We start from the raw sequence: 113,494 nt of genomic DNA on the forward strand, positions 1-113,494 counted from the left end.
CCGGTCCAGCTGGCGGCGGAGGATCTGCCGCGGGGAGGCGACGACGGGGGTGCCGTCGTGCCAGGCGAGGTCGGCGGTGAGCAGCGCGGTACCGGGGCTCCAGGGCGTGCGGCGCAGCGTGGCGGTGTCACCGTGCATGCAGAAGTCGCCGTAGCCGCGCTCCCAGGAGGACATGGCGTAACCGTCGACGGTGTTGAGGTCGACGTCCACGGCGAGCAGGTAGTTGCAGCCCTCCGAGCCGTGCGCCAGCACATCATCGAGGAAGAAACGGGCCGCGAACCGCTTCCCCTGGAGCCTGCCTTGCATATCGGTGAAGGCGAGGACGACAGTGTCGATCTCCCCGGTGTCGACGAGCCTTCTCAGCTCCTCGACCGAGAGCGGGGGCGTGCGGTCTGCCACGGTGGTGCCTCCTGTCGCTGCGTCCGGAGGTCATAAGGTAGGCACACGAACCATTGGTTGGGAAGGGGTAGCGGTGGACGGAGCGGCGGACCGGCTGGCGCCGGTGCTGCGCCCGGTGCGGGCGGGCAACGGGTTCGAGGAGGCGCTGGAGCAGATACTCCAGATCGTGCGGCTGGGGCTGGTGCCCCGGGGCGAGCGACTGCCGGCCGAACGCGAACTGGCCGAGCGGCTGCAGATCAGCCGGGTCACCCTGCGCGAGGTGCTGAAGGTGCTGCAGGACGAGGGGCTGGTGGTCAGCAGGCGCGGGCGGTACGGCGGGACATTCGTGCGGGAGCGCGTGGAGACGCCCGGCGAGGACGAGCTGCGCCGCCGCATCGCACAGGTCGACGTCGAGGACACGCTGCGGTTCCGCGAGGTGCTGGAGGTGGGCGCGGCCGGGCTGTGCGCCGGGTACGGGCTGGACGGGGAGCAGGCGGAGCGGCTGCGCGCGGCGCTGGCCGCCACGCACGACGCGCCGCTCTCGGACTACCGGCGGCGGGACACGCTGCTGCATCTGACGCTGGCCGAGCTGTCGGGCTCGGCCACGCTCGCCGCGCAGTACGCGGCCGTCCGGGCGACCGTGAACGACCTGCTGGACTGCATCCCGCTGCTGGTACGGAACCTGGAACACTCCCAGGCGCAGCACACCGCGCTGGTGGAGGCCGTGCTGGAGGGCGACGCGGACGGGGCTCGCGAGGTGATGCGGGAGCACTGCTGCGGCACGGCGGCCCTGCTGCGCGGCTTCCTCACGGGGACGCCGCCGGCGCCGTGACCCCGCACGGGACGGCCCGCGGCGCGGTGGTCCTCACCGGCCCGCCACCCGCCCCGTAACCGTTCCTTTACGGCACGGGTCTTGCGCCGGAGCGGTCCGCGCGACAAAGGTATGGCGCTAAACCTTTACCCGCCCGATGACCCGAGGCAGGAGCGGCTCATGGCCGACAGCACGGAACCGCGCACCGCACCGCCCACTCCCCCGCCACCCGGGGCCGCGCCCGATGACGCCTACCTGGAGAAGCGCTCGCTGCGCCGGGGCAGCGCCGGACCGCTGCTGCTCACGGGCCTGGGCGTCGCGTACGTCGTCTCCGGCGACTTCTCCGGCTGGAACAACGGCCTGGCCCAGGGCGGCTTCGGCGGCCTGGCGCTGGCGGCGCTGCTGATGGGCGTGATGTACACCTGCCTGGTCTTCGCCCTCGCCGAGCTGGCGTCCGTGCTGCCCACGGCGGGCGGCGGCTACGGCTTCGCGCGCCGCGCGCTCGGCACCTGGGGCGGCTTCCTGACCGGTACCGCCATCCTCATCGAGTACGTCCTCGCGCCCGCCGCGATCGCCATCTTCATCGGCGACTACGTCGAGTCCCTCGGCCTCTTCGGACTGACGTCCTCCTGGCCGGTCTACCTGGCCTGCTTCGTCATCTTCATCGGCATCCACCTCTGGGGCGTCGGCGAGGCACTGCGCTTCAGCCTGGTCGTCACCGCGATCGCGGTGGCCGCGCTGGTCGTCTTCGCACTCGCCGCGGTCACCGACTTCCACGTGAGCGCGCTCAACGACATCCCGGCCGACAAGAACGCCTTCGGCGCCTCCTCCTGGCTGCCCTTCGGGATACTCGGCATCTGGGCGGCGTTCCCCTTCGGCATGTGGTTCTTCCTCGGCGTCGAGGGCGTACCGCTGGCCGCCGAGGAGACCAGGGACCCGGCGCGGACGCTGCCCAAGGCCATGGCCGCCGCGATCGGCGTCCTGCTCCTCCTCGCCCTGGTCACCTTCCTCACCGCGACCGGAGCGCGCGGCGCCGCCGCGCTCCAGTCCGTCGGCGACCCGCTGGTCCAGGCGCTGCAGCCGCACGGCGAGCCCACCGTCACCTCCCGCATCGTCAACTACGCGGGCCTGGCCGGCCTGGTCGCCTCCTTCTTCTCCCTGATCTACGCCGGCTCCCGCCAGCTCTTCGCCCTCTCCCGGGCCGGCTACCTGCCCCGCTTCCTCTCCCTCACCAGCCGCCGCAAGGCCCCCTACCTGGGACTTCTCGTCCCCGGCGCGCTGGGCTTCGCGCTGGCGGCCGGCACCGGCGACGGCGCCCGCATGCTGAACGTCGCGGTCTTCGGCGCCACCATCTCCTACGCCCTGATGGCCCTCTCCCACATCGTCCTGCGCCGCCGCGAGCCGGACCTGCCGCGCCCGTACCGCACCCCCGGCGGCGCCGTGACCTCCGCCCTCGCCTTCGTCCTCGCCTGCTCGGCCCTGGTGGCAACGTTCCTCGTCGATGTCACGGCCGCCGTCATCGCCCTGGGCGTGTACGCGGTGGCGCTGGCGTACTTCGCGCTGTACTCGCGCCACCGGCTGGTCGCGGCCGCTCCCGAGGAGGAGTTCGCTGCGCTGGCTGCGGCGGAGGCCGAACTCGACCGCGACTGACCGTCCACCCCTCGTACCGACCGGAGGTTCCCTTGTCCAAGCCGCTCATCGGCATCAGCACGTACCTGGAGGCCGAGGCCCGCTGGGGCGTGTGGACGCTCCCGGCCGCACTTCTGCCGGCCGGCTACCACCGCCTAGTCCAGAACTCCGGCGGCCTCGCCGCCATGCTGCCGCCGCACGAGCCGGACCTCGACCGGGACGAGGCCCGGGAGGCCGCGGCCACCGTCGTCACCCGGCTGGACGGCATCGTGATCGCCGGCGGTCCGGACGTCCGCCCGGACCGCTACGACGCCGAGACCGACCCCCGCACCGGCCCGCCCGCCCTCGCCCGCGACGCCTGGGAGCTCGCCCTCATCGACGCGGCCATCGACTCGGCCACGCCCCTGCTCGGCATCTGCCGCGGCATGCAGCTCCTGAACGTCGCGCTGGGCGGCACGCTCCACCAGCACATCGAGGGCCACGGCGGGCCACCCGGCGTCTTCGATCACCACAAGGTCACCGCCGTGGCGGACAGCCGGCTCGCCGGCATCCTTCCCGAGCCGGTCTCCGTACCGACGTACCACCACCAGTCCGTCGACCGGCTCGGCCGCGGAGTGCTGGCCTCCGCGTACGCCGAGGACGGCACGGTCGAGGCGCTCGAACTGCCGGACGCGCCGGCCTTCACGCTGGGCGTGCAGTGGCACCCCGAGGCAGGCACGGACACCCGCGTCATGGAGGCCCTGGTGGCCGCGGCCACCACCCACTGACGCCGCCAGACGTCGTCACTGACGCAACGCCAGACGCCGTCACTGACGCAACGTCAGAGCCCGATGTCGTCCGCCACCCCCACCAGCAGCACCCGCGTGCCCGCCTCCCGGGCACGCCACCGGTGCGTCACCCCGCCCGTGCAGTAGAGCGTGTCGCCGCGGCCCAGCTCGTACCGCTCCCCCTCGGCCTCCGCCTCCACGGTCCCCTCGACTACGTACAGCAGCTCGTCGTTCGGGTGCCGGAACTCCCGCCCCCACTCATGCGCGCCGGTGAACTCCAGCGCGTGCAGCTGCTGCTGACCGCGGACCAGCGGCCGCACCGTGCCCGCCGCGCCGTCCTCCAGCGCGGCCCCGGTCTCCGCGCGCACCACGTCGACCGCCCGCCGGTCCTCCGCCGCGCCGAGCAGCTGCACCGCCGTCGTGCCCAGCGCGTCGGCGATGCGCTGGAGCGAGCGCATGCTGGGGCGCGCCCGGTCGTTCTCCACCTGGCTCAGGAAGGGCTTGGACAGGTCGGTACGGGCCGCCAGCTCGGCGAGCGTGAGGTCCAGCGCGCGGCGGCGCCGCCGCACCGCCCGCCCGACCTGCGGCGCTTCCTCGTGCGTCACCCGATGCACCTCCTGATCTTCACGCATCCTCCATACCCTCTCCCCTTTATCGCCACGTTCACAGCGTTGCCACATGCAGCCTCTAGCCTCGAACCTGTTTGACGTCATCAAACAAAGTTTGAAGAGGGGTACCGCCATGACCGCTGTCGATCAAAACACACGCCGCCGCCGCGGCACCGGCCTGCTCGCCCTCGACGAGGACGCCGCGTACCCCGGTTACACGCTCTACGCGCCGCTCACCGGCACCGGCGAGGTCTACCTCGTCGACCTGCACGGCGAGGTCGTCCACCAGTGGAACCTCCCCTACCGCCCTGGCCGGCACGCCCGCATCCTGCCCAACGGCAACCTGGCCTACAACGGCGTGCTCCCGGACCAGGAAGCGCTGTTCCCGATGTGGCACAAGTACCGCGGCGGCGTGATGCAGGAGGTCGCCCCCGACGGCACCGTCGTCCGCGAACACATCGACCCGCTCCAGCACCACGACGCGCACCACATAGGTGACGGCCGGATCCTCTACACCGCACTGGAGCCGCTGACCGGCGAGCACGCGGCCGCGGTACGCGGCGGCGTCCCCGGCTCCGAACCGACGACCGCCGACGGCCCGACCGTCTGGGCCGACACCATCAAGGAGGTCGACGCGGACGGTACCGAACTGTGGTCCTGGCGAGTCGCCGACCACCTCGACCGCGACGAATACCCCCTCCACCCCGACTACTCCCGCGAGCACTACCCGCTCATCAACGCCGTCCTCCCGCTCGCCGACGGCAACATCCTGGCAAGCCTCCGCAGCGCCTCAGCAGTCATCATCATCAGCCGCGAGACCGGCGAGATCATCTGGCGCACCGAGCCCGGGATCGTCTCCCAACAGCACAACCCCACCGAACTCCCCAACGGCAACATCCTCATCTTCGACAACGGCGTCTTCCGCCCGCACTGGGACGTCCCCTTCTCCCGCGTCATCGAGGTCGAACGGTCCTCCGGAAAGATCGCCTGGGAGTACCACGACCCCGCCCGCGAAGCCTTCTTCGCCCCCTTCATGGGCAGCGCCCAGCGCCTCCCCAACGGCAACACCCTGATCTGCGACTCCCCCGCCGGCCGGATCTTCGAGGTCACCGCCGACGGGTACCTCTGCTGGGAGTACGTCGTCCCGCACTTCGGCGGCTACCGCGAGCCGGAGGTCGGCCGGATCTTCCCGGCCCAGCACAACGCCCTGTTCCGCGCGTACCGTTACGGCGCCGAGGAACTGCCCTGGCTGCCGGGTCGGGGATGAGCCGTGGCCGCCCCCGCCGGCACCACCCGTACCGGAGGCGACGCCCCTGACGGACCGTCCGGCCCCGACGGCCGGCCGGTCCACCCGGTGGACGAACGCCTCCCGTTGCTCCGGCTCCTTCCCCTGGCCGCGCAGCACGTCCTCGCGATGCTCGCGGCCCCGGTCTCCACCGCGTTCCTGATCGCCACCGGCCTCGGGCTGCCCCCCGACCGCACGGCGGCCCTCCTCAGCGCGACACTCGTCCTGTGCGGGGCGGGGGCGTTGCTGCAGTCCTTCGGGGTCCTGCGGATCGGCGCCCGGCTACCGTTCATGATGCTGCCGGGCGGCGCGGCGGTAGCCATCTTCCTCCAGATCGCCGACCAGCACGGCCCGGCCACGGCATCCGGAGCCGTCCTCATCTCCGCAGCCTTCCTCCTCGCCATCCTCCCCCTCTACCGCCACATCGTCCGCTTCTTCCCACCCGTCGTCCTGGGCACCACCGTCCTCCTCATCGGCGTCAACATGGTCAACGTCACCGCGCCGATGATCGCCCACGACACCTGGCTGGCCCTGGTCACCATCGGCGCCACCGCCCTCTGTTATCTCGTACTGCCCGGCGTATGGCGCCAGATGTCGGTACTGGCAGGCATAGCAACAGGCACCGCAACCGCCCTCCTGACCGGCACCGGAATGAACACCGTCCCCGACGGCGGCCCCTTCCTCGCCCTCCCCCACCCCTTCCCCTACGGCGCCCCCCACTTCGACCTCCTCGCCGCCATCCCCCTCATCGTCTTCACCCTCGCCTCCCTCGCCGAGGCCACCGGGCAGACGGTGCTCAACAGCGAGGCGGTGGGCCGCGAACCGGACCCCGCCCGCGACGTCCCCCGCACGGTCCGCGCCGACGCCCTCACCTCCCTCGCCGCGGGCCTGCTGGGCACCTCCATCATGGTGACCAGCGCGGAGAACATCGGCATCGTCCAACTCACCCGAGTCCGCAGCCGCTTCGTCACCGCCGGCGCCGGCCTGCTCCTCGTCCTGATCGGCCTCCTCGCCCCGGTCTCCCGCCTGCTGGCCACCCTCCCGACCCCGGTCGTCGGCGGCGCGGGCCTGGTCATCTACGCGGTAATCGCCGCCATGGGCATCAGCATGCTCCGCCGCACCGACACCTCCGAGGGCCCCCTCACCACCGTCATAGCCCTCACCCTCCTGGCCGGCCTACTCCCCATCCTCGCCCCGGACCTGTACACCCCCCTCCCCACCTGGGCCCGCACCCTCTTCGGCAGCGGCGTACCAGCGGGGGCAATCACGGCGGTGATACTCACGGCACTCTTCACGAGGCACCGAGAGGGGGCTGCACAGGACCTGCCGTGACTGTCCCGTGGGCCCACCAGCTCTCCTGCCCGCGGGAAACCGCAGGCAGGAGGTTTGGGCGTGCGGACTTGCACTGCCTTCCCCTGGGCGACTGGTATGCCTTTGGCCGGCCCGGCTATTCGGCCGGCGGCTCCTCCGCCACCTCGACGTCGACGTCGGCGTACTGCGCGGACATCTCGGTCCATCGGTAGTCCCAGGTCATGCGACTCCGCACTGTACTTACGCTGCCATCCAGCAACTCCGCCTTGGCAGCTCCCACGGCAGCATTGACGACAGCTTCGTAGGCGCCCTTGATCCGCTGCGAATTGATCCTGCGATCGCTCATCTCGAACTCGAACGTCACCGTCATGGCGTGAAGGGAGCTTGAGGCAAAAGAGCTCACCCCACCCCCCGAGTCAACCCCAGCAACTCCCTCGCCGGCCCCGAAGGTCGTTGCCCCGCTGGCCACACCGCTCGGAGGTCGCGGCCCAGGCGGATTCCCGGTACCGGGACTTCCACCAACCTCCGGGCCGCCAGTTCCTCGCCGACCGCGAGTTCGCTGAGGACCGATGGGCCCGCGCCGCTGACTGCTGCGGCTTTTACCGCGGTGGTGGAGGCCAGTTCGAGGAGTGGGGGTGCTAGGGGGCCGCAGGCGGCCAGGGCTGCGTCGAGGACCTGGCGGGTGCCTGAGCCGTGTTCGCGGAGGATCAGTGGCGTGCTCGCCAGCTCGCGGCCTGTCAATGGGGCGCGGCGGCGGGACCAGGGGTGGGTGGGGGCGGCTACGACCACCAGGCGGTCGTGGGCGATGACCGCGCCGTCCAGGCCGGGCGGTATGTCCAGGCCCTCGACGAAGCCGAGGTCGGCCTCGCCGGAGAGGACGCGTTCCGCGACCACTGCGGAGTTGCCCGCGAAGAGGGATACCGCGGTGTCCGGGCGCTGGGTGCGCAGGGCGATGAGCCAGCCGGGGAGCAAGTACTCGGCGATGGTCATGCTCGCGGTCACGCGGAGGCGGGAGTCGCGGCGGCCCCGGAGCGCCTGCGCGCCCGCGTCGAACGCCTCGGCCGCCTCCACGATGCGCCGGGCCCAGTCCGTGACGAGCGCGCCCGCGTCCGTGAGGCGGGAGCCGCGCGGCGAGCGCTCCACCAGGCCGACGCCCAACTGCCGCTCCATGGAACGGATTCGGCTGCTCGCCGCGGGCTGAGAGATGCCCAGTTCCTTGGCGGCCCGGCCCAGGCTGCCCAGCCGGGCCACGGCGAGCAGCAGCTCCAGTGCGGCCAGGTCCGGTACGCGGTACGCCAGCCGGCCCTCGTGCGCCCCTGCCCCTTCCGCCGCACCGTTCCCCCCGTTACCCGGTCTCCGCTCCACTTCACTCATAAACCCAGCTTATGCCCTCATAGACCTGATGTCCCTGGTGGGAGCGGGCGCATGACGGAACTCTGGAGGCATGGCTACCCTCGCGCAACCTCGCTCCCGCCCGGCGGGCCCCCGGACGGACCCCCATGGCCGCACCCGCGGCTCGGTGCGGCATCTCGGCCCCAACTGGTACGCCGCCGTCATGGGCACGGCGATCATCGCCAACGCCGGCGCCACGCTCCCGGTGCGGTCCGGCCTGCTGCACACCGCGTACGAGGGCGTCTGGGCGCTGTCGGCCGTCATGCTGGTCGCCCTGCTCGGCGCCCGCACCGCGCACTGGATCCGCCACACCGACCAGGCCAGGGCGCATCTGCTCGACCCGATGGTGGCGCCGTTCTACGGCTGTCTGGCGATGGCCCTGCTGGCAGTCGGCGGCGGCACGCTCGCCGTCGGGAAGGATGTGATCGGCACGTCCGCGGCGGTGGCCGTCGACGGTGTGCTGTGGGTCGCGGGGACCGTGGTCGGCCTGGTCGCGGCCGCGGCCATCCCGTACCTGATGGTGACCCGGCACCGGATCGACGCGGGGACGGCCTCCCCCGCCTGGCTGCTGCCGATCGTCGCCCCGATGGTCTCCGCGGCCATCGGCCCCGGTCTGATCCCGCACCTCCCCGCCGGCCAGTGGCGCGATGCGATGCTGCTGAGCTGCTACGGGATGTTCGGCCTGTCGCTGCTGACCGTGCTCGCGATGCTGCCGCTGGTGCTCTCGCGGCTGATCCACCACGGGCCGCTGCCGCTCGCCGCGACCCCCGCGCTGATCCTCGTGCTCGGCCCGCTCGGCCAGTCCACGACCGCGGTGAGCAACCTCGCGAACGCCGCGCCCGCCGCCGGCTCCTCCTACGCCGACGCGATGACCGCCTTCTCCGTGCTGTACGGCGTGCCGGTCATGGGCTTCGCGCTGCTGTGGCTGGGGCTGTCCGCCGCGATGGTGGTCCGTGCCTTCCGCGGCGGGATGCGCTTCTCGATGACCTGGTGGGCCTTCACCTTCCCCATCGGTACCTGCGTCACCGGCGCGGCCGGGCTGGCCGGCCACACCGGGCTGGCACTGTACGACTGGCTCACCGTCGGGCTGTACCTGCTCCTGGTGGCAGGCTGGCTGACCGCCTTCGTGTGCACCGCGCGCGGTCTCTTCCGCGGCACGCTCCTCGCGCCGCCCGCCTCGGCCCCGGCCCCGAAGGCCGTCTGAGAGCCACCGCTCCGAAAGGACCCGGCTCCAGGCCCCGGCCCGACTCCCACCAAGACCCGGCGGTGCACTCCGGTGCACCGCCGTCCCGCTATGCCGCCGCCTCCAGCGCCGCCCGCAGCACACCGGGCGCCTCGGCCAACGACGGCCCGTACCAGGTGAGATGGCGCCCGCTGACCAGCGCGGCGGGCACCCCGGGAAAGGACTCGGGCCCGTCGTCGGCGGCGAAGCGGTACGGCTCGTCGGGGAGCACGACGAGGTCGGCGCCGCGGCGGTTCAGCTCGTCCAGGGGGATCTTCGGGTAACGCTCGGCGTGGTCCGCGTAAAGGTTCCGTACGCCCAGCCGGGCCAGCAGGTCGCCCGCGAAGGTGTCCCGGCCCAGCACCATCCAGGGGCGCCGCCAGATGGGTACGACGGCGGCCGACCGCGGCTCCCCGGCCGGCAGTTCCCGCCACGCCGTCTCCGCCGCGTCCAGCCACTCCGGCCGGGCCAGCCCGCAGCCGCGCACGAGGACGCGGTCCAGTTCGCGGAACGCCTGCGGCAGCTCGCGGACCTCGGTGACCAGCACGTTCAGGCCCGCGGCGCGCAGCGCGGCGAGGTCGGCCGGGCGGTTCTCCTCCTCGTTGGCGATCACGAGGTCGGGGGCGAGGGCGGCGATCCGCGCGGTGTCGGGGTTCTTGGTGCCGCCGATGCGCGGCACGTCCAGGCCGGCCGGGTGGCTGCACCAGTCCGTGACGCCCGCGAGCAGCTCCGGCGCGGTGACGGCGACCGCCTCGGTCAGGGACGGGACGAGCGAGACCACCTTGCGTACGGCAGCGTGAGAGGTCATCGCCCCACGGTATGCCCCGAGAGCCCACACGCGGACGGGCCCCGCCACCGAACCGCGGTGGCGGGGCCCGTTCCGGAAACGGCGACCGGTCAGTACCGGTACGGCGTCACGTGTGTCACTTCACCGGGGCCATCTCATCGACGATGCCCGGGTGCGCGTCGACCCACTTCTTGACGCCTTCCTCCTCATGGCCGGTGCCGGCCTCGTTGATGGCCGCTTCCAGACTGGCCAGCTCATCGGGCTTCATGTGCCAGTTCTTGAGCCAGTTGCTGAACTCCCCGTACTTCTTCGGGAACTTCTTGTTCGCGACCGTCTTGATCTGGTTGTTGGCGCCCCAGGTGCCCTTCGGGTCCTTGAGCTTGGTCAGGGGGTACTTGTCGTACGCCCAGTGCGGCGACCACAGGACGACCGCGATCGGCTCCTTCTTGCCGATCGCCCGCTCCAGCTCGGCGAGCATGGCGCTGGTACCGGCCTCGGTGACCTTCATGTCCTCCAGGCCGTAGGCGGGCAGGACCTTGCTCTTCAGGCGCTTCATCTCACCGGTGCCCGGCTCGATGCCGATGATCTTGCCCTTGAACTTGTCCTTGTGCTCGCGCAGGTCGTCCATGGTCTTCACGCCCTTCACATAGGAAGGCACCGCGATCTCCAGGGACGTCTTGTCGTACCACGCACCGAGGTCGACCAGATCGTTCTTGTACTTGTCCCAGTACTGCTTCTGCGCGACCGGCAGCCAGGCGTCCGTCTCCACGTCGACCTGGCCGGTGGACAGCCCGGTCCACATCGGACCCACGTCGAGGTTGCGCATCTTCGGCTTGTAGCCGCGCTGCTCCAGGACGTACTTCCACAGGAACGAGGTGGCGATGCCCTCGTCCCAGGACGGGTAGCCGATGTTCGGCGCGGCGCCCGCGTCCTTGCCCTTGGCGTACGAGCCCGGCGCGGGGGCCAGCTTGTCGGCCATGCCCGGGTTCTTCTTCAGCCAGGCGCGGACACCGTCCTGCTCGTGCCCCTTGCCGGCGTCCTGGATCGCCGCTTCCAGGCTGGTGAGCTGCTTCTCGTCCAGGTGGAAGTTCTTCATCCAGGAGGCGACCTGCGGCTCGTCCTTGGCGAAGCCCTTGCGGCCCAGCGCGTGGATGCCGTCACCGGAGCCGAAGGAGCCCTTGGGGTCCTTGAGCTTGGTCAGCTTGTGCTTGCTGTAGGCCCAGTGCGGGGACCACAGGGTCACCGCGACCGGCTTCTTGGCCTTGATGGAGCGGTCCAGCTCGGCCAGCATCGAGGAGGTGCTGGACTGCTGGAGCTTGTACTCGCCGTCCAGGCCGTAGTCCTTGAGGACCTTGTCCTTGACGATCTTCATCTCGCCGGCGCCCGGCTCGATGCCGACGATCTTGCCGCCGAACTCCTTGCCCTTGCCCTTGAGGTCGTCGAGCGTCTTCACGCCCTTGACGTAGGACGGTACGGCGATCTCCAGCGAGGTCTTGTCGTACCAGGCGCCGTAGTCCTCGAGCTTGTTCTTGTACTTCTTCCAGTACGACTCGTGCGTCACCGGCAGCCAGGAGTTGGTCTGCACGTCGATGTCGCCCTGGGCCTGGCCCGTGTAGAGCGCGCCGGCCTCCAGGGCCTGCGCCTTGGGCTTGAAGCCGCGCTGCTCCAGCAGCTCCTTCCACAGGTACGTGGTGGCCTTGCCCTCGTCCCAGTTGACGTAGCCGAGGTTGATCTGACGGCCGTCACCGATGCCGGCAGCGGCGTCGCCGCCCTTGCTGCCGAAGGCGTTCATGCCGCCGGCGGCCAGCGCGAGCACGACCACACCGGTCATCGCGAGCGAGGTCGCCGGGCGCCACTGCAGGAACTTCAGGCCGCCGAGCGCGGCCTGCGCCTTGGCCAGCGCGCGCCGGCCGAGCGGCGAGACCCGCTGGTTCAGGGCGCCGGTCATGCGGTCCAGGTACATCGCGAGGATGACCACCGCGAGACCGGCCTCGGTGCCCAGGCCCACGTCGACGGAGCTGATCGCGTCGTAGACGGAGGAGCCCAGACCGCCGCCGCCGACCATGCCGGCGATGACGACCATGGACAGCGCCAGCATGATGACCTGGTTGATACCGGCCATGATCGTGGGCAGCGCGAGCGGGATCTGCACGCGGAAGAGCGTGCGGCGCGGGTGCGTACCGAACGCGTCGGCCGCCTCCACCAGCTCCTCGTCGACCTGCCGGATGCCCAGCTCGGTCATGCGGACGGCGGGCGGCATGGCGAAGACGATGGTCGCCACGATGCCGGGGACCACGCCGAGGCCGAAGAAGAGGATGCCCGGGATGAGGTACACCATCGCCGGCATCGTCTGCATCAGGTCCAGCACCGGGCGCACCGCGCCACTGACCGCGCGGTTGCGGGCGGCCCAGATGCCCAGCGGCACCGAGATGACCACGATGACCAGGCAGGCCACCAGGACCAGGGAGAGACTCTCCATCGTGGTGTCCCACTGCTCGATCGAGTCGATCAGTGCGAAACCGAGGAAGGTCAGTACCGCGGCGAGGAAGCCGCGCAGCCACCAGGCGAGCACCGCGAGGATGCCCGCGAGGAACAGGGGCTCCGGCGCGGCGAGCACCATGTGGAAGAAGCCGTACACGGCGTTGAGCACGTGCGTGATGAAGCCGAAGAGCCAGTCGACGTTCGACTGCAGCCACTTGACGGCCGCGGCGGCCCACGTGCCGATTTCGATCCTAGGCACCGGCGATCACCTTGCTCTCGTCGGCGTCCTTGCCGTCCGTGTCCTCGGCCGCTCCGTCCGCGGACTGCTCGTCCGCGGGCTTCTTGTCCTCGGCGGCGGGCTGCGCCGGTACTCCGGCGACGGCGTCCTGGGCCTGCGGCTCGGGCTCGCCGAGCGCGGCCATCAGCTGCTGCGCCGGTACCGCGCCGACGAGCTCACCGGCCGCGTCGGTCACGGCGACCGGGACCTGGCTGGACGAGCAGGGCGCGAACAGGTCGACGAGCGGGGTGTCCTTGGTGACCGTGGCGGGCGCCGCGGCGCTGAACTGCTCGGCGGTGGATATCTCCGTACCGTCGGCGTCCTTGCCGCCCAGCACCGACGCCACGTCCGTCATGATCGCGCCGGCGGTGAGCACCCGGGTGCGGTCGACGTCCTGGATGAAGGACGCGACGTAGTCGTTGGACGGCCGTACGAGGATGTCCTCGGCGGTGCCGTTCTGGACGATCTCACCGTCGCGCATGACGGCGATCCGGTCGCCGAGCCGCATGGCCTCGTTCAGGTCATGGGTGATGAAGACGATGGTCTTCTTCAGCGTCTTCTGCAGCTCCAGCAGCTGGTCCTGCATGTCACGGCGGATCAGCGGGTCCAGCGCGCTGAAGGACTCGTCCATCAGCAGCAGGTCCGCGTCGGTCGCCAGCGCGCGGGCCAGGCCCACCCGCTGCTGCATGCCGCCGGACAGCTCGTCGGGCCAGGACTTCTCCCAGCCCTTCAGGCCCGCGAGCTCCAGCGCCTCATGGGCGCGCTTCTGGCGCTCGGCCTTCGGTACGCCCTGGACCTCCAGGCCGTACGCGGCGTTCTCCAGAACGCTGCGGTGCGGGAAGAGCGCGAAGTGCTGGAAGACCATGGAGATCTTCTGGGAACGGACCCGGCGCAGCTCTTTCGCGCTGAGCGTGGTCAGGTCCTGGCCGTCGAACCGCACGCTGCCCGCGGTCGGCTCCAGCAGCCCGTTCAGCATGCGCAGCAGCGTGGACTTGCCGGAACCCGACAGACCCATGACGACGAAGATCTGGCCCTCGTCCACGGTGAACGACGCGTCGATCACCGCTGCCGTCGTACCCTCTGCGCGCAGCTCGTCGCGGGTCGCCCCGTTCTCGAGTTTCCGCACGGCGTCGTCGGGTCGTCTGCCGAACACTTTGTACAGGTGCTCGGCTTGCAGCCTGGACACATACACCTCTCAGGTCGAACCAAGGTACGGCCCGTCCCAGCCATGGGTGATCCCCAGGCCGAAAGGCTGGGGAGGGGCCGTGGAGCGGTACGGCTTCGGTCCGTCTGCGCCGGGAAAAGAAAAAGTTGAATTCCTTACCGGTTCCGCTCCGGATGCGCGCCTGCCCCTCTTTATTCACTCCAAACACAACAGTGACTCGCCTCACAAGTGGCACGCGTTTGACGCGGGATCACACGCGACCCGTACACGTCGGCTCGCGACCCATTCGCGACTCACGGCGCGCGGGGGTGCACGTCCGGCCTGGTCAGGGCGCATGTCCAACCCTGCCGGCGGCGCACGTCCGACCGTGCCGGTGGCGCACGTCCGACCGTGCCGGCGGCGGACGTCCGGTCCGTCGTGGCGTCCGTCCGGCGTTGTCAGTGGCGTGCGGCATCATCGGCGTGTGACTCGACGCCTGATGCTCCTCGACACCGCCTCGCTGTACTTCCGCGCGTACTTCGGCGTGCCGGACTCCGTCCGCGCCCCGGACGGCACGCCCGTCAACGCCGTCCGCGGCCTGCTGGACTTCATCGCCCGCCTGCTCCAGGACCATCACCCGGACGACCTCGTGGCCTGCATGGACGCCGACTGGCGCCCCCAGTGGCGGGTCGACCTCATCCCGACGTACAAGGCGCACCGCGTCGCCGAGGAGGCCCCCGAGGGCTCCGCCGCGCCGGACGTCGAGGAGGTCCCGGACACGCTCTCCCCGCAGGTCCCGGTGATCGAGGCGGTACTGGACGCGCTGGGCATCGCGCGTGTGGGCGCGGCGGGATACGAGGCGGACGACATCATCGGCACGCTCGCCACGCGCGCCGCGGGCCCGGTCGACATCGTCACCGGCGACCGCGATCTGTACCAGCTCGTCGACGACCGCCGCGGCGTCCGCGTGCTGTACCCCCTCAAGGGCGTCGGCACCCTCCAGGTCACCGACGAGGCGTGGCTCCGCGAGAAGTACGGCGTGGACGGCGCGGGCTATGCGGACCTGGCACTGCTGCGCGGCGACCCCAGCGACGGCCTGCCCGGCGTGCCGGGCATCGGCGAGAAGACCGCGGCCAAGCTGCTGGCGGCCTTCGGCGATCTGTCCGGGATCATCGCCGCGGTCGACGACCCGGCGGCCAAGCTCACGCCCACGCAGCGCAAGCGGCTGGCCGAGGCCCGCCCGTATCTCGAGGTCGCGCCCACGGTCGTGCGCGTCGCCACGGACGTCGCGCTGCCCTCCTTCGACCCGGCCGTGCCGAAGGAGCCGGCCGATCCCGCGACGCTGGAGGAGCTGGCCGCGCAGTGGGGGCTGGGCGGCTCACTGCAGCGTGTCCTAGGCGTGCTCTCATGATGTGCTGTTAGGTTAGGTCTACCTAACTTATTCTGAGAACGCCCAGGGGGCCCACCGTGGCAGCAGACCGTCCCACCGAACGTCCCGCCCGCAAGAAGGCCGTCACCTACCGCGCCCGCGTGATCCATACCGAGCGCCTCAGCCCGCACATGATGCGGGTCGTGCTGGGCGGCGCGGGCCTGGCGGACTTCCCCGCGGGCGAGTACACCGACCACTACATCAAGCTGCTCTTCCCGGTGCCGGGCGTGACCTACCCGGAGCCGTTCGACATCGCGCAGATCCGTGCCGACTTCCCGCGCGACCAGTGGCCGCGGACCCGGACGTACACGGTGCGCGCCTGGGACCCGCAGTCCCTGGAGCTGACGGTCGACTTCGTGATCCACGGCGACCAGGGGCTGGCCGGGCCGTGGGCGCAGCAGGCCGAGGCGGGCGAGGAGATCCGTTTCCTCGGCCCCGGCGGCGCGTACGCCCCGGAGGCCGCGGCCGACTGGCATCTGCTCGCCGGCGACGAGAGCGCGCTGCCGGCCATCGCGGCCTCGCTCGCCGGAATGCCGGAGGACGCGGTGGTGCGTGCCTTCATCGAGGTGGCGGACGCCCGCGAGGAGCAGAAGCTGCGGGTGCCGGCCGGCGCGGAGATCGTCTGGCTGCACCGCGGTGATGCGCCGGTCGGCGAGCGGCTGGTCGACGCGGTACGGGCGCTGGAGTGGCCCGCCGGCCGGGTGCAGGCGTTCGTGCACGGCGAGGCGGGCTTCGTGAAGGAGCTCCGCCGCCTGCTGCGCGTCGAGCGCGAGATCCCGCGCGCCGACCTCTCGATCTCCGGTTACTGGCGCCGCGGCCACGACGAGGACGGCTGGCAGGCGTCGAAGAAGGAGTGGAACGCGACCGTGGAGGCGGAACAGGAGTCACCGACCGCCTCCTGACCTTGAGGCACCTGACGGGCCAGCCCGAATCAAGCCCGTCCGGCGCTCGAGGACAACCCCAGCCCAATCAAGCCCGTCCGGCGCTTGAGGACGAGCCCGCCCGGCGACCGAGGGCACCCCACAGGGACCCCCACCGGCCGCCGGGCGGCACGACACGCTCAACCAACGGACGAGTACGCCACCACTCCGCGCAGTACCCCGTCCACCGCCTTCCGCGCCGCCTTCGCGACCGTCCCCCCGGGAGGAGCAGCCGCCGCGATCTGTCCCAGTACATCGATCAGCTGCTTGCACCAGCGGACGAAGTCGCCGGCCGGCATCTCCGCCTCGCGGAGCACCGCGTCGAGCCCCACGCCGGACGCCCACTGATGCGCCGCCCACGCGAAGCCGAGGTCCGGCTCGCGCTGGCCGACACCCTCCGCCTGGTTGATCCGGTGGTCCTCCTCCAGGGCGTCCAGCCGCCCCCAGATCCGCACCATCTCGCCCAGCGCGGCCCGCGCCTTCCCCGAGGGCAGCTTCGGCGCGACGGCGTCGTCCGCCTGGCGCGCCTCGTACACCAGCGCCGACGCGCACGCGGCCAGCTCCTGGGGCGACAGCCCCTCCCAGACGCCCTCGCGCAGGCACTCGCTCGCCAGCAGGTCCAGCTCGCCGTACAGCCGCGCCAGCCGCCGGCCCTCGTCCGTGACCGTGTCGCCCTGCAGATAGTCCAGCTCGGTCAGGAGCGAGCAGATCCGGTCGAAGGTACGCGCGATGGTGTTCGTACGGCCCTCGATACGGCGCTCCAGCTGGCGCGTGTCCCGCCGCAGCCGGTGGTACCGCTCCGCCCAGCGCGCGTGGTCCTCGCGCTCGTCGCAGCCATGGCACGGATGCGCCCGGAGCGCGGTCCGCAGCCGCGCGATCTCCCTGTCGTCCGCGGCCGGGGACCGCTGCTTGCGGTGCCGCTCCGGCGGGATGTGCCCGGCCTTCGTCCGCAGCGCGGAGGCCAGGTCGCGGCGCGACTGGGGGCTGCGCGCGTTGAAGGACTTCGGGATGCGCATCCGGTCCAGCGCCTGCACCGGCACCGGGAAGTCGATCGACGCCAGCCGCTTGACCTGCCGCTCCGCGGTGAGCACCAGCGGCCGCGGCCCGTCCTCGGCATGGAACCCACGATGGCCGTTGGTCCGCCCCGACGGCATCCCCGGGTCGAGCACCAGCGCCAGCCCCGCGAACTTCCCCGTCGGCACGTGGATCACATCGCCCGGCTTCAGCTTCTCCAGCGCCGCCGCGGCCGCAGCCCGGCGCTGCGCCGCGCCCTGCTTGGCCAGCTCCGTCTCGCGGTCCTTCAGCTCCCGGCGGAGCCGCGAGTACTCCTCGAAGTCCCCGAGATGGCAGGTCATCGCCTCGCGATAGCCCTCCAGCCCCTCTTCGTTCTTCTGCACCTGCCGCGAGATGCCGACGACCGACTTGTCGGCCTGGAACTGCGCGAAGGACATCTCCAGCAGCTCGCGCGAGCGGTGCCGGCCGAACTGCGAAACGAGGTTGACCGCCATGTTGTACGACGGCTTGAAGGAGGAGCGGAGCGGGTACGTACGCGTGCCCGCGAGGCCCGCGACCGCGGCCGGGTCCATGCCGCGCTGCCACAGCACCACCGCGTGGCCCTCGACGTCGATGCCGCGCCGCCCGGCCCGGCCGGTGAGCTGCGTGTACTCGCCGGGGGTGATGTCCGCGTGCTGCTCGCCGTTCCACTTGACGAGCTTCTCCAGGACGACCGAGCGCGCCGGCATGTTGATGCCGAGAGCCAGGGTCTCGGTCGCGAAGACCGCCTTGACCAGGCCCTTCAGGAAGAGCTCCTCGACCACTTCCTTGAACGTGGGCAGCATGCCGGCGTGGTGCGCCGCGATGCCGCGCTCCAGGCCCTCCAGCCACTCGAAGTAGCCGAGGACGTGCAGGTCCTCGTCGGGGATGCCGGCCGTGCGGGCTTCGACGATCTTGCGGACCTTCTCCCGCGCCGCCTGGTCGTTCAGCCGCAGGCCCGAGTACAGGCACTGCTGGACCGCCGACTCGCAGCCGGCCCGGCTGAAGATGAACGTGATCGCCGGGAGCAGGCCCTCATTGTCCAGCCGGTCGATCACCTCGGCGCGGCTGGGCGTCCAGATCCGGCTGCGCTGGCGCCGCTCGCGCTCGCGATCGGCCTCCCGCAGGTTGTTGCGGCCGCGGCGCTTGTCGCGGCCGAAGGTCGGGCGGCTGTTCTCCATCCGGGCCAGCCGCACCAGGTCGGGGTTGACCTCGCGCCGGCCCTGGCCGGGCTCGGCGCCGTCCCGCTCCTCGAAGAGGTCGTACATCCGGCGGCCCGCCAGCACGTGCTGCCACAGCGGCACGGGGCGGTGCTCGGAGACGATCACCTCGGTGTCGCCGCGCACCGTGTCCAGCCAGTCGCCGAACTCCTCGGCGTTGGACACCGTGGCGGAGAGCGACACCAGGGTCACGGAGTCGGGGAGGTGAATGATCACCTCTTCCCAGACGGCGCCGCGGAAGCGGTCGGAGAGGTAGTGCACCTCGTCCATGACCACATAGCCGAGGCCGTTCAGCGCCTGGGAGCCGGCGTACAGCATGTTGCGCAGCACTTCGGTGGTCATCACGATCACCGGTGCGTCGCCGTTGACGCTGTTGTCGCCGGTCAGCAGGCCGACCTTCTCGGCGCCGTACCTCTTGACCAGGTCCTGGTACTTCTGGTTCGAGAGGGCCTTGATGGGGGTGGTGTAGAAACACTTGCGGCCCTGTCTCAGGGCCAGGTGGACGGCGAACTCGCCGACAATCGTCTTACCGGATCCGGTCGGAGCGGCGACCAGCACACCCTTACCGGCTTCCAGGGCCTCGCACGCCTCGATCTGGAACGCGTCCAGTCCGAAGTCGTACATCTCCTTGAAAGGGAAGAGTGCGGTGGCCTGCTCGGCCGCACGCGATCGCGCGGCGGCATAGCGCTCAGCAGGGGACATGTCCTCGGTCATCGTGTCTACGAGCCTACCGGCCACCTCTGACAGTCACGCGATCTTTAACGACCCGTGCCCCGGTCCATGGCCCCTGCCCCCGCTTCCCGGGAAGCCCCACCCCGCTCCCCGGGGAGGCGGGAGCGGTTACGTGATGTCGTCCATGTCGTCCCGGCGGGACTCCAGGGTGCGGCCGGGGCCGGACTGCTCCGGGAGGGCGCGCGGGGCGTCGACGGACTCGATCGCGCCGATGTCCTCGGGGGTGAGGTCCAGCTCGGAGGCTTCGTCGTCGGCGGGGCCCGCGGCTACGGCACGCGCCCTGCGGCCGTCGTTCACCAGGGAGACCAGCACCGCGGCGAAGTAGAGGACCACGATCGGCGCGGCCAGCGCGATCATCGTCAGCGGGTCGGTGCTCGGCGTGGCGATCGCGGAGAAGACCGTGATGCCCATGATCATGGCGCGCCACCAGCCGAGCATGCGCTTGCCGGAGATCACTCCGCCGAAGTTCAGCAGGACCAGCAGCAGCGGCATCTCGAAGGACAGGCCGAAGACGACGACCATCCTGGTCACCAGGTCGAGCAGCTTGTCCAGCGGGAGGAGGTTGTCGATGCCGATCGGCGTGAAGTCGATGAGGACCTTGGCGGTCGTCGGCAGCACCGCGTACGCGAAGTAACCGCCGATCATGAAGAGCGGGAAGCCGGCGCCCACGAAGCTGAGCGCGTACTTCTTCTCGTTGCGGTGCAGGCCGGGCGCGAGGAACGCCCACAGCTGGTACAGCCAGACCGGCGCGGACAGGATCAGGCCGGCCATCAGGGAGACCTTGAGCGCCAGGGTGAAGGGCCCGAGCAGGTCCATCATCACGATGCGGGCGCAGGTCTCGCCGCCCTGCTTCCGCGCCAGCTCACCGAAGGACAGGTTGCAGCCCACCGACTGAAGCACCGGCTTGGTGATCAGATTGATGATGTCGTTGTAGAAGAACGCCGAGATGACGCTCGCCACCACGATGGCCAGCACGGACTTCGCGAGCCGGTTGCGCAGCTCGCGCAGGTGCTCCGCGAGGGGCATCCGGCCCTCGGGGTCCCTGTCCTTCTTATCCTTCTTCGGGGCAGACTTGAGCAACCCACGTCCTCATCTCGTGCGGCGGGCAGCGGTACCGGGCCGCCGCCCCAGTCGGCCCTGGGTCAGCGCTTGGTGGTGCTGTCGGTCGGCTCGGCGACCGGACGGGAGCTGTTCACATCACCGGGCGACGCCTGGATCGTCTTCGGGGTCTCGGCCTGCGCGTCGTTCGGCGGGTCCGACGGCGCCGACTGGGACTGCGAGCCCTCCGACTTCATCGCCTTGGCCTCGCTCTTCAGGATGCGCGCCGACTTGCCGAGCGAGCGGGCCATCTCGGGGAGCTTCTTGGCACCGAACAGGAGGATGACGACGACGAGGATGAGGATGATCTCGGGAGCGCCGATCTTTCCAGTGAACATAAGTGTTTACCTTCTCACCGAGGCGGCTGGGGTGGGGCTGCCCGACTGGTCGGACAAGCGTCCGTTTCGCCGTGCTGTCAGCGATCGTAACGCGCGGGGGTTAACCGGCGGCAATCCCTCTGCATACTCCCGATTGCGGGCCGTGCCTCGCTCGTCGTCCCGCATCCTGCAGCGTACCGCCCCGGCCCGGCCGATTTCAGACCCTCTCGGCCCCGGGGCCCGCCATCGCTCCGGCGTCCCCGGCCAGCGGCCCGGCGGCCCGCTCCAAGTTCTGTGCGGCGTACTGGATCCGGCGCGAGGTCTCGTCCACCTGACGGGCCAGTCTGCGCACCTCCACGAAGACGCGGACGGCCAGGACACCGAGCACGGCGAGGCCGAGGAAGCCGAGGGCGATGGCGATCATGGGCCAGAGCATGGGGCGAGCCTACCGGCGCTCACGGGACGAGGCGCCCAGGGGGCGGGGCGCCCAAGGGACGGGGCGCCTACGGGGCGAATCGAACGAACCCGTGCCCCCACCGGGGGATTACCCAGCGGAGCCGCGAGAACCGCGCGCGGGCCCGGACCCGGCCCCCGGCCCCTACCCCCGGCCCGCGCCCCTCCCGTACGAAGCCCGCCCCCTCACCCCGTATGCAGCCGCAGCGTCCGTACTCCCCCGCCGGTCAGGAGCTCCACTATGCGTTCGCCGGCCGGCTTGCGGACGGCGGAGCCGCAGTCGGGGCAGGTGAAGGAGTAGAAGGTGGTGCGGCGGCTGCCGCCGATCGCCAGCCGCAGCGCGCCCGCGGCCAGTTCGAAGCGGCCCCGGCAGTCCGGGCAGGCCGCCTTGAAGATCACGGGCGCGGCCGGGGTGGTCACGGTCGTCATCGCACTCACAGCTCCCCTGCGGTTTCCTCGACTGTCCCTGCCTGCTCCGGGCCGCCGCTTCAGCCGCCGTACGCCGCGAGGGCACGCGCCGCCGCGTCCCGCGCGCTGTCCGCCAGCTCCTGCGGTGCGACGATCCGCCCGTCCCGGCCCAGCCGCAGCGCGAGGCGCCGCAGCGAGGCGGGCTCCGGGGTGCGCAGGGTGATGCGCAGGCCCCCCTCGGGCAGCTCCTCGGCGGTGTCGTGCGGGTAGTACTCGGCAACCCAGCGGCCGCCGGGCCCCACCTCGATCACCACCTCCGGGTCCTCGGCGGCCGGCTGCACCAGCCCCTCGGACAGGTCCCGCAGCTCGATCGGCGGCGGGTCGGAGGGCGCGTCCAGCAGCTTGATCTCGGCCACCCGGTCCAGCCGGAAGGTGCGGCGCGCCTCGGAGAGCCGGCACCACGCCTCGACATAGGTGTGGCCGACGGCGAAGAGGCGGATGGGGTCCACCTCGCGCTCGGTCAGCTCGTCGCGGGCGGGCGAGTAGTACTTCAGCCAGAGGCGGCGGCGCTCGGCGATGGCCCGGTCCACGTCGGCGAAGACGCCGCCCTCGGACTCGAAGGTGACGGAGAGGCGGGAGCTGGCACCCGCGGCCTCACCCGCAGCGGCCTCCAGCTTGGCGGTGGCGCGCAGCAGCGCCTGCCGGTCGCCCTCGCGCAGGCCCGGCAGGGTCGACACGGCGCGCGCCGCGACCAGCAGCGCGGTCGCCTCGTCGGCGGCCAGCCGCAGCGGCTCGGCGACGTCGTCGGGGTTGTGCCACCAGATGCGGTCGCCGTCGGTGTCGATGTCCAGCAGGTCGCCGCCGCGGAAGCTCGTACCGCACATGGGCAGCACGTCGAGGTCCGCGATCAGCTCGTCCTCGGTGATGCCGAAGGCCCGGGCCACGTCGCTGACGCGGGCGCCGGGGCGCTCGCGCAGATACGTCACCAGGGACAGCATCCGGCGGGTCTGGTCGATGGCGTTGATCGCCATGGTCTGGTCGCTCCCCCTCAGCCCTTGGCCACGGCACGCAGCCGGTCCACGACGTCCGCCCGCAGCTCGGCCGGTTCCAGTACGACCACGTCCGGGCCCAGTTCCACGAGCCAGGCGTCCAGGCCGTGCCCGTACGGGATCTCCAGCTCGTCCCAGCCCTCGTCCGCCGCGCGCACGGACAGCGCGCGGGCGCGCAGCGGGTAGCCGTGGTCGGCGCGCAGCTTGATGCGGGCGGTGCCGGTGGCGGTCTCGCCGGCCCAGCTCTCCACCGTCTCCCGTACGGTCACGTGGTCGGGCACCTCGGCGGTGAACTTCCCCGCGCGGGAGCGGACCTTGCCGGTGATGCGGGAGAGCCGGAAGACGCGCTCGGCCTGCCGGTCGCGGTCCCAGCCGGCGAGGTACCAGTGGCCGCGCCAGCATTCGAGGATCCAGGGCTCGACCTGGCGCTGCTCGGGCCGGGCGGCGTTGGCCTTGCGGTAGTCGAAGACGACGGGGCGGCGGTCCCGGCAGGCCAGCATCAGCGGTTCGAAGGCCGCCTCGTGGGCGGGGATGCGCGGCTCCAGGGCGCTGTGCGGCTGGGCGGGGTCGTACGGGCCCTCGTCCTCGGCCGCCAGCGGCATCCCGGCCGCGCGCAGCTTCTGGAGCGCGCCGCTGGCCGCGCCCGCGAGCCGGGCCTGCTGCCAGATCTTCGCGGCCAGGCCGAGGGCCGCGGCCTCCTCGGCGTCCAGGGTGATCGGCGGGAGCCGGTTGGAGTCGCGGCGGGCGAGGTATCCGGTGTCCCCCTCCAGGCCCTCGACGGTCTCGATGACCATGCCGAGTTCCCGCAGGTCGTCCTTGTCTCGCTCGAACATGCGGTTGAACGCGTCGTCGCTCGCGCCCGCCGGACCGTCCCCCGGGCCGAACGCCTCGACGTACGCCTCGATGGAACCGCGCAACTCCCGCTTGGTGAGCGGGCGCCGGGTCCCCAGCAGGCACAGCGCCAGGTTCATCAGCCGCTCGGCCTTGGCAATGGCCATCGACGCCCTTCTCTCTGTGGTCTCGACCGATGACCGTACCGCTACCGGGAGCCGCTTCAAAAGCCGAGGGCCCATACCCCCGAGGGGGCATGGGCCCGTAAGGCTCGCGCCACGCGCCGTGCCGGCGCCGCACAAGGACGTAACCGGCGTCCGGACACGGTGGCCGCGTGGGCGAAGCTCAGCGCCGGACCGTTATCCGGTCGCGGACGCTCCGTCTGCGGCCGGTTCTCAGACCGAGACCAGGTCGCAGACGAAGATCAGCGTCTCGTTCGGCGCGATGCGGCCGCCACCGGCGCCGCGCTCGCCGTACGCCAGGTGCGCGGGGATGGTCAGCCGGCGGCGGCCGCCGACCTTCATGCCCTGCACGCCCTGGTCCCAGCCGGCGATGACCTGGCCGGCGCCCAGCTGGAACTGCAGCGGCTTGCCGCGGTTCCAGCTCGCGTCGAACTCCTCGCCGGTGCTGAAGGACACGCCGACGTAGTGGACGGAGACGGTGTCCCCCGCCTTGGCGACCGGCCCGTCACCCTCCCACAGGTCCACGATCTCCAGATCGGCGGGCGCGGGGCCCTCCGGGAAGTCGATCTCGGGCTTGTCGATGCTCACGTATGTGCTCCTACGAACGAATCGTTCTACAACGCGGGACAGTCTCGCAGATGGCCGGGCCGTGATCATCGCGGCGGGCGGCGTACCGCCCCGGCGCCCTCAGAACGTGTCGAGGATGTCCACCGAGAAGACCAACGTGTGGTTGGCCAGCTCGCCGCCCTGCGGGCTCGTACCGTACCCGTCCTTGGGCGGGACGACGATCTCGACACGGTCGCCGACGTTCTTGCCGACCAGCGCCTTGTCCCAGCCCTTGACGACCGCGTTGGTGCCGATCTGGAAGGCGGTCGCGCCGCCGTGCTTCCAGGAGGAGTCGAACATCTTGCCGTCCTCCCACTTCACGCCCGTGTACTGCGCGATCAGCCCCTGGCCGGCCTTCACCTTCGGGCCGTCGCCCTTGATGAGCACCTGGCTCTTGGTCTCCTTGGGGGCCTTCTCGCCCTTGGGGACGGTGATCTCCGCGGGCTTCCCGCTCGGCGCCTTCACCTCCGGCATACCGGCCTCCGGCGCCGCCTGCTCGCCCTTCGCCTCGCCCTTCTTGTCGGCCTTCTTGGCGGCGACCACGTCGACGACCCACACCAGGCCGTCGCTGGGCTTCACGCCCGCCTGCGGGTTCAGCTGGTCACCGATGATCGCCTTGGCGGTGCCCTCGATCTCGAAGCGGGAGCCGACCTTCTTGCCGGTCACCGCCTCCATCACCTTCGTGGGCAGCTGCGGGGTCGCCTGCCCGGCCATGCCGACGGACTGCATGCGCGGCGCCTTGGCGCTCGCGCCCGGCTGCTTGGCCCAGCTGCTGCCCAGCGACTGGCCCTTCGTCATCTGGCCCACGAAGTCCAGCCGGACGAAGTCACCCTTCTTCACGGCCGCGCCCTTGCCCTCGGAGAGGGTCTTCACGACCGGCGTGTCCGACGGCTTGGCCTTCTTGTCGACCTTGATCTTGGGCTGCTCGCCGGCCTTGCCTTCCACCGACGCGACGCTCGCACCGGAGCCCTCGTCGTCGGACCCGCACGCGGCGGTGAACAGCAGTACGGGCACGGCGATCGCCGCGGCCGCGGCACGGCGGGTGTTCTTCGTGAGCTTCATCAGTCCAACTCGGGCTAGAGGGGTGGGTGGGCAATGCCCGCCACTCTACGACCTGACCCCCACCGCAATTCCAGAGACAACACGGCAGTCATCACGGCGGAGACAACACGGCGGTGTGCCCCGGCACAAAGGCCGTTGACACACCGCCGTGTGCGAACGGGTCACATTCCTGCGATGAGCTTCTCCACCCGGTCGTCCACCGACCGGAACGGGTCCTTGCAGAGCACCGTGCGCTGCGCCTGGTCATTGAGCTTGAGATGCACCCAGTCGACCGTGAAGTCCCTGCGCTGTTCCTGAGCCCGGCGGATGAAATCGCCGCGCAGCCTCGCCCGTGTCGTCTGCGGCGGCACGGACTTGCCTTCGAAGATCTTCAGATCGTTGCACACCCGCGCCGCCTGGCCCTTTTTCTCCAGGAGGTAGTACAGCCCCCGGCGGCGGTGGATGTCGTGGTACGCGAGGTCTATCTGCGCGACCCGCGGATGCGACATCGTGATGTTGTTCTTGGCGCGGTAACGGTCGATCAGCTGGTACTTCATCACCCAGTCGATCTCCGTCGCGACCCGGTCCAGGTCCTCCTCCCGGATCGCGTCCAGCGTGCGGCCCCACAGCTCCAGGACCCGCTCGACCGTGCCCGTGCGGATGCCGCGGCGGTCGCAGAAGTCCACCGCCTTCTCGTAGTACTCCTGCTGGACTTCGAGGGCCGACGCCTCCCGGCCGCTCGCCAGCCGCACCTTGCGCTGACCGGTGATGTCGTGGCTGACCTCGCGGATCGCCCGGATCGGGTTCTCCAGGGTCAGGTCCCGCATCACCGTGCCCGCCTCGATCATGCGCAGGACGAGGTCGGTGGCGCCGACCTTCAGCAGCATGGTCGTCTCGGACATGTTGGAGTCACCCACGATGACGTGCAGCCGGCGGTACCGCTCGGCGTCGGCGTGCGGCTCGTCACGGGTGTTGATGATCGGCCGGGAGCGGGTCGTCGCCGAGGAGACCCCTTCCCAGATGTGTTCGGCGCGCTGACTGACGCAGTACACCGCGCCGCGCGGCGTCTGCAGCACCTTTCCTGCGCCGCAGAGCAGCTGACGGGTCACCAGGAACGGAATGAGGATGTCCGCGAGCCTGGAGAACTCCCCGTGCCGCGCCACGAGGTAGTTCTCGTGGCACCCGTAGGAGTTTCCCGCCGAATCGGTGTTGTTCTTGAAGAGATAGACGTCTCCGGCGATTCCCTCCTCGTGCAGGCGGCGTTCGGCGTCGACGAGCAGCCCCTCGAGAATGCGCTCGCCGGCCTTGTCGTGGGTGACCAGCTCGGTCACGTTGTCGCACTCGGGAGTTGCGTATTCCGGGTGCGATCCCACGTCCAAGTACAGGCGGGCACCGTTCCGCAGGAAGACATTGCTGCTGCGGCCCCATGACACGACACGGCGGAAGAGGTACCGCGCCACTTCGTCAGGAGACAGGCGGCGCTGTCCCCTGAACGTACACGTGACGCCGTACTCGTTCTCCAGCCCGAAAATGCGGCGGTCCATGACTGAACATTACGCCTGACGGCCTGCTCTGAAACCGGGTTCGACGGTACCGTTTCGATCATTTTCCGCCTGGACGGCACTCACCGTACGCATCCCGGACGGCAGCAGAAAACGCCGCGCCGCCACCATCACCGCCAGCGCGGCGAGACCACCGCCGCCCGCGACCGCGAAACCCGCCGCCGCGCCGCCCAGCTCCACCGCCGGGCCCACCACTGACGTACCCACGGCGGCCCCCACCCCGAACGTCGTGACCAGCCACGAAAACGCCTCCGTCACCGTCCCGCGCGGCGCGTGCCGGTCCACCACGATGAACGCGCACGCCAGCGCGGGCGCCAGGAACACCCCGGCGAGCCCCGTCAGCGCCGTCATCCCCGCCACCCCCGGGACCAGCGCCAACGGCAGGTACCCGAGCGCCAGCAGCCCGATCAGCACCCGCAGCCGGGGCTCCGGCGCCCCCGGCCACTCCCGCGCCCCGTACACCACACCGCCGATCAGCGCCCCCACGCCCAGCGCCGACAGCAGATAGCTGGAAACCATCTGCCCGCCGTGCGTATCGGCGTACGCCACCGCCGCCACCGCTATCGACCCCAGCGCGAGCCCCACGAAGAAGAACGACCCGATCAGCACGAGCATCCCGCTGGAGCGCAGCGCCCCGAGCCAGTGCGCCTCGCGCGGCGCGCTGCGCCACTGCCGGGACGGCGGCGAGACCACCACCGACAGCGCGCCCAGCACCCCGAGCACGTTGATGACCAGCAGCGCCACCCGCTCGGACCACACCGCGACGCTCAGCGTCACCAGCAGCGGGCCGACCGCGAACATCACTTCCTGCGCCACCGCGTCCAGCGCGTACGCGGCGTGGACCCGCTCCGGGCGCTTCAGCACCCCGGGCCACAGCGCCCGCAGCCCGCCCTCCAGGGGCGGCGTGAAGAACCCGGCGACCACCATGGCCGCGTACGCCGGCCACAGCGGGTCGATGCCGACGGCGGCCAGCAGAACCATGCCCAGCGCCGACAGGACGGCCGAGGGCAGCATGACGCGGGGCTGACCCCACAGGTCCACCGCGCGGCCCAGCAGCGGCTGTCCTACGGCGTTGCAGAGGCCGTACACGGCCGAGAGCGCACCCGCCAGGGCGTAGCTGCCGCCCTCGGCCCGGGTGAAGAGCACCACCGCCAGCGCCGCCGTTGCGTTCGGCAGCCGCCCGACCAGGGTGCCGGTCAGCAGCCGCGCCGCGTGGCGCGTCCTGAGCAGCTCCGCGTATCCCGCGGCCATACCCGCCCCTCTCCGCCGGCCGTCCGGGCCGGGAGCCGTCCAGTGGACGTTTCAGTGTTACGTATAACGTGACCCGTCATACGTACCATGGCCGCTGACCGCGGGTCCACCGCGGCACCGCACTCGCAGCACCGCACCACCACGTCGCACGAAGGGCAGCCCACACCAGTGACCGAGCAGGGGGAGGCGCGCCCGCCCGGCGCGCGAGCGGGAACGGACACCGCGCGCGTCACCAGCAAGGACGTGGCACGCGCCGCCGGAGTCTCGCAGGCGGCCGTCTCGCTCGTACTCGGCGACAAATGGCGCGGCCGCGTCTCCCTGGCCAAGGCCGACGCCGTGCGCGCCGCGGCCCGCGAGCTCGGCTACCGCCCCAACCTCGCGGCGCGCAGCCTCCGCCTCGGGCGCACCCGCACCGCCCTCCTCGTCGTGCCGGCGCTCACCACCGAATTCTTCGCCCGCGTCTACACCGGCGCCGCCCGCGTCGCCGCCGACAGCGGCTTCGGCCTCGTCCTGTACCCCTCCCCCGAAGGCATCGGCCCGGCCCGCGACCCCTTCGACTCGGCGCGCGCCACTCTCGACGGCGTCATCGCCTCCTCCATGGCCACCGACGCGCTCACCGCCCTCTACGGCGAGGGCCTGCCCCTGGTCATGCTCGACAACGACCCCGAGGACACCCCGGCCGCCGCCACCGTCAACCTCGACATCGCCGACGGCGCCCGGCAGACCGCCCGCCACCTGCTCGGCCTCGGCCACCGCCGGCTCACCCACCTCGCCGCCGCCGTCGACTCCTGGACCTTCCACCTGCGCGCGAAGGCCCTCGCCGAAGCCGTACGGGCCGTACCGGACGCGGCGCTGCGCACCGAAACCGCGGCGCTCGACGTGGACGCCGGGCTGCACGCCGCGCACGCGGCCCTGACCGCTCCGGGCCCCCGCCCCACCGCCCTGGTCTGCGACGACGACATCCTCGCCGCCGGCGCCTGCAAGGCCGCCCGCCGGCTCGGCCTGCGCGTCCCCGAGGACGTCTCCGTCACCGGCTTCGACGACCTCGCGCTGGCCACCGCCGTCGAACCGGAGCTGACCACCGTACGGCTGCCGGCCGAGGAGTTCGGCGCGGCCGGCATGCGCGCCCTGATCGACGTCCTGGCCGGCCGGCCGCCCGTCGCGCCCACCACGCTCCCGGTCGAACTGATCACCCGCGGCTCGACGGCCGCCCCGCCGCGCCCCTGACACAGCCCCTGAAACGCCGCGCGCCCCGGTGGGACTGACCCACCGGGGCGGCGCGAGACGTACGGACAGAAGCGGGCACGCTCCCGCGACGGGACCGGCCTACTCCTCCGAGCCCTCCGAGCGCTCGGAGCCGGTGTCCCCGCCGGACGTGCCGGACGTGCCGGCCTCCGGCTCCTCGGCGGAACCGGCCTCGGTGGCCGACGCCGACGAGCCCTCCGACGCGAGCAGCCGGGACAGCTGACTGCTCAGCACCCGCTTGAACTTCCGCTGCTGCGGCCGCTTGCGGTCCAGGACCGCGACCTCCAGCTGCTCCGGGGTCAGCGTGCGCTCCCCGCCGTTGTTGTCCCGCGACAGCGACTCCACGGCGAGCTTCAGCGCCTCGCCCAGCGACATGCCGTCCCGGTGGTGCTGATCGAGGTACGTGCTGATCTGATCGGCATTGCCACCGACCGCGACCGAGCCGTGCTCGTCCACGATCGAACCGTCATGCGGCAGCCGATAGATCTGATCGTCCTCGGCGGTGTTGCCCACCTCGGCGACCAGCAGCTCCACCTCGTACGGCTTCTCGGCCGCGCTGGAGAAGATCGCACCGAGCGTCTGGGCGTAGGTGTTCGCCAGCCCCCGCGCGGTCACGTCCTCACGGTCGTAGGTGTACCCCCGCAGATCGGCGTAGCGCACTCCGCCGATCCGGAGGTTCTCGAACTCGTTGTATTTACCGACCGCCGCGAAGGCGATCCGGTCATAAATCTCACTGACCTTGTGCAGTGCACGGGAAGGATTCTCGGCGACGAAAACGACGCCGTCGGCATACTGCAGAGCGACAACACTGCGTCCGCGCGCGATGCCCTTGCGGGCGTACTCGGCGCGGTCCGCCATGGCCTGCTGGGGTGAGACATAGAACGGCGTCGACACCGGCTATCCGTCCCTTTCTGTCAATGGCTCTCTCACTGGCGAAAGCACCTCCGGATCATCCGTCATCCGCAAGTCCGCTGCCGCCCCGTCAGAGCAGCGCAGCCCGCGGGCCGTCCGGCTGCTCCAGGCGCCGCTCGTGCACCGCACGGGCGATCTCGGAGACCTCGTCGTCGGTGAGCCTCTTGAAGCCCTCGTCGGTGATCACCGTGACGATCGGGTAGATCCGCCGGCCCAGGTCCGGACCGCCGGTCGCCGAATCGTCGTCCGCGGCGTCGTACAGCGCCTGCACGACCGCCGTCGCCGCGTCGTTCTCGGAGAAGTCCTCCCGGAAGAGCTTCTTCAGGGCACTGCGCGCGAAGACCGAGCCGGAGCCCGTCGCGGCGTAATTCTGCTCCTCGGAGCGCCCGCCGGTCACGTCGTACGAGAAGATGCGGCCCTTCTCGCGGTCGATGTCGTACCCCGCGAACAGCGGCACCACGGCCAAGCCCTGCATGGCCATGCCGAGATTGCTGCGGATCATCGTCGAGAGGCGGTTCGCCTTGCCCTCCAGGGACAGCTGCGCGCCCTCGACCTTCTCGAAGTGCTCCAGCTCCAGCTGGAAGAGCTTCACCATTTCCACGGCGAGCCCCGCCGTGCCGGCAATCCCGACCGCGCTGTATTCGTCCGCCGGGAAGACCTTCTCGATGTCCCGCTGCGCGATGACATTGCCCATCGTCGCCCGGCGGTCACCGGCGAGCACGACACCACCCGGGAAGGTGGCCGCCACGATCGTCGTGCCGTGCGGCGCCTCGATCGCCCCCTGCACGGGCGGCAGCGGCCGATTGCCCGGCAGCAGCTCCGGCGAGTGCTCGCTGAGAAAGTCCATGAACGAGGAGGACCCAGGCGTCAGGAAGGCAGCTGGTAGACGCCCGGTGCTTCGAGTATTGGCTTCCACACGTTTCCTTCCAGATATGCGATGTCCCGACGGAGTACGCCGGGACCATCCTTCAACTTGCCGAATGCCGAGTTGCAGTTGAAGCCCGGTACGCCCGGGACTTTACCCGGCTCGTGATCACGATCCACCTGCACGGCCCGGCCACGGGCGCGGGCACCGTGCGGCGAGCGGGGGCCGCCCGCGGCTTGTCTTCGCGACGCCGCGAGCAGCCCTCCGACTCGCACTGCAAACCCGCCCCTTCACCTTCGTTACGAAGGTGAAATCACTCTCCGCCCTTTTGAACGAAGCTTCGCACGAAGTCCTCGGCATTCTCTTCGAGCACGTCGTCGATTTCGTCCAGGACGGAGTCCACGTCGTCCGACAGCTTTTCCTGGCGTTCCTTGAGGTCCTCGGACGCTTCCGCGTCCTGGGTCTGCTCCTCGACCTCTTCGGTGCTGCGCGAAGCCTTCTGCTGCCCGCCGCCGGTGTCCTTGGTCGCCATATCCCTCACCCCGCTCGGTTCGCCCCGCTCGATGTGACTGTCAAGATCAGACCCTACAAGCTGGGTCCGACATCGGCCTTGCACTTTCCCTCAACGTCCGGGACTCACCTCGATGATTCCCGCCGGGCGGACTTTTCACCGCCCGGCGGGCCCCGGATCGGTCACGATCGGACCGCGATCAGGCCATGAGCGGCCCGTACGCGGTTTTACCGCCTCAGCCGCCACTGAGGACCCGCACCAGGTCCTCCGCCGTGCGACAGCGGTCCAGCAGCTCCTTGACGTGATTGCGGGTGCCGCGCAGCGGCTCCAGCGTGGGGACGCGCTGAAGCGAGTCGCGGCCCGGCAGATCGAAGATCACGGAGTCCCAGGACGCCGCGGCGACGTCGTCCGCGTACTGCTCGAGGCAGCGGCCCCGGAAGTAGGCCCGGGTGTCCTCCGGGGGCTTGATCTCCGCCTTCTCGACGTCCCCCTCGTTCAGGAGGCGCTGCATCTTGCCGCGCTCCGCCAGTCGGTTGTAGAGGCCCTTGTCGGGCCGTACGTCGGCGTACTGGAGGTCGACCAGGTGCAGCCGGGCCGCGTCCCAGTCGAGGCTGTCGCGGCGCCGGTAGCCCTCCATGAGCTCCCGCTTGGCGACCCAGTCCAGCGTGCCGGACAGGCTCATCGGGTCGTTCTCCAGCCGGCCCAGCACGTCCTCCCACCGGGTGAGGACGTCCTTGGTCTGCTCGTCGGCGTCGGCCCCGAAGCGCTCCTCGACGTACTTGCGCGCCAGCTCGTAGTACTCCATCTGGAGCTGCACCGCGGTGAGTGTCCGGCCGCTGCGGAGCGTGATCAGATGCTGCAGGGAGGGGTCGTGCGAGACCTGGTGGAGGGTGCGTACGGGCTGGTCGACGGCGAGGTCGACGTTGATGAAGCCGTCCTCGATCATGGAGAGGACCAGCGCCGTCGTGCCCAGCTTGAGGTACGTGGAGATCTCGGAGAGGTTCGCGTCGCCGATGATCACGTGGAGCCGGCGGTACTTCTCGGCGTCCGCGTGCGGCTCGTCGCGGGTGTTGATGATGGGCCGCTTGAGCGTCGTCTCCAGGCCCACCTCCACCTCGAAGTAGTCGGCGCGCTGGCTGAGCTGGAAGCCGTGCTCGTGGCCGTCCTGGCCGATGCCGACGCGTCCGGCGCCGGTGACGACCTGCCGGGAGACGAAGAACGGCGTCAGGTGGCGCACGATGTCCGAGAAGGGGGTCTCCCGCTTCATCAGGTAGTTCTCGTGCGTGCCGTAGGACGCGCCCTTGTTGTCGGTGTTGTTCTTGTACAGGTGGATCGGCTGGGCGCCGGGGACCTGGGCGGCCTTCTCGGCGGCCTCGGCCATGATGCGCTCGCCGGCCTTGTCCCACAGGACGGCGTCGCGCGGATTGGTGACCTCGGGAGCGCTGTACTCGGGGTGCGCGTGGTCGACGTAGAGCCGCGCGCCGTTGGTGAGGATGACGTTGGCCAGACCGATGTCCTCGTCCGTGAGCTGGCTGGCGTCGGCGTTCTCACGTGCGAGGTCGAAGCCGCGGGCGTCCCGCAGCGGGTTCTCCTCCTCGAAGTCCCAGCGGGCGCGGCGCGCCCGGTGCATCGCCGCCGCGTAGGCGTTGACGACTTGGGACGAGGTGAGCATGGCATTGGCGTTCGGGTGGCCGGGGACGGAGATGCCGTACTCCGTCTCGATGCCCATTACTCGCCGTACGGTCATGCGGCCCTCCTTGCCCGGCGGCGCCCCCGGGTGGGGTCGGCGCTCAAGTACCGCTGCGCTTCCGGTCCATATGCGGTCCCCGCTTCCGCACTGTGTGGTGCGGCGGTACCGAAGAGCCTAGAACGCCGATGCGGCGCTGGGGAGATCATTACAGTCATTGCTCCAGTCCGGTTTTCCCTGTTCCGCCGGGGGATCTCCAGGGTGCGTCCCGGCCCCTGGAAAGCGACCGGCTGCGGACGCCCCGCCTGGGACATCCGCAGCCGGTGAGCGGTGTTACAGGTACTGTCCGGTGTTCGCCACCGTGTCGATGGAGCGACCGGTGTCCGCGCCCTGCTTGCCGGTGACGAGGGTGCGGATGTAGACGATCCGCTCGCCCTTCTTGCCGGAGATCCGGGCCCAGTCGTCCGGGTTGGTCGTGTTGGGCAGGTCCTCGTTCTCCTTGAACTCGTCCACGCATGCCTGGAGCAGGTGGGCGACGCGGAGACCCTTCTGGTTCTGTTCGAGGAATGCCTTGATGGCCATCTTCTTGGCGCGTCCGACGATGTTTTCGATCATGGCGCCGGAGTTGAAGTCCTTGAAGTACAGGACTTCCTTGTCACCGTTGGCGTAGGTGACCTCCAGGAAGCGGTTCTCCTCGGACTCCGCGTACATCTGCTCGACGACCGACTGGATCATGCCGCTGACCGCGGCCTTCTTCGAGCCGCCGTGCTCGGCGAGGTCGTCGGCGTGCAGCGGGAGCCGGTCGGTGAGGTACTTCGAGAAGATGTCCTTGGCCGCCTCGGCGTCCGGACGCTCGATCTTGATCTTGACGTCGAGCCGGCCGGGCCGCAGGATCGCCGGGTCGATCATGTCCTCACGGTTCGAGGCACCGATGACGATCACATTTTCGAGGCCCTCCACACCGTCGATCTCGGAGAGCAGCTGCGGAACGATGGTGTTCTCCACGTCCGAGCTGACACCCGAGCCACGGGTGCGGAAGAGGGAGTCCATCTCGTCGAAGAAGACGATGACGGGCGTGCCCTCGCTGGCCTTCTCCCGCGCCCGCTGGAAGACCAGGCGGATGTGCCGCTCGGTCTCGCCGACGTACTTGTTGAGGAGCTCGGGGCCCTTGATGTTGAGGAAGAAGCTCTTCCCCGCGGGCTTGCCGGTCACCTCGGCGACCTTCTTGGCGAGGGAGTTGGCGACCGCCTTGGCGATGAGCGTCTTGCCGCAGCCGGGCGGGCCGTAGAGCAAGACACCCTTCGGCGGGCGCAGTTCGTGCTCCTTGAACAGATCGGGGTAGAGATACGGGAGCTCGACGGCGTCCCGGATCAGCTCGATCTGGCCGCCCAGACCGCCGATCTTGGTGTAGTCGATGTCCGGTACCTCTTCGAGGACCAGCTCTTCGACCTCGCTCTTGGGAATGACTTCATAGACGTAGCCGGAGCGGGGCTCGAGGAGCAGGGCGTCACCGGGGCGGATGGTGATGTCCAGCAGCGGCTCGGCGAGCCTCACCACCCGTTCCTCGTCGGTGTGCCCGATGACCAGGGCGCGCTCGCCGTCCTCCAGGATTTCCTTGAGGGTGACGATGTCCCCGGCGCTCTCGAACTCCATGGCCTCGACCACGTTGAGCGCTTCGTTGAGCATGACCTCCTGGCCACGCCTGAGCTCTTCGAGCTCGACGCTCGGGCTGACATTGACCCGGAGCTTTCGGCCTCCGGTGAAAATGTCGACCGTGCCGTCCTCGTTCGCCTGCAGGAAGACACCGAAGCCGGCCGGCGGCTGAGCGAGCCGGTCGACCTCCTCCTTGAGCGCGACGATCTGGTCGCGTGCCTCACGGAGAGTGTTGGCGAGTCGCTCGTTCTGAGCCGATACGCCGGCCAGGTTGGTCTGCAGCTCGACGATCCGCTCTTCGAGAATCCTCGTGTGACGCGGAGAGTCGGCGAGCTTGCGTCGCAGGACGGCGATCTCCTGCTCGAGATAGGCAACCTGGCCGGCAGGGTCTTCAGACCCCCGCCCCGGCCGGATGCCGCGGTTGATGTCGTCGTCGTGGGCTGCCACGGTCCTCACCTCCTCCAAGGGGAGCTGGACGCTTCCTGACCCTACCTGGGCCGGTGCAGGTTGAAACCCCTAGATCGAAAAGACTGTCGGGGTGTGTCCGATCTTCACCCTTGCGCACGTCCTCACCCTGGGGTGATACCCACCCGACAACATCGGAAAGCGACCGGTTGTATCGTCGACACGGTCAACACCCGTCAGTGCTGGCACTACTTAGACAACATCGGTTAAACGTACGCAGGAACGGCAGGCGAGATGAGCGCCCAGGAAGAAGCCACCGAGCTCGAGGTCTGGATCGACCAGGACCTCTGCACCGGGGACGGCATCTGCGCGCAGTACGCGCCGGAGGTCTTCGAGCTCGACATCGACGGGCTGGCGTACGTGAAGAGCGCCGACGACGAGCTGCTGCAGGACAAGGGCGCCACCACGCCGGTGCCGTTGCCGCTGCTCAACGACGTGCGGGACTCCGCGAAGGAGTGCCCCGGCGACTGTATTCACGTGCGCCGCGTGTCGGACAAGGCCGAGGTGTACGGGCCGGACGCGGAGTAACCGGAAGCCGGGCCACCGGCCGGCCGGACCGGCCGGCGACGGAGAGCAACGGAGCGCGTCCGGCCGGAAACCGACGGCCGGACGCGCCGTGATGTTTGCGTCACACGGCGATGCCGCTGGCGCGCCGTGATGCGGCGATCAGACAGTGATGCCGCGGTTACGCAGCGGCGCGGCCGGATTCCCCGATTCAGGGCCCCCGGTCAGATTCCCCGGGCGGCGGGCGGCCCGTCCGCCCCGTCCTCCGCGACGGGAAGTTCGCTCCGGACGAACTTGCCGTTCCGCCATTGCCACTTGGCGGCCTTGTGGACGTCGGGGCAGCAGCGCGGCACGTCGGTGCTGGAGTATCCCGAGAGCGTGGCGCTCAGCGCGCTGCCGGTCAGCGCGAGGTCCTGCACGCTCAGCTTGTCGGCGGGGTCCACGAGGGTGGCCACGACGCGCGGCGCGGCGCCTTTCACGGAGGGCGCGGCGAGCACGTACACACCGCTGGGCGGGGTGCCCATCTCGGCGTGGCAGCGGACCACGGCGACGGTCTCCGGGGCGCCGTCGCCGTCCAGGTCGCCGGAGAGCTTGTCGGCCACATCGACCTTGTTCGGTCCGCAGTCGAGCGGGTAATGCGCGGCGCCGGCGTCCGGCGCGGTGGCCGCGGGGGCGGGACGGCCGGCGGCCGAGGTCGCGGCGGAGGCGGTGGAGACCGCGGCGCCGGCGGGCTGGACGAAGGAGGCCAGGGCCACGACACCCGCGACGGCGGTCGCGGTGGCGAGCCACTGCATGGGGGTCGTGCTGGTGTGCGGAAGGTCCGGGCCTGCCAAGGACTGCACGCGGAATAACTCCTGGGAAGAGCTGTGGCGGTGGGGGTTGCCCGGCATCGTTCCACACGACACCCCGCCACGGAACCAACAAGTCCGGACCAAGAAGAAAACTTGAGGAACTCGGTCCTTGCCTTGGCAACGCGGGGCTCACGCCGGTGGTTCCCACATCTCCGGAAACACGGCCATACCGGGAAATGCGGCGCCGCCGGGGTTCCCGTGGGGGAACTCACCGGCGGCGCCGTGCGGTTCGGTTCGGTACGGCCGCGCGCGCGTCAGCTCTCGGCGGCGTCCTGGCCCGCCTGCTGCTCGCGTTCCTTCTTCTCGCGCAGCTTCTGGGCCGGGGTCTTGTGCACCGGCTGCTCCTCGGCGGGCGCGGACTGGCCACCGGGGCCGGTGTAGTCCTCGCCGTACGCGCCCTTGGCGGGGCGGCGGCGGCGCAGCGGCGGCTCCACGCCGTCCGCGAGGCGGCGGGCGGTGAGCAGGAAGCCGGTGTGGCCGATCATGCGGTGGTCGGGGCGGACGGCCAGGCCCTCGACGTGCCAGGTGCGGACCATGGTCTCCCAGGCCGACGGCTCGTTGAAGGTGCCGTGGTCGCGGATGGCCTCGACGGTGCGGGCCAGCTGCGTGGTCGTGGCGACGTACGCGCAGAGGATGCCGCCGGGGACGAGCGCCTTGGATACGGCGTCCAGGCACTCCCAGGGGGCGAGCATGTCCAGGATGACGCGGTCGACGTCGGTGTCGGAGAGGTTGTCCTGGAGGTCACCGACGGTGAGCGTCCAGGCGGGGTGCGGGCCCCCGAAGTACCGCTCGACGTTCTGCGTGGCGATCTCGGCGAAGTCGGCGCGCCGCTCGTAGCTGTGCAGCATGCCCTGGTCGCCGATGGCGCGCAGCAGGAAGCTGCTGAGCGACCCGGACCCCACTCCCGCCTCGACGACGCGGGCGCCGGGGAAGATGTCGGCCATCGCCAGGATCTGCCCCGCGTCCTTGGGGTAGACCACGGCGGCACCGCGGGGCATGGACAGGACGTAGTCGGGGAGCAGGGGGCGCAGCGCGAGGTAGGCGACGTTCCCGGTGGTACGGACAACACTGCCCTCGGGAGCGCCGATCAGCTCGTCGTGGGGGAAGGCACCCTTGTGGGTGTGGAAGCTCTTCCCCGCTTCGAGCGTGAACGTGTAGTGGCGACCCTTGGGATCGGTGAGCTGGACCTGGTCCCCGACCTTGAAGGGCCCGCGTCGGCGGGCGGCACCGGTCGGTTCGGACATGTGACCAGCCTACCGGGCGTGAGGAGCGCTCCGTACCAGGGCGGGGCGGGGGACGGGAGCCGTACGGCTCCGGGGGCGTCAGGACGGGCGGGCCATGGCTGCTACGAATGCTTTCTCGACGTCGGCGGTGGAGAGGACGCCGTAGATCTCGCCGGTGTCCTCGACGACGAGGTACTCCGTGGCCGGGGTGGCGCGGAGGTGGTCGAGGAGGTCCTCGCCCGCGAGCTCGGCGGGGACCCGCATGCCCTCCTTGAGGTCCTGGGCGAGGCCGCTGACCGCGACCCAGGGGCGGCGGTGTTCCGGGACGCCGACGATGGCGGCCTCGCGGACGACGGCGGTGGGCGTGCCGTGGCCGTCGACGACGACCAGGGCGCGGGCGCCCGCGTCGTTGGCCCGGCGCAGCGCCTCGGAGAGCGGCGTGTGCGACTCCACGGGGACGGCGCGCCGGGTGAGCGTCCGGGCGCGGAGGTCCGGGAGGTGCTCGCGGAGCCGGGCCATGCGCAGGCTGTTGCCGGCGCCGGTCCAGATGATCGCGGCGAGGATCGCGGCGAGCAGGGCGTCGGTGAGGGAGTCGACGTCGCCGATGTCGGGGCGCTCGTTGCCCAGCGCTCCGGTGTGGGTGAGCAGCGGGAGCCCGATGAGGACGGCGACGGCGAGCGCGCGGCCGACCCAGGCGGCGGCGATCGTGCCGGTCATCGGCTTGCCGCTGATGGCCCAGACGACGGCGCGGAGCATCCGGCCGCCGTCGAGCGGGAGCCCGGGCAGCAGGTTGAAGACCGCGACGATGAGGTTGGAGATCATCAGGCCGGCGATCAGGACGCCGGGGACGGTGCCGGGCTCGACGAGGTACATCGCGCCGTAGAAGACACCGGCGAGCACGAGGGAGAGCAGCGGGCCGACGAAGGCGAGGACGAATTCGCGGCCGGGGGTCTCGGACTCCTTCTCGATCTCCGAGACGCCGCCGAAGAACTGGAGCTGGATACGGCGCACGGGAAGCTTGAAGCGGAGCGCGGCGACGGTGTGCGCCAGCTCGTGCACCAGGACGGAGGCGTAGAAGGCGACGGCGAAGAAGAGGGAGACGAGGTACCGGGCGCCGCCGAGCTCGGGCAGTACGCGCTCCAGCTGGCCGCCGAATACCCAGGTGATGAGGGCGGCGACGAGGAACCAGCTGGGGGCGACGTACACGGGCACGCCGAAGGGCCGGCCCATGAGGATGCCGCCGCCGATGCCGCGGCGTCCGTTGGCGGCGCCGTCGACGGAGCCGGGCGTGGCGCCACGCCGCGGCTTCCCGGACGCGTTCCCGGCAGCGGTCCCGGACGCGGTCTCCGCAGCCGTACCCGTACCGGTATCCGTACCGGGCGTGTCGGCGCCCTCCCGCGGCTCTTCCGGGGCGCGCGGGGTGCCGCTCGGCTCGTCCGGCGTCCGCTCGGGCAGGCCCTTGCCGGCCTCCGGCCCCGCCTCCTCGGCGGTGTCCGGTGCGGTGGCGGACTCCTGGGCGTCCTGCGGGCCCTGCGGCTTCCCGCTCTCGTCCACGGCGTCCCCTCGTCGGTGTACGGCCTTCGCCCCTGACCGGCCTGTCCGGTCCGATACCACGATCATGCAGGGCGAAGCGGTCCGCCGTCGATGGTATGCGGAGGGTTGTCAGTGGCGGGCCGTAGGGTCTAGGGCTATGGACACGAGCACCGAGAAGGCCGTACGGGCCGCGCCTGTCCCGGCGCGCCCGGTGGCGCTGTCGCCCTCCCGCGCGAGCGATTTCCTGCAGTGCCCGCTGCTGTACCGCTTCCGGGTGATCGACAAGCTGCCGGAGAAGCCCAGCGAGGCGGCGACGCGGGGGACGGTGGTGCACGCGGTCCTGGAGCGGCTCTTCGACGCGCCGGCGGCGGAGCGGACGGCGCCGAGCGCGCGGTCCATGGTGCCGGACGAGTGGCGGAAGCTGCTGGAGAAGCGCCCGGAGCTGGCGGAGCTGTTCGCGGACGATCCGGAGGGCGAGCGGCTGTCGCGCTGGCTGGCGGACGCCGAGGCGCTGGTGGAGCGGTGGTTCACGCTGGAGGACCCGACGCGCCTGGAGCCGGCCGACCGCGAGCTGTACGTGGAGACGGAGCTGGAGTCGGGGCTGCGGCTGCGCGGCTTCATCGACCGGGTGGACGTGGCGCCGACGGGCGAGGTGCGGCTGGTCGACTACAAGACGGGCAAGGCGCCCCGCCCGGAGTACAGCGACGGTCCGCTGTTCCAGATGAAGTTCTACGCGCTGGTGCTGTGGCGGCTGAGGGGCGTGCTGCCGCGGCGGCTGCAGTTGGTGTACCTGGGGGGAAGCGGGGGCGTGCTGACGTACGACCCCTCCGAGGCGGATCTGCGGGGCGTGGAGCGCAAGCTGCTGGCGCTGTGGGACGCGATCCAGAAGGCGACGGACTCGGGCGACTGGCGGCCGCGGCCGACGAAGCTGTGCAACTGGTGCGACCACCAGGCGGTGTGCCCCGAGTTCGGCGGCACTCCCCCGCCGTATCCCCTGGCGACGGCCGCGCAGGCCGGTGCGGGCACGCTCCCGGTGATCCCCGCGCCCGCCCCGGGGGACGCCGCGGCAGGGCAGAATGAGGCCGCAGGCCAATCGAAGGAGAGTTCGTGACTATCCGCGTCCTGCTGGTCGACGACCAGCCGCTGCTGCGTACTGGCTTCCGGATGATCCTGGAGGCCGAGCAGGACCTCGCGGTCGTCGGCGAGGCCGGTGACGGCATGCAGGCGCTGGATCAGGTGCGGGCGCTGCAGCCCGACGTGGTGCTGATGGACATTCGTATGCCGCGGATGGACGGGGTGGAGGCGACCCGCCGGATCACGGGCCCGGCGAAGGACGGCCCGGCGAAGGTCCTGGTGCTGACGACGTTCGATCTGGACGAGTACGTCGTGGAGGCGCTGCGGGCCGGCGCCAGCGGCTTCCTGCTCAAGGACGCCCCGGCGAACGAGCTGGTGCAGGCGATCCGGGTGGTGGCGGCGGGCGAGGCGATGCTCGCGCCGAGCATCACGCGCCGGCTGCTGGACAAGTACGCGACGCATCTGCCGTCGGGCGAGGAGCCCGTGCCGGACGCGCTCGGCACGCTCACCGAGCGCGAGGTGGAGGTGCTGAAGCTGGTCGCGCGCGGCCTGTCGAACGCGGAGATCGCGGCGGACCTGTTCGTGAGCGAGACGACGGTGAAGACGCACGTGGGCCATGTGCTGACGAAGCTGGGCCTGCGGGACCGGGTGCAGGCCGCGGTGTACGCGTACGAGAGCGGGCTGGTGCGCCCCGGCGCGCAGTAGCCGCGAAGCCCAGTAGGCCAGTACGTACGAAGGCCCGGCGCGAGGTCCGCGCCGGGCCTTCCTGCACAACTGCGGGCTTACTCCTCCGCGCTCTTGCTGATCTCCCAGAAGCGGAAGACCGTCGAGGAGTCCAGCGTCCACTCCAGGCCGGAGACGGTGTCCCGGGCGACGGCGTACTGCTTGCCCTGCCACAGCGGGAGGAGCGGCAGTTCGTCGGCGACGATCTGCTGCACCTCGCGGTAGTCCTTCTTGGTGGCGCCGCGGTCGGGCTCGGCGGCGGTCCTGGGCAGCAGGCTGCCGGTGATCCGCGACGAGTCGAAGTGGTTGTTCAGGACGTTGCCCTTGCCGAAGAAGGGCTGGGTGAAGTTGTCGGGGTCCGGGTAGTCCGGGATCCAGCCCTTGACGTACACGCCGTACTTGCCGGCGGCGACGCCCTTCTCGTAGTCCTCGAACGGCACGCTCTTGACCTTGGCGTCGAAGAGGCCGCTGGCGTTGAGCTGCTGGGCGAGCTCCTGCATCGCGGCGTCGGTGTCGGGGCCGTAGCGGGTCGGGGTGGACCAGAGCGTGACCTTGGCCTTGCCCTGGACGCCGGCGGAGCGCAGCGCCTCCTCGGCCTTGCCGGGCTGCGGGCGGGAGCCGTAGCTGTCGAAGAAGGCCGTGGTGTGGCCGGTGATGCCGGCCGGGACGATGGAGAAGAGCGGCTCGACGGTGCGCTGGTAGACGTCGCGGACCAGGGAGGCGCGGTCGATGGTGTACGCCATGGCCTTGCGGACGCCGAGCTTGCCGACGACCGGGTCCTTCATGTTGAAGACCAGGTGCATGACCTCGGCGCTGTCGCCCTCGACGACCTGGGTGCGGCCGCTGTCGACGGCATGGTCCAGATCGGCGATGTCCTTGTTGGCGAGGCCGCGGTAGGCCACGTCGACCTTCCCGCCCTGGACGGCGTGCTTCAGCTCCGTCTGGGAGTCGAAGAACTTCATGGTCATGCCGGAGTTCTTGACCTTGGCGGGGCCCTTGTAGGACCCGTTGACGGAGAAGACGGCCTGCTTGTCGTCGTACTTGTCGAGCTTGTAGACGCCGGAGCCGACGGCCTCGCCGTCGGTGCGGAGCTTGTCGGCCGGGTACTCCTTGCGGTCGACGATGGAGCCGGCGCCGGAGGCGATCTTCATGGGGAAGGTCGCGTCGGGCGTCTTGAGGTGGAAGACGACGGTCTTGTCGTCGGGCGTATCGATCCTGTCGAGCCCGGCGAGCATGACGGCGGGGCCGTTCTTGTCGTTGATCCGCAGGGTGCGGTCGAACGAGTACTTCACGTCCTTGGACGTAAGGGCGTCGCCGTTGCTGAACTTCAGGCCGTCCTGGAGCTTGCAGCGGTAGACCTTGCTGCTGGTGTCGGTGAAGGTGCAGCTCTTGGCGGCTTCCGGCTGGGGCGTGGTGCCGCCCTTGGGGAAGCTGATCAAGGACTGGAAGACGTTGTTGAACAGCAGCCAGGAGCCGGGGTCGTAGCCGGCCGCCGGGTCGATCGACTGGATCTTGTCCGTCATGCCCATGACCACGGGTTCACCGACCCCGGCACCCTCGTCGTCGCCCGAGCCGCAGCCTGCCAGCAGGGCTGCGGCCAGCCCCGCACACAAGGGGGCGGCGAGCAGCTGGTCACGTTTCCTCACGTGCGCGTTCCTCACAGTTGGTGTCGCGGTTGCCTGCCGACGAGGCCGTCGGCCGATGAGCGGGGGACCCGCTCTGCGGGCCGGCCGGCCGGTGCCCGCGGTGCGGGTGCCGGCCGGCCGTTGCTCCGGCGTCAGTCGGCGACGCCGCGGCCCAGTTCCCAGATCTGCAGCGCGGAGGAGGAATTGAGCGCCCACTCCACGCCGGTGATGTCATCACGTGCGGCGACGTACTGCTTGCCCTGCCACAGGGGCAGGACCGGAACGTCGTCGGCCACCATATTCTGCGCCTGCTTGAAGCTGCCGGCGGCGGCGTTGCGGTCGGTCTGCTGACGCGTGGCCGGAATCAGCTGGTCCTCGATCCGGTGGTTCCGGTACGGGGAACCGAGGAAGTTGCCCTTCCCTATGAACGGCGCGAGGTAGTTGTCGGCGTCCGGGATGTCGGCGTACCAGCCCATGCCCCAGACCGGGTACTTGCCCTTGGCGGAGTCCTCGCGGAAGGTCTGCCAGTTGTCGACGCCCTTGAGCCGCACGTCGAAGACACCGTCCTTGTTCAGCTGCTTCCGGAGCTCCTTGAACTCGTCCTCGGTGATCGAGCCGTAGTGGTGCTCGGTGTACGCGAGGGTGAGCTTCACGGGCGTGCTGATGCCCGCCTGCTGCAGAATGCGCTTCGCCTCGGCCGGGTCCGGGTTGCCGTACTTGCTGAAGAAGGAGTTGACGTGGCCGGTGAGGCCGGTCGGCACCAGGGAGTACAGCGGGTCGCCGGTGTGCGCATACACGTCGCGGACCAGCGCCGGGCGGTCCACCATCTGCGCGATGGCCTGGCGCACCGCCTTGTTGCGGACGGCCGGCGCGTCGGTGTTGAAGGCGAGGTAGCGGATCTCCTGGCCGGGCATCTCCTGGAGGACGACGTGGGAGCCCGTGGCGTCCTGCAGGCCCTGGACCTGATGCGGCGACAGGCTGCGGTTCATCAGGTCGATGTCGCCCTTGCGCAGCGCCTGCTCCATGGCATCGGAGTCCCCGAAGAACCGCATCTCGACCTTGTCGTTCCGCGGGTCGATGCCGCCCTTGTAGCCGGGGTTGCGGGTGAAGACGGCCTTGGTGACGCGGTTGCCGCTGTGCTCGGCCTCGAGCTGGTACGGGCCGGAGCCGACCAGGTCGAAGCCCTTGTAGAGGGCGTTGCGGGGGTAGACCTTGTGGTCGACGATCGCGGCGGCGGGGGTGGCGAGCTTCTGCGGGAAGGTGGCGTCGGGCTTCTTGAGGTGGAAGACCACCTCGTTCTTCCCGACCGTCTCGACGGTGTCGACGTTGTCCAGCAGCGACACCGGGCCGTTGGCGTAGTTGATCCGCAGCATCCGCTCGACGGAGAACTTCACGTCGGTGGCGGTGAGGGAGTCGCCGTTGCTGAACTGCAGGCCGTCCCGCAGGGTGCAGCGGTACTGCTCGTTCTGGGTGTCGCGGAAGCCGCAGGAGCGGGCCGCCTCGGGGACCGGTGCGTTACCGGTACGGGGCAGCCGCATCAGGGTCTGGAAGGTGCCGCGCAGCACGTTCCAGGCGCCGACGTCGTAGGTCTGCACGGGGTCGAAGGGGGCCGGGGCCGCCTTGGACGCCTCGATGGTGTCGGTGGTCCCCACGACGATCGCCTTACCGTCCCCACCCACGCTGTCGCCGCCTCCGCAGGCGGCCAGTGCGGGGACGAGCAGACCGGCCAGGACCGGCAGCACCAAGGTCGTGCGATTCATCGTCGGCAGGTTCCTTATCAGCGCAGAGGTGTTGCTCGCGTCGACATTAGTAGGAACGGTCTGCGGGTCCGTGACACAGCAGAGTTGAGCGCATATCACGCCCAGATAACACTCGCTGGGTGACCGATATCCGGACACTGGAACGATTAGTACGCCGACTGACCAATGCGGACACTTACCCCCGCCCAACCCACCTCACCACCCCCATAGAACACCCTCCACCCCGCTTGTCGATGGCCGGACGCGTGATAAACGTCACGGATTGCAATGCAACCGGTGACATGAGAATTCAGCACCGCTATTCGTCACGGAAAATGAGCGGACCACTCCTCAGCGTCCCTTCCGACCCCCTTCGGCCTTTCTCACCACAACGCTCAGTGCACGGTCATCGTTTTTGCGTGATGAGGGCCCGCAGAAAAGGCAGATCGACCTCTTCCAGTGACGGCACGACGGTCCGCGTCGGCGTCGGCTCGATCGGCAGGATCGACGGCACGGCGACCACCCGGCAGCCGGCCGCCTCGGCCGCCGTCACGCCGGTCACGGTGTCCTCCACGACCGCGCAGCGCGCCGGGTCCACGCCGAGCCGGGCGGCGGCGGTCAGATACGGGTCCGGGTGCGGCTTCGTGCGCGCCAGGTCGTCGCCGGCGAGGGTGAGATGGAAGTTCTCCGCGCCCAGCGAATCGAGCATGCGCTCGATGATGTCGCGGTGCGAGGCGGAGACCAGCGCGGTCGGCACCTGATGGGCCGCCAGCTCGGCCAGCAGCCGGCGGGCGCCCGGCATCAGCGGCACGCCGCGCGCGATCCGGGCGGCGAAGCGGGCGTTGAGCAGTGTGGTCAGCTCGGCGAGCGCGATCGTGGCGCCGGTGGCCTGGATCAGGTACGAGGCGCTGCGGCTCATCGGCCCGCCGACGACGACTTGGCGGTGCGCCTCGTCCAGTACGTATCCCAGGTCGGCGAAGACCTCGGCCTCCGCCTCCCACCAGAAGTTCTCCGTGTCGACGAGGGTGCCGTCCAGATCGAGGAAGACGGCCTGGAGGGTGGAGCCTTCGGCCGTTCGGGTGCCGACGGCGGGGATGCTGCTGGTCATCCGTACACCTCCGTTGCAGGGGTCCCCGGAGGGACAAAAGGGCCGGCCGCCTTCCCCGAGGGGAAGACGACCGGCCGCTACCGGACCGATAAGTGTACGACTGTGCCGGTCCGTACGCTCTCGTCCGCGACCGGAGGCCCGGCTTCGGGCTCCGGCCGACTCCAGCGGACTACCGCGCGTTGCTGCATCCCCCGGGGGCAACCCCCGGACCCCCGGCCGGGTTCACCGCGCTACCGCGCGTTGAAGTACTTGGCCTCCGGGTGGTGGATGACGATGGCGTCCGTGGACTGCTCCGGGTGGAGCTGGAACTCCTCGGAGAGCTGGACGCCGATCCGCTCGGGCTGCAGCAGATCCGCGATCTTCGCGCGGTCCTCCAGGTCCGGGCAGGCGCCGTACCCGAGGGAGAAGCGCGCGCCGCGGTACTTCAGCGCGAACATGTCCTCGATGTCCGCCGGGTCCTCGCCCTGGAAGCCCAGCTCGGCGCGGACGCGGGCGTGCCAGTACTCGGCGAGGGCCTCGGCGAGCTGGACGGAGAGGCCGTGCAGCTCCAGGTAGTCACGGTAGGAGTCGGCCGCGAACAGCTTGGCCGTCTCCTCGCCGATCTTCGAGCCGACCGTGACGACCTGCAGCCCGACGACATCGGTCTCGCCGGACTCCTCCGGGCGGAAGAAGTCCGCGAGGCAGAGCCGGCGGCCGCGGCGCTGGCGCGGGAAGGTGAAGCGGGTGCGCTCCGTGCCGTCCTCGTTCAGCAGGATGAGGTCGTCGCCCTTGGAGTGGCAGGGGAAGTAGCCGTGCACGACGGCGGCTTCCAGGAGGTTCTCCCGCTGGAGCTTGTCCAGCCAGCCGCGCAGCCGCGGCCGGCCCTCGGTCTCCACCAGCTCCTCGTACGTCGGGCCGTTACCCGTACGGGCCTGCTTGAGGCCCCACTGGCCCTTGAAGAGGGCGCCCTCGTCCAGCCAGGAGGCGTAGTCGGCGAGCTGGATGCCCTTGACCACGCGGGTGCCCCAGAAGGGCGGGGTGGGGACCGGGTTGTCGGTGGCCACGTCCGAGCGGACCGAGCCCTCCGGCTCCTCGACCTCCAGGGCCGCGGTGTCCCGCTGGGGCACGCGGCGCTGCTTGAGCTCGGGCAGGGTGGCGCCCGGGACGCCGCGCTTGACCGCGATCAGGGCGTCCATCAGGCGCAGGCCCTCGAAGGCGTCGCGGGCGTAGCGGACCTCGCCCTCGTAGATCTCGTGCAGGTCCTGCTCGACGTAGGCGCGGGTCAGCGCCGCGCCGCCGAGGATGACGGGGAAATCGGCCGCCATCTTGCGCTGGTTCAGCTCTTCCAGGTTCTCCTTCATGATCACCGTGGACTTCACCAGCAGCCCGGACATGCCGATCACATCGGCCTTGTGCTCCTCGGCGGCCTCCAGGATCGCGGAGACCGGCTGCTTGATGCCGAGGTTGACGACGTTGTAGCCGTTGTTGGAGAGGATGATGTCGACGAGGTTCTTGCCGATGTCGTGGACGTCGCCACGGACGGTGGCCAGCACGATGGTGCCCTTGCCCTCGTCGCCCTCCACCTTCTCCATGTGCGGCTCCAGATAGGCCACCGCGGTCTTCATCACCTCGGCGGACTGCAGCACGAACGGCAGCTGCATCTGGCCCGAGCCGAACAGCTCGCCGACCACCTTCATGCCCGCCAGCAGGGTGTCGTTGACGATGTCCAGGGCCGGACGCTCGGCCAGCGCCGCGTCCAGGTCCTCCTCCAGGCCGTTCTTCTCGCCGTCGATGATCCGGCGCTGCAGCCGCTCCTCCAGCGGCAGCGCCGCCAGCTCCTCGGCCGCACCCGCCTTCAGCGACTTGGCGGTGGCGCCCTCGAAGAGCTCCATCAGCTTCTGCAGCGGGTCATAGCCCTCTTCGCGACGGTCGTAGATCAGGTCCAGGGCGACCTTGACCTGCTCCTCGTCCAGCCGCGCGATCGGCAGGATCTTCGACGCGTGCACGATCGCCGAGTCCAGGCCCGCCTTGACGCACTCGTCCAGGAAGACGGAGTTCAGCACGATGCGCGCGGCCGGGTTCAGGCCGAAGGAGATGTTGGACAGGCCCAGCGTGGTCTGCACCTCCGGGTGGCGCTTCTTCAGCTCCCGGATCGCCTCGATCGTGGCGATGCCGTCCTTGCGGGACTCCTCCTGACCGGTGCAGATGGTGAAGGTCAGGGTGTCGATGAGGATGTCGGACTCGCGGATGCCCCAGTTGCCGGTGAGGTCGGCGATGATCCGCTCGGCCACGGCCACCTTGTGCTCGGGCGTGCGGGCCTGGCCCTCCTCGTCGATGGTCAGCGCGATCAGCGCGGCGCCGTGCTCCTTCGCCAGCGCGGTGACCTTGGCGAAGCGGGACTCCGGGCCGTCGCCGTCCTCGTAGTTCACCGAGTTGATGACCGCGCGGCCACCCAGCTTCTCCAGGCCGGCCTCGATGACGGGCACCTCGGTGGAGTCCAGCACGATCGGCAGGGTCGAGGCGGTGGCGAACCGCCCGGCCAGCTCCTGCATGTCCGCCACGCCGTCCCGGCCCACGTAGTCCACGCACAGGTCGAGCATGTGCGCGCCCTCGCGGATCTGGTCCCGGGCCATCTCCACACAGTCGTCCCAGCGGCCCTCCAGCATCGCCTCGCGGAACTTCTTCGAGCCGTTGGCGTTGGTGCGCTCGCCGATGGCCAGGTACGAGGTGTCCTGGCGGAAGGGAACGGTCTGGTAGAGCGAGGCGGCGCCCGGCTCCGGGCGCGGCCGGCGCTCGGTCGGGGCCGCGCCGCGGACCCGCTCCACGACCTGGCGCAGGTGCTCGGGCGTCGTACCGCAGCAGCCGCCCACCAGGGACAGGCCGTACTCGCCGACGAAGGTCTCCTGCGCGTCGGCCAGCTCGCCCGGGGTGAGCGGGTAGTGCGCGCCGTCCTTGCCCAGCACCGGCAGGCCCGCGTTGGGCATGCAGGAGATCGGCACGCGGGAGTGGCGGGCGAGGTAGCGCAGGTGCTCGCTCATCTCGGCCGGGCCGGTGGCGCAGTTCAGGCCGATCATGTCGATGCCCAGCGGCTCCAGGGCCGTGAGCGCCGCGCCGATCTCGGAGCCCAGCAGCATGGTGCCGGTGGTCTCGACGGTCACGGAGCAGATGATCGGCAGGTTGGTGCCGGTGGCCTCCAGGGCGCGGCGGGCGCCGAGGATGGCGGCCTTGGTCTGCAGCAGGTCCTGGGTGGTCTCCACCAGGAGCGCGTCGGCGCCGCCGGCGATCATGCCCTCGGCGTTCTGCTGGTAGGCGTCGCGCAGGGTGCGGTACGGGGCGTGGCCGAGGGTGGGCAGCTTGGTGCCGGGGCCCATGGAGCCCAGCACCCAGCGCTGCTGTCCGGTCTTCTCCGTGAACTCGTCGGCGACCTCGCGGGCGATGCGGGCGCCGGACTCGGACAGCTCGTACACCCGCTCGGGGATGTCGTACTCACCGAGCGCCGCGTGGTTCGCGCCGAAGGTGTTGGTCTCGACGCAGTCGACGCCCACCTCGAAGTACTCCGCGTGCACGGAGCGGACGATGTCGGGGCGCGTGATGTTGAGGATCTCGTTGCAGCCCTCGAGCTGCTGGAAGTCGTCCAGGGTGGGGTCCTGGGCCTGGAGCATGGTGCCCATGGCTCCGTCGGCGACCACGACGCGCGAGGCCAGGGCCTCACGGAAGGCGTCGATGCGGGCTGCGGGTGTGGTCGTGGGCGTATGCGAGGCCATGGAGCTGCTCCCGAGGTTGCGACGGCTGTCGGCTTTGCGCCTTCCGGTACGAGGGCGCACCGGGCCAGGGTAGCTGGCGGGAACCGTTCGGCGACGGCTGTCCCACGGCGTGGGACGGCGCGGCACTCGTACGGCCTGATGAACGGCCCGGTGGGCGGTGTGCCGGACGGAGGTGCGGAGCCGTACGGGCGGGTGCGCGGGCCGTCCGCGGTGGCGTGATCATGGTGCGGTGCGCGGCCCGCTCTCTCCGGGTCGGCATCGACCGATATCGTTTGGCATTGTCGAACCGCTCTTCCCGGAGGTTGCTCCATGGCACGGACCATTCAGTCGCTGGAGCGCGCCGCGGCCATGCTGCGGCTGCTGGCCGGCGGCGAACGGCGCCTGGGGCTGTCCGACATCGCCTCGTCGCTGGACCTGGCGAAGGGCACGGCCCACGGGATTCTGCGCACCCTCCAGCAGGAGGGGTTCGTGGAGCAGGACGCGGCCTCGGGCCGGTACCAGCTGGGCGCGGAGCTGCTGCGGCTGGGCAACAGCTACCTGGACGTGCACGAGCTGCGGGCGCGCGCCCTCGTATGGACCGACGACCTGGCGCGTTCCACCGGCGAGAGCGCCTATCTGGGCGTGCTGCACCAGCAGGGCGTACTGATCGTCCACCACGTCTTCCGGCCCGACGACAGCCGGCAGGTGCTGGAGGTGGGGGCCATGCAGCCGCTGCACAGCACGGCGCTGGGCAAGGTGCTCTCGGCGTACGACCCGGTGGCGCACAGCGAGGCGGTGGAGAGCCCGCGCGAGGCGTTCACCGCGCTCACCCTCACGGACCTGGAGGACTTCGAGGGCGTGCTGGATCTCACCCGCGCCCGGGGCTGGGCCGCGGACGTGGAGGAGACCTGGGAGGGCGTGGCATCGGTGGCCGCGCCCATCCACGACCGGCGGCGGATGCCGGTGGGCGCGGTGGGCATCACCGGCGCCGTGGAGCGGGTGCGGCGGGACGGTGAGCTGCGCCCGGACATCATCGCCGCGGTGCGGGACTGCGCACGCGCCGTGTCCAGGGATCTCGGCGCCCAGCGCTTCTGAAGGATCTTGACGCCAGCGCTTCTAACCGTTTTGTCCGCTCTTTCCGCTTAGGTTTTCCCTCACAGAACCCTTGACGGGCTACTGGGCGTAAACAAAACTGCCGTTCGTCGGTCGGCATTGTCGAACGTCATACGACGATTGTCGTATGGTGGGCACTGCCGGATCGCCGACAACGCCCTCACCGAGGGCTCGCACCACCGGAGGGACCCGGGGTACGGCGCATCTCGGTGTCCATCTGGACGAAGGACAAAGGAGTCGCGGGTGTCCAGCTCCGACATCTTCATCAGCGAGACCATCGGTACCGCTGTGCTGATCCTGCTGGGCGGTGGCGTGTGCGCCGCCGTCACTTTCAAGCGCTCGAAGGCGTACGCGGCCGGCTGGGTGGCCATCGCCTTCGGGTGGGGGTTCGCCGTCCTCACCGGCGCGTACATCGCCGCCAAGTCCGGCGCGCACCTGAACCCCGCCGTCACGGTCGGCCTGGCCATCCAGGGCGGCATCGAGTGGAGTCAGGTACCGGTCTACTTCGCCGGCGAGCTGCTCGGCGCAATGATCGGCGCGGTCTGTGTGTGGCTCGTCTACTACGGCCAATTCCACGCCCACCTCACGGACCCCGAGGTCATCACTCCCCCGAAGGGTGAGGAGGGTCTCGTCGACCAGGCCCAGGCCCCCAAGGCGGGGCCGGTGCTCGGCATCTTCTCCACGGGCCCGGAGATCCGGAACGCGTGGCAGAACCTCGTCACCGAGATCATCGCCACCGTCGTGCTCGTGCTGTCGATCCTGACCCTGGGGCTCAGCGACGACGGCAAGGGCGTCGGCCCGATCGGCAGCCTGCTGGTCGCCTTCGTGGTCGTCGGCATCGGCCTCTCGCTCGGCGGCCCGACCGGTTACGCCATCAACCCGGTCCGCGACCTCGGCCCGCGCATCGTGCACGCGCTGCTGCCGCTGCCCAACAAGGGCGGCTCGGACTGGGGCTACGCCTGGATCCCGGTCGCCGGGCCGCTGATCGGCGGCGCGCTCGCGGGCGGCATCTACCAGCTCGCGTTCGCCTGAGGCGCCACAGCCGAAGCCGCAGCCGTACGAGACGCAAGAGCCGCCCTCCCCCACCGCACCTCCTGGAGCACACACCATGAGCGACACCCACACCACCGGCCCGTTCATCGCGGCCATCGACCAGGGCACGACCTCCAGCCGCTGCATCGTCTTCGACCGCGACGGCCGCATCGTCTCGGTCGACCAGAAGGAACACGAGCAGATCTTCCCCAAGCCCGGCTGGGTCGAACACGACGCCACCGAGATCTGGACCAACGTCCAGCAGGTCGTGGCCGGTGCCATCGAGAAGGCCGGCATCACCTCCGCCGACGTCAAGGCCATCGGCATCACCAACCAGCGCGAGACCACGCTGCTCTGGGACAAGAACACCGGCGAGCCGGTCCACAACGCCATCGTCTGGCAGGACACCCGCACCGACGCGCTCTGCAAGGAGCTGGGCCGCAACGTCGGGCAGGACCGCTTCCGCCGCGAGACCGGCCTCCCCCTCGCCTCCTACTTCGCCGGGCCGAAGATCCGCTGGCTGCTGGACAACGTCGAGGGCCTGCGCGAGCGCGCCGAGGCCGGCGACATCCTCTTCGGCACCATGGACTCCTGGGTCATCTGGAACCTCACCGGCGGCGTCAACGGGGGCAAGCACGTCACCGACGTCACCAACGCCTCCCGCACGATGCTGATGAACCTGCGCACCCTCCAGTGGGAGCCCAAGATCCTCAGCTCCATGGGCATCCCCGCCGAGCTCCTGCCGGAGATCAGGTCCTCCGCCGAGGTGTACGGCGAGACCGCGTCCGGCGTGCTCGCCGGAGTGCCGGTCGCCTCCGCGCTCGGCGACCAGCAGGCGGCCCTCTTCGGCCAGACCTGCTTCGCCAGCGGCGAGGCCAAGTCCACGTACGGCACCGGCACCTTCATGCTGATGAACACCGGCGGCGAGCCGGTCAACTCCTACAACGGCCTGCTGACCACCGTCGGCTACCGCATCGGCAACGAGACCCCGGTCTACGCCCTGGAAGGCTCCATCGCCGTCACCGGCTCGCTGGTGCAGTGGATGCGCGACCAGATGGGCCTGATCAACTCCGCCGCCGAGATCGAGACCCTGGCCTCCACGGTCGAGGACAACGGCGGCGCCTACTTCGTACCGGCCTTCTCCGGCCTGTTCGCCCCCTACTGGCGCTCGGACGCGCGCGGTGTCATCGCGGGCCTGACCCGCTACGTCACCAAGGCGCACATCGCGCGCGCCGTGCTCGAGGCCACCGCCTGGCAGACCCGCGAGATCACCGACGCCATGACCAAGGACTCCGGCGTCGAGCTGACCGCACTGAAGGTCGACGGCGGCATGACCTCCAACAACCTGCTGATGCAGACGATCTCGGACTTCCTGGACGCGCCCGTGGTGCGCCCGATGGTCGCCGAGACCACCTGCCTCGGCGCTGCCTACGCGGCCGGCCTGGCCGTGGGCTTCTGGTCCGGCACCGACGAGCTGCGCGCCAACTGGCGGCGGGCCGCCGAATGGACCCCCCGCATGGACGCGGCCACCCGTGACCGCGAGTACAAGAGCTGGCTCAAGGCCGTCGAGCGGACCATGGGCTGGATCGAGGACGAGGAGTAAGACATGAGCACCCTGCAGAGCGTCCCGGCACTCGGGACGCACCCGGCCGACGGTTCGCTCCCGAGCCGCGCCGAGACCCGGGAGCGGCTCGACAAGGCGACGTACGACCTCCTGGTGATCGGCGGCGGCATCCTGGGCATCTCCACCGCCTGGCACGCCGCGCAGTCGGGGCTGCGGGTTGCGCTGGTGGACGCCGGCGACTTCGCCGGCGCCACCTCCTCCGCCTCCTCCAAGCTGCTCCACGGCGGCCTGCGCTACCTGCAGACCGGCGCGGTGAAGCTGGTGGCGGAGAACCACTTCGAGCGCCGCGCCGTCTCCCGCCAGGTCGCCCCGCACCTGTCGAACCCGCTGACCTTCTACCTGCCGGTCTACAAGGGCGGCCCGCACGGCGCGGCCAAGCTCGGCGCGGGCGTCTTCGCCTACTCCGCGCTCTCCGCGTTCGGCGACGGCGTCGGCCATGTCATCAGCCCGGCCAAGGCCCAGCGCGACGTGCCCGAGCTGCGCACGGAGAACCTCAAGGCCGTGGCCGTCTACGGCGACGACCAGATGAACGACGCGCGGATGGCGCTGATGACGGTCCGCGCGGCCGCCGCGGCGGGCGCGACCGTACTGAACCACGCCGAGGTCACCGGGCTGCGCTTCACGCAGGGCCGGGTCACCGGCGCGGACCTCAAGGACCGCACCGACGGCACCGAGTTCGGCGTCAACGCCCGCCTGGTGCTGAACGCCACCGGCCCCTGGGTCGACCACCTGCGGAAGATGGAGGACCCGAACGCGGCCCCCTCCATCCGCCTCTCCAAGGGCGCGCACCTGGTCCTCAAGCGCACCTCCCCCTGGAAGGCCGCGCTCGCGACCCCGATCGACAAGTACCGCATCACCTTCGCGCTCCCGTGGGAGGACCAGCTGCTGCTGGGCACCACCGACGAGGAGTACGAGGGCGACCCGGCGGACGTCTCGGTCACCGAGAAGGACATCAAGCAGATCCTGGACGAGGCCGCGTTCTCCGTGCGGGACCAGCAGCTGGACCGCGACCTGATCACGTACTCCTTCGCGGGCCTGCGGGTGCTGCCGGGCGGCCCCGGCGACACCTCCAAGGCCAAGCGCGAGACGGTCGTGACCGAGGGCAGCGGCGGCATGCTGTCGGTGGCCGGAGGCAAGTGGACGACGTTCCGGCACATCGGACGTACGGTCATGAACAAGCTCGCCGCGCTGCCCGGACACCCGCTCGGCGAGGACCTGGAGCCCATCTCGCAGCTGCCGAAGAAGCTGCCGCTGCCGGGCATCGCCAACCCGCAGGCGGTCGCGCACCGGCTGCTGGTCGACGGCGGTACGCCGGGCCCGCGGATGTCCGCCGACACCGCCCGTCACCTGGCCACCCACTACGGCTCGCTGTCCTTCGACATCGCCCGGCTGGCGAACGAGGACCCGGCGCTGGCCGAGCGCATCCACCCCGAGGCGCCCGAGATCTGGGCGCAGGTCGTGTACGCACGGGACCACGAGTGGGCGGAGACCGCCGACGACGTGCTGCGCCGCCGTACGACGCTGACGATCCGGGGCCTGGCCACGGACGACGTCCGCGCGAAGGTCGAGGACGTACTGGCGGCACGCAAGAGCTGAGCCCGGCAGCCGGCGCACTCCGCCGGCCGGTACAGGGGCGGGATTCCGGGGTACCGGAGTCCCGCCCCTCGGCGTCCGCACGCCATAATGGCCGCACTCCAGACATCCGATGTCTGTGGGCGGTTTTCAGGCGTTCAGGCGTTCCGAGCGGGGAGGTCGGCCATGGCGGTCACGGACGAGGCCATCGAGAAGATCAAGGGCATGATCGTCTCGGGCGCGCTGCGCCCCGGCGACCGGCTGCCCAAGGAGAGCGAGCTCGCCGCCGAGCTGGGTCTGTCCCGCAACTCCCTGCGCGAGGCGGTCCGCGCGCTGGCGCTGATCCGCATCCTGGACGTGCGCCAGGGCGACGGCACGTACGTCACGAGCCTGGACCCGCAGCTGCTGCTGGAGGCGGTGAGCTTCGTCGTGGACTTCCACCGCGACGACACCGTCCTGGAGTTCCTGGCCGTCCGCCGCATCCTGGAGCCGGCCGCCACCGCGCTGGCCACGTCCCGGATCGCGCCCGCCGAGCTGGACGCGCTGGACGCGCAGCTGGACGCGCTCGGCACGGCGCCCTCGGTGGAGGAGCTGGTCGCGTGCGACCTGGAGTTCCACCGCGCCATCGTGGCGGCCTCCGGCAACTCCGTGCTCTGCTCGCTGCTGGACGGCCTCTCCGGGCCGACCACGCGGGCCCGCATCTGGCGCGGGCTGACCCAGAAGGACGCGGTGGCCCGCACCCTGACCGAGCACCGCGCGATCCTCGGGGCGCTGCGGGCCCGGGACGCGGAGGCCGCGCGCGCCTGGGCGACGGTCCACATCGCCAGCGTGGAGCAGTGGCTGCGGGCGTCACTGTGACGGCAGCAGTCCGGTGGGGCCGGCGGGCCGCGGCGGGGGCGGTCCGTAAGCCGCGGAAACCGGACGTCGTGCCGGGCGGCCGGGCCGCGCCGCCGAGGCCGCCGCGCGGCCGGTCCGGGCGGTGGCACGGAGGGACATCCGATCTGTATCCCGGTCCGATGTATGGACCCCGCCACCTCGTCATCCCCCAGGTCGCGCCCGGCAGTTGACAGGGACAGATCGGATGAATGAGCACTCGTTAGTGCAGAGGGGCTGCGTTCGGGTACCACGGACGCCGTAGGCTGGGAGCGCACGGAACGGGAACTGCAACCGGCGGCCGCCGACGAGGGGCCGACCGGCCGGAAGGAGGCGCTGGGTGATCGAGCTGGAGGGGGTGCCCGAGCTGATCGATCCGGTCATGGTGGCCGCGTTCGAAGGCTGGAACGACGCCGGCGACGCCGCCTCCGCCGCGGTCGCGCACCTGGACCGGGAGTGGAAGGGCGAGGTCTTCGCCGCGCTGGACGCCGAGGACTACTACGACTTCCAGGTGAACCGGCCCACCGTCTTCCTGGAGGACGGCGTCCGCAAGATCACCTGGCCCACGACCCGGCTGTCCGTCGTCCGGGTCGGCGGCGAGAAGCCCCGCGACCTGGTGCTGGTCCGCGGCATCGAGCCCAGCATGCGCTGGCGGTCCTTCTGCAACGAGATCTTGGGCTTCGCGCACGAGCTGGGCGTGGAGATGCTGGTGGTACTGGGCGCACTGCTCGGCGACACCCCGCACACCCGCCCCGTCCCGGTCAGCGGCGTCACCTCCGACGCGGACCTGGCGCGCACGCTGGACCTGGAGGAGAGCAAGTACGAGGGCCCCACGGGCATCGTCGGCATCCTGCAGGAGGCGTGCACGCACGCCGGGGTGCCCGCGGTGAGCCTGTGGGCGGCCGTGCCGCACTACGTCTCGCAGCCGCCCAACCCCAAGGCGACGCTGGCCCTGCTCAACCGCCTGGAGGACCTGCTGGACGTGCGCATCCCGCTCGGCGAGCTGAGCGAGGACGCGCGGGCCTGGCAGCTGGGCGTGGACCAGCTGGCGGCCGAGGACAGCGAGGTCGCCGAGTACGTCCAGTCGCTGGAGGAGGCGCGGGACACCGCCGAGCTGCCGGAGGCGTCGGGCGAGGCGATCGCCCGCGAATTCGAGCGCTATCTGCGGCGGCGGGACCCGCAGGCCGGGCCGGGCCTGGCGACCGACGGCGGCGAGGGCTCCTACCTGCGCGACTCCCCCAGCGGCCGGACCCGCCCGCCCAAGCCGCCGAAGGCGGAGGGCGGCGGCCAGGGGCCGGCCCGCGGCACGGAGGACGGCCCCGGGAAGCGGGAGAACGAGCAGGGGGACGAGCAGGGCGACTCCCCGGGCGGCGATTCCTCGGAGGACTGACCGAAACGGAGCGGGGCGGTGCTGCGGCACCGCCCCGCTTCGTCGTTCCCGCCCCGCGCCGGGTGGCGTGCGGGCACTTCCGCCCCACCACCGCGCGTACGCATCCGTAGTGTTTGACCTGCTTGACAGCACGTCATCGCTTTCCGGTCGATTTGCCCACGGTTCCCATTCGACCGGATTCCAAACGTAGGGGGGTCTGCGGGGGTGGACGGGGGCGAGCGGAGGTAGCAGGGTGACGCACCGAAGCCCCGGCGACACCGCGCCGCAACAACCGGTACACATTCGCCGTTGCGCGGCGCGGGCCGTGCCGGGCGCAGGGCACGGAGCGGCAAGGGCACGGCGCAGCACCCCGAAGGGAGCGGTCCCAGCGATGACCGATCAGGCACCCCCCGGTTCGGGCCCCGGCATGGCGGGCCCCGGACCCGACGGAGCGGGATTCACCTACCAAGGAGCCGAACCGGAGCTGATCGTCGTCGCGCGGGCCGAGCCCGGACTCCGCGCCGGCGCGGGCGGCGTACGGTCGGCCACCGGAGCGGACATCTCCGCGCTGGAGATGTTCCTCAGCGACCAGCAGCTCTCTCTGGAGCCGCTGTTCGGCAGCGAGGAGCGGATACGGGCGGCCATGCCGCAGGAGCCGTCGGCGGGCACCGCCGCGCTCCCCGACCTCTCGCTCTTCTACCGGGTACGGGGCGGTGACACCCGGGCAGTGGAGCTGACCGCCCGGCTCTCCGCCCTCCCGGAGATCGAGACGGCGTACCTCAAGCCCGGTGCCGTGCCCGCCACTTCGGCGCGCGGCCCGGAGGAGCAGGGGCGGAAGGAGGGCGCGCCCGCGACGCCCGACTTCACCGGCCGCCAGGGTCACCTGGGCGCCGCGCCCGAGGGCGTGAACGCCGTATGGGCGTGGCAGCGGCGGGGCGGTGACGGCGAGGGCGTGACCATCGTCGACGTCGAGGGCGCCTGGCAGTTGGGCCACGAGGACCTGGCGGAGCGGCTGGCCGGCATCGTGGTCGGCACCCCGATCCAGGACCTGGCCTGGCGCAACCACGGCACGGCCGTCCTCGGTGTCATCGGGGGCGACCGCAACGACCGGGGCGTGGTGGGCGTCGCGCCCGGCGCGGTGACCGCCGCGGCCTCCATCCAGGGCATCGGTTCGGCGGCGGCGATCCACGCGGCGGCCGAACGGCTCTCGCCCGGCGACATCCTGCTGATCGAACTCCACCGGCCGGGGCCCCGGTTCGACTACGAGCACCGGGACGACCAGCGCGGCTACATCGCGCTGGAGTGGTGGCCGGACGACTTCGCGGCGATCCGCTGGGCGACCGCGAAGGGCGTCGTCGTGGTGGAGGCGGCCGGCAACGGCGCGGAGAGCCTGGACGACGCGCTGTACGAGCGCCGTCCCGACCGCTTCCCGCAGTGGTGGCGCAACCCCTTCAACCCCTCCAACCAGGTGTCCGGCGCGATCCTGGTCGGCGCGGGCGCCCCGCCGCCCGGCACCCACGGCCGTGACCACGGCCCGGACCGGTCGCGGCTGGGATTCTCCAACTACGGCATGCGGCTGGACGCCCAGGGCTGGGGCCGCGAGGTCACCACGACCGGCGGCTTCTGGGACCGGCCCGGCGACCTGCAAGGCGGTACCGAGGAGATCGCCTGGTACACCGACAGCTTCTCGGGAACCTCATCGGCCTCCCCCATTGTGGTCGGCGCGCTGGCGTCGCTGCAGGGCATGCTCAAGGCAGCGGGCGCTGAACCGATGAATCCCGAGCAGGCGCGTGAGGTGCTGCGGACCACCGGGTCCCCGCAGCAGGACGCGCCGGGCCGGCCGGCCTCCCAGCGGATCGGCAACCGGCCCGACATCAGGGCGGCAGTGACGCACCTGGTGCCCTCCTCGGTCGGCTCCGGCCAGGCCGAGCGGTACTGGGACGAACTGATGCCCTACCCCCGAGAACTCCCCCCGCGGCTCCGGCTCTTCGTGGCCGGTGCGTGGCGCAACCTGAACCGGCCGGCGCCCGAGGTGCGCCAGGCGGTGCACTCCGCCTTCGCGGGGGGACGGCCCGACGTACGTGTGTGGTACTCCGACGACGAGGTCGTGGGTCTGGTCATCACAGGCTGACGAGCTGGTCGTCACCGGCTGAAGCACACCAACAAGTCAGGGAAAGGTAGCACCTAATGACCACTCAGATGAGCCCCCTCGGCCAGCTCGGTCAGCTCGGCCAGCAGGGCCCCAGCACGTCCCCGTTCGGTCAGCAGGGCATGGGTCAGCAGCAGCCCTTCGGCCAGCAGATGGGCCAGCAGCCCTTCGGCCAGCAGGGCGGCATGCTGGAGCAGCTCCAGCAGCTCGGCCAGCAGCAGCCGTTCCAGCAGCTGCTGCAGCAGTTCGGGCAGCAGGGCCAGCAGGGCCAGGTGAGCCAGCAGGAGCAGCAGCAGGAGCAGCAGGTCCTGCAGCAGGTCCAGCAGGCCACGCAGGCCGCGGTGCAGCAGATCCAGCAGCAGGTGCAGACCCACCAGGCCGGCGTCGCGACCGCGTACATCGCCGTCCCGCAGCCCCTGCAGGGTCACCCGCAGGCGATCTACCTGCTCATCGGCGGTCAGGTCCGCGTGCTGACGCACCCGGTCCCCAGCACCTTCGACCTGGTCCAGGAGGCTTTCGCCTACCGCCACAAGGTCATCGGTATCTGGGACCAGCAGACCCCGCACATCCTGCGCGGCATCCACGTCCGCAACTTCTGATCCGCGGACCGGGTGAGCACCGGGTGACCGGCTGACGGCCGCCCAGGTGTGAGAAAGAAAGCGGGGCGCTTCCTCCTCGGAGGAAGCGCCCCGTTACGTATGGGCCGGTCAGTGCGTCACAGCGCGACGCCGAGCAGCGCGTCCACGGTCCGGGAGACCAGGCCGGGCGCGCCCTCGTCCGTACCGCCCCCGGCCTGCTGCCGCTCGGCCCAGCGGTCGACGGCCGCGAGTGCGGCCGGCGAGTCCAGGTCGTCGGCGAGCGCCTCGCGGACCTCCTCGACGAGCGCGTCGGCGGACGGGCCGTCGGGGCGGGAGACCGCGGCGCGCCAGCGGGCGAGCCGGTCCACGGCGTCCTGCAGGACCTGGTCGGTCCACTCCCAGTCGGCGCGGTAGTGGTGGGCCAGCAGGGCGAGCCGGATGGCGGCCGGGTCGGTGCCGTCCCGGCGCACCTTGGAGACGAAGACGAGGTTGCCCTTGGACTTGGACATCTTCTCGCCGTTCAGGGCGACCATCCCGGCGTGCACGTACGCCTTGGCGAACGGGTGCTCACCGGTCAGCGCCTGGGCGTGCGAGGCGCCCATCTCGTGGTGCGGGAAGGCCAGGTCGGATCCGCCGCCCTGGACGTCGAAGCCCATGCCCAGGTGGTCCAGGGCGATGGCGACGCACTCGATGTGCCAGCCGGGGCGGCCCTGACCGAGCGAGCCGCCGTCCCAGCTGGGCTCGCCGTCACGGGCCGCCATCCACAGCATCGGGTCCAGCGGGTTCTTCTTGCCCGGGCGCTCCGGGTCGCCGCCGCGCTCGGCGGACAGCAGCCGCATGGCCTCGGCGTCGAGGTTCGAGACCTCGCCGAAGTGCGGGTCGGACTCGACGGAGAAGTAGATGTCGCCTTCGAGCTCGTACGCGGCCCCCGAGTCCCGCAGCCGCTCCACCAGCGGCACGATGCCCGGTATGGCCTCGACGGCGCCGATGTAGTGCTGCGGGGGCAGCATCCGCAGGGCGGTCATGTCCTCGCGGAAGAGGGCGGTCTCCCGCTCGGCGAGCGCGGTCCAGTCGTCGCCGGTGGCCACGGCCCGCTCCAGCAGCGGATCGTCGACGTCCGTGACGTTCTGCACGTAGTGGACCTGTCGCTTCGTGTCGAGCCACACGCGCTGAACGAGGTCGAACGCGTTGTAGGTCGCCGCGTGCCCCATGTGGGTCGCGTCGTACGGCGTGATGCCGCAGACGTAGATACGGGCGACGGGACCGGGGGCGAGGGTCACCCGTCCGCCGGTCGCGGTGTCGTGGATCCTCAGGTCGCGGCCCTGGCCGGGCAGGGCGGGGACCTCAGAAGCGGGCCATGCATGCATGCCCTGAGCCTAACCGGACGCAGGTTCCGGATACGAACCGGAGTGTGGGTCTTGGCCGGAAAGGCCCTCTTGCGTCTTCGGCCCGGCCATGCATGGCCGGGCCGTCCCGATCACACCGGGGGCCAGGGAATAGGCGGCCATTCCCCGCTGGGCTGCGGATGTACGCCGGAGCGCAGCATCCCGGCGATCCGCTCGCGCAGTGCGGTGATCTCCCCGTCGGTGAGACATTCGGCCAGTCGGGCGGCGAGCGGCTCTCCCTCGGCGGTCTCCGCGGCCAGCCGCTTCAGCACCGCGAGGGCCTCCTCGGTCAGCGGCTCACCCGCCCAGCCCCACAGGAGGGTGCGCAGCCGGTCCTCCGCGTGGAAGGTGACGCCGTGGTCGATGGCGTACACGCGGCCGTCGGCGGTCGGCAGCAGGTGGCCGCCCTTGCGGTCGCCGTTGTTGATCACCGCGTCCAGGACGGCGAGCCGGCGCAGCCGCGGATCGTCGGCGTGCACCAGGAGCGCGGTACGGTCCTCGCCGACCTGTGCGAGGCCGACGGCCTTCCAGCCGGGCCCCGGCTCCTCGTCCTCGATCAGGGCCAGCAGCTCGGGGCTGTCGTCCTCGTCGGACGCCGTTATCCACTCCTGGACCATGCCGCGCCCGTACGGGCCGTCGCGCAGCACGGTGGGCGGGATGAGGTCCCAGCCGGTCGCCCGGGAGATCTCGTACGCGGCGACCTCGCGCTCGGCGAGCGTGCCGTCGGGGAAGTCCCACAGCGGGCGCTCCCCCGCGACCGGCTTGTACACGCACGCGCCGGACCAGCCGTCGTGCTCGACGGTGCAGTACAGGACGGCGTTGGACGCCTCGCGGACCCGGCCGCGCACGGTGAGCTCGCCGTGCCGGAGGTGCTCCTCCAGCTCGGCGGGCGTCAGGCGTCCCGCCGGTATCCGTTCTGGCGCGGACATACGTGTCCCTCCGGGTCGAGCGGCAGGCTGCACAGCGGGCACGGCGGACGGCCGGCGTTCACGACCTCCAGGGCCCGCTTGGCGAAGGCGCGGGCCATGGTGCCGGTGAGCCGGACGCGCAGCATCGGGGGGCCGTTCTCGTCGTCCTGGAGCAGCCGCTCCTCGGCCTCCGCGAGGTCCTCGTCGTTGTCGGCGTCCAGCTCGACCAGCGCCTGGGCCTCGACGATCATGCGTTCCTCGTCGCCGTCCCAGGCCAGCGCCATGGTGCCGACGCGGAACTCCTCCTCCACCGGGCTCTCCAGCGGAGCGGTGTCGGAGATCTCCGCCGGGGCGACGGCCGGGACCGGGGCGTTGCCGCCGCTGCGGCGCACCACCTCGTCCAGCAGCTCGTCCATGCGCTCGGCCAGCGCGGCGACCTGGGTCTTCTCCAGCGCGACGCTGGTGGTGCGGCCGGCCGCTGTGGCCTGGAGGTAAAAGCTGCGACGGCCAGGCAGCCCGACCGTGCCGGCCACGAAGCGGTCCGGCGCGTCGTAGAAGAACACCTGACGGGACAAGGTCCTGCTCCGATTGCTCGACTGCGGGGGTCTGTGGTCACGGGAAACGGATCACAGGATTGGCGTGGTGGGCAGCGCCGTCGCACCACCCTACTGCGCCTGCTGATCACGATGCTCCCGCGCCACCGCCGATCGCCGCGTCGCGCTCCGGGACCGTGCCGGAACCTTCCTCCTTGGGCGCCAGCGAACCGAGGTCACCGGTGTCGCCGAGCCTCACGAGGTACGGGCGCAGCGGCGTGTAGCGGACGGCGGTCACCGAGCAGGGCTCGACGGACACCCGCTGGAAGAGGTCCAGGTGCATGCCGAGGGCGTCCGCGACGAGGGACTTGATGATGTCCCCGTGCGAGCACATCACGTACACCGCCTCGGGGCCGTGCGCGTCCTCGATGCGCGCGTTCCAGGCGCGGACCGCGTCGACGGCACGGTTCTGCATGGTGCGCATGGTCTCGCCGCCGGGGAAGCCGGCGGCGGAGGGGTGCTGCTGGACGGTGGCCATCAGGGGCTCGTCGGCCAGTTCGGCGAGCTTGCGCCCCGACCAGTCGCCGTAGTCGCACTCGTTGATGCCGTCCTCGGTGTGCAGCGGCAGCCCCGGGCGGGCCGCCAGCAACGGGGCCAGCGTCTCCTGGCAGCGCTGGAGGGGGCTGGACACCGCAGCGACCAGCGGCACGGCGGCGAGCCGGCCGGGCAGCGCGGCGGCCTGCGCGGCACCGCGCTCGTCCAGGGCGACGCCGGGCGTGCGCCCCGCGAGGACGCCGGAGGTGTTGGCGGTGGAGCGGCCGTGCCGTACGAGGAGCAGCGTGGGCATGGCGACCAGCCTACGTGCCGGACGTGAGCGGAGGACGTGCCGCCCGGGGACCGCCCTGGCACGAGTGGGCCCTGGCAGCGAGAATGCCCCGTGTGATCGTGGATTGTGCCATCTACCGGAATGGCCGGCGGATCGAGAAGCCGGCGGGATACTCCACCGCGCTCGACGAAGCCCGCGCGGAGGGGCACTCCTTTCTGTGGCTCGGCATGCATGAGCCGACCGAGGAGGAGTTCGAGCAGGTCAGCGAGGAGTTCGGGCTCCACCCGCTGGCCGTGGAGGACGCACTCAAGGCCCATCAGCGGCCGAAGCTGGAGGTGTACGACGACTCACTGTTCATGGTGCTGAAGCCGATCGTGTACGACGACTCCGACGGCAGCATCGACTCGGGCGAGCTGATGCTCTTCATAGGCGACTCCTTCGTCGTCACCGTGCGGCACGGCGAGGGCAGCCCGCTGGCCTCCGTACGCGCGCGCCTGGAACACGAACCCGAGGTCCTGGAGAAGGGCCCGACGTCGGTCCTGTACGCGGTCAGCGACGCGGTGGTCGACCACTACATCGACGTGGCCGCGGAACTCCAGCTCGACCTGGAGGAGTTGGAAGCATCCGTCTTCGCGCCGGTGGGCCCGGACACCAAGGGCGGCGGGAGCACCCGGAGCACCGCGCAGACGATCTACGCCTTCAAGCGTGAGGTACTGGAATTCCGGCGCGCCACGGGGCCGTTGGCCGAGCCGATGGCCCGCCTGCAGAACCCGGGCGTGCCGTTCGTGCACGACGAGGCGCGGCCCTTCTTCCGCGACGTGGACGACCACCTCACGCGGGCCAACGAGTCCGTGGAGGGCATGGACCGGCTGCTGTCGGACATCCTCTCGGCGCACCTGGCGCAGATGGGCGTGCGGCAGAACGACGACATGCGCAAGATCTCGGCGTGGGCCGCGCTGGCCGCCGTACCGACCATGATCGCGGGCGTTTACGGCATGAACTTCGAGCACATGCCCGAACTGAAGTGGACCTTCGGCTATCCGGCGTGCCTGCTGGTCATGGCCGCCCTCGAAGTGGCGCTGTACCGCCTCTTCAAGCGGCGCGAGTGGCTGTAGGGGCTGCGTTCGCCGCGCCTTCAGGGGCTGGGCCCGCGTCTTCAGGGGCTGGGCCACCGCGCCTTCAGGGGCTGGGCGGACCGCTTCCGTACAGGCGTCAGCGGGGCGTCAGGCGAACTCGGCGGCCGCCGGGGCCGGGCCGCCCAGCGGGTCCGGCTTCTCGGGCGTCCGCAGGCCGACCAGGCGCCGCCAGCCGAACGCCCGCTCGTAGGCGTACACGGCGTGGATGCCGGCCGTGAGCAGCGCCCGCTTCACGCGGGGCCAGCGCAGGATGTGCCCCATCCGCTCCATCACGGCCAGGCTGACGTCACGGTAGACGGCGATTTCTGTCCGCGCGCTCTCCCGCAGGACCCGCCGGATCTCCTCGTCGTGCCCGGCACCGGCCAGCCGCAGCAGCTCCTCGTGGCAGTACGCGAGGTGGTTGTCCTCGTCCCTGGCGATCATCCGGACCGCCTTGCCCACCTCCGGGTGGTCGCCGAAGTACTTCTTGAGCATCGCCATCTGCTCGGCGGCCCGCTGCTCGGTGACCCTGCTGTGCGCCAGGTAGGCAATGATGTCCTGCTCCGCCAGCGGCTCGTCGCGCTGCAGCTTCTCGTGCGCGAGGCCGATGCCGCGGCGCTCCAGGAGCATCGTGTAGTCGGCGGCCGCGGGGACCGCGACGGCCTGCAGCCCGCGGCGGCGCAGCAGGGCGTTGAAGATCCGGCCGTGCTTCTCCTCGTCCGCGCCGTGCCGGGCGACCTTCGGGGCCATCGCGCGCTGGCTCTCCGGGACCAGCGCGGCGATCCGCCCGTTCTCCCAGCCGCCCTGCGACTCGCCGCTCGCGGCGATGGAGCAGAACAGCCGGAAGGACTCGTCGTGGTCCAGGATTTCTTGGAACAGACTCTTCGCCGTGAGCATCGACGGACCTCCAGGACGCCACCTCGAACAGGACACCCGCAAAGGAAAAGTCAAGTGCGGTGCGCCGTCCCCGGCAACACGGAGGCCGCTGAACTCGCCCGAACGATGGACCAGAGGGCCGTGCGCGGGGCGTAACCACCCCGGGCGTCGGCGCGTTGTGCTGTGTGACGGCCGTGGCGGGGAAGACCCCCGAGCCCCCACCACGGCCGCAGGCCCCGGCCCTGGGGCCGCCCCCCGCCCCAGGGCCATTCAGCCGTGTCAGGCCAGTCCGGCCCGTTCCAGCGCCTCGGTGCCGGCCCGCAGCGCGGCGATCCGCTCCTCCAGCGTGAAGCCAGCGGGCGACAGCGTCAGCGTGGTCACGCCCGCCGCCGCGTACGCCTGCATCCGCTCCGCGATCCGCTCCACCGAGCCGAGCAGCGTGGTGGAGTCGATCAGCTCGTGCGGGACGGCCGCCGCCGCGGCGTCCTTCTCGCCGGCCAGGTACTTCTCCTGGATCTCCGTGGCCGCCTGCTCGTAGCCCATCCGCCGCGCCAGCTGGTTGTAGAAGTTCTGCTTACGGCTGCCCATGCCGCCCACGTAGAGCGCGGTGTACGGGCGGAAGGTGTCGGCGAGCGCCGCCACGTCCTTGTCCTCGCCGACGGCCAGGGGCAGCGTCGGGCAGACGTCGAAGCCCTCCATCGTCAGCCCGGCCTTCTCCCGGCCCGCCCGGAGGTGCGAGATCGCGGTGTCCTGGAGGTGCTCGGCGGCCGGGAAGATCAGCAGTGCGCCGTCGGCGATCTCGCCCGTCTGCTCCAGGTTCTTCGGCCCGATCGCCGCGATGTAGAGCGGGACGCGCTCGCGCTTCGGGTGCACCGTGAGCTTGATCGGCTTGCCCGGCCCGCCGGGCAGGGGCAGCGTCCAGTGCTGCCCCTCGTAGGTCAGCCGCTCCCGGGACATCGCCTTCCGTACGATCTCCACGTACTCCCGGGTGCGCGCCAGCGGCTTGTCGAACTTCACGCCGTACCAGCCCTCGGAGACCTGCGGCCCCGAGACGCCGAGCCCGAGCCGGAAGCGGCCGTTGGAGAGCGAGTCCAGCGTCGCGGCGGTCATCGCCGTCATGGCGGGCGTGCGCGCCGGGATCTGGAAGATCGCCGATCCGACGTCGATCCGCTCCGTCTGCGCGGCGACCCAGGAGAGCACGGTCGCACCGTCGGAGCCGTACGCCTCCGCCGCCCAGCAGACCGCGTACCCGAGCCGGTCGGCCTCCTGTGCCACGGCGAGGTTGTCCTCGTCCATGCCGGCACCCCAGTAGCCGAGGTTGATCCCGAGCTTCATGCGGCTCCCTCACTCGAATTACTCACCGGTAATGATGCTGCTCGGGGACTGTAACTCGGGCCCCGTGCCCGGCGTAAGACGTCCACTGGCCGCCGCCGCGTTGCCGGTTGTCCACAGGTCCCCGCAAGTCCGGGACGGGCCAGTAATCTCAGGGGCCATGGAGCAAAGGCACCTCGGCCGCACCGGCCTGCGCGTGTCCCGTCTCGGCCTGGGCACGCTGACCTGGGCGCGCGACACGGACGACCGTGACGCCGCCGATCAGCTCAAGACGTTCTGGGAGGCGGGCGGCACGCTCGTGGACACCGCCGACGTCTATGCCGACGGCGGCGCCGAGTATCTCCTGGGCCGGATCGTGGAGGGCATGGTGCCGCGCCGCGACCTGGTCATCGCGACCAAGGCCGGCAGCGTCCTGGAGGCGGACCGCCGGGTCGACGGCTCCCGCCGCCATTTGCTCGCGGCGCTCGACGACTCCCTGGAGCGCCTCGGCACCGACTACGTCGACCTCTGGCAGGTCCACGCCTTTGATCCGGACACGCCGCTGGAGGAGACGCTCCAGGCCCTGGACACGGCCGTCAGCAGCGGCCGTGCGCGCTATGTGGGCGTCGCGAACTTCTCCGGCTGGCAGCTCGCCAAGGCCGCCACCTGGCAGCTGGCGGCGCCGGCCGTGCGCACCCGGCTGGCGAGCGCGCAGCTGGAGTACTCCCTCCTCCAGCGCGGCGTCGAGCGCGAGGTGCTGCCTGCCGCGCTGGACCTGGGCCTCGGCCTGCTGCCGTCCTCCCCGCTCGGCCGCGGCGTCCTCACGGGCAAGTACCGGCATGCCACGCCGCCCGATTCGCGCGGCGCGTCCGAACACCTGGCGCCGTTCGTCGCGCCGTACCTCGACGAGGCCGCCGGCCGCATCGTCGACGCGGTCGCCACGGCGGCGGACGGCCTCGCCGTCACCCCGCTCCAGGTCGCGCTGTGCTGGCTCCGGGACCGCCCCGGCGTGACCGCGCCGATCGTCGGCGCACGCACGGCGCAGCAGCTCAGAGCGGCATTGTCAGTGGAGACCCTTAGTCTTCCTGACGAGATCCGGCGTGCACTGGACGACGTCTCCGCGCCCGTGCACCGCTATCCCGACCACGACTGGAGCACCCTGTGAACACCGACCACCCCACCGGCGCCCCCGCCCCTGCCGAGGCCCCGGAGCCGCCGGCCCCGGCGGGCGATGGCGGCCCGCGGCCCGCGGGCGATGACGCGGCGGCCGCGTCCGCCGGGGGTGCGGGCGGCTCGGCCGGTACGGCCGGTGGTGCGGCGGGTGCCGGGGCCGGTGCGGACGCCGGTGCCGGGGCCGGTGGGAGCGCCGGTGGTGCGGCCGGAGCGAAAGCCTCGGCTGCTGCGCTGGCGGCCGCCGTGCGGGCCGTGGAGAGCGGCGAGCGCTCGGCGGCGTCCTTCTTCAACGAGGCACCGCGCGGCCCGGCTCCGACGGGGCCGGGCGCGGCGGGCGCGACGGGACCGGCGGCCGCTCCGGGTGCCTCGGGGGCACCCGGCGGACCGGCCGGTGGGGCCGGTGCCGCCCCCGGGGGCCGGCCCGTGGCGAACGGCGGCAGGCCGCCGGCCGGGCACGGCGCCGGTGCTGCTGCGGCTGCGCCTGCCGGGGCTGGTGCCGTGGCGGGCGCCGGCGGGCCCGCGCGTGCGGGCAGCGGGCCGGCGGGCGCGGGCGGCGGGCCGGCGGGTGGCGCGTACGGCCCCGGTACTGCTTCCGGCGGCGGCCCGCAGGGGGCACGGCCGGGCGGTCCGCAGGGACCCGGCCCGCAGGGCGGCGCAGCTCAGGGGCCCGGCCCGCAGGGCGGCGCAGCTCAGGGGCCCGGCTCGCAGGGCGGCGCAGCTCAGGGGCCCGGCTCGCAGGGCGGCGCAACTCAGGGGCCCGGCTCGCAGGGCGGCGCGGCGCGGGAGGCGCTGAGCGGGCCCCTCGCCCCGGGGATCGACGGGGCGCGCCGGGTCCTCGCGGCGGGCGGCGCTCCCGAGGCGCTGGCCGAGAAGGCCGTACGGGCGCTCGGCGAGCAGGCCGGCGAGACGCTGCGCGAGGACCCCTGGCGGCTCCTGGCCGTCGCGGGCGTGCGGCCGGAGCAGGCCGACACCTTCGCCCGCGCCCTGCTCGGCCCCGAGTGCGGCCCGGGCGACGAGCGCCGTGGCCAGGCCCTGATCGGCTGGCTGCTGGAGCAGGCCGCGCTGGCGGGCCACTCCGCGCTGGAGGCGAGCGCCCTGCGTGCCGCGCTGGCGGCGCGGGCCGTGCCGGACCCGGACGAGGCCCTGCAGACGGCGATCGCCGAGGGCGAGGTGCTGGTGTTCCAGGACGCCCTGGACGATCCGTCGGCGCCGCCGCGCCCGGCGGACGCCGAGGAGGACGAGGAGCGCCCCGTCCGGCTCCTGTTCGGCCTCGACCGCTTCGCGATGGCTGAGGAGAGCGTCGCGGACGGCCTCTCCCGCCTGCTCAACACCTTCGAGCCGATCCCGCAGACGGATGCGGAAGCGGAGGCCGAGGCGGAGGCGGACGCGCCCGTGCCCGCCGACGCCGAAGCCGCCCCGGAGGCGGGCCGGGAAGGGGCCCCGGAGGCGGCCGCAGACGCGGAAGCAGACACGGACGCAGGCACGGACGCAGACGTGGACGTGGACCTGGCAGCCGAAGCCGGTACCAGCGGGGACACTCCCGCCACGGACACCCCCGCCACGGACGTCCCCGACACGGACGTTCCCGCCGCGGACATCTCCGCCACGGACACCCCCGCGGACGCCGACATCGCCCCGCGCCCCCCGCGGGTCCCGGCCGCGCGCTGGGAGGCCGTCGCCGCGGCCGCGCCCTCGTCCTCCGCCGGGGAGCTCATCCGGGCCGCCGCGCACAGCGGCCTGGTCGCGCACACCGGCGGCGAGGCCGCCCGCGCCGAGCCCGCCGCGCTGATCGCCGCGGCCCGCGCGCTCGGCCTGCGGGCCGTCGGCGCCACCCACACCGCGGACGGCCGCCGCCGGTTCGCGGACCTCGTCACCGAAGCCACCGCGCAGTACGACGCCTCCGGCACACCGACGGCGCCCGACGCCGCGGCAGCCGCCGGGCAGCCCGCCGCCGTCACGCTCGGCGGCCTGCTGGCCGGCCGCGAAGGCCCCGGCCGGAACGCGGACGGCTCCCTCGCCCTCGACCTGCTCGTCGTGCTGGACGCGCCGCAGCTGGACCTGGAGACCGCCGCGCTGCTCATCGAGTCGCTGGCCGACGGCACCCGCCTCGTCCTCAGCGGCGACCCCGGTGTGCTGTGGTCCGCGGGCCCCGGCCGGCTCTTCGCCGACCTGCTCGCCGCCCGCTGCTGCCCGCAGGTGGCCTCCCGTACCCCGGACTTCGGCCCCATCGGCGAGCTGGTCTCCGGCGTCGGCATCGGCGAGCTGACGGAGGTCGAGGCACCGGAGAAGGAGGTCGTGATCGTTCCGGTGCGGGATGCCGGCGAGGCGGTGCACCGTACGGTCCAGCTGGTCGCCGATTCGGTACCGCGCGCGATCGGCGTACCGACGGCGGAGACCCAGGTCATCACCGTGGGGCACGGCGGCGCCGCGGGCACCCGCGCGCTCAACGCCGCGCTCAAGGAGCGGCTCAACCCCGGCCCGGGCCGGTTCGGCGGCTTCGACCCCGGCGACCGGGTCGCGTACAGCCCCGCTCCCGGCCGTACGGTGCCGGGCCAGGTCACCGGTGCGGACGCGGACGGGCTGCGGCTGGACTGCGGCGGCACCCCCGTCGTCGTGCCTCGCGACGAGGTGGCGGGCGGCGCGCTGCGGCACGGCTGGGCGCTCACGGCCCACCAGGCCGTGGGGATGCGCTGGCCGGCGGCCGTGGTGGTGGTGCCGGGCGACGCGGCTCCCGGGCTGACCCGCGCCTGGGTCTACACCGCCTTCGGACGCGCCGAGCGCCATCTGTCCGTGGTCCAGGGCGCCGACCAGGCACTCCCCCGCGCGGTCGCCGAAATCCCGGCCAAGGAGCGCACGACCCGCCTGCGCACCCTCCTCAGCCTCCAGCAGGCGGAGTGGCAGGCGGACGCCTCGTAAGACCTGCGACGTGAGCGCGCCCGTCCCGGGCCCCCGCCGAGGCGGCCGGTGTCACCGGCCGCGAGCGCGGAGGCTCCGGGGCGGGCGCAGGGGCTCCCCGGGGCGAGCGCGGAGGCTCTGGGGCGGGCGCAGGGGCTTCGGGGCGGGCGCGCACGACCACCGGGCCCGGCCCCCGGCCCTCAGCGCTCCCGGTCGATGACCTCCAGCTCGGGGTCGGCCGCGGCCCCGCCCCGGCCGTTCGCGTTCCCCCGACGGGCCCGGTTCGCGCCGTCGTCCCCCTCGGCGTCCTCGGCGTCCTCGTCCTCGTCCGGGTCCACGTCCTCGTCGTCCGAGACCACGTCCACGTCCTCGTCGTCCGCCACGACCTCGTCGTCCTCCTCGACCACGTCGACCGCGTCGACCTCGTCGTCCTCGTCCCCGAAGTCCAGCTCTTCGTCGAAGACGGAGCTGACGTCGAAGCGGCAGACGACGTGCTGCGGGTCGGCCTGCTCGAAGGGGGCTGCGAGCCATTCGCCCGGCTCCGGCGGTTCCTCCGCGGCCGCCACCCACAGCGTGGAGTCGCCTTCCTCCAGGCCGAACTCCTTGTGCCGGGAGGCGATTTCGTCCGGCTCGTACTCCCCGAAGAGCACGCCGAGCGCCGCGTGCACGCTGCTGCCGACCACGGCGGCCGCCGCGTTCCCGCCGGGCCTGGACGGGCTCTGCGCGGCGCCCGGTTCCGTGGCCGAGCCGGGGTCGAGATCGGCGATGCGCTGCGCCTGCGACAGCAGCCGCTGCGGCTCCACGACGGTGTAGTCCCGGCGGATCAGCACGCTGAGCGCACTCGGCTCCTCGGGCCCCGCGTACGCGGGCAGCCCGTCGCTGCCGGGGATCTCGAACGGCGTGACCTCGTCGTAGGTGTCGTAGAGCAGCTCGTCGTACGCCTCTGCCGCCGCGGCCAGCTCGTCGAACGCGGCGTAAACGGCGGCATCGTCCTCGCCCGAGCGGCGTTCCACCGCGTCGAGGTGACGGTCCAGCGCGGCTTTGACCGCCTCGGCGGCGGCACGTACCTCGGCAGCGGAGGGCTGCGCAGCATCAGACATAGTGCAGACGCTATCCGTACCCGGGCCGGTCCCGCACAATAGATGCGATGCCGGAATATGAATTCTGCGATGTGTATGTGCCTCGGGGGGTCTCCCGCAAGGCCGCCACACGCCTGCTGACAGACCACGCCGAGTACGGACACTGGGAGTTGGACCGCCTCCGCCTCAACCCGGACGGCAGCCGCAAGGTGCGGCTGCGCCGCCGGATCATCCGCCAGATTCGCGCGACCTGGTGATACGGGCCCGTACCGGGTCCGATGACGCCCCGACCGCCGGGTCGGGCGGGGCGTGAAAGGCGCCCCGCCCCCGAACACCGGTGGCGGGGCAGCACCGTAAAGCGCAGTCTTTCCTCCGGTTTTGTGCCGTTTCGCGGAACTACCCGGTCCGCGAACGATCCGCCCGCCGTCCCGACGAGAACGGCCGATTCCTCACGCGCGGCGGCCGATAATCACCCCTCGGCGGCACCTCTTGCGGCTATCCCCGCACCCCTCCCGCCGCTCGGGCCTTGCGGTACACGAGGACGCCCGCGCCGAGCAGGGCCGCGCCGGCCGGGAGGAGCACACCCACCGGGCCCGTACCCGTCTGTGCCAGCTGTTCGTCCGCGGCGGGCGGGGCGTCGGCCGCGGGCGTGGTGACGATCTCCTCGTGCGAGCGGGGCGGGGTCTGCGGGTGCAGGTCCGAGCCCTCGTCGCCGCCCGGCGGGGTCGATCCCGGCCCGCCCGAATCGCCCGGCTCGTGCGACGGGGGCGTCGTGCCGTCACCCGGCGGCTGGGACGGGCCCGGCGATTCCGGTCCGCCCGGCGAATCCGGCCCACCCGGCGAATCCGGTCTGCCCGGGGGCTCCGGCTGACCGGGGCCGGAGGACGCGCAGTCGCCGCACTCGGCGCCCGTCGCGGAGTTGAGCGCGCCCACGACGTCCACACTGTTCCCGCAGGCGTTGACCGGGGCGTCCACGGAGACCTGCACGGTGTTCCCCGAGCCGACTCCCGGGGAGTCGTCGGTACCGCCCTTCGCTCCGGCGCTCGGGCCGGAGCCGTGCGTTGTGCCACCGGAGCCGTTCCCGCAGCTGTTCCCCGCGGCCGGGTTGAGCAGGCCGACCACATTGACGGTGTTTCCGCAGGCATTGACCGGGACGTGGACCGGGACCTGGACCGTATTTCCCGACAGCACCCCCGGTGAATGAGCGGACGCGCCGCTCGTGCCCGAATCCGCGTGCGCGTAACCGCCGGAAACGGCGAGCGCGCCACTCGCGGCCACCACAGTGATCAGGCTTTTTCTCGCGACCTTACGCATAGGTCGTCCCTTCCCCTTTTTGCTTTTCGAAGGGCGGACAGAGCGTGGGTTCCCGTCCGCCGGGACGGACGGTCGTGGGTGCCCGTCCGTCGAAAACCCTTCGGCCCCGGAGCGCATGGGACGCGCTGCGGGGCCGACCGGGATCACACCCCCATGGGAGTGATCGTCAACGTCAGTCGTTGACGCAGGTGTTGCCGAAGGCGGGGTTCAGCAGCCCGATCACGGAGACCGTGTTGCCGCAGGCGTTCACCGGAACGTGGACCGGCACCTGAACGGTGTTGCCGGAAAGGACACCGGGGGAATTGAGGGCAGCACCCTGCGCACCCGAGTCGGCGACGGCCAGGCCCGCACCCGCGAGCATCAGACCACCAGCAGCAGCCGCAGCAGCGACGACCTTCTTGATCATTGTTCCTCCTTGTAGGCAATGCGACCGCAAACTTCGGGCCGCACACCATGTAACGAGGAAGATGTATTGAAGCTACGAGCCTATGGTTTCATTCACTCTTTTCAGTTAAGTGCTCACGAAAGGCTGACCCGTGTTGACGCGCGGCGCCGACAGCGCCGCCCCACGCGTTCCCGGCTCCGGTCGCCGCGGGGCCTCAGCTGAGCTCGATGAACCGGTCGAGGACCCGCGTACCGAACTTGAGGGCGTCCACCGGCACCCGCTCGTCCACGCCGTGGAACATGCCCGCGAAGTCCAGCTCCGGCGGCAGCTTCAGCGGCGCGAATCCGAAGCCGCGGATGCCGAGGTTGTCGAAGTGCTTCGCGTCCGTACCGGCGGAGAGCATGTACGGCACGGCCTTCGCGATCGGGTCCTCGGCCCGCAGCGCGGTCTGCATGGCATCGACGAGAGCGCCGTCGAAGGTGGTCTCCAGCGCCTTGTCCGCGTGGATGGGCTCGCGCTTGACCCGCGGCCCGAGGATCCGGTCCAGGTCGGCGTGGAACTCCTCCTCGTACCCCGGCAGGAAGCGCCCGTCGACGTGCGCGGTGGCCTGCCCGGGGATGACGTTGACCTTGTACCCGGCGCCCAGCTGCGTCGGGTTGGCGGTGTTCCGCAGCGAGGCGCCGATGAGCTTGGCGATGCCGCCGAGCTTGGCGAGCGTCTCGTCCATGTTCTCCGGGTCGAGCTCGGTGCCCAGCGCGTCTCCGAGCTCGTCGAGGAAGTGCCGCAGCGTCTTGGTCACCCGCACCGGGAACTCGTGCTGCCCCAGCCGCGCGACCGCCGCGGACAGCTCGGTGATCGCGTTGTCCTTGTGGATCATCGAACCGTGGCCGGCCGTGCCGTCCACGGTCAGCTTCATCCAGTCCATGCCCTTCTGGGCCGTCTCGACGAGGTAGAGCCGCAGGTTCTCGTTGACGGTGAACGAGAAGCCGCCGACCTCGCTGATCGCCTCCGTGACGCCCTCGAACAGCTCCGGGTGCTCCCGGACGAGGTGTCCCGCTCCGTACACGCCGCCGGCCTCCTCGTCCGCGAGGAACGCCAGCACGATGTCGCGCGGGGGCTTGCGGCCCGTGCGCAGCCGGTCGCGGACGACCGCCAGCGTCATCGCGTCCATGTCCTTCATGTCGACGGCGCCGCGGCCCCATACGCACCCGTCCACGATCTCGCCCGAGAACGGGTGGTGCGTCCAGTCCACGGCATTGGCCGGCACGACGTCCGTGTGCCCGTGGATCAGCAGCGCGGGGCGCGACGGGTCCTCGCCCTGGATGCGGGCCACCGTGGAGGCGCGCCCCTTGTGCGACTCGAAGATCTGCGGTTCCAGCCCGACCTCGGCGAGCTTCTCCGCCACGTACTCGGCGGCCACGCGCTCCCCCGGGCCCGAGTGATCGCCGTAGTTGCTCGTGTCCATCCGGATCAGGTCGCGGCACAGATCGACGACCTCGTCCTCGCCGGTGACGGCCGGTACCTGCCTCGTCGCGTCCGGTGCGGGCTTCGACTCGCTCACGCTGCCTCCTCATGCTTCACGGCCGCGGCTCGCGCCGGTACGCGCGGTCACCGCGGCGGGGTCTGCTGCCATCCTCCCTCTCCCCCGGCCCGCGCCCAAGGCCGCAATACCCCCGACACACGCTGGTCACAGGCCCGCGCCGACGCGGCCCTCGGAGCGCCCCCGCCGAGCGCGTGATCGACCACCCCCAAATGTTTGCTATGGTTTTCCACGTCGGAACGGCCCAGGCGGCCCGCCCGACAGACACCTTGTCCGGGTGGCGGAATGGCAGACGCGCTAGCTTGAGGTGCTAGTGCCCTTTATCGGGCGTGGGGGTTCAAGTCCCCCCTCGGACACACAGTGCGGCGAGGGCCGGTCGAGTTGATACTCGGCCGGCCCTTCGCCATGTGCGGCGGCTGCCGTTCCACCGATACCCCCGTGCGCCGGACCGGCTTCGCACGATAACTCCGTGCGCCGGGCCGGGTCCGCTCACTAGCCTGCGCGGGCCGGATGAACGGATGGACGGCGGACGGCTTGCGCGCGGGAGGAACGGCGTTGGGTGGTACGGAGAAGGTGCTGATCTTTGACGCGGATGACACGCTCTGGGAGAACAACGTCATCTTCGAGCGGGTCATCGAGGAGTTCCTGGACTGGATGACGGACCCCGAGATCGGGCTGCGGCTCGGGCGGGAGGGGGTGCGCGCGGCCCTGGACGCCGTCGAGGCGGCCAACGCCGAGGTGCACGGCTACGGCAGCAAGGTCTTCCTGCGGAGCCTGGGCGAGTGCCTGGCGCAGCTGCACGGCCGGGACGCCACCGCGGCGGAGCTGGGGCGGATCGCGGCCTGGGCGGCATCGTTCGACGGCGGCACCGTGGAGCTGATCCCCGGGGTCGCCGCCACCCTCGCCGAGCTGGCGGGGCGGCACGAGTTGCTGCTGCTGACCAAGGGCGACGCGGAGGAGCAGCGGCGGAAGGTGGACAACTCCGCGCTGGCGCACCACTTCCGCGGTGTGCACATCGTCGCGGAGAAGGACGTCGGCACCTACCGGAACCTGGCGCGGGAGTACGCGCTGACGCCGGAGTCGGCCTGGATGATCGGCAACTCCCCCAAGTCGGACATCCTCCCCGCGCGTGCCGCCGGGATGAACGCGGTGTTCATCCCGAACGACAACACGTGGGTGCTGGAGCACAGCGAGCTGGATCCGGCGGACGAGAGGGTGCTGCGGCTCTCCGCCTTCACGGAGCTGCTCCACCACTTCTGAGCGCCCCCCGTGGGCGATACCCGGCGCCCCCCGTGGGCGATACCCGCCCGGAGCGCTACTCCGCCGGTATGCCCGGCTCCGGTGTGCCCGGCTCCGGGGCTGCGTCCTGGGGCGGGCTGCCGAGGTCCAGCGTGCGGGTGATGCCCGCCTCTGCCAGGAATCGTTCGTCGTGGCTCACCACGATCAGGGCTCCTTCGTATGCGTCGAGGGCGGTGACCAGCTGGCGCACGGACGCCAGGTCGAGGTTGTTGGTGGGCTCGTCGAGGAGCAGGAGCTGGGGCGCCGGCTCGGCGAGCATGAGGGCGGCGAGGGTCGCGCGGAAGCGCTCCCCGCCGGAGAGGGTGGCGGCCGGCTGGTCGGCGCGGGCGCCCTTGAAGAGGAAGCGGGCCAGCCGGGCCCTTACGTGGTTGACGGTGGCCTGCGGGGCGAAGCGGGCGACGTTCTCCGCGACGGTCAGCCGGTCGTCGAGCACGTCCAGCCGCTGGGGCAGGAAGCGGTGCGGTACGTGGACCACCGCCTCGCCCGACAGCGGGGCGAGCTCGCCGGTGACCGTACGGAGGAGGGTCGTCTTGCCGGAGCCGTTGGGTCCCGTGAGGGCGAGCCGCTCGGGGCCGCGCAGCTCCAGGTCGACGCGGGTGCCGCAGCGGGTCGTCAGGCCCTGGAGCGTGAGCACGCCGCGGCCCGGGGGCACGGCGGTGTACGGGAGGTCGATGCGGATCGCGTCGTCGTCGCGGACCGCCTCGGCCGCTTCGCTGAGCCGCTCCTTGGCCTCCTTGAGCTTCTCGGTGTGCATGATGCGGTGCTTGCCCGCGGAGACCTGGGCCTGGCGCTTGCGCTCGTTCATGATGATCTTCGGCTCGCGCTTGTTGGCGGCCATCTTGTTGCCGTAGCGCACCCGGCGGGCCAGTTTGACGTGGGCGTCGGACAGTTCGCGGCGCTGGCGCTGCACGTCCGCCTCGGCGACCCGCACCATGCGCTCGGCCGCCTCCTGCTCGACGGCGAGGGCCGCTTCGTACGCGCTGAAGTTGCCGCCGTACCAGTGGACCTCGCCGGCCCGGAAGTCGGCGATCTGGTCGACCAGTTCCAGCAGCTCCCGGTCGTGGCTGACCACGACCAGCACGCCGGACCAGCGCTCGACCGCTTCGTGCAGCCGGGCGCGGGCCCGGCGGTCGAGGTTGTTCGTCGGCTCGTCCAGGAGGAGCACGTCCGGGCGGCGCAGCAGCAGGGCGGCCAGCCTGAGCAGGACGGACTCGCCGCCGGACACCTCGCCCAGGGTGCGGTCCAGCTCGATGCCGTGCAGGCCGAGCTGGTCGAGGGTGGCGCGGGCGCGCTCCTCGACGTCCCAGTCGTCGCCGACGGCGGTGAAATGCTCCTCGCTCGCGTCGCCGCCCTCGATGGCGTGCAGCGCCTTACGGATGCGGGCGATGCCCAGCACTTCGTCGACCGGGAGGGCCGTGTCCAGGGTGAGGTTCTGCGGGAGATAGCCGATGTCGCCGGTGGCCTTGACGCTGCCGGCGGCCGGCGTCAGCTCGCCGGCGATGAGCTTCAACAGGGTTGATTTTCCGGCGCCGTTGAGGCCGATGAGGCCCGTGCGGCCGGGGCCGATGGTGAGCTGGAAGTCGTCCAGGACGGTCGTGCCGTCGGGCCAGGCGAAGCTCAGGCCGGTGCAGACGATGGAGGCGGCGGGGCCGGCGTGTGAGGACATGGACATACGGGTCTCCTGGAGGCAAAGGGGTGGGCTGTTGGAGCAGCACAGGGAGACACCGCAGGTGCGGGGGACCGTGAAGGTGCCGGCCGCCGGGGATGCGTACGGAACTGCCGTACGCATCCCGCGCACACCGGGGTGTACGCGGGCGGCCGGACGGCCGTCGTGGGCACGATGGCACGCCGAGGTCGGGTCACGATGCGCTGGACCAGCGCGGTGTCTCAGGACCTCAGACGAGCAACGGCCTTCTCCAATCGACGGCAATGGGGCCGGGAAAGACGCTACGCCGGTCGAGACGAAAACGCAAACACTATTTTCGTTGCGTTTACGCCGCGTCGCTGCCCGGCGAGGGCTTTCGGCGCGACCGCAGCCGGACCCGCGCCGGGCCCTTGGCCTGCAAGGTGATGCCCGCGGCCACCGGTACCTCGGCGTCGTCCACCGCCGTCAGCTCGTACCCGCGCAGCAGCGTCGCCAGCGCCAGTACCGACTCCAGCATCGAGAAGTGCTGGCCGATGCAGGCCCGCGGCCCGCCGCCGAACGGGAACCACGCGTACCGGTGCCGCTCGGCCACCCGCTCCGGCGTGAACCGCTCGGGGTCGAACCGCTCCGGGTCCTCCCAGAGGTCCGGGTTGCGGTGCGTCACCCAGGGGGCGACCACGACGTCCGAGCCGGCCGGGATGCGGTAGCCGCCGATCTCCGTGTCCGCGCCGGCCCGGCGGCCGACCACCGGAGCGGCCGGGTAGAGCCGCATGCCCTCCTTGAGCACCTGCGTCAGATACGGCAGCCGCTCCAGGTCGGCGGCGGTGGGCGCACGGTCGCCCAGTACCTCGTCGACCTCCTGCCGGGCGCGCGCCTGCTCCTCCGGGTGGCGCGACAGCAGGTGCAGCGTGAAGGCCATCGAGGTGGCGGTGGTCTCGTGCCCCGCGAGGAGGAAGACCAGCACCTGGTCGCGGATCTCGGTCGCGTCCAGGCTGCCGTCCTCCTCGCTGCCGGCCTGCGCGAGAAGGGTGAGCAGGTCGTCGCCGACCGGGCCCTCGGGGGCGGCGCGGCGCTCGGCGATGATCCGGTCGCAGACCGCGTACACCTCCGCGATCGCGGCCATCGCACGGCGGTTGCCGGGGGTGGGCCACTCGCGGGGCACGTTCACCGGAGCGTACGCGCGGCTCAGGGCGTAGGAGTTGATCACCGGGAAGGAGCGGTGGATGACCTCCACGGCGGCCTCCACGTCGGCGCCGAAGAGGATGCGCGCGACCGTGCGCAGCGCGAGCCGGCTCATCTCGCCGACGAGGTCGACGGTCGTCCGCTCGCCCCATCGTTCAACGACCGCCTCGGCCTCCTGCGCGATCGCGTCGGCGTACCCGTCCACCCTGCGCTTGGTGAAGAGCGGCTGCACCAGCCGCCGCTGCCGCAGATAGTCGGCGTCCTGGCTGGTCAGCAGGCCGTTGCCGAAGGCGGCCCGGACCTCTTCGTAGAACGGGTTGTCCTTGCGGAAGTTCGCCGACTCCGTGGCGAGCACCTGCTGCACACCCTCGGCGGAGAAGACGCCGTGCAGCACCGTCCGCAGGCCGGGCGGCCCCGCCGACACCCGCACCACGTCACCGTGGTCGCGGCGGGCCCGCAGGAACGCCCCCAGCGAGTCCTGCTGCAGTTCGAACATCGACCCGAGGAGGGGCAGCCCCTTGGGGCCAGGTATGCGCGTCGCCGCACCAGAGGGCGCAGCGCCGGAGCCGGTATACGTGTCAGTGTCTGTCATGTCAGCGGTCCTACCCCAAAGACCCCCGTGTCACCGTGAGTTGAGGGACACACCCGTGGACCGCCCGTGGACCATCCGTGGGCCCTCCGGAGCGGCACCGGCACCCCCGTACGATGGAGCGGTGATCAGCAAGCGTTCCCGCCGCCCCGCCGCCCAGGCCGCCTCCTGCCGTGTCACGGTGTGCCGCGGCTGCTGCTGCGGTGACGCGGGCAAGATTCCCGGTGTCGACCACGCGGGACAGATCCCGCGGCTGCGCGCCGCGCTGGACGGCGCGGCCCCGGTGCGCGCTTCGGAGTGCCTGGACGTCTGCGACCAGGCGAACGTGGTCGTGGTCCAGCCGTCGCCCGAGGGGCGCGCGGCGGGCGGCCGCCCCGTATGGCTGGGCCTGGTCAACGACGACGAGGCGCTGGCGGACATCGCCGCGTGGATACGGGCGGGCGGCCCGGGCATCGCCGAGCCGCCCGGCATCCTGGACCTCTACGCCATCAAGGTCTCCCGCCGCGTCAGCGCGTCCCTGGAGGGCTGAGGAGGCCCCGCCCGGGCTCCGTGCCCGGCTCCGCGCCCGGCGCCCCGTCAGCGGTCGCCTGCGCCCCGTCCGAGGCCGCCTGCGCCCCGTCAGCGGCCCCCTGCGCCCCGTCAGCGGCCGCCTTCGCCAACTGGAACGCCTCGTTGCCCAGGCCGATCCGGGCGTGCACCTCGGGGCGGGTGGCGCGCAGCACGCGCCCGTACACGAGTCCCACGACCGCCGCGAGGCCGATGAGGGCCGGCAGAAGCCAGCTCAGCGCGGAGCCCGTACCGGCGCCGACCAGGACGCCGAAGTCCTTGACCGCGTAGACCAGGACGACCAGCAGGGCGAGCCCGGCGACGGCGGCGGCAATGAGCCGCCCGGCCTGGGCGCGCCCGGCACCGCGGCGTACGAAGAAGGCGATGACGGCGGCGCACGCGGTGGCCATCAGGGCGATGACCCCGAGGGCGCCGAGGTTGCCGCCCCAGGTGAAGAGCCTCAGTACGGGGGCAGTGGGGTCGCCAGTGGGCGCGCGGTCGGTGACGGCGAACGCCACGACGACGAGCAGCGAGACGACGGTCTGCAGGAACGAGCCGAGGGCCGGCGCGCCGCTGGCCTTCGAAGTGCGGCCGAGGGCGGCGGGCAGCAGGCCCTCGCGGCCCATGGCGAAGGCGTAGCGGGCCACGACGTTGTGGAAGCTGAGCATCGAGGCGAAGATGCCGGTCACGAAGAAGACGTGTAGGACGTCGGTGAAGAGACCGCCGAGGCGGGGCTCGGCGAGCGCGAAGATCAGCCCGGGGCCTTCCTTGCCGGCGGCGGCGACGACGTGGTCCGGGCCGGTGGCGACGCCGATGAGCCAGGAGCTGAGGGCGAAGAAGACCGCGGAGAAGCCGACGGCGAGGAACATCACGCGTGCCACGACGGTCCCCGGCCGGCTGGTCTCCTCCGCGTACACCGGGGCCTGTTCGAAGCCGAGGAAGCCGGCGACGGCGAAGCACAGGGCCGTGCCGAGACCGGCGCCGCCCAGCGTCGCGGGGTCGAAGGCGTGCAGCGACAGACCCTGTGGCCCGGGCTGCGCGGCGAACGCGAGGTCGAAGACCACAATGAGGGCGACCTCTATGAGAAGCAGGACGCCCAGCACCTTCGCGTTGAGGTCGATCTTCAGGGCGCCGAGGGCGCCGGTGAGCAGGACGGCGAGTACGGCGGGGACCCACCACACGACGGTGATGCCGAAGAACGTGCCGAGCAGGGCGGCGAATTCGAAGCCGAAGATGCCGTAGATGCCGACCTGGAGGGCGCAGTAGGCGGCGAGCGCCACGAAGGACGCGCCGGCGCCCGCCGTGCCGCCCAGGCCCCTGGCGATGTACGCGTAGAAGGCACCGGCGTTGTGCACGTGCCGGCTCATCTCGGCGTATCCGACGCTGAACAGCGCCATCACCACGCCCAGGATGACGAACAGCAGCGGCTGCCCGACGATGCCCATGACCTGGTACGTGGTCACCATGACGCCGGCGACGGCCATCAGCGGGGCGCTGGCGGCCAGTACGGACAGCAGGAGGCCGGGCGTGCCGATGCGGTCGGCACTCAGGGCGCGGTCCTGTCCCTTGAAGGTGCTGATCTCGTGCGTACTGCCGGTGGGCATGGCGGAACGGTCCTTTCCGGGGACGGCGGGATCAGGTGGCGCGCAGGGCGAGGTCGCGGGCGGCCCGGAAGGCGCGCGCCGGGTCGCGGTCGGGGTAGCCCCACGGCTCGGCGGTGACGTGCGGGCCGATGCGGTGGAAGAGTGCGGCCGCCTCGGCCAGCCGCCCTTCGCAGTACTTGGCGTGGGCGAGGAAGTTCAGGTCGACCATGCCGCGCGGGTGGCCGGTGCCGCGCTCAGCGCTGCCCTGGTGGGTGGCCTCGTGCTCCAGCCACCAGTCGAAGGCGGCCTTCATGGCCTGGCGGGCGCGGCGGGTGGCCCAGTGCCCGGACGCCGCGGGGTCGGCGGGCTCCAGCCCGGCGGCGGCCAGGACGCGGTACCGCTCGGCGTGGGCGACGACGGGCAGGACGGCCAGCGGGGAGTCGGCGGGGGCCTGCTCGGCGGCCCAGGCGGCGAAGTCGTAGACCTGGTGCAGCGGGTCGTCGGCGTCATCCGGCTGGTGTTCGGCGAGGCAGGCGGCCATCAAGTGGTGGGCGTGGTGGTGTCCGGGGTGCCGGGCGCGTACCTGGTCGAAGGCGTGCTCGCGGGCGTCGGGGGTGCCGGTGGCGCGGGCCAGCAGGAGCAGCGCGAGCCAGGGGGTGGGGTCGGCGGGCGCCATCCGGGCGGCGGTCAGGCAGCTCTCGCGGGCGGCCTCGGCGGACTCCTTGCCGCGCAGTACACGGTGGGCCGCGGCGGCCGCGACGAAGGCGGCGGCGTCGGGGCTGTCGGGCTCGGCGAGCTGCCACTCACGGGCCCAGACGGCGCCCGTCTTCGCGGCTCCGAGAACGAGCAGGCGGTGGCCGCGCCGGTCCCAGTCGGTACCGGTCGCGGCGAGCAGGGCCCGGGCGGCGGTCCAGCGGCCCTGTGCGAGCGCGTCGAGGCTCGCGGCGAGCTCGGCGTCGTCGAGCGCGGGACGGACTCCGGCGGGGGCCTTGCGGCGGGCGCGCCCCAGAGGTGGGGGTGGGGGCGGTGGAGTCATACCAGGGGTCTCTCCACGGCGCTCTTCCCTCCGGCGCCCCGCACGGGGCAGCTGTGCGCGATGTGCAGGTTCGATGAACGGATCGACACGGGGTGATCACAGGTGATCACAGACAGCAAAGCGGCACCGGCGGTTCCCGTCAACCCCGTTCGGTGCACCGGGGCGCCGCCAACGCCTCTACCAGCGCGGCTGTTTCGGAAGATCGCGTAAGGCCAACGGCTCCTGCCCCGGACACCAGCCACCACAGACACTCGCTTTTAATAATGGCCAGCATTAACATGAACCCATGGCGAGGACGTCAGGGTCGGAGACCCGGGAAAAGCTGATCCGCGCCGCGGAGGAGATCTTCGCGGCGCAGGGCGTCGACGGCGCCCAGACCCGCGACATCGTGCGGCTGGCCGGCCAGGGCAACCCCTCGGCGGTGCAGTACCACTTCGGTTCCCGCGCGGGCCTGCTGGACGCGGTGATGGCCGGCCGGCTGGCGCGTACGGAAGCGGCGCTCGCGCCCCTTCTGGCGGCACTGCCCGAGCCGTCCCTGGAGGAGCTGATCGAGGCGCTGGTCACGGCCGAGGCGACCCAGCTGACCGACCTGCGGGGGCTGCGCTGCCTGCGGATCTCCGCGCAGCTCAGCCACGAGAGCGGCATCCGTACGCGGACGCCGCACCCCACGCTCGCGGGCACCGCCTACTGGGAGCTGATCGAACGGATCGAGGCGTCCCTCACGGCCGGCGGGCTGCCCGAGGCGATCCGGCTGGAGCGCACGGACCTCGCGCTGACGCTGATCGGCGCGGCGCTGGCCGACCGGGCCCGGCAGTACCTCGACGGCTCGCGCCCGCTCACCACCGAGGCCGTCTTCCTCGCCGACCTCGTCACGACCACGGTGGCGCTGCTGCGCGCCCCCGCACCGGAGCAGGAACGCCCCGCTCCCCGACACAGGAGTGCACGATGACCGATCTGACCGGCAAGACCATCCTCATCACCGGTGGCGCGCGCGGGCTGGGCGCCGAGGCGGCGAAGCAGGCCATCGAGGCCGGCGCCAACGTCGTGATCACCGACGTCCTGGCGGAGGACGGCAGGGCGACCGCGGCTGCGCTCGGCGACCGGGCCCGCTTCCTCACCCACGACGTGACCTCCGAGGAGGACTGGCAGCGTGCGGCGGACTTCGCGGTCGCGGAGTTCGGCGGCCTCGACGGGCTGGTCAACAACGCGGGCATATCCATGGGCCAGCCCCTGGAGACCGTCTCCGTCGACGCCTTCCGCAAGGTGCTCGACATCAACCTCACCGGCGTGTTCATCGGCATGAAGACCGTGACCCCGCTGATGAAGGAGCGCGGCGCCGGCTCGATCGTCAACATCTCCTCCGCCGCGGGCCTGATGGGCCTGGCGATGACCGGTGCCTACGGCGCGTCCAAGTGGGGCGTGCGCGGCCTGTCGAAGATCGCCGCGGTGGAGCACGGCACCGACCGCATCCGCGTCAACTCCGTGCACCCGGGCATGACCTACACCCCGATGACGGCCGGCGTCGGCATCCAGAAGGGCGAGGGGAACTACCCCAACACCCCGATGGGCCGGGTCGGCGAGCCGCACGAGATCGCGAGCGCGGTGGTGTACCTGCTCTCCGACGCGGCGTCCTACGTGACCGGCGCCGAACTGGCGGTGGACGGCGGCTGGACCACGGGGCCGACGGTGAAGTACGTCATGGGGCAGTGACCCGCGGCGCGTGATGGCCGCACGGGCGTCTGATTGCATGACCCCATGACCGATCAGCAGCCGGAGCAGCCGGCTTCTCAGCAGCCGCGCAACGCGGACGAGATCCTCGACATCGTCGACGAGCAGGACCGGGTCGTGGGGCAGGCCCCGCGCGGCGAGGCGTACGCCCGCCGGCTGCGGCACCGCTCCACGTTCATCCTGGTCCGCGACGCGCAGGACCGGATCTTCGTGCACCGCCGCACGGCGCAGAAGCTGATCTTCCCCTCGCACTACGACCTGTTCGTGGGCGGGGTGGTCGGCGCGGGCGAGTCCTACGACGACGCGGCGCTGCGCGAGGCCGAGGAGGAGCTGGGCGTGCGCGGACTCCCCCGCCCCGTACCGCTGTTCAGGTTCCTGTACGAGTCGCCGGAGCACACCTGGTGGTCGGCGGTGTACGAGGTGCGCTGCACGCTGCCGGTCGATCCGCAGGTGGAGGAGGTCGCCTGGCACGCCTTCCTGACGGAGGAGGAGCTGGCGGCCCGGCTGCCGGAGTGGGAGTGGGTGCCGGACGGCCTGGAGGCGTTCCGGCGGCTGCGGGACTGGGAGGCCGCCGGGCGGCCGGCCGCCGGATAGGGTGCGAAACATGATCTTCACGGACCGGATGCGGGCGCTCGCCGCCGACCTGCGCCTGTGGTTCGCGCCCGCGCGGATCCGCAACGAGGGATCCACCCCCGACTACCGCTTCTCGCTCGCCAACGAGCGCACGTTCCTGGCCTGGCTGCGCACGGCGTTCGCGCTGATCGGCGGCGGTTTCGCGGTCGATCAGTTCCTGCCGTCGCTGCACCAGACGGTGCGTACGGTCTTCACCGTGGCGCTGCTCGCGGGCGGCGCGCTGTGCGCCGTGCGCTCCGTCAGCCACTGGGTGCGCTGCGAGCGGGCGATGCGGCGCGGCGAGGACCTGCCCGCCTCCCGCTTCCCGTCCCTGCTGGGCGCGGGCGTCGGACTGCTGGCGGTGGCCATCGCGGTGGTCGTCCTGCTCGGCTGGACGCGCTGACCGTGGGCGGTACGGAGGGACGCCAGGAGGCCGTACGGGACCCGGGGCTGCAGCCCGAGCGGACCCGGATGGCGTGGCGGCGCACGACGCTGTCCTGCGCGGTGGCCGTGGTACTGGCCTGGCGTCAGGTGCTGCTCACCGGCGAACCCACCGGGACGGAGGTCGCCCTCGTCGCACTCCTGGTCCTCGCCGGCCTGGCCTTCCTCACCGCGGCCCACACCCGGATGCGCACCCTGACCGCCCCCGCCTCGGCAGGCCGCCCCCGCCCGATGACCACCCGCACGGCCCTCCTCACGACGGCCTGCACGCTGATACTGGTGGGCCTGGGCGCGGCAATCGCACTGTAGGCCCGGCCCCGGGCGGGCGCGGTACGCGAGGCTCACGCGTCACCGCACCCCAGCTCGCCGGGGCCTTCGTGTGACGCGCGGAACACCCCTCCTCCCCAACCGGTCCGCTCTGCCCTCTGGACGCCATACCGACTAGTCGGCATGATCGTGGACGGTCATACTCCACCGGTCAGCACACGGAGGCGCACGATGAGCAAGGACAATCCGCCCGGCCTCGATCTGGGGCGGCTCCGCGCCCACCTGGACCGGGAGTGCCCGGGACTGGTGGCGGGCCCGCTGAGCGCCGAGCTGGTCCAGGGCGGGCGGTCCAACCTCACCTACCGCGTCACCGACGGCACCGGGCACTGGGTCGTCCGCCGCCCGCCGCTCGGCCACGTCCTGGCCACCGCGCACGACATGGCCCGCGAGCACCGTGTCATCAGCGCGCTGCACGATACCCGGGTGCCGGTGCCGGAGACGCTGGCGCTCTGCCAGGACGAGGAGGTCATCGGGGCGCCGTTCTACGTGATGGAGCTCGTGGACGGCACTCCGTACCGCACCGCCGAACAACTGCGTCCGCTCGGCCCCGAGCGCACCCGCGACATCGTCCTCCGCCTCGTCGACACCCTTGTCGACCTGCACGCCGTCGACCCGGAGTCGGTGGGCCTGGGCGACTTCGGGCGGCCCGACGGGTTCCTGGAGCGGCAGCTGCGCCGCTGGGGCAAGCAGCTCGCCGCCTCCAGGAACCGCGACCTGCCCGGTATCGACGAACTCCACGAGGCGCTGGGCAGGAAGCTGCCCGACTCCCCCGCGCCCGCGATCGTGCACGGCGACTACCGCCTGGACAACGTCCTGGTCGGCGCGGACGACCGGATCGCGGCGGTACTGGACTGGGAGATGTCCACGCTCGGCGACCCGCTCACCGACCTGGGCCTGCTGGCCATGTACAGCGAGCAGGAGGAGTCCCCCGACTCGCCGGTCACCACGACCCGCAGCGCCCCGGGCCACCCGGAACCGGGCGAGCTGATCGAGCGGTACGCGGCCGGGTCCGGACGCGACGTCTCGCAGGTCGCCTGGTACACCGCGTTCGCGTACTTCAAGCTCGCGGTGATCCTCGAGGGCATCCACTACCGCTACACGCTCGGGCAGACCGTCGGCGCGGGCTTCGACCGGATCGGCGAGGTCGTGCCGCGCTTCATCGAGAACGGCCGCCGCACTCTCTCCACCCTGTCCCCCGTGAAGGAAGGCTGAGCACGCTCATGGACTTCGCATTCGACGCCCGCACGCAGGAGCTGCGCGAGAAACTGCTCGCGTTCATGGACGAGCACGTCTACCCCGCCGAGCAGGTCGCGCGCGAGCAGCGGGCCGCGCTCGCCTCGCCCTGGGACACCCCGGCGATCGTGGAGGAGCTGAAGGCGGAGGCCCGCAAGCGGGGGCTGTGGAATCTGTTCCTCCCCGACTCGGAGTACGGTGCCGGGCTCACCAACCTCCAGTACGCGCCCCTCGCGGAGATCACCGGCCGCTCCCCGCAGCTCGCGTCGACCGCGCTGAACTGTGCCGCGCCGGACACCGGCAACATGGAAGTACTCGCGCAGTTCGGCAACGAGGCGCAGAAGAAGCAGTGGCTGGAGCCGCTGCTCGCGGGCGAGATCCGCTCCGCGTTCGCGATGACCGAGCCGGAGGTGGCCTCGTCCGACGCCACCAACATCGAGACGCGCATCGAGCGGGACGGCGACGACTACGTCATCAACGGCCGCAAGTGGTACATCTCCGGCGCGATGAACCCGCTGTGCCAGATCTTCATCGTGATGGGCAAGACCGACCCGGACGGCGAGGACATCCGCCGCCAGCAGTCGATGATCCTCGTCCCGCGCGACACGCCGGGCCTGACGGTCAAGCGCGCGATGCAGGTCTACGGGTACGAGGACCACTCCCACGGCGGCCACGCGGAGGTGCTCTTCGAGAACGTGCGCGTCCCGGCCGCGAACCTCGTCGGCGAGGAGGGCGGCGGCTTCGGCATCGCCCAGGCGCGGCTCGGCCCCGGCCGGATCCACCACTGCATGCGGCTGATCGGCATGGCCGAGCGGGCGATCGAGCTGATGTGCAAGCGGGCGGTGGCACGTACCGCCTTCGGCAAGCCGCTCGCCCAGCAGGGCGTCGTCCAGGAGTGGATCGCGGACGCGCGGGTCGCCGTCGAGCAGCTGCGGCTCCTGGTCCTGAAGACGGCGTGGCTGATGGACACGGTCGGCAACAAGGGCGCGCACACGGAGATCCAGTCCATCAAGATCGCCACGCCGCGCACGGTCGTGGACATCATCGACCAGGCCGTCCAGCTGCACGGCGCGGGCGGCGTCAGCCAGGACTTCCCGCTCGCCGAACTGTGGGCCGGCGCCCGCACGCTCCGCCTGGCGGACGGCCCGGACGAGGTCCACCAGCGCTCCCTGGCCCGCCGGGAGATCAAGAAGTACCTGTAACCCGAACGGGTTGAGCGCGGCGAGCGTTCACAGCCCCTCACCTGGGTAACCCCCGAGGTGGGGGGCTGGGGGTCTGCGCAATCGGGGGCAGCGCCGCAGTCATACGAATCGGCCGCACCTACGGGCCCCGCGCACCCGGCGCCTTCCCTGCGCCCGCAGCGCCCGCAGTGCCCGCAGTGCCCGCAGTGCCCGCAGCAGAAGGTCCGCCCCTACGGCCGCAGCGCCCGCAGCAGAAGGTCCGTCCCTACGGCCGCAGCGCCCGCAGCAGCAGATCCGCCAGGTGGTCCGCGACCTCGCGGGGCGTGAGGGGCCCGCCCTCGCGGTACCACGTGCCGAGGTGGTGGACCGAGCCGAAGTGGTAATCGACGATCAGGTCGGCGGGGACCTCGGCGGTGAAGACGCCGGCGCGCTGGCCCTCTTCGATCAGGGCGCGGAAGCGCTCGTGGTAGCGGCGGCGCTCGGCGCGTACCTGCTTGTCCTTCTCCGGCGAGAGCTGGTGCATGGAGCGGAAGAAGATCTTCGTGTCGTCGAGGTTCTCGATGGTCGTGACGACCACGTCCGCGGCGGCGTCGCGGAGGCGCTGCTCCACCGGCGCGTCGGCGTTCGCGAAGTGGTCCAGGCGCTCCTGCTGGAGGCGGAGGACGCGCCCGTAGACCTCGTGCAGCAGATCGTCCTTGGAGCCGAAGTAGTGGTACAGGGCGCCCTTGGTGACGCCCGCCGCCTCGACGATCTCCTGGACCGAGGTCCGGTCGTACCCCTGCTCGGCGAAGAGCCGGGTGGCGGTGGCCAGCAGCCGCTGTGCCACGGGCTTCGTGCTCCCGTCCGTCGTGCCGGCCATCGCCCTCACCTGTCCTTCTCCGTACTCACGTACTCACGTGCACGTACTCACGTGCTGGTTCACCGGAGGCTAGCCGCGGTTGCGGAGCTCCCGTCGGAGGATCTTCCCACTCGTCGTCTTCGGCAGTTCGGGCAGGACCTCCACCTCGCGGGGATATTTGTACGCGGCCAGCCGTTCCTTGCAGTAGGCGGCCAGCTCGGCGGGGTCCGGGGACTGGCCGGGGCGGAAGCTGACGTACGCCTTGACCGATTCACCGCGGTAGGAGTCCGGGACGCCGACGACGGCCGCCTCGCGCACGGCGGGGTGGCTGTAGAGCACGTCCTCGACCTCGCGCGGCCAGACCTTGAAGCCGGAGGCGTTGATCATGTCCTTCTTGCGGTCGACGACGTACAGCCAGCCGTCGGTGTCCATGAAGCCGATGTCGCCGGTGCGCAGCTCGCCGTCGGGGATCGCCTCGGCGGTGGCGTCGGGGCGGCGCCAGTAGCCGGGGACGACCTGGGGCCCGCGGACGGCTATCTCGCCCTGTTCGCCGAAGGGCACGTCCCGGCCCTGGTCGTCGATGATCCGCACGACCGTGTCGGGGCCCGGCACGCCGACCGCGAGGGTGCCGGAGACCTTGTCGACGGGCGCCTCCAGCTGCGGCGGCACGCTGGCGCAGGGGGCCGTGCACTCGGTGAGGCCGTACCCGTTGCGGATGTACGGGCCGAAGTCCGCGCGGAACTTCTCGACCAGGGCGGGCGGCAGCGGGGCGCCGCCCGAGGAGATGGTGGTGAAGGAGGAGAAGTGGTCGCGGGTGACGTCCGGGTGGGCCATCAGGGCCATGTACGCGGTGGAGGGGCCGACGGTGAAGGCCGGGCGGTGCTCCAGGAAGGCGTCCAGGACGACGCCGGCCTCGAAGCGGTACGCCAGCGCCAGGGTGCCGCCGCCGGTGATGCAGGAGGCCAGCTCGCAGACCATGCCGGTGATGTGGAAGAGCGGCGCGAGTGCGAAGTAGGCGGCGCCGTCGGGGAGCCCGAGGCCGGTGCGCTGGCGTTCGGCGTTGTAGGAGATGTTGCCGTGGGTGTTGGTGGCGCCCTTGGGCGTGCCGCTGGTGCCCGAGGTGTAGCTGATCAGGGCGATGTCGTCGGCGGTGAGCTCGGGTACGTCGGCGGCGGGGCCGCGTCCCTCGTACGCGCGGGCGGTGGCGAGCAGGTCGTCGGCGCCCTCGCGCGGGCCGAGGCGCTCGCCGCGCAGTACGCGGGCGTCGTCTCTGGTCTGCAGGTCCCGTTCGCAGGCGGTCAGCGCGATGCGTACGGAGGGGGCGGCGGCCGCGGTCTCGCGGAGGAAGCCGTCCCAGGTGTGGTCGGCGCAGATCACGGCGGTGACCTCGGCATCGGTGAGGACGTGGGTCATCTCGCCGGACTTGTACATGGGGTTGACGGGGACGACGACGCCGCCCGCCTTCCAGACGCCGAAGAGCGCGAGGACGAAATGGGGAGTGTTCTGGAGCATGATCGCGGCGCGGTCGCCGGGGCGGAAGCCCTGGTCGCCGAGGTACGCGGCGATGCCGTCGGAGAGCGCGTCGGTCTCGGCGTAGGACAGCCGGCCGTCGAAGTAGGCCAGTGCGGTCCGGTCGGGGACCCGGCGGACCGCTTCCTTGAAGGCGTGCAGGGTGGAGGGGTGCGGGTGCACGGGGGCGCGCTGTGCCTCGTTCAGCTGCGACAGCCACGGCTTGTCCTGGTACGACGTCATCGGCGTGCGGCCCTTCTCTCTTCTCGTCCCGGTGGTGGGCGCGGTCGTCCCCGCCGCGCCGTACGGTGCTGTGCGCGTGCGCGCTGTTCAGGCGCCGGCGTCCGTGGCGGCGTCGAGCTTGCGCTGGAGGTGGTTCATGCCGCCGAGCCAGCGGTCGGGGTCGGCGGCGCGGGCGGCGTAGTAACCGGCGACCTCCGGGTGCGGCAGGACCAGGAAGCGCCGCTCGGTGATCGCCTCGAAGAGCGCGTCGGCGACGGCGGCGGGCTCGATGGCACCGGCGGTGAGGACGAGGTCGCCGGCGGACCCGGTGTTGCTGAGCATGTCCGTGCGGACGCCCTGCGGGCAGATGGCGTGCACGTCGATGCCGCGGTGCCGGTAGGTGGCGGAGAGCCATTCGGCGAAGGCGTACGCGGCGTGCTTGGTCACGCTGTACGGCGCGGAGCCGATCATGGTGAGCAGGCCGGCGGCCGAGACGGTGGCGACGAAGCGGCCGCTGCCGCGCTCCAGCCACTCCGGTATCAGCTCGCGCGCGGCCCGTACGTGGGCCATGACGTTGACGTCCCAGGCGAAGTCCCAGTCGCTGTCGGGGGCCTCGGGGCCGCCGCCGGTGCCCACGCCCGCGTTGGCGCAGAAGATGTCGATGCGGCCGCCGAGGGCCTCGCGGGCCGCCGGGACGATCGTCGAGGCGTCGCCGGGGAGCGCGATCGCGCCCAGCTCGGCGGCGGTGCGCTCGGCCTTCTCCTTGTCCAGGTCGTTGACGACGACCCGCGCGCCCTCGGCGGTGAAGCGGGCGGCGAGGGCGGCACCGATGCCGCCGCCCGCCCCGGTGACCACCACGGTCTTGTCCCGCACGGCTTCCACGTGTGTCTCCCTCGGCTCGACCGGCATCACGACCGAACGGCAGACTAACCAGTCGGTATGTGCGAAGGGAAGGGCCCGGCGCACCGAAGGGAAGGGCCCGACCCGCCCTGTGCGGTGCGTTCCCGTGCGGCCTCGCGCGCGTTAGCGTCACAGCACACGAACCCCGATCACGGAGGTGTGCGCATGGCCCTGTCCAGACGGAGCCTGCTGACGGTCACCGGCGCGATGACCGGCGTGCTCGCCGGTGCCCCGGGCACGGCGTCGGCGGCTCCCCCACCGTCCGCCGGCCGCCCGGTGCGGACCGGTTTCGACCGGCTCGCCGCCGACGGGTACGCGCTGCTCTCCGGGCAGCAGGTCGGCGTCGTCACCAACCCGACCGGCATCACCCAGGACGCGGCGCACCTCGTGGACGTGATGCACGCGGCCGGGAGCGTACGGCTGACCGCGGTGTTCGGCCCCGAGCACGGCTTCCGCGGCACGGCGCAGGCGGGCGGTTCGGAGGGGAAGTCCACCGACCCGGCGACCGGGCTGCCGGTGTACGACACGTACCAGAAGAGCGGCCGGGCGCTGGCGGACATCTTCACCGAGTCCGGGGTCGACACGGTCGTCTTCGACATCCAGGACGTGGGCGCGCGCTTCTACACCTACATCTGGACGCTGTACGACTGCATGGTGGCGGCGGCCATGGCGGGGAAACGGTTCGTCGTGCTGGACAGGCCGAACCCGGTGACCGGGCGCGAGGCGTCCGGTCCCGTGCTGGACAAGAAGTACGCCTCGTTCGTCGGCCGGGAGCCGATCGCGCAGGCGCACGGGATGACGGTGGCGGAGCTGGCGCTGCTCTTCAACGAGCGGTTCGTGCCCGCGGCGGCCGGCAAGGCGGTACGGCTGGACACCGTCCTGATGAAGGGCTGGCGGCGCGCCGATTTCTTCGACGCGACCGGGCTGCCGTGGGTGCCGCCCAGCCCCAACATGCCGACCCCGGACACCGCGCTGGTCTACTCCGGCACGTGCCTCTTCGAGGGCACGAACCTCTCCGAAGGGCGGGGCACGACACGGCCGTTCGAGCTGCTCGGTGCGGAAGGCATCGACCGGAAGTGGGCCGAGGCGGTCAGCGCCGAGCGGCTGCCGGGCGTCCGCTTCCGTGAGGCGTACTTCGCGCCGACGTTCTCCAAGTTCCAGGGGAAGACGATCGGCGGGGTGCAGCTGCACGTCCACGACCGGGCGGCGTTCGACCCGGTGCGGACCGGCATCGCGCTGCTGGTGACGGCGAAGAAGGTGTGGCAGCAGTTCGCCTGGCGCCCGGACAACGGGATCGACCGGCTCGCGGGCTCGGACAAGGTACGCACGATGATCGACGCGGGGGCCGGGACGGACGAGGTCGTCGGCGCCTGGCAGGCGGACCTCGCGAAGTTCCGTGCGCTGCGCGCCGGTTACCTGCGCTACCACTGAGCCGGGCCGCCCGCGCCGGAGCGGCCCTCGGCCGGGCCCGCCCAAGACAGCCGTCTCAGTAGCACAGCCGTCTCAGTAGCCGAGACCACACGTCCCACCTATTGACTGCCCCATACAACGACCGTGAGCATGCGGCTCGTGCACAGCGAAGCGACAGCAGAAGAGACCACGGCCGGACCCGCCGGCGGCGAGGGCAGCTCAGAGAGCCTGCGGCGGGTGGCCGTGGCGTCGTTCATCGGAACGGCCATCGAGTTCTACGACTTCTACATCTACGGGACCGCGGCCGCGCTCGTACTGAACCAGGCGTTCTTCCCGACCCTGGACCCGGTGAACGCCACCCTCGCGTCCTTCTCCACCTACGCGGTGGCGTTCGCGGCGCGGCCGCTCGGCTCGATCGTCTTCGGGCACTTCGGCGACCGGGTCGGCCGCAAGTCCGTCCTGGTCGTCTCGCTGCTGCTGATGGGCCTGTCCACGGCCTTCGTCGGGCTGCTGCCCGGCTACGCCACGCTGGGCATCTGGGCCCCGCTGCTGCTGATCCTGCTCCGCTTCGTGCAGGGCATCGGGCTGGGCGGCGAGTGGGGCGGCGCGGCGCTGCTCGCGGTCGAACACGCCCCGAAGAAGCGGCGCGGCCTGTACGCCGCCTTCCCGCAGCTGGGCCCGTCCGTCGGCTTCTTCGCCGCGACCGGCATCTTCTGGCTGCTGTCCGCCTCGCTGGACGACGCGGCCTTCCGGTCCTGGGGCTGGCGCATCCCGTTCCTGCTGTCGTTCCTGCTGGTCGCGGTCGGCCTGTTCGTCCGGCTGAAGATCAGTGAGACGCCGGTCTTCGCGAAGGTGATGGACGCGCAGGAGGCCAGCAAGGTCCCCACGCTGGACGTGATCCGCGGCCACTGGCGCGAGCTGCTGCTCGGCGCGGGCGGCATGATCATCGCGTACGGGCTGTTCTACACGGCCACGACGTACTGCCTCTCCTACGCGACCGGCACGCTCGGCATCTCCCGCAACACCATGCTGGCCCTGTCCCTGGTCGCCTGCCTCTTCCTCGCCGCCGGCACCTGGCTCGCCGCGACCCGCTCCGACGGCGCGGGCCGCCGCAAGCTCGTCCTGGCCGGCTGCGGCCTCGCCGTCGTCTGGGGCCTGGTCCTCTTCCCGCTGCTGGACACCGAGTCGCCGGTGCTGGTGGCCCTCGCCCTCGGCGGCGCGCTGTTCTGCATGGGCGTCGTCTACGGCCCGATGGGCGCCTACCTGCCCGAGCTGTTCTCCACCAGGGTCCGTTACTCCGGCGCCTCGCTCGCCTACAACCTCGGCGGTGTCCTCGGCGGCGCGGTCTCCCCGCTGATCGCCACCCGTCTGCAGGCCGCCTTCGGCTCCTCCTCCGTCGGCTGGTACGTCTCCGCGATGGCCGTGGTCTCCCTGCTGTGCGTGCTGGTGCTGCCGGAGACCAGGGAGCGCGAGCTGGCCTGACCCCGGCACTCCGGCGTTCGCCGTAGCGCTGCGTATGGCGGGAACGGCCGATGCGCAGGACGATGCGCTGCACGAGCGGCAGCTGAGGGGGTCGTCATGGCGGGTGTCGGGGTGACGCCGTACTGGGAACTGACGTTTGACACCGACGGGGACGTCGATCAGGAGCAGCGCGATGCCCTGCTTGCCGGGGTGCAGCGGGAGCGGCTGACCGATCTCGTGGTGTTCGCGCACGGGTGGAACAACGACCGGTCGCGGGCGACCCGGCTGTACACCCGTTTCTTCGAACCCTTCCCGGAGCTGCTGGCGGGCAGCCGGGCCCGGGTGGGGTACGCGGGCGTGATCTGGCCGGCGCTGCGCTTCACCGACGAGCCGATCCCCGACTTCGATCCCTCGCCGCCCACCGCGGCCGCTCCCCGCGCCGCCGCAGCCGCCGGCGAACCGGTACTGGAGGACTCCCTGCGGCGCGAGTTGGCGCAGGCGTTCCCCGGCCGGGAGATGGTGCTGGAGCGGCTCGCGCAGCTGCTGTCGGAGCGGCCGGACGCGCGCTCGGCGTTCGACGAATTCGCGCGGCTGGTGCGGGAGCTGGTCTCCGTCCGGCAGGACAGCCCGGACCTGCTGTTCGCCGCGGACAGCGGGGACGGCCTGCCCGCCATGCTGACCGACGACCCGCTGGAGGTCTGCGAGGTCTTCACGGCGGCGCTGCGGTCGGCGGGCGTGGCGGTGTGGCCGGGCGAGGACGTGGACGCCGAGCAGCGGCCGCTGTTCGGCGGCGGGCTGACCCGGACGTGGCACGGCGCCCGCGAACTGCTCCGGCAGGGCTCCTACTACGCCGTCAAGCGGCGCGCGGGGACGGTCGGCCGGCTGGGGCTGGGCCCGGTGCTCGGCCGGCTGGCGGACGCGGCGGCCGGGGTGCGGGTGCACCTTGCCGGACACTCCTTCGGCGCCCGGCTGGTCTCGTACGCGCTGCGCGGGCTGGAGCCGGACGCGCGGCTCGTGAAGTCGGTGACGCTGCTGGAAGGCGCCTTCTCGCACTATGCGTTCTCCCCGGAGCTGCCGCACGACCGGGCCCGCGCCGGGGCGCTGGAGGGCATGCAGGAGCGGATCGACGGCCCGCTGGTGAGCTGCTACTCCCGGCACGACGACGCGCTCGGCACGTTCTATCCGCTGGCGTCGAAGCTGGCCGGGGACTCCGCGAGCTTCCTCGGGCTGTTCGACCGGTGGGGTGCGATCGGGTTCGACGGCATCCAGGCGGTGGCGGGGACCCGGCGGCTCCGGCTGGGCGAGGAGCTGCCGACGTCGCCGGGGTGCGTGAACGTGGACGCCTCCGCCGTGGTCCGGCGCGGCGGGCCGCCGGCCGGCGCGCACAGCGACATCTGCCACCCGGAGCTGGCCCGGGTGATCCTGGAGGCGGGCCGGGTCGGCCGCGCCTGACGGCCGCGGTGCGCGCGGCCCGTACGACGGCCGCGGTGCGCTCAGCGCGTACAGCGGGTGCGGTGCGCGAAGCCCCCACAGCTCCGCGCACCGCACCGCTTTCCCGAACTACCGGCGGTGGCTCGGGAATTCCACCACCTGCTGGTAGGTGGGCCGGTTCTGCCAGCTGATCGGGTCGTGCGTGATGCCGCCGACCGCGCGCTGGATGATGGCGTCCGCGCACCACTGGTCACCGGCCTTGCAGGCGTCATCGCCCGGGTAGACCTGCTCGGCGGTCTTCGCGGCCGCCTCGCGCAGCGTGCTGACGAGGGTGTCGCGGCACGCGTCCACGTCGCCCTTGCCGCAGTACCGCTCGGCCAGGCCGCCGCGTACCTTCTCGCCGAGCACGGCGCGCAGGTCCTTGTCGGCGTAGGACCACCAGCCGTACTGGAAGGCGGAGCCGGCGTGGCTGCCGGTCGGCCCGTGCCCGGCCGAGGGCGACTCGTCGACGGCGATGTTGGACTTGAGCGCGTCGTAGAGGCCGTCCCCCAGGCCCGGCTCGAAGACCTTCTCGATCATCAGGGGCCACCAGGCGTCCATGATCCGCACGGCGTCGGAGTGGGCGTACGTCTTCGACCCCGGGCTGGTCTCGTGGCGCCGCGCCCCGTCCTTGCGCCACGCCTCCAGCTGCTGGACGGCGGTCCTGACCTTCGGGTCGTCGACCGGTGCCGAGCGCACCACCTTGAGCAGCTCCGGCAGGACGTCCTCACCGCGCAGGTCGGTGACGGCGGCCTCGCTCATCGCGCGGGTCAGGGAGGCGCGGGTGACGCCGCCGTCCCGTACGAGCTCCTTGACCCGGTCGTCGAGGAGGTTGCCGCGGTGCACGGAGCCGTTGCCGAAGCCTGCCGAGTCGTAGTCCTTGGCCTGCTTGTTGTTCCAGGAGATGTAGTAGTCCTGGCCGACGGACTGCGGGTGCTGAGCGGGCGGGGTGGTGTCGGAGGTGTTGGCCTTCGGGTCCCAGTCCTTCCACTCGTACGCCTTCTCGGCGCGTACGGGGAGGGACGGGTCGACGTCCGGGTTGCGGACGGGATTCAGGCCGCTGTTGTAGTACGCGACGTCCTTGGAGTCGGCGTAGAACCAGTTGAAGGCGTACCCGATGTGCTGGGCGGCCTTCTGGAAGGACTTGGCGTCCTGGACGTAGGACGGGTCGTTGAACATCTGGAAGCCGATGATGGAGTCGGCCTCGTGGCGGTAGGTGGAGCGCTGCGCGGTGTAGGCGACGGGCTTGCCCTCGAGGGTCGCGCGGTGCGTCACGACGCCGTAGTCGGTGCGGTAGACCTGCATCCGGTACGAGCCCGCGGCCGTGGGGTCGGCGACCGTCGGTTTCCAGGAGTTGGTGCGCTCCAGCTTCTCCATGGGCACGCACCGGCCGTCCTTGCGATAGGACGTGGAGTCCTTCGTGGGCTTGGAGCCGTCGGTGTTGCACAGCTCGATCGCGTAGGTGTCGGTGATGTCCTGGCTCGCGGAGGTGGCGCTCCACGCGTAGTCCTGGCCGCGGCCGAGCTGGACGTACATGCCGACGCCCGCGAAGGACGCGCCGCGGGCGCTGATGCCCGGGCCCTGGATCTCCTGGAGCATCAGCAGCTGCGGGGCGAAGTAGCCGGTCTGCGGCCCGAAGACGGCGACCGGGTGGCCGCTCGCGGTGTGCTTGCCGGAGACCAGCAGGGCGTTGGACATGCCACGGTGCTGGGTGGCGTCGAAGCTGCCCTTCGGGAGCACGCCGTCCTTGAAGACGCCTTCGAGGGGCTTGAGCTTCTTCGGGGTCTCCACGTCCGCCTGCGGCGGGTCGCTCTTGGCGGTGGCCGCGCCCTTCCGGTCGTACACCAGGGGTTCGGGCGTGACCGAGCCGCGGTCGGGCAGCGCCGTGCCCTTGGCGTTCTTCGGCTTGACCGCGTACGGGAAGGACTGGCCGTCGTGGAGCGTCATCGCGGCCTCGGGGTCGTTGCGTTCGCGGAAGGACTCCCAGACCTCGGTGCCCTTCTCGACGCCGTACTTCTGCTGCGCCTCCAGCAGCGCGAGGGCCTGCGGTACCTCGCCGCCGCCCCCGTTCCCGAACAGCCCGCCGACGACGGACGCGAGGGCGATCAGGTCGGTGAGCTCGAAGGGCTTGATCTCCCCGGCGTTGGTGACCGCGTCGACGTGCCCGGTCAGCACGTACTCGCCGGGGAAGTAGCGGCCCTTCTTGGACTTCTCGCGGTAGGCGTTGATGCCGTCGACGTACGCCTGGGCGTCCGCCATGGCCTGCTCGCCGCGCGGCCCGTTGTTCTTCCGGATCGACTCGACCTGGTCCTTCAGGTCCTGCTCGGTGTACGGGGCCTTCGGCCAGAACTCCTGCTCCAGGCCCTGGTTGGCGAGCGCGCCGCCGGCGAAGGAGGTCAGCTCGCCGCGGCCGATGTGCCGGAAGAGGTCCATCAGCCAGAGCCGGTCCTGGGCCGCGGCGTATCCGGCGCCGTACTCGGTGCCGTAGCGGGTGGTGCCCTTGATGTGCGGCACGCCCGTCTTCTTGTCACGGGTGATCGTGACGTCGTCGCGCGGCTGGGTGACCTTGCCGACCTGGTCCTCGGGGACGCCGAAGGAGGCGTCGTTGAAGAAGTTCTTCAGGGTGTCGTCGGTCAGCGACTGGTAGCCGCCGTTCAGGTCGTTGTACGGGCCGAGCTGGTCGGAGGCGTGCGCCGGCCGGGTGCCGAAGAGCTTGTTGCCGAGGATCTCGGCGAGGGTGGCATTGCCGTTCTCGCCGGGCGGCAGGATGTCGGCGCACTGGCCCTGGCAGTGGTCGGTGACGGGTGGGGGGTCCGCGGTGGCCGCCGCGGCGGGGAGGGGTGCCAGGGCGCTGGCCCCCAGGGCGCACACCGCTGCCACGGCGGCAGCGGCGCGTCCTCCGGTACGTCGTCGCATTCCTGCTCCTTGGGAGGCGGGTGCGCTGGACGTTACCGCCGGTAAGCGCGCGACGGAAGATGAACAACAGTCAACTTCTGTCCAACCCCTCCCTTTCCCCATGCGTCACCCCAACAACCCAGGTAACACCCCGCTTTCGTACGGCAGTTCGATGGATCCAGATGCCGTCCCGTTACGTCCATTCCATGTCCAGTCGGGTTCCTCCCCACGGAGGTGGGATGAATTGGCCGGTTTCAGAGCTCTCGCCGAGCAGGTCCGCAACCCCGGGCTCGTCGCGACCCAGCGGCGGACGGCGCTGCGCAAATGCCTCGAACGGTTCGCCCCGTACGGGCACCGGGCGACGTGGCATCACTTGTGCACCCGCGCGGGCATCGGGACGCAGGACCGCAACCCTGACCCGGGCAGGCTCATGGCCGCCCTGGCGGAACTGGAGGAGGCACGCAACCTCTGGCTCGCTTACGAAGAGGACTTCGCCGCTCGAAGGCGGCGTGAGAAGCACGAGGGCATCCGGCAGCCGGGCGCCCTGCACGAATGGCACCTGCGCACCTGGGGCGGGTGCGACATCGTGCCCTGCGAGTCACCGCACCGGCATCCGACCGCGCGCCTGGCCGAGGTACTGCGCCGGGTGATCGTGGCCATGGAGTCGGGCCGGCAGCGCGAGGACTGCCCGGTGTGCGGGGGCCGCCGCTTCGTCTGGCACACGGACGGGGCACACGCGGTGAACGGGCCGGTCTGCCAGGAATGCGGAGTAGTCACCCCGTCGGCGGTCCTGACCACCGCCACGCTCTCCGCCGCCCGGCGCGCCAACGCCGACCGGGCCTTCGCCGCGGCCTGAGCCACGCGGCAGCACGCGGCAACACAGGGCAGCACCAGGGGGAAACGGCGGGGCGCCGGGCGCGCACCTGCCGCATCAGGCGGACGTGGGACCGGACGCACCGGTACGGGGGACCCGCGCCGCCGACGGGCTGCCAACACATGGCGGTGATCTCGCACTTGAGGGCCTCTTCCCGCGAGTGCATGAACGTTGTACGTTCCCGAGCATGCTCCCGCTCGCCCGTTCCGCCACCGTCGCCCCGCCGGGCTGGAGCCGCTGGCTCGTCCCGCCCGCCGCGCTCGCCATCCACCTCGCCATCGGCCAGGCATACGCCTGGAGCGTGTTCAAGCCCCCGCTGGAGTCCTCGCTCGGCCTCTCCGGCACCGCCTCCGCGCTCCCCTTCCAGCTCGCCATCGTGATGCTCGGCCTGTCGGCGGCGTTCGGCGGCACGCTCGTCGAACGGCGCGGCCCGCGCTGGGCCATGCTCGTCTCCACCCTCTGCTTCTGCTCCGGCTTCCTCGTCGCCGCGCTCGGCGCCGCCACCCGCCAGTACTGGCTGGTCGTGCTCGGCTACGGCTTCATCGGCGGCATCGGCCTGGGCATCGGCTACATCTCCCCCGTCTCCACGCTGATCAAGTGGTTCCCGGACCGCCCCGGCATGGCCACCGGCATCGCCATCATGGGCTTCGGCGGCGGCGCACTGATCGCCTCGCCCTGGTCCAGCGGGCTGCTGGACGCGCTGGGCGCCGACTCCGCCGGCATCGCGCGGACCTTCCTCGTGATGGGCCTGGTGTACGCGGTGTTCATGTCGCTGGGCGTGCTGCTGGTCCGCGTACCACCGGACGACTGGCGGCCTCCGGGCACCGCGCCCGCCGCCACCGCGCCACGCGCCCTGGTCACCACCGCCCAGGTCTCCGCGCGCAACGCGCTGCGTACCCCGCAGTTCTGGTGCCTGTGGGTCATCCTCTGCATGAACGTCACGGCCGGCATCGGCATCCTGGAGAAGGCCGCGCCGATGATCGCGGACTTCTTCGCGGACACCGCGACGCCCGTGAGCGCGGCCGCCGCGGCCGGCTTCGTCGGCCTGCTCTCGCTGGCCAACATGCTCGGCCGGTTCGCCTGGTCCACCACCTCCGACCTGGTGGGCCGGAAGAACATCTACCGCCTCTACCTCGGCGTCGGCGCGCTGCTGTACCTCGTACTGGCGCTGTCCGGCGACGCCTCCAAGCCGCTCTTCGTCGCCTGCGCGGCCGTCATCCTGTCCTTCTACGGCGGCGGCTTCTCCACGGCCCCCGCGTACTTGAAGGACCTCTTCGGCACGTACCAGGTCGGCGCGATCCACGGGCGGCTGCTCACCGCCTGGTCCACCGCCGGCGTCCTCGGCCCGCTGATCGTCAACGCCATCGCGGACTCCCAGCACGCCGCCGGGCGCAGCGGCCCCGACCTGTACACCACGTCGTTCTTCATCATGATCGGCCTGCTCGTGATCGGCTTCGTCGCCAATGAGCTGATCCGGCCGGTGCATCCGCGCCACCACGAGCCGGTGCCGCCGCACCGTCAGGAAGCACAGGAAGAAGGAGCCGCCCGGTGACCGGCCGCCGCACCGCCCTGCTCGTCCTCGTCTGGCTGTGGGTCGGACTGCCCTTCGCCTACGGCCTGTACGAGTTGACGCTCAAGATGACGCAGCTGTTCACCGGGTAGTCCCGGGCCCGCTCCGCCCGTCCCGGGCCTCGCGGTCCACGCGCAGCCGCCGCGCGCCCGTGCCCTGCTCGCCGAGCTCGTCGTACGGGTTGGAGAGCGCGCACCGCTCCAGGGAGAGGCAGCCGCAGCCGATGCAGTCGGTCAGTCTGTCGCGCAGCTCCTGGAGCTGGCTGATGCGTTCGTCCAGCTCGCTGCGCCAGGCTTCGGAGAGCCGGGCCCAGTCCTCGCGGTTGGGCGTGCGCTCCTCCGGCAGCTCGGCGAGCGCGTCCCGGATCACCGCGAGCGGGATGCCGACGCGCTGCGCCGCCCGGACGAACGCGACGCGGCGCAGCGCGTCACGGGTGAACCGGCGCTGGTTGCCGGCCGTCCTGGTGCTGCTGATCAGTCCCTTGGACTCGTAGAAGTGCAGGGCGGAGACCGCGGCGCCGCTGCGCGCCGAGAGCTGGCCGACGGTGAGTTCGTGGACCTTACGGGAAAGCTGGGGCACGTCCGCCAGCCTAATCGGAACAGCCGTTGACAGCGGAGGATCCGCACAGCAAGCTGAGCAAGCGCTTAGTCGATCAGGAGGACACGGACATGGCAGACCCCCGAGTGTTTGGATCGCTGGACGAGCTGCGTGCCGCGGTCGGCGAGGAGCTCGGCCCGAGCGACTGGCTGGAGGTCGACCAGAAGCGGATCGACCTGTTCGCCGACGCCACCGGCGACCACCAGTGGATCCACGTCGACCAGGAGAAGGCGAAGGACGGGCCGTTCGGCACGACCATCGCGCACGGCTACCTCACGCTGTCGCTGCTGCCCGCGCTCGTACCGCAGCTGATGCGCGTCGACAACGTCAAGATGGGCATCAACTACGGCACCAACAAGGTGCGTTTTCCCTCTCCCGTGCCGGTCGGCTCGCGGGTGCGCGCGACCGCGAAGATCGCCGAGGTGACCGAGGTACCGGGCGGCGTGCAGCTCACGACGGCGGTCACCGTGGAGCGCGAGGGCGGCGACAAGCCGGTCTGCGTCGCGGAGTCGGTCAGCCGGTTCTACCTGTAAGGCGCACAGCGCTCACGGGCGTCGGGCGCCCACCATGCCCAGGACCAGGTCGGCGTAGAGCTCGCCGACCTGGTCGGGCGTGCGCTTGCCGTCCGCGGTGAACCAGCGGGCGACGTCCACGCAGAGCGAGAGCACCGCCAGGGTCGTGCCGGGCACGTCCCGCACGGTGAACTCCCCGGCGTCCGCGCCGTCCTGGATGATCTCCCGCAGCAGCCGGTCGGTCTGCCGGCGCAGGTCCGCGATCTCGGCGTAGTGCTCCTCGCTCAGCGCCTTCAACTCGTACTGGATGATGCGCGCGGTCGTGTGCCGCTCGGCGTGCCAGCTGGCGAAGGCGCGTACCGCACAGCACAGCCGGTCGGCGGCCGTGCCCTCGGCGCCGGCCGCGGCCGCCATGATCTTCAGCGCCCGCTCGTGGCCGGTGACGCTGATGCGGTAGAGCAGCTCTTCCTTGGTCTTGTAGTGGATGTAGAGCGCGGCCGGGCTCATGCCGGCCCGCCCGGCGATGTCACGGGTGGTCGTGGCGTGGTAGCCGCGCTCCGCGAACGCCTCGACGGCGGCCCCGACCAGCCGCTGGGCCGCGTCCGGCGCCACCTCGGCCCATTCCCCTGCGGCCTCGTCCGCCCGCTCGGCTCCCATCGCGCACTCCGATCCTGCGGTCCGCCGCGGTCCGTCCGCGGCGGGCCATCAGATCGAACACCATACTCCAGAACTGAGCAAGCGCTTAGGAGCTGCGCGCCTCGGAGGCGCGTTCCGGCCGGAACACGGGGCTCCGGTCAGAACGCGGAAACTCCCGTCAGCGCGCGCCCGATGACCAGCTTCTGGATCTGACTGGTGCCTTCGTAGAGCGTCATCACCCGGGCGTCCCGGACGAGCTTGCCGACCGGGTACTCGTCGATGTAGCCGTATCCGCCGAAGACCTGCAGGGCGTTGTTGGCACAGCGTACCGCCGCCTCGGAGGCGAACAGCTTCGCCTTGGACGCCTCGGTGACGAACGGCTTCCCGCGGTCGATGAGGTCGGCGACCCGCCAGGTCAGCAGCCGGGCCGCGTCCACGTCCAGCGCGATGTCGGCGAGCAGCTCCTGGACGAGCTGGTGGTGGGCGATGGACTTGCCGAACTGGTCGCGCTCACCGGCGTACCCGACCGCCGCGTCCAGCGCCGCCTGCGCGATGCCCACGCAGCCGGCCGCGACCGACATCCGGCCCTTGGCCAGCGCGGACATGGCGACGGAGAAGCCCTTGCCCTCGGGGGCGATCATCGCGGAGGCCGGCACCCGTACGTCCTCCAGGACCAGCTCGGCGGTGGCCTGGCCGCGCAGCCCCAGCTTGCCGTGGATCTCGCGGCGGGTCAGGCCCGGGGTGTCGGTGGGGACGAGGAAGGCGCTGACGCCCTTGTGGCCGCTCTCGACGCTGCCGGTACGGGCGAAGAGCAGCACCACGTCGGCCCAGGTGCCGTTGGTGATGAACATCTTGGTGCCGTTGATCACCCACTCGTCGCCGTCGCGCACGGCCTTGGTGGTGAGGTTGCCCGCGTCGGAGCCGGTACCGGGCTCGGTGAGGCCGAAGCAGCCGAGGGCCTCGCCGGAGGTGAGCCGGGGCAGCCACTGCTGCTTCTGCTCCTCGCTCCCCCAGGCGGCGATGGACTTGGCGACCAGGCCGAGCGAGACGGAGACGATGCCGCGCACGGAGGAGTCGCCGCGCCCCAGCTCCTCGGTGACCAGCGCGTACGCGAAGTGGTCGCCGCCGGAGCCGCCGTACTCCTCCGGGATCGTCAGCCCCAGGAAGCCCAGGTCGCCCATGGTCTTCACGATGCCGCGGTCGACCTGCTCGGCGCGGTCCCACTCCGTGACGTGCGGGGCGACCTCGCGGTCGACGAAGTCCTTGGCGAGCTGCCGGACGGCGGCCTGCTCCGCATTGAGTTCGAGGTTCATGATGCGTCTTCCTCTGGGCCTTAATTATCACTGCTAGTTTTCTGCGGCGACCTCTACTATGTGCGTCATGGCCCGACCCCGCAAGCCCCTGCTGAGCCGTGACCGCATCGTCACGGCGGCCCTCGCGCTCATCGACGAGGAAGGACTGCAGGCGCTCTCCACCCGGCGGCTCGCCGCCGAGCTCGGGGTGAGCGGCCCCTCGCTGTACAACCACTTCACGACCAAGGACGAGATCCTGGACGCCGCGGCGGACATGGTGATCGCCCAGGTCGACGTCTCCGGATTTGGCCCGGACGGGGACTGGCGGCGGGGGCTGCTGGAGTGGGCCCGCTCCTACCGCGCGGCGCTCGCCGCGCACCCGAACTTCGTGCCGTTCCTCGCCCAGGGACCCGGCCGCCGCCCGGCGGGCCTGAAGATGGCCGACGCGGCGTTCGGCGGCATGGTCGAGGCCGGCTGGCCGCCCGCGCAGGCCACCAAGGTGTGCGCGATGGTCCGGTACTTCGTGGCGGGCTCGGCGCTGGGCTCCTTCGCCCGCGGTTTCGTCGACGACGCGGCCGCCTACGACCCCGCGGACTACCCGCACCTCGGCCAGGCCCATCTGCTCGCCGAGCACCAGCAGCAGGTCGACGAGGGCGCCTTCGAGTCCGGCCTGCGGGCCCTGGTCGACGGGCTCGCGCTGCAGTACCAGCCGGTCTCCTGACCGGACCCCTCTCAGTACGTCACACCTCCCTGTGAGGCGTGCGTAACACATCAGTAATATCCGGTCGTCCGTTACGCACCGCGTGTGACAGGAGACCCATGTGAACCAGCCGATACCCGTCCGGCGTCCCTACGCCTTCCTGCTGGGCGTCCTGCGCGGCCAGGCACAGGTCGACTTCCTGTCCAGCGCCCTGGCCGGGGTGGTCTTCACGGTCGCGCTCTGCGCGGCGGGATGGGAGTACGGGGCGTACGGGCTGGGCGGCGCCGCGCTGGGCGCCCTGACGGCACAGGCGCTGGGGGTCGCCGGCGACCGGGTCACCGCGGGCCTGGAGGGCTTCAACTCCTGCCTGGTGGCGGTGGGTTTCGCCGCGTTCCTGGGCGCGGGCCACCTCTCCACCGCGTTACTGGCGGCAGGCGGCTGCGTGGTCGTCACCGTGCTCACCGGGGCCGCCGGCACGCTGCTGCGGCCGTGGAACCTGCCCACCCTGACCCTGCCGTACTGCGTCACCGCCGGCGCCATGACCATCGCGGCGCCCGGCTTCGTCCGCGTCTGGCACCAGGGCCCCGGCCTGGCCACGCTCGCCCGCCCGGCGTCCGGCCCGACCGCGCTCACCTGGCCCGACCTCTGGCACGCCTTTTTCTCGAACATCGCCCAGATCTTCTTCATGCCGCAGTGGTACGTCGGCGCGCTCTTCCTGCTCGGCATCTTCGTCGCCGACCGCCGGCTGGGCGCGCTGGCCTGCCTGGGCAGCGCGGTGGGCATCGCGGCGGCCTGGCTGCTGGGCGCGCCCGCCGGGCAGATCGCCGACGGCGGGATGGGATACAACGCGGTACTCGTCACGATGGCGCTGGGCGGCGTCTTCCTGGCCACCGACCGCTGGTCGCTGGCGTACGCGGTGACCGGCGCGACCGCGGCGACCATCCTGACCCCGGCGATCGCGGCGCTCTTCGCGCCGTCCGGCGGGCACACCTTCACCTGGCCGTTCGTGCTGACCACGCTGGCGTTCCTGGTGGCGGTGCCGGCCTTCCCGCGGCTGCGGAAGGCCGGCGAGCCGGAACCCGTCGCGGCGGCGGGCGGCGCTACTCCGCCGGCCGCGGCCGCGTAGCCGGGACCGCGGCGGGCGCCGCCGCCTCCGCGGCCGCCCGCTTGGCGCGCTTGGCGAGTACCGCGATGGAGCCCAGGGCGATCACCGCGAGCACCATGATGTAGCCGGAGACCGCCATCGAGGTGCCGCTCGCCTCCAGCAGCAGGACCATCAGGAAGGGCGCCAGGCCGCCGCCCAGGACGGCGCTGATCTGGTAGCCGAGCGAGGCCCCCGTGTAGCGCATCTCCGCCGAGAACAGCTCGGCGAACAGTGCGGCCTGCGGCCCGTACATGATGCTCAGGAAGCAGCTGGCGACGAAGGTGCCGACGGCCAGCAGCGCCAGCGAGGCGGTGTCGATCAGCAGGAACATCGGTATCGCCCAGACCAGCAGGCCGATCGCGCCGAGCGTGTAGACGCGCAGCCGGCCGATCCGGTCCGAGAGCGCCGCCGCGGCCGGGATCAGGGCGAGCTGGGTGAGGCTGACCAGGAGGGAGACGGTCAGCACGGCCGTGCGCTGCATGGCCAGCTCGCGAGTGGCGTAGTCCAGTACGCCGGTGATCAGGATGTAGAACGTCGCCGTGTTCACCGTGAAGCTGCCGCCGGCCAGCAGGACCGTGCCGAGGTGGTGGCGGAGGATCGAGCGCAGCGGCGAGCGCTGGGCGTTCGCCTGCTTCTCGGCGGCGGAGAGCTGCTGTTCGGCGGCGCGGAATTCGGGCGTCTCCTCGACGCGGGTGTGGATGTACCAGGCGAGGATCAGCACGAGGACGCCGACGAAGAAGGGCAGCCGCCAGCCCCAGGAGGCGAAGCCCGCGTCGCCGACGACCGCGCCGGCCACCAGGAAGACGGTGTTGGCGGTGACCACGCCGATCGGCACGCCGAGCTGGACCAGCGAGCCGTACAGCCCGCGCTTGCCCTCGGGGGCGTACTCGGTGGCCATCAGCATCGCGCCGCCCCACTGGGCGCCGACCGCGATGCCCTGCACGATGCGCAGCAGCACCAGGAGGATCGGCGCGGCGATGCCGATCGTCTCGTACGTGGGGAGCAGGCCGATGCCGGTCGTGGCCAGGCCCATCAGGGTCAGCGCCAGGACGAGCATGGGCTTGCGGCCGCGCTTGTCGCCGAGCTGGCCTGCGATGACGCCGCCGATGGGTCTGGCGAGGAAGCCGACGGCGAAGGTCGCGAACGCGGCGAGCACGCCCGCGACCTGGCTCCCCGAGGGGAAGAAGGCGTGGCCCAGTACCAGGGCCGCGGCGATGCCGAAGACGAAGTAGTCGTACCACTCGACGGCGGACGCCAGCGCGGCCGCGGTGGCCACCTTGCGGCGGTGCCGGGCCGAGGGCGGGGCGGGGGCGGTGCTCGGTGTCGCGGAGGAGGCGGAATTCATGCGTGCACGCTCCGAGGGAGGCGGGTTACCGGGGGGCGGCGCCGTGATGTCGGGTGACCGTACCGACCGGCTGGTACGGCGTCAACGGAGTGCGCAACAGGAGTTTTTACCGGCGGACGGTACGGGCTTTGCCCAGCTGAGCGGGGTGTTTCCGGGCATGCCGAAGACCCCGGGGGCGGCCGCCCCCGGGGTCCTGGCGCGCCGCCTCAGTACACGATCAGCGCGCGGCCTCCCTTGCCCGCGAGCATGGCGTCGAAGGCGGCCGGGATGCCCTCCAGGCCGATCCGCTCGGTGACCAGTCCGGACAGGTCCAGGGCGCCGCTGCGGACGTGCTCGGCGATCACCGGCAGGTCCTTGGCCGGGTCGCTGTTCCCGTAGACGCAGCCGGAGAGGGTGCGGCCGAAGTAGAAGAGCTCCAGCGCGGAGAAGGTGACCTGCTGGTCCTGGCCGCCCACGCCGACGACCGTCGTGCGGCCGCCGCGGCGGGTCGAGGACCAGGCGGTACGGATCGTGTCGGCGCGGCCCACGCATTCGAGGGCGACGTCGGCGCCGACGCCGCCGGTGAGCTTGCGGATGGACTTCGCCGTGTCGTCCGCCGCTACCAGGAAGTCCGTGGCCCCCGCCGCGCGCGCCAGCTCCTCCTTCGCCGGGGAGACGTCGACGGCGATGATCGGGCCCGCGCCCGCGATCCGCGCGGCCTGGAGCGTGGCGAGGCCGACGCCGCCGACGCCGAAGACGACAACCGACTCCCCCGCGCGGACCTGCGCGGAGTTGTGCACCGCGCCCCAGCCCGTGAGGACCGCGCAGCCCAGCAGCGCGGCCTCGGTGAGCGGTACGCCCGCCGGAAGCGGCAGCGCGGCGTTGGCCGCGACCACCGTTTCCTCGGCGAACACGGCCGTACCGAGGCCCGGGTACAGCTCGCTGCCGTCCGCCCGGGTGGCGTACGGCTTCGCGGCGGCCGCGGCCGAGTTGGCGCACAGCCACACCTCGCCCAGCCCGCAGAAGTGGCACGCGCCGCAGGACGGCGCCCAGTTGAGGACGACCGGGTCGCCGGGCGCGAGGCCGGTGACGCCCTCGCCGACGGCGGTGACGGTGCCCGCGCCCTCGTGGCCGAGGACCGCGGGGACGGGCTGCTTGAGCGTGCCGTTGGACAGCGACAGGTCGGAGTGGCAGACCCCGGCCGCGGCGAGCTTGACCCGGATCTGGCCGGGGCCGGGGTCGGGCAGCTGGATCTCGGCGATCTCCAGCGGGGCGTTGACGGCGGGCAGTACGGCAGCGCGGACCACGGTGCGGTCTCCTCGGTGGGGAGTGCGGTGTACGGGTGGGAACTGCGGGAGGCGGGCGCCGGCCTTGGCCGGCGCCCGGGCCGCTCAGAGCTGGAGCGACTTGGTCTGGAGGTACTCGGTCAGGCCGTGCGGGCCCAGCTCGCGGCCGACGCCGGACTGCTTGTACCCGCCGAAGGGCGCGAGGAGGTTGAAGCGGCCGCCGTTGATGTCGACCTGGCCGGTGTCCAGCTTCCGGGCGAAGGCGACCGCGGTCTCCTTGTCCGCGGCCCAGACGCCGCCCGCGAGGCCGTAGACCGTGCCGTTGGCGATCTCCACGGCCTCGTCCTCGTCCCGGTACTTCATGATCGAGATGACCGGGCCGAAGATCTCCTCCTGCGCGATGGTCATGTCGGGGGTGACGTCCGCGAAGACGGTGGGGCGGACGTAGTAGCCGGACGGCAGGCCCTCGGGGGCCTCGGCGCCGCCGATGACCAGGCGGGCGCCCTCCTCCTGGCCCTTGGCGATGAAGCCGCGCACCCGGTCGCGCTGCTTGGCGTTGACGACCGGGCCGAGGCGGCTCGCCTCGTCCTGCGGGTCGCCGGGCACGTACTTGGCGACGATGTCGGCGGCGAGCCGGACGGCCTCCTCGTACTGGTCCTCGTGGACGAGCATGCGGGTCAGCGCGTTGCAGGACTGGCCGGAGTTGCGGATGACGTCGGCGACGTTGACCTTCACGGCCTTGGCGAGGTCGGCGCCGGGCAGGATGACGTTGGCGGACTTGCCGCCCAGCTCCAGCGCGACGCGCTTGACGGCGCCGCCCGCGATCGCGCCGATCTTCTTGCCCACCGCGGTGGAGCCGGTGAAGGAGACCAGGTCCACGCCCTCATGCTCGGCGAGCGCCTGGCCCGCGACCGTGCCGAGCCCGGTGACGAGGTTGAAGACCCCGGCCGGGATGCCCGCCGCGTCCACGCACTCGGCGAAGAGCTGGGCGGTGAGCGGGGTGTCCTCGGCGGGCTTGAGGACGACGGTGCAGCCGGCGGCGAGCGCCGGGGCGACCTTGTTGGTGATCTGGTGCAGCGGGTAGTTCCAGGGCGTGATCGCGCCGACCACGCCGACCGGCTCGTGCAGCACGGTGGAGGTGCCGATCTGCTCCTCGAAGGAGTACTCGGCGGCGAGCTGGGCGTACGAGGCGGTCACCGCGATCGGCATGCCGGTCTGCACGTTCGCGGCGAAGGACTTCGGGGAGCCCAGCTCGGCGGTGATGGTCTCGGCGATCTCGTCGGCGTGCGCCTTGAGCTGCTCGACCAGCGCGGTGAGCTTGGCGGCGCGCTCGGTGGGCGCGGTGGCGCGCCAGCCGGGGAGCGCGGCGCGCGCCGCCCGTACGGCGGCGTCGATGTCGGCCGCGGTGCCGGCCGGAACGGTGGCGATCACCTGCTCGTCGGCGGGGTTGCGCACCTCGATGGTGTCGCCCCCCACCGCGTCCCGCCAGGCTCCGTCGATGTACATGCCGTCGTGTGCCTTCATCTCGGCGTCCTCCCGAGGGTGGTCGTCAGGTGCGCTAAGCGGGTGCTCATACGCCGCGCGTACAAACTATCGCCGCTAGTTTGCGGGGCGCCACCCTGCCGGGGATCCCATCTCGGCGATACGGGTGACCGGCGGCGCAGTATCCCACTCCCGCCTCTCGTACGGGTGACAGTCGGCGGAAGGGACGCACGCCGCACGCTCCCCCGCTACCGTGCGCGCCATCCAGCACCATTCACGAGTTCCGATGTACGGGGTGGCGACGCGCATGGTCCAGGAAACGGGGCACCGGCGCAGCGGCGAGCTGCCCGCCGAGACGACCAGCTTCATCGGCAGGAAGCGGGAGATCGCGCAGATCACGGAGGTACTCGACCGCTTCCGCCTGGTCACCCTCACCGGCCCCGGCGGGGTCGGCAAGACCCGTACGGCGGTGCGCGCGGCACATCAGCTGCGCGACCGGTCTCCGGACGGGGTCCATCTCGTACCGCTCTCCGCGCTCACCGAACCCGAGCTGCTGCCGACCACCGTGGCGGCCGCGCTCGATCTGCCCGAGCAGACCGCCCGGCCCGCCATGGAAGTCCTCACCGGCTACCTGGCGGACAAGCACACCCTGATCATCCTCGACACCTGCGAGCATCTGATCGACGCGTGCGCGGAGCTCGCCGACGAACTCCTGCGCACCGCACCGGACGTGCGGCTGATCGCGACCAGCCGGCAGCCGCTGGACATCGCGGGCGAGCACGTCCTGCCCATTCCCCCGCTGTCCGTGGCGGACGGCCCGGACGCCGCGGCGGCCCGGTGCGGCCGGTCCGGCGTGCGCTCCGACGCCCTGCAGCTCTTCGCGGACCGCACCGCCGCGGCGGTACCCGGATTCGCCCTCACCGACGACAACCTCGCCGACGCCGTCTCCCTGTGCCGCCGCCTGGACGGCATCCCCCTCGCCATCGAGCTGGCCGTGTCCCGGCTGCGCGCCCTGTCCCTGGAGGAGATCCTCGGCCGGCTCGACCGCCGCTTCCTGCTGCTCACCGGCGGCCGCCGCACCACCGTGCCCCGTCATCAGACGCTGCGGACCACCATCGGCTGGAGCCACGATCTGTCCACCCCCCAGGAGCGGGTGCTGTGGACCCGGCTCTCCGTCTTCGCCGGGGAGTTCAGCCTGGAGGCGGCGGAAGGGGTCTGCGCCGACGAGCACACCCTCCCGGCGGAGGACATCCTCGACGCGCTCTTCGGGCTGGTGGAGAAGTCCGTCGTGCTGCGCGTGGAGACCGAGGTGGGCACCCGTTACCGGATGCTCGACACGATCCGCGAGTTCGGCCGGGACCAGCTCGCCGCGGGCGCGGAGGAGGCGGCCCTGCGGAAGCGCCACGCGGCCTACTTCCTCGACCGGGCCGGGCAGTTCGATGCCGCATGGACCGGTGACGCCCAGCTCGCCTGGGTACGCAGGTTCCGCTACGACCAGGCCAATCTGCGGGCCGCGCTGGAGACCTGCGTCAGCACCCCGGGGCTGGCGTACGACGGCCTGTGCCTCGCGACCCGGCTGTGGGGCTACTGGCAGTGCACCGGTCTCTATACCGAGGGCCGCCACTGGCTGCGCCGCGCCCTCGAAGGCAGCCGCGAACCGACCCCCGAACGCGTCAAGGCGCTCTGGCTCACCAGCTGGTACCTGGACATCCAGGGCGAGCGGGGCGACAACTGGGCGCTGCTCGACGAGGCCGAGGAGATCGCCGCCCGTGTCGGCGACGCCCGCGGTCTCGCCTGGACGCACGCCTACCGGCACCACGCCCGCTATTTCCGCGGCACCGTCGACGGTGTCGCCGAGGGATACGACGAAGCCCGCCGGCGGATGGCCGAAGCAGGCGACGAAGTGGCCCTGCTGATCACGGCCTTCCAGCTCGCCTTCGCCCACTTCCTCGCCGGCGGCATCGGCGAGGGCATCGCCCTGTGCGACGAATCCCTGCGCCGCAACTCCGCCCATCCGCAGGAACACTGGTCGCGCAGCTGGGCCCTGTGGGTCAAGAGCGTCGGCCTGTGGCTGAAGGGCGAGTCCGCGCAGAGCATCGAGTGCTGCCGCGAGGGCATCCGCTCCAAGGCCGCCCTGCGCGACACGATGGGCATCGCGCACTTCCTGGAGGGCTTCGCGTGGTACGCGGCGGAGCAGGGCCACTTCGAGCGGGTGGGCACCCTGCAGGGCGCCGCCGACGCGCTGTGGCGCAAGGCCGCCAAGGAAGCCCGGTTCGGCATCCCCGTGCTGCACGAGCTGCACGGCAAGGCGGCCGGTCTGGCCCGCCGGGCGCTGGGCGCGGACGCGTTCCACCGGGCGTTCACCGAGGGCAACGCGCTGACGCTGGCCGAGGCCGTGGACCTGGCGCTGGACGAGGACCTCACGAAGATGCCGGAGCTGCCGGCCCGGCCGGGCAGCCCGGCCGACGAACTCACCCCCCGCGAGCGTCAGGTCGCGGCGCTGGTCGCCCAGGGCCTCACCAACCGGGAGATCTCCGAGAAGCTCGTCATCTCCAAGCGGACCGTCGACTCGCACATCGAGCACATCCTCGCCAAGCTCGGCTTCAGCTCCCGCGCCCAGATCGCCGCTCTTCAGGACGGCACGCCCGAGCCTCCGC

Annotated in this window: 99 protein-coding genes and 1 tRNA gene (3 of these 100 cut by a window edge); 43 read left to right on the forward strand and 57 right to left on the reverse strand. The window is 71.6% G+C overall.

Translation table 11 applies throughout. The features are described 5' to 3' along the window. On the reverse strand, window positions 1-399 hold the beginning of the coding sequence (locus ACIGXO_RS28180) for a glutamine synthetase family protein (RefSeq protein ID WP_399792355.1). The gene continues 969 nt to the left of window position 1, outside the view; only the first 399 of its 1,368 coding nucleotides appear in the window; its start codon is at window positions 397-399; its stop codon lies beyond the left edge, outside the window. A 73-nt stretch (window positions 400-472) separates the two neighbouring features. On the opposite strand from ACIGXO_RS28180, the gene ACIGXO_RS28185 reads away from it, so the two are divergent. From ACIGXO_RS28185 to ACIGXO_RS28195, 3 genes are all read left to right on the forward strand, one after another. Next, window positions 473-1,210: a FadR/GntR family transcriptional regulator gene (locus tag ACIGXO_RS28185; protein ID WP_399792357.1), complete on the forward strand. Its 738-nt coding sequence runs from the start codon at window positions 473-475 to the stop codon at window positions 1,208-1,210. A gap of 159 nt (window positions 1,211-1,369) precedes the next feature. Then, the gene (eat, locus tag ACIGXO_RS28190) at window positions 1,370-2,839 is read left to right on the forward strand and encodes an ethanolamine permease (RefSeq protein WP_399792359.1); all 1,470 of its coding nucleotides are present in this window, start codon (window positions 1,370-1,372) and stop codon (window positions 2,837-2,839) included. A gap of 32 nt (window positions 2,840-2,871) precedes the next feature. After that, window positions 2,872-3,585 carry a gamma-glutamyl-gamma-aminobutyrate hydrolase family protein gene (locus ACIGXO_RS28195; protein ID WP_399792361.1) on the forward strand — a complete coding sequence of 238 codons (714 nt, stop codon included), beginning with the start codon at window positions 2,872-2,874 and terminating at the stop codon, window positions 3,583-3,585. Between the two features lie 53 nt (window positions 3,586-3,638). Here ACIGXO_RS28195 and ACIGXO_RS28200 read toward each other — a convergent pair whose 3' ends face one another. Beyond that, the gene (locus ACIGXO_RS28200) at window positions 3,639-4,217 is read right to left on the reverse strand and encodes a helix-turn-helix domain-containing protein (RefSeq protein WP_399792363.1); all 579 of its coding nucleotides are present in this window, start codon (window positions 4,215-4,217) and stop codon (window positions 3,639-3,641) included. A 109-nt stretch (window positions 4,218-4,326) separates the two neighbouring features. Between ACIGXO_RS28200 and ACIGXO_RS28205 the strand changes: the two genes are divergently transcribed. Together ACIGXO_RS28205 and ACIGXO_RS28210 are read left to right on the forward strand one after the other, a co-directional pair. Continuing rightward, window positions 4,327-5,460 carry an aryl-sulfate sulfotransferase gene (locus ACIGXO_RS28205; RefSeq protein ID WP_399792365.1) on the forward strand — a complete coding sequence of 378 codons (1,134 nt, stop codon included), beginning with the start codon at window positions 4,327-4,329 and terminating at the stop codon, window positions 5,458-5,460. A gap of 3 nt (window positions 5,461-5,463) precedes the next feature. Then, window positions 5,464-6,810: a uracil-xanthine permease family protein gene (locus ACIGXO_RS28210; protein ID WP_399792367.1), complete on the forward strand. Its 1,347-nt coding sequence runs from the start codon at window positions 5,464-5,466 to the stop codon at window positions 6,808-6,810. A 115-nt stretch (window positions 6,811-6,925) separates the two neighbouring features. Here the strand turns inward: ACIGXO_RS28210 and ACIGXO_RS28215 are convergent, their stop codons facing one another. Both ACIGXO_RS28215 and ACIGXO_RS28220 read right to left on the reverse strand, forming a co-directional pair. After that, window positions 6,926-7,159 (reverse strand): hypothetical protein, encoded by a 234-nt coding sequence (locus tag ACIGXO_RS28215; RefSeq protein ID WP_399792369.1) that lies wholly within the window; start codon window positions 7,157-7,159, stop codon window positions 6,926-6,928. A 29-nt stretch (window positions 7,160-7,188) separates the two neighbouring features. Next, window positions 7,189-8,163, reverse strand: coding sequence for a LysR family transcriptional regulator (locus tag ACIGXO_RS28220; RefSeq protein WP_399792371.1), 975 nt, complete (start codon window positions 8,161-8,163; stop codon window positions 7,189-7,191). A gap of 70 nt (window positions 8,164-8,233) precedes the next feature. Here ACIGXO_RS28220 and ACIGXO_RS28225 point away from each other — a divergent pair, with 70 nt between their 5' ends. Next, on the forward strand, window positions 8,234-9,385 hold the full coding sequence (locus tag ACIGXO_RS28225; RefSeq protein WP_399792373.1) for a TDT family transporter: 1,152 nt from the start codon (window positions 8,234-8,236) through the stop codon (window positions 9,383-9,385). 88 nt (window positions 9,386-9,473) lie between these two features. Here the strand turns inward: ACIGXO_RS28225 and ACIGXO_RS28230 are convergent, their stop codons facing one another. The 3 genes from ACIGXO_RS28230 to ACIGXO_RS28240 form a co-directional block, all read right to left on the reverse strand. Then, window positions 9,474-10,211, reverse strand: a complete 738-nt coding sequence (locus tag ACIGXO_RS28230; protein ID WP_399792375.1) for a helical backbone metal receptor — start codon at window positions 10,209-10,211, stop codon at window positions 9,474-9,476. Between the two features lie 115 nt (window positions 10,212-10,326). Beyond that, entirely contained in the window at window positions 10,327-12,930 is a 2,604-nt protein-coding gene (locus ACIGXO_RS28235; protein WP_399792377.1) for an ABC transporter permease/substrate binding protein, read from the reverse strand. Beyond that, a complete protein-coding gene (locus ACIGXO_RS28240) occupies window positions 12,923-14,134 on the reverse strand; it encodes a glycine betaine/L-proline ABC transporter ATP-binding protein (RefSeq protein ID WP_399792380.1) in 1,212 nt (403 codons plus the stop codon). Before ACIGXO_RS28240 ends, ACIGXO_RS28235 begins: the two co-directional genes overlap by 8 nt. A 457-nt stretch (window positions 14,135-14,591) precedes the next feature. On the opposite strand from ACIGXO_RS28240, the gene ACIGXO_RS28245 reads away from it, so the two are divergent. Both ACIGXO_RS28245 and ACIGXO_RS28250 read left to right on the forward strand, forming a co-directional pair. Continuing rightward, window positions 14,592-15,503 (forward strand): 5'-3' exonuclease H3TH domain-containing protein, encoded by a 912-nt coding sequence (locus tag ACIGXO_RS28245; protein WP_399792728.1) that lies wholly within the window; start codon window positions 14,592-14,594, stop codon window positions 15,501-15,503. A gap of 56 nt (window positions 15,504-15,559) precedes the next feature. Continuing rightward, a complete protein-coding gene (locus ACIGXO_RS28250; RefSeq protein ID WP_399792382.1) occupies window positions 15,560-16,423 on the forward strand; it encodes a siderophore-interacting protein in 864 nt (287 codons plus the stop codon). Between the two features lie 158 nt (window positions 16,424-16,581). Here ACIGXO_RS28250 and ACIGXO_RS28255 read toward each other — a convergent pair whose 3' ends face one another. The 11 genes from ACIGXO_RS28255 to ACIGXO_RS28305 all read right to left on the reverse strand — a co-directional run bounded on the left by ACIGXO_RS28255 (window position 16,582) and on the right by ACIGXO_RS28305 (window position 28,223). Further along, window positions 16,582-19,407, reverse strand: a complete 2,826-nt coding sequence (locus tag ACIGXO_RS28255; protein WP_399792384.1) for a DEAD/DEAH box helicase — start codon at window positions 19,405-19,407, stop codon at window positions 16,582-16,584. Window positions 19,408-19,533: 126 nt separating this feature from the next. After that, window positions 19,534-20,505 (reverse strand): twin-arginine translocase subunit TatC, encoded by a 972-nt coding sequence (tatC, locus tag ACIGXO_RS28260; protein WP_399792386.1) that lies wholly within the window; start codon window positions 20,503-20,505, stop codon window positions 19,534-19,536. 62 nt (window positions 20,506-20,567) lie between these two features. After that, a complete protein-coding gene (tatA, locus tag ACIGXO_RS28265) occupies window positions 20,568-20,861 on the reverse strand; it encodes a Sec-independent protein translocase subunit TatA (RefSeq protein WP_030252003.1) in 294 nt (97 codons plus the stop codon). A gap of 196 nt (window positions 20,862-21,057) precedes the next feature. Next, on the reverse strand, window positions 21,058-21,276 hold the full coding sequence (locus tag ACIGXO_RS28270) for a hypothetical protein (RefSeq protein ID WP_399792389.1): 219 nt from the start codon (window positions 21,274-21,276) through the stop codon (window positions 21,058-21,060). Between the two features lie 203 nt (window positions 21,277-21,479). Next, entirely contained in the window at window positions 21,480-21,722 is a 243-nt protein-coding gene (locus ACIGXO_RS28275; protein ID WP_399792391.1) for a hypothetical protein, read from the reverse strand. A 59-nt stretch (window positions 21,723-21,781) separates the two neighbouring features. Beyond that, window positions 21,782-22,732, reverse strand: coding sequence for a YafY family protein (locus ACIGXO_RS28280; RefSeq protein WP_031062578.1), 951 nt, complete (start codon window positions 22,730-22,732; stop codon window positions 21,782-21,784). Window positions 22,733-22,749: 17 nt separating this feature from the next. Beyond that, the gene (locus tag ACIGXO_RS28285; RefSeq protein WP_399792393.1) at window positions 22,750-23,748 is read right to left on the reverse strand and encodes a helix-turn-helix transcriptional regulator; all 999 of its coding nucleotides are present in this window, start codon (window positions 23,746-23,748) and stop codon (window positions 22,750-22,752) included. A 228-nt stretch (window positions 23,749-23,976) separates the two neighbouring features. After that, the gene (locus ACIGXO_RS28290) at window positions 23,977-24,351 is read right to left on the reverse strand and encodes an FKBP-type peptidyl-prolyl cis-trans isomerase (protein ID WP_030252017.1); all 375 of its coding nucleotides are present in this window, start codon (window positions 24,349-24,351) and stop codon (window positions 23,977-23,979) included. Window positions 24,352-24,450: 99 nt separating this feature from the next. After that, window positions 24,451-25,431: an FKBP-type peptidyl-prolyl cis-trans isomerase gene (locus ACIGXO_RS28295; RefSeq protein ID WP_399792395.1), complete on the reverse strand. Its 981-nt coding sequence runs from the start codon at window positions 25,429-25,431 to the stop codon at window positions 24,451-24,453. A gap of 161 nt (window positions 25,432-25,592) precedes the next feature. After that, window positions 25,593-26,954, reverse strand: a complete 1,362-nt coding sequence (pafA, locus tag ACIGXO_RS28300) for a Pup--protein ligase (protein WP_030252024.1) — start codon at window positions 26,952-26,954, stop codon at window positions 25,593-25,595. Window positions 26,955-26,963: 9 nt separating this feature from the next. After that, the gene (locus tag ACIGXO_RS28305; RefSeq protein WP_399792398.1) at window positions 26,964-28,223 is read right to left on the reverse strand and encodes an MFS transporter; all 1,260 of its coding nucleotides are present in this window, start codon (window positions 28,221-28,223) and stop codon (window positions 26,964-26,966) included. A gap of 87 nt (window positions 28,224-28,310) precedes the next feature. Here ACIGXO_RS28305 and ACIGXO_RS28310 point away from each other — a divergent pair, with 87 nt between their 5' ends. Continuing rightward, window positions 28,311-29,450 (forward strand): LacI family DNA-binding transcriptional regulator, encoded by a 1,140-nt coding sequence (locus ACIGXO_RS28310; protein WP_399792400.1) that lies wholly within the window; start codon window positions 28,311-28,313, stop codon window positions 29,448-29,450. Between the two features lie 99 nt (window positions 29,451-29,549). Here ACIGXO_RS28310 and prcA read toward each other — a convergent pair whose 3' ends face one another. The 6 genes from prcA to arc all read right to left on the reverse strand — a co-directional run bounded on the left by prcA (window position 29,550) and on the right by arc (window position 35,543). Next, window positions 29,550-30,362, reverse strand: coding sequence for a proteasome subunit alpha (prcA, locus tag ACIGXO_RS28315; protein ID WP_399792402.1), 813 nt, complete (start codon window positions 30,360-30,362; stop codon window positions 29,550-29,552). A gap of 88 nt (window positions 30,363-30,450) precedes the next feature. After that, window positions 30,451-31,296 carry a proteasome subunit beta gene (gene prcB, locus ACIGXO_RS28320; RefSeq protein ID WP_399792404.1) on the reverse strand — a complete coding sequence of 282 codons (846 nt, stop codon included), beginning with the start codon at window positions 31,294-31,296 and terminating at the stop codon, window positions 30,451-30,453. After that, window positions 31,248-31,520 carry an endonuclease domain-containing protein gene (locus tag ACIGXO_RS28325; protein WP_399792407.1) on the reverse strand — a complete coding sequence of 91 codons (273 nt, stop codon included), beginning with the start codon at window positions 31,518-31,520 and terminating at the stop codon, window positions 31,248-31,250. The genes prcB and ACIGXO_RS28325 overlap by 49 nt, the downstream gene beginning before the upstream one ends. 38 nt (window positions 31,521-31,558) lie before the next feature. Continuing rightward, window positions 31,559-31,777 carry a ubiquitin-like protein Pup gene (locus tag ACIGXO_RS28330; RefSeq protein WP_030252037.1) on the reverse strand — a complete coding sequence of 73 codons (219 nt, stop codon included), beginning with the start codon at window positions 31,775-31,777 and terminating at the stop codon, window positions 31,559-31,561. 214 nt (window positions 31,778-31,991) lie between these two features. Further along, a complete protein-coding gene (gene dop / locus ACIGXO_RS28335) occupies window positions 31,992-33,503 on the reverse strand; it encodes a depupylase/deamidase Dop (protein WP_399792409.1) in 1,512 nt (503 codons plus the stop codon). A gap of 273 nt (window positions 33,504-33,776) precedes the next feature. After that, window positions 33,777-35,543, reverse strand: a complete 1,767-nt coding sequence (arc, locus tag ACIGXO_RS28340) for a proteasome ATPase (protein ID WP_399792411.1) — start codon at window positions 35,541-35,543, stop codon at window positions 33,777-33,779. Window positions 35,544-35,795: 252 nt separating this feature from the next. Here arc and ACIGXO_RS28345 point away from each other — a divergent pair, with 252 nt between their 5' ends. After that, window positions 35,796-36,089 carry a ferredoxin gene (locus ACIGXO_RS28345; protein WP_030252045.1) on the forward strand — a complete coding sequence of 98 codons (294 nt, stop codon included), beginning with the start codon at window positions 35,796-35,798 and terminating at the stop codon, window positions 36,087-36,089. 200 nt (window positions 36,090-36,289) lie between these two features. Here the strand turns inward: ACIGXO_RS28345 and ACIGXO_RS28350 are convergent, their stop codons facing one another. From ACIGXO_RS28350 to ACIGXO_RS28360, 3 genes are all read right to left on the reverse strand, one after another. Beyond that, window positions 36,290-36,907, reverse strand: coding sequence for a hypothetical protein (locus ACIGXO_RS28350; RefSeq protein WP_399792413.1), 618 nt, complete (start codon window positions 36,905-36,907; stop codon window positions 36,290-36,292). Window positions 36,908-37,170: 263 nt separating this feature from the next. Beyond that, window positions 37,171-38,160: a tRNA (adenine-N1)-methyltransferase gene (locus tag ACIGXO_RS28355; RefSeq protein WP_399792415.1), complete on the reverse strand. Its 990-nt coding sequence runs from the start codon at window positions 38,158-38,160 to the stop codon at window positions 37,171-37,173. Window positions 38,161-38,238: 78 nt separating this feature from the next. Then, a complete protein-coding gene (locus tag ACIGXO_RS28360; RefSeq protein WP_399792417.1) occupies window positions 38,239-39,693 on the reverse strand; it encodes a site-2 protease family protein in 1,455 nt (484 codons plus the stop codon). Between the two features lie 136 nt (window positions 39,694-39,829). On the opposite strand from ACIGXO_RS28360, the gene ACIGXO_RS28365 reads away from it, so the two are divergent. Then, window positions 39,830-40,783: a RecB family exonuclease gene (locus tag ACIGXO_RS28365; RefSeq protein ID WP_399792419.1), complete on the forward strand. Its 954-nt coding sequence runs from the start codon at window positions 39,830-39,832 to the stop codon at window positions 40,781-40,783. Continuing rightward, on the forward strand, window positions 40,780-41,451 hold the full coding sequence (locus ACIGXO_RS28370) for a response regulator transcription factor (protein ID WP_030252059.1): 672 nt from the start codon (window positions 40,780-40,782) through the stop codon (window positions 41,449-41,451). Before ACIGXO_RS28365 ends, ACIGXO_RS28370 begins: the two co-directional genes overlap by 4 nt. Before the next feature lie 77 nt (window positions 41,452-41,528). Here ACIGXO_RS28370 and ACIGXO_RS28375 read toward each other — a convergent pair whose 3' ends face one another. From ACIGXO_RS28375 to metH, 4 genes are all read right to left on the reverse strand, one after another. Further along, window positions 41,529-43,115 (reverse strand): ABC transporter substrate-binding protein, encoded by a 1,587-nt coding sequence (locus ACIGXO_RS28375; protein ID WP_399792421.1) that lies wholly within the window; start codon window positions 43,113-43,115, stop codon window positions 41,529-41,531. A gap of 131 nt (window positions 43,116-43,246) precedes the next feature. After that, window positions 43,247-44,854, reverse strand: a complete 1,608-nt coding sequence (locus ACIGXO_RS28380; RefSeq protein ID WP_399792423.1) for an ABC transporter substrate-binding protein — start codon at window positions 44,852-44,854, stop codon at window positions 43,247-43,249. 385 nt (window positions 44,855-45,239) lie between these two features. Beyond that, a complete protein-coding gene (locus ACIGXO_RS28385) occupies window positions 45,240-45,941 on the reverse strand; it encodes an HAD family hydrolase (RefSeq protein ID WP_399792426.1) in 702 nt (233 codons plus the stop codon). Window positions 45,942-46,171: 230 nt separating this feature from the next. After that, on the reverse strand, window positions 46,172-49,684 hold the full coding sequence (gene metH / locus ACIGXO_RS28390) for a methionine synthase (protein ID WP_399792428.1): 3,513 nt from the start codon (window positions 49,682-49,684) through the stop codon (window positions 46,172-46,174). 309 nt (window positions 49,685-49,993) lie between these two features. On the opposite strand from metH, the gene ACIGXO_RS28395 reads away from it, so the two are divergent. The 7 genes from ACIGXO_RS28395 to ACIGXO_RS28425 all read left to right on the forward strand — a co-directional run bounded on the left by ACIGXO_RS28395 (window position 49,994) and on the right by ACIGXO_RS28425 (window position 59,377). Beyond that, window positions 49,994-50,758: an IclR family transcriptional regulator gene (locus tag ACIGXO_RS28395; protein ID WP_399792430.1), complete on the forward strand. Its 765-nt coding sequence runs from the start codon at window positions 49,994-49,996 to the stop codon at window positions 50,756-50,758. Between the two features lie 261 nt (window positions 50,759-51,019). Then, window positions 51,020-51,808 carry an MIP/aquaporin family protein gene (locus ACIGXO_RS28400; RefSeq protein WP_399792432.1) on the forward strand — a complete coding sequence of 263 codons (789 nt, stop codon included), beginning with the start codon at window positions 51,020-51,022 and terminating at the stop codon, window positions 51,806-51,808. 76 nt (window positions 51,809-51,884) lie between these two features. After that, window positions 51,885-53,411: a glycerol kinase GlpK gene (glpK, locus tag ACIGXO_RS28405; protein WP_399792434.1), complete on the forward strand. Its 1,527-nt coding sequence runs from the start codon at window positions 51,885-51,887 to the stop codon at window positions 53,409-53,411. Window positions 53,412-53,414: 3 nt separating this feature from the next. Continuing rightward, entirely contained in the window at window positions 53,415-55,028 is a 1,614-nt protein-coding gene (locus ACIGXO_RS28410; RefSeq protein ID WP_399792436.1) for an FAD-dependent oxidoreductase, read from the forward strand. A gap of 162 nt (window positions 55,029-55,190) precedes the next feature. Further along, the gene (locus tag ACIGXO_RS28415) at window positions 55,191-55,862 is read left to right on the forward strand and encodes a FadR/GntR family transcriptional regulator (protein WP_399792438.1); all 672 of its coding nucleotides are present in this window, start codon (window positions 55,191-55,193) and stop codon (window positions 55,860-55,862) included. Between the two features lie 355 nt (window positions 55,863-56,217). After that, the gene (locus ACIGXO_RS28420) at window positions 56,218-57,267 is read left to right on the forward strand and encodes a PAC2 family protein (RefSeq protein ID WP_399792440.1); all 1,050 of its coding nucleotides are present in this window, start codon (window positions 56,218-56,220) and stop codon (window positions 57,265-57,267) included. Between the two features lie 370 nt (window positions 57,268-57,637). Next, the gene (locus ACIGXO_RS28425) at window positions 57,638-59,377 is read left to right on the forward strand and encodes a S8 family peptidase (protein WP_399792442.1); all 1,740 of its coding nucleotides are present in this window, start codon (window positions 57,638-57,640) and stop codon (window positions 59,375-59,377) included. A 53-nt stretch (window positions 59,378-59,430) separates the two neighbouring features. Here the strand turns inward: ACIGXO_RS28425 and ACIGXO_RS28430 are convergent, their stop codons facing one another. Further along, window positions 59,431-59,769: a hypothetical protein gene (locus ACIGXO_RS28430; protein ID WP_399792444.1), complete on the reverse strand. Its 339-nt coding sequence runs from the start codon at window positions 59,767-59,769 to the stop codon at window positions 59,431-59,433. Between ACIGXO_RS28430 and ACIGXO_RS28435 the strand changes: the two genes are divergently transcribed. Then, window positions 59,758-59,994 (forward strand): hypothetical protein, encoded by a 237-nt coding sequence (locus tag ACIGXO_RS28435; RefSeq protein ID WP_399792445.1) that lies wholly within the window; start codon window positions 59,758-59,760, stop codon window positions 59,992-59,994. The genes ACIGXO_RS28430 and ACIGXO_RS28435 overlap by 12 nt on opposite strands. Window positions 59,995-60,110: 116 nt before the next feature. Here ACIGXO_RS28435 and mshC read toward each other — a convergent pair whose 3' ends face one another. From mshC to ACIGXO_RS28455, 4 genes are all read right to left on the reverse strand, one after another. Beyond that, window positions 60,111-61,340 (reverse strand): cysteine--1-D-myo-inosityl 2-amino-2-deoxy-alpha-D-glucopyranoside ligase, encoded by a 1,230-nt coding sequence (mshC, locus tag ACIGXO_RS28440; protein WP_399792447.1) that lies wholly within the window; start codon window positions 61,338-61,340, stop codon window positions 60,111-60,113. Window positions 61,341-61,450: 110 nt separating this feature from the next. Further along, window positions 61,451-62,287, reverse strand: coding sequence for an SCO1664 family protein (locus tag ACIGXO_RS28445; RefSeq protein WP_399792449.1), 837 nt, complete (start codon window positions 62,285-62,287; stop codon window positions 61,451-61,453). Beyond that, window positions 62,251-62,841, reverse strand: a complete 591-nt coding sequence (locus ACIGXO_RS28450; protein WP_399792451.1) for a DUF3090 domain-containing protein — start codon at window positions 62,839-62,841, stop codon at window positions 62,251-62,253. Before ACIGXO_RS28450 ends, ACIGXO_RS28445 begins: the two co-directional genes overlap by 37 nt. Window positions 62,842-62,947: 106 nt before the next feature. Next, window positions 62,948-63,646 (reverse strand): histidine phosphatase family protein, encoded by a 699-nt coding sequence (locus ACIGXO_RS28455; RefSeq protein WP_399792453.1) that lies wholly within the window; start codon window positions 63,644-63,646, stop codon window positions 62,948-62,950. An 83-nt stretch (window positions 63,647-63,729) separates the two neighbouring features. Between ACIGXO_RS28455 and corA the strand changes: the two genes are divergently transcribed. Then, entirely contained in the window at window positions 63,730-64,740 is a 1,011-nt protein-coding gene (gene corA / locus ACIGXO_RS28460) for a magnesium/cobalt transporter CorA (protein WP_399792455.1), read from the forward strand. A gap of 108 nt (window positions 64,741-64,848) precedes the next feature. Here corA and ACIGXO_RS28465 read toward each other — a convergent pair whose 3' ends face one another. Both ACIGXO_RS28465 and ACIGXO_RS28470 read right to left on the reverse strand, forming a co-directional pair. After that, window positions 64,849-65,637: a ferritin-like domain-containing protein gene (locus tag ACIGXO_RS28465; protein WP_399792457.1), complete on the reverse strand. Its 789-nt coding sequence runs from the start codon at window positions 65,635-65,637 to the stop codon at window positions 64,849-64,851. A gap of 258 nt (window positions 65,638-65,895) precedes the next feature. Continuing rightward, the gene (locus tag ACIGXO_RS28470; RefSeq protein ID WP_399792459.1) at window positions 65,896-66,951 is read right to left on the reverse strand and encodes an LLM class F420-dependent oxidoreductase; all 1,056 of its coding nucleotides are present in this window, start codon (window positions 66,949-66,951) and stop codon (window positions 65,896-65,898) included. A gap of 157 nt (window positions 66,952-67,108) precedes the next feature. Here ACIGXO_RS28470 and ACIGXO_RS28475 point away from each other — a divergent pair, with 157 nt between their 5' ends. Further along, window positions 67,109-68,092 (forward strand): aldo/keto reductase, encoded by a 984-nt coding sequence (locus tag ACIGXO_RS28475; RefSeq protein ID WP_399792461.1) that lies wholly within the window; start codon window positions 67,109-67,111, stop codon window positions 68,090-68,092. Beyond that, complete coding sequence (locus tag ACIGXO_RS28480) at window positions 68,089-71,016, forward strand: helix-hairpin-helix domain-containing protein (RefSeq protein ID WP_399792463.1); 2,928 nt, start codon at window positions 68,089-68,091, stop codon at window positions 71,014-71,016. The genes ACIGXO_RS28475 and ACIGXO_RS28480 overlap by 4 nt, the downstream gene beginning before the upstream one ends. 179 nt (window positions 71,017-71,195) lie before the next feature. Here ACIGXO_RS28480 and ACIGXO_RS28485 read toward each other — a convergent pair whose 3' ends face one another. Next, window positions 71,196-72,095, reverse strand: coding sequence for a hypothetical protein (locus ACIGXO_RS28485; protein WP_399792465.1), 900 nt, complete (start codon window positions 72,093-72,095; stop codon window positions 71,196-71,198). A gap of 47 nt (window positions 72,096-72,142) precedes the next feature. On the opposite strand from ACIGXO_RS28485, the gene ACIGXO_RS28490 reads away from it, so the two are divergent. Then, on the forward strand, window positions 72,143-72,331 hold the full coding sequence (locus ACIGXO_RS28490; protein WP_030252120.1) for a DUF5703 family protein: 189 nt from the start codon (window positions 72,143-72,145) through the stop codon (window positions 72,329-72,331). A 238-nt stretch (window positions 72,332-72,569) separates the two neighbouring features. Here the strand turns inward: ACIGXO_RS28490 and ACIGXO_RS28495 are convergent, their stop codons facing one another. From ACIGXO_RS28495 to ACIGXO_RS28505, 3 genes are all read right to left on the reverse strand, one after another. Beyond that, entirely contained in the window at window positions 72,570-73,388 is an 819-nt protein-coding gene (locus tag ACIGXO_RS28495; RefSeq protein WP_399792467.1) for a chaplin, read from the reverse strand. 172 nt (window positions 73,389-73,560) lie between these two features. Further along, on the reverse strand, window positions 73,561-73,794 hold the full coding sequence (gene chpH / locus ACIGXO_RS28500; RefSeq protein WP_031063609.1) for a chaplin ChpH: 234 nt from the start codon (window positions 73,792-73,794) through the stop codon (window positions 73,561-73,563). A 193-nt stretch (window positions 73,795-73,987) separates the two neighbouring features. Next, the gene (locus tag ACIGXO_RS28505) at window positions 73,988-75,334 is read right to left on the reverse strand and encodes a M20/M25/M40 family metallo-hydrolase (protein WP_399792469.1); all 1,347 of its coding nucleotides are present in this window, start codon (window positions 75,332-75,334) and stop codon (window positions 73,988-73,990) included. Between the two features lie 250 nt (window positions 75,335-75,584). Here ACIGXO_RS28505 and ACIGXO_RS28510 point away from each other — a divergent pair. Then, window positions 75,585-75,669: transfer RNA gene (locus tag ACIGXO_RS28510), tRNA-Leu, on the forward strand. Between the two features lie 154 nt (window positions 75,670-75,823). Next, window positions 75,824-76,573: an HAD family hydrolase gene (locus tag ACIGXO_RS28515; protein ID WP_399792471.1), complete on the forward strand. Its 750-nt coding sequence runs from the start codon at window positions 75,824-75,826 to the stop codon at window positions 76,571-76,573. A gap of 55 nt (window positions 76,574-76,628) precedes the next feature. Here the strand turns inward: ACIGXO_RS28515 and ACIGXO_RS28520 are convergent, their stop codons facing one another. Both ACIGXO_RS28520 and ACIGXO_RS28525 read right to left on the reverse strand, forming a co-directional pair. After that, complete coding sequence (locus tag ACIGXO_RS28520; protein ID WP_399792473.1) at window positions 76,629-78,284, reverse strand: ABC-F family ATP-binding cassette domain-containing protein; 1,656 nt, start codon at window positions 78,282-78,284, stop codon at window positions 76,629-76,631. A 319-nt stretch (window positions 78,285-78,603) separates the two neighbouring features. Further along, window positions 78,604-80,031 carry a cytochrome P450 gene (locus ACIGXO_RS28525; protein ID WP_399792475.1) on the reverse strand — a complete coding sequence of 476 codons (1,428 nt, stop codon included), beginning with the start codon at window positions 80,029-80,031 and terminating at the stop codon, window positions 78,604-78,606. A 124-nt stretch (window positions 80,032-80,155) separates the two neighbouring features. On the opposite strand from ACIGXO_RS28525, the gene ACIGXO_RS28530 reads away from it, so the two are divergent. Then, complete coding sequence (locus tag ACIGXO_RS28530; protein ID WP_399792730.1) at window positions 80,156-80,557, forward strand: (2Fe-2S) ferredoxin domain-containing protein; 402 nt, start codon at window positions 80,156-80,158, stop codon at window positions 80,555-80,557. Here ACIGXO_RS28530 and ACIGXO_RS28535 read toward each other — a convergent pair. Then, complete coding sequence (locus ACIGXO_RS28535; protein WP_399792477.1) at window positions 80,535-82,178, reverse strand: APC family permease; 1,644 nt, start codon at window positions 82,176-82,178, stop codon at window positions 80,535-80,537. The two genes, ACIGXO_RS28530 and ACIGXO_RS28535, sit on opposite strands and share 23 nt — an antisense overlap. Before the next feature lie 31 nt (window positions 82,179-82,209). Continuing rightward, entirely contained in the window at window positions 82,210-83,193 is a 984-nt protein-coding gene (locus ACIGXO_RS28540) for a hypothetical protein (RefSeq protein ID WP_399792479.1), read from the reverse strand. Window positions 83,194-83,479: 286 nt separating this feature from the next. On the opposite strand from ACIGXO_RS28540, the gene ACIGXO_RS28545 reads away from it, so the two are divergent. The 7 genes from ACIGXO_RS28545 to ACIGXO_RS28575 all read left to right on the forward strand — a co-directional run bounded on the left by ACIGXO_RS28545 (window position 83,480) and on the right by ACIGXO_RS28575 (window position 88,736). Continuing rightward, window positions 83,480-84,142, forward strand: a complete 663-nt coding sequence (locus ACIGXO_RS28545; protein WP_399792481.1) for a TetR family transcriptional regulator — start codon at window positions 83,480-83,482, stop codon at window positions 84,140-84,142. Continuing rightward, entirely contained in the window at window positions 84,139-84,903 is a 765-nt protein-coding gene (locus ACIGXO_RS28550) for a glucose 1-dehydrogenase (protein WP_399792483.1), read from the forward strand. The genes ACIGXO_RS28545 and ACIGXO_RS28550 overlap by 4 nt, the downstream gene beginning before the upstream one ends. 45 nt (window positions 84,904-84,948) lie before the next feature. Then, window positions 84,949-85,515, forward strand: coding sequence for an NUDIX hydrolase (locus ACIGXO_RS28555; RefSeq protein WP_399792485.1), 567 nt, complete (start codon window positions 84,949-84,951; stop codon window positions 85,513-85,515). A 10-nt stretch (window positions 85,516-85,525) separates the two neighbouring features. After that, window positions 85,526-85,936: a DUF202 domain-containing protein gene (locus tag ACIGXO_RS28560; protein ID WP_351595495.1), complete on the forward strand. Its 411-nt coding sequence runs from the start codon at window positions 85,526-85,528 to the stop codon at window positions 85,934-85,936. A gap of 2 nt (window positions 85,937-85,938) precedes the next feature. Next, entirely contained in the window at window positions 85,939-86,283 is a 345-nt protein-coding gene (locus ACIGXO_RS28565) for a DUF202 domain-containing protein (protein ID WP_399792487.1), read from the forward strand. 189 nt (window positions 86,284-86,472) lie between these two features. Continuing rightward, window positions 86,473-87,513, forward strand: coding sequence for a phosphotransferase family protein (locus ACIGXO_RS28570; RefSeq protein WP_399792489.1), 1,041 nt, complete (start codon window positions 86,473-86,475; stop codon window positions 87,511-87,513). An 8-nt stretch (window positions 87,514-87,521) separates the two neighbouring features. Then, the gene (locus tag ACIGXO_RS28575; protein WP_399792491.1) at window positions 87,522-88,736 is read left to right on the forward strand and encodes an acyl-CoA dehydrogenase; all 1,215 of its coding nucleotides are present in this window, start codon (window positions 87,522-87,524) and stop codon (window positions 88,734-88,736) included. 244 nt (window positions 88,737-88,980) lie between these two features. On the opposite strand, the gene ACIGXO_RS28580 is transcribed toward ACIGXO_RS28575, so the two are convergent. From ACIGXO_RS28580 to ACIGXO_RS28590, 3 genes are all read right to left on the reverse strand, one after another. Then, a complete protein-coding gene (locus ACIGXO_RS28580) occupies window positions 88,981-89,574 on the reverse strand; it encodes a TetR/AcrR family transcriptional regulator (protein ID WP_399792493.1) in 594 nt (197 codons plus the stop codon). 69 nt (window positions 89,575-89,643) lie between these two features. Beyond that, window positions 89,644-91,305 (reverse strand): AMP-binding protein, encoded by a 1,662-nt coding sequence (locus ACIGXO_RS28585; RefSeq protein WP_399792495.1) that lies wholly within the window; start codon window positions 91,303-91,305, stop codon window positions 89,644-89,646. Window positions 91,306-91,392: 87 nt separating this feature from the next. After that, on the reverse strand, window positions 91,393-92,166 hold the full coding sequence (locus ACIGXO_RS28590; RefSeq protein WP_399792498.1) for an SDR family oxidoreductase: 774 nt from the start codon (window positions 92,164-92,166) through the stop codon (window positions 91,393-91,395). Window positions 92,167-92,349: 183 nt separating this feature from the next. Between ACIGXO_RS28590 and ACIGXO_RS28595 the strand changes: the two genes are divergently transcribed. From ACIGXO_RS28595 to ACIGXO_RS28605, 3 genes are all read left to right on the forward strand, one after another. Then, the gene (locus ACIGXO_RS28595; RefSeq protein WP_399792500.1) at window positions 92,350-93,615 is read left to right on the forward strand and encodes an exo-beta-N-acetylmuramidase NamZ domain-containing protein; all 1,266 of its coding nucleotides are present in this window, start codon (window positions 92,350-92,352) and stop codon (window positions 93,613-93,615) included. A gap of 129 nt (window positions 93,616-93,744) precedes the next feature. Further along, the gene (locus ACIGXO_RS28600; RefSeq protein WP_399792732.1) at window positions 93,745-95,076 is read left to right on the forward strand and encodes an MFS transporter; all 1,332 of its coding nucleotides are present in this window, start codon (window positions 93,745-93,747) and stop codon (window positions 95,074-95,076) included. A gap of 96 nt (window positions 95,077-95,172) precedes the next feature. Further along, the gene (locus tag ACIGXO_RS28605) at window positions 95,173-96,507 is read left to right on the forward strand and encodes a serine-threonine protein kinase (protein WP_399792502.1); all 1,335 of its coding nucleotides are present in this window, start codon (window positions 95,173-95,175) and stop codon (window positions 96,505-96,507) included. A gap of 108 nt (window positions 96,508-96,615) precedes the next feature. On the opposite strand, the gene ACIGXO_RS28610 is transcribed toward ACIGXO_RS28605, so the two are convergent. Next, window positions 96,616-99,441: a penicillin acylase family protein gene (locus ACIGXO_RS28610; protein WP_399792504.1), complete on the reverse strand. Its 2,826-nt coding sequence runs from the start codon at window positions 99,439-99,441 to the stop codon at window positions 96,616-96,618. 223 nt (window positions 99,442-99,664) lie between these two features. On the opposite strand from ACIGXO_RS28610, the gene ACIGXO_RS28615 reads away from it, so the two are divergent. Then, a complete protein-coding gene (locus ACIGXO_RS28615; RefSeq protein ID WP_399792506.1) occupies window positions 99,665-100,276 on the forward strand; it encodes a hypothetical protein in 612 nt (203 codons plus the stop codon). 205 nt (window positions 100,277-100,481) lie between these two features. Further along, window positions 100,482-101,846 (forward strand): OFA family MFS transporter, encoded by a 1,365-nt coding sequence (locus ACIGXO_RS28620; RefSeq protein WP_399792508.1) that lies wholly within the window; start codon window positions 100,482-100,484, stop codon window positions 101,844-101,846. Window positions 101,847-101,945: 99 nt separating this feature from the next. Here ACIGXO_RS28620 and soxR read toward each other — a convergent pair whose 3' ends face one another. After that, complete coding sequence (gene soxR, locus ACIGXO_RS28625; protein WP_399792510.1) at window positions 101,946-102,443, reverse strand: redox-sensitive transcriptional activator SoxR; 498 nt, start codon at window positions 102,441-102,443, stop codon at window positions 101,946-101,948. An 89-nt stretch (window positions 102,444-102,532) separates the two neighbouring features. Between soxR and ACIGXO_RS28630 the strand changes: the two genes are divergently transcribed. Beyond that, entirely contained in the window at window positions 102,533-102,994 is a 462-nt protein-coding gene (locus tag ACIGXO_RS28630) for a MaoC family dehydratase (protein WP_399792512.1), read from the forward strand. 12 nt (window positions 102,995-103,006) lie between these two features. Here ACIGXO_RS28630 and ACIGXO_RS28635 read toward each other — a convergent pair whose 3' ends face one another. Next, complete coding sequence (locus tag ACIGXO_RS28635; RefSeq protein ID WP_399792514.1) at window positions 103,007-103,630, reverse strand: TetR/AcrR family transcriptional regulator; 624 nt, start codon at window positions 103,628-103,630, stop codon at window positions 103,007-103,009. 137 nt (window positions 103,631-103,767) lie between these two features. Next, window positions 103,768-104,922 carry an acyl-CoA dehydrogenase family protein gene (locus ACIGXO_RS28640; RefSeq protein WP_399792516.1) on the reverse strand — a complete coding sequence of 385 codons (1,155 nt, stop codon included), beginning with the start codon at window positions 104,920-104,922 and terminating at the stop codon, window positions 103,768-103,770. A 67-nt stretch (window positions 104,923-104,989) separates the two neighbouring features. Here ACIGXO_RS28640 and ACIGXO_RS28645 point away from each other — a divergent pair, with 67 nt between their 5' ends. Together ACIGXO_RS28645 and ACIGXO_RS28650 are read left to right on the forward strand one after the other, a co-directional pair. Further along, window positions 104,990-105,622 carry a TetR/AcrR family transcriptional regulator gene (locus tag ACIGXO_RS28645; RefSeq protein ID WP_399792518.1) on the forward strand — a complete coding sequence of 211 codons (633 nt, stop codon included), beginning with the start codon at window positions 104,990-104,992 and terminating at the stop codon, window positions 105,620-105,622. Window positions 105,623-105,722: 100 nt separating this feature from the next. Next, entirely contained in the window at window positions 105,723-106,727 is a 1,005-nt protein-coding gene (locus tag ACIGXO_RS28650; RefSeq protein WP_399792520.1) for an urea transporter, read from the forward strand. Here ACIGXO_RS28650 and ACIGXO_RS28655 read toward each other — a convergent pair. From ACIGXO_RS28655 to ACIGXO_RS28665, 3 genes are all read right to left on the reverse strand, one after another. Beyond that, on the reverse strand, window positions 106,702-108,090 hold the full coding sequence (locus tag ACIGXO_RS28655; RefSeq protein WP_399792523.1) for an MFS transporter: 1,389 nt from the start codon (window positions 108,088-108,090) through the stop codon (window positions 106,702-106,704). The two genes, ACIGXO_RS28650 and ACIGXO_RS28655, sit on opposite strands and share 26 nt — an antisense overlap. Window positions 108,091-108,296: 206 nt before the next feature. Further along, window positions 108,297-109,376: a zinc-binding dehydrogenase gene (locus ACIGXO_RS28660; protein WP_399792525.1), complete on the reverse strand. Its 1,080-nt coding sequence runs from the start codon at window positions 109,374-109,376 to the stop codon at window positions 108,297-108,299. An 84-nt stretch (window positions 109,377-109,460) separates the two neighbouring features. Then, on the reverse strand, window positions 109,461-110,879 hold the full coding sequence (locus tag ACIGXO_RS28665; RefSeq protein ID WP_399792527.1) for an aldehyde dehydrogenase family protein: 1,419 nt from the start codon (window positions 110,877-110,879) through the stop codon (window positions 109,461-109,463). 265 nt (window positions 110,880-111,144) lie between these two features. On the opposite strand from ACIGXO_RS28665, the gene ACIGXO_RS28670 reads away from it, so the two are divergent. Next, window positions 111,145-113,494 carry the 5' portion of an ATP-binding protein gene (locus tag ACIGXO_RS28670; RefSeq protein ID WP_399792529.1) on the forward strand. 8 nt of this gene lie beyond the right edge of the window, so 2,350 of the gene's 2,358 nt are visible here — the first part of the coding sequence; the start codon lies at window positions 111,145-111,147; its stop codon lies beyond the right edge, outside the window. Continuing rightward, a protein-coding gene (locus tag ACIGXO_RS28675) for an MFS transporter (protein ID WP_399792531.1) crosses the window boundary here: on the reverse strand, window positions 113,441-113,494 show its 3' end. It continues 1,248 nt past the right edge of the window; 54 of the gene's 1,302 nt are visible here — the last part of the coding sequence; its start codon lies beyond the right edge, outside the window — the gene reads right to left on this strand; the stop codon is at window positions 113,441-113,443. The two genes, ACIGXO_RS28670 and ACIGXO_RS28675, sit on opposite strands and share 62 nt — an antisense overlap.

The organism is Streptomyces sp. NPDC053542, assembly GCF_044544685.1.
GTDB lineage: Bacteria > Actinomycetota > Actinomycetes > Streptomycetales > Streptomycetaceae > Streptomyces.

What these genes read in the sequence shown, in the direction of transcription:
- ACIGXO_RS28495 (WP_399792467.1), bottom strand. Translation starts at nt 73,388, where the DNA reads ATGCGTAAGGTCGCGAGAAAAAGCCTGATCACTGTGGTGGCCGCGAGT.
- ACIGXO_RS28410 (WP_399792436.1), top strand. Translation starts at nt 53,415, where the DNA reads ATGAGCACCCTGCAGAGCGTCCCGGCACTCGGGACGCACCCGGCCGAC.
- ACIGXO_RS28575 (WP_399792491.1), top strand. Translation starts at nt 87,522, where the DNA reads ATGGACTTCGCATTCGACGCCCGCACGCAGGAGCTGCGCGAGAAACTG.
- glpK (WP_399792434.1), top strand. Translation starts at nt 51,885, where the DNA reads ATGAGCGACACCCACACCACCGGCCCGTTCATCGCGGCCATCGACCAG.
- ACIGXO_RS28275 (WP_399792391.1), bottom strand. Translation starts at nt 21,722, where the DNA reads ATGACGACCGTGACCACCCCGGCCGCGCCCGTGATCTTCAAGGCGGCC.
- ACIGXO_RS28665 (WP_399792527.1), bottom strand. Translation starts at nt 110,879, where the DNA reads ATGAAGGCACACGACGGCATGTACATCGACGGAGCCTGGCGGGACGCG.
- chpH (WP_031063609.1), bottom strand. Translation starts at nt 73,794, where the DNA reads ATGATCAAGAAGGTCGTCGCTGCTGCGGCTGCTGCTGGTGGTCTGATG.
- ACIGXO_RS28380 (WP_399792423.1), bottom strand. Translation starts at nt 44,854, where the DNA reads ATGAATCGCACGACCTTGGTGCTGCCGGTCCTGGCCGGTCTGCTCGTC.
- ACIGXO_RS28270 (WP_399792389.1), bottom strand. Translation starts at nt 21,276, where the DNA reads ATGCTCTGGCCCATGATCGCCATCGCCCTCGGCTTCCTCGGCCTCGCC.
- ACIGXO_RS28365 (WP_399792419.1), top strand. Translation starts at nt 39,830, where the DNA reads ATGGACACGAGCACCGAGAAGGCCGTACGGGCCGCGCCTGTCCCGGCG.
- ACIGXO_RS28540 (WP_399792479.1), bottom strand. Translation starts at nt 83,193, where the DNA reads ATGACTCCACCGCCCCCACCCCCACCTCTGGGGCGCGCCCGCCGCAAG.
- ACIGXO_RS28640 (WP_399792516.1), bottom strand. Translation starts at nt 104,922, where the DNA reads ATGAACCTCGAACTCAATGCGGAGCAGGCCGCCGTCCGGCAGCTCGCC.
- metH (WP_399792428.1), bottom strand. Translation starts at nt 49,684, where the DNA reads ATGGCCTCGCATACGCCCACGACCACACCCGCAGCCCGCATCGACGCC.
- ACIGXO_RS28230 (WP_399792375.1), bottom strand. Translation starts at nt 10,211, where the DNA reads ATGACCTCTCACGCTGCCGTACGCAAGGTGGTCTCGCTCGTCCCGTCC.
- ACIGXO_RS28655 (WP_399792523.1), bottom strand. Translation starts at nt 108,090, where the DNA reads ATGAATTCCGCCTCCTCCGCGACACCGAGCACCGCCCCCGCCCCGCCC.
- ACIGXO_RS28610 (WP_399792504.1), bottom strand. Translation starts at nt 99,441, where the DNA reads ATGCGACGACGTACCGGAGGACGCGCCGCTGCCGCCGTGGCAGCGGTG.
- dop (WP_399792409.1), bottom strand. Translation starts at nt 33,503, where the DNA reads ATGACCGTACGGCGAGTAATGGGCATCGAGACGGAGTACGGCATCTCC.
- ACIGXO_RS28570 (WP_399792489.1), top strand. Translation starts at nt 86,473, where the DNA reads ATGAGCAAGGACAATCCGCCCGGCCTCGATCTGGGGCGGCTCCGCGCC.
- ACIGXO_RS28310 (WP_399792400.1), top strand. Translation starts at nt 28,311, where the DNA reads ATGGCCGCTGACCGCGGGTCCACCGCGGCACCGCACTCGCAGCACCGC.
- ACIGXO_RS28445 (WP_399792449.1), bottom strand. Translation starts at nt 62,287, where the DNA reads ATGTCCGCGCCAGAACGGATACCGGCGGGACGCCTGACGCCCGCCGAG.
- ACIGXO_RS28535 (WP_399792477.1), bottom strand. Translation starts at nt 82,178, where the DNA reads ATGCCCACCGGCAGTACGCACGAGATCAGCACCTTCAAGGGACAGGAC.
- ACIGXO_RS28345 (WP_030252045.1), top strand. Translation starts at nt 35,796, where the DNA reads ATGAGCGCCCAGGAAGAAGCCACCGAGCTCGAGGTCTGGATCGACCAG.
- ACIGXO_RS28425 (WP_399792442.1), top strand. Translation starts at nt 57,638, where the DNA reads ATGACCGATCAGGCACCCCCCGGTTCGGGCCCCGGCATGGCGGGCCCC.
- ACIGXO_RS28475 (WP_399792461.1), top strand. Translation starts at nt 67,109, where the DNA reads ATGGAGCAAAGGCACCTCGGCCGCACCGGCCTGCGCGTGTCCCGTCTC.
- ACIGXO_RS28225 (WP_399792373.1), top strand. Translation starts at nt 8,234, where the DNA reads ATGGCTACCCTCGCGCAACCTCGCTCCCGCCCGGCGGGCCCCCGGACG.
- ACIGXO_RS28600 (WP_399792732.1), top strand. Translation starts at nt 93,745, where the DNA reads ATGCGGCTCGTGCACAGCGAAGCGACAGCAGAAGAGACCACGGCCGGA.
- ACIGXO_RS28385 (WP_399792426.1), bottom strand. Translation starts at nt 45,941, where the DNA reads ATGACCAGCAGCATCCCCGCCGTCGGCACCCGAACGGCCGAAGGCTCC.
- ACIGXO_RS28550 (WP_399792483.1), top strand. Translation starts at nt 84,139, where the DNA reads ATGACCGATCTGACCGGCAAGACCATCCTCATCACCGGTGGCGCGCGC.
- ACIGXO_RS28205 (WP_399792365.1), top strand. Translation starts at nt 4,327, where the DNA reads ATGACCGCTGTCGATCAAAACACACGCCGCCGCCGCGGCACCGGCCTG.
- ACIGXO_RS28280 (WP_031062578.1), bottom strand. Translation starts at nt 22,732, where the DNA reads ATGGCGATCAACGCCATCGACCAGACCCGCCGGATGCTGTCCCTGGTG.
- corA (WP_399792455.1), top strand. Translation starts at nt 63,730, where the DNA reads ATGCCCCGTGTGATCGTGGATTGTGCCATCTACCGGAATGGCCGGCGG.
- ACIGXO_RS28580 (WP_399792493.1), bottom strand. Translation starts at nt 89,574, where the DNA reads ATGGCCGGCACGACGGACGGGAGCACGAAGCCCGTGGCACAGCGGCTG.
- ACIGXO_RS28525 (WP_399792475.1), bottom strand. Translation starts at nt 80,031, where the DNA reads ATGACAGACACTGACACGTATACCGGCTCCGGCGCTGCGCCCTCTGGT.
- ACIGXO_RS28630 (WP_399792512.1), top strand. Translation starts at nt 102,533, where the DNA reads ATGGCAGACCCCCGAGTGTTTGGATCGCTGGACGAGCTGCGTGCCGCG.
- ACIGXO_RS28455 (WP_399792453.1), bottom strand. Translation starts at nt 63,646, where the DNA reads ATGCCCACGCTGCTCCTCGTACGGCACGGCCGCTCCACCGCCAACACC.
- mshC (WP_399792447.1), bottom strand. Translation starts at nt 61,340, where the DNA reads ATGCATGCATGGCCCGCTTCTGAGGTCCCCGCCCTGCCCGGCCAGGGC.
- ACIGXO_RS28490 (WP_030252120.1), top strand. Translation starts at nt 72,143, where the DNA reads ATGCCGGAATATGAATTCTGCGATGTGTATGTGCCTCGGGGGGTCTCC.
- ACIGXO_RS28555 (WP_399792485.1), top strand. Translation starts at nt 84,949, where the DNA reads ATGACCGATCAGCAGCCGGAGCAGCCGGCTTCTCAGCAGCCGCGCAAC.
- ACIGXO_RS28545 (WP_399792481.1), top strand. Translation starts at nt 83,480, where the DNA reads ATGGCGAGGACGTCAGGGTCGGAGACCCGGGAAAAGCTGATCCGCGCC.
- tatA (WP_030252003.1), bottom strand. Translation starts at nt 20,861, where the DNA reads ATGTTCACTGGAAAGATCGGCGCTCCCGAGATCATCCTCATCCTCGTC.
- ACIGXO_RS28485 (WP_399792465.1), bottom strand. Translation starts at nt 72,095, where the DNA reads ATGTCTGATGCTGCGCAGCCCTCCGCTGCCGAGGTACGTGCCGCCGCC.
- ACIGXO_RS28560 (WP_351595495.1), top strand. Translation starts at nt 85,526, where the DNA reads ATGATCTTCACGGACCGGATGCGGGCGCTCGCCGCCGACCTGCGCCTG.
- ACIGXO_RS28465 (WP_399792457.1), bottom strand. Translation starts at nt 65,637, where the DNA reads ATGCTCACGGCGAAGAGTCTGTTCCAAGAAATCCTGGACCACGACGAG.
- ACIGXO_RS28605 (WP_399792502.1), top strand. Translation starts at nt 95,173, where the DNA reads ATGGCGGGTGTCGGGGTGACGCCGTACTGGGAACTGACGTTTGACACC.
- ACIGXO_RS28245 (WP_399792728.1), top strand. Translation starts at nt 14,592, where the DNA reads ATGCTCCTCGACACCGCCTCGCTGTACTTCCGCGCGTACTTCGGCGTG.
- ACIGXO_RS28645 (WP_399792518.1), top strand. Translation starts at nt 104,990, where the DNA reads ATGGCCCGACCCCGCAAGCCCCTGCTGAGCCGTGACCGCATCGTCACG.
- ACIGXO_RS28305 (WP_399792398.1), bottom strand. Translation starts at nt 28,223, where the DNA reads ATGGCCGCGGGATACGCGGAGCTGCTCAGGACGCGCCACGCGGCGCGG.
- ACIGXO_RS28520 (WP_399792473.1), bottom strand. Translation starts at nt 78,284, where the DNA reads ATGTCCATGTCCTCACACGCCGGCCCCGCCGCCTCCATCGTCTGCACC.
- ACIGXO_RS28470 (WP_399792459.1), bottom strand. Translation starts at nt 66,951, where the DNA reads ATGAAGCTCGGGATCAACCTCGGCTACTGGGGTGCCGGCATGGACGAG.
- ACIGXO_RS28415 (WP_399792438.1), top strand. Translation starts at nt 55,191, where the DNA reads ATGGCGGTCACGGACGAGGCCATCGAGAAGATCAAGGGCATGATCGTC.
- ACIGXO_RS28585 (WP_399792495.1), bottom strand. Translation starts at nt 91,305, where the DNA reads ATGACGTCGTACCAGGACAAGCCGTGGCTGTCGCAGCTGAACGAGGCA.
- pafA (WP_030252024.1), bottom strand. Translation starts at nt 26,954, where the DNA reads ATGGACCGCCGCATTTTCGGGCTGGAGAACGAGTACGGCGTCACGTGT.
- ACIGXO_RS28295 (WP_399792395.1), bottom strand. Translation starts at nt 25,431, where the DNA reads ATGAAGCTCACGAAGAACACCCGCCGTGCCGCGGCCGCGGCGATCGCC.
- ACIGXO_RS28330 (WP_030252037.1), bottom strand. Translation starts at nt 31,777, where the DNA reads ATGGCGACCAAGGACACCGGCGGCGGGCAGCAGAAGGCTTCGCGCAGC.
- ACIGXO_RS28395 (WP_399792430.1), top strand. Translation starts at nt 49,994, where the DNA reads ATGGCACGGACCATTCAGTCGCTGGAGCGCGCCGCGGCCATGCTGCGG.
- ACIGXO_RS28285 (WP_399792393.1), bottom strand. Translation starts at nt 23,748, where the DNA reads ATGGCCATTGCCAAGGCCGAGCGGCTGATGAACCTGGCGCTGTGCCTG.
- ACIGXO_RS28595 (WP_399792500.1), top strand. Translation starts at nt 92,350, where the DNA reads ATGGCCCTGTCCAGACGGAGCCTGCTGACGGTCACCGGCGCGATGACC.
- ACIGXO_RS28255 (WP_399792384.1), bottom strand. Translation starts at nt 19,407, where the DNA reads ATGACCGAGGACATGTCCCCTGCTGAGCGCTATGCCGCCGCGCGATCG.
- ACIGXO_RS28215 (WP_399792369.1), bottom strand. Translation starts at nt 7,159, where the DNA reads ATGACGGTGACGTTCGAGTTCGAGATGAGCGATCGCAGGATCAATTCG.
- ACIGXO_RS28515 (WP_399792471.1), top strand. Translation starts at nt 75,824, where the DNA reads ATGAACGGATGGACGGCGGACGGCTTGCGCGCGGGAGGAACGGCGTTG.
- ACIGXO_RS28355 (WP_399792415.1), bottom strand. Translation starts at nt 38,160, where the DNA reads ATGTCCGAACCGACCGGTGCCGCCCGCCGACGCGGGCCCTTCAAGGTC.
- ACIGXO_RS28220 (WP_399792371.1), bottom strand. Translation starts at nt 8,163, where the DNA reads ATGAGTGAAGTGGAGCGGAGACCGGGTAACGGGGGGAACGGTGCGGCG.
- ACIGXO_RS28620 (WP_399792508.1), top strand. Translation starts at nt 100,482, where the DNA reads ATGCTCCCGCTCGCCCGTTCCGCCACCGTCGCCCCGCCGGGCTGGAGC.
- eat (WP_399792359.1), top strand. Translation starts at nt 1,370, where the DNA reads ATGGCCGACAGCACGGAACCGCGCACCGCACCGCCCACTCCCCCGCCA.
- ACIGXO_RS28635 (WP_399792514.1), bottom strand. Translation starts at nt 103,630, where the DNA reads ATGGGAGCCGAGCGGGCGGACGAGGCCGCAGGGGAATGGGCCGAGGTG.
- ACIGXO_RS28200 (WP_399792363.1), bottom strand. Translation starts at nt 4,217, where the DNA reads ATGCGTGAAGATCAGGAGGTGCATCGGGTGACGCACGAGGAAGCGCCG.